This window comes from Scytonema hankhaensis NUACC26, assembly GCF_045865695.1.
Taxonomy (GTDB): domain Bacteria; phylum Cyanobacteriota; class Cyanobacteriia; order Cyanobacteriales; family Nostocaceae; genus Scytonema.
Genome location: NZ_BAACAP010000255.1, coordinates 115,343 through 230,685, shown reverse-complemented (window position 1 = coordinate 230,685; position 115,343 = coordinate 115,343). Strand labels below are relative to the sequence as shown.

General features: G+C 42.1%; 86 protein-coding genes and 7 pseudogenes (1 of these 93 cut by a window edge). 39 read left to right on the top strand and 54 right to left on the bottom strand.

Annotated elements, in window-relative coordinates; genetic code table 11:
* Positions 1 to 199: 199 nt before the first annotated feature.
* The gene (locus ACKTT2_RS52100) at positions 200 to 709 is read left to right on the top strand and encodes a hypothetical protein (protein WP_407900977.1); all 510 of its coding nucleotides are present in this window, start codon (positions 200 to 202) and stop codon (positions 707 to 709) included.
* Positions 710 to 755: 46 nt separating this feature from the next.
* Here the strand turns inward: ACKTT2_RS52100 and ACKTT2_RS52095 are convergent, their stop codons facing one another.
* The 3 genes from ACKTT2_RS52095 to ACKTT2_RS52085 form a co-directional block, all read right to left on the bottom strand.
* On the bottom strand, positions 756 to 1,385 hold the full coding sequence (locus ACKTT2_RS52095; RefSeq protein ID WP_407900976.1) for a hypothetical protein: 630 nt from the start codon (positions 1,383 to 1,385) through the stop codon (positions 756 to 758).
* A gap of 359 nt (positions 1,386 to 1,744) precedes the next feature.
* Positions 1,745 to 1,951, bottom strand: a complete 207-nt coding sequence (locus ACKTT2_RS52090; RefSeq protein ID WP_407900975.1) for a type II toxin-antitoxin system HicB family antitoxin — start codon at positions 1,949 to 1,951, stop codon at positions 1,745 to 1,747.
* Positions 1,952 to 2,135: 184 nt separating this feature from the next.
* Entirely contained in the window at positions 2,136 to 3,353 is a 1,218-nt protein-coding gene (locus ACKTT2_RS52085) for a family 10 glycosylhydrolase (protein WP_407900974.1), read from the bottom strand.
* 211 nt (positions 3,354 to 3,564) lie between these two features.
* Here ACKTT2_RS52085 and ACKTT2_RS52080 point away from each other — a divergent pair, with 211 nt between their 5' ends.
* The 5 genes from ACKTT2_RS52080 (at position 3,565) to ACKTT2_RS52060 (ending at position 8,533) form a co-directional block, all read left to right on the top strand.
* Positions 3,565 to 4,149, top strand: a complete 585-nt coding sequence (locus ACKTT2_RS52080) for a TetR/AcrR family transcriptional regulator (protein WP_407900973.1) — start codon at positions 3,565 to 3,567, stop codon at positions 4,147 to 4,149.
* 52 nt (positions 4,150 to 4,201) lie between these two features.
* Positions 4,202 to 5,374, top strand: coding sequence for an ABC exporter membrane fusion protein (locus ACKTT2_RS52075; protein WP_407900972.1), 1,173 nt, complete (start codon positions 4,202 to 4,204; stop codon positions 5,372 to 5,374).
* A gap of 55 nt (positions 5,375 to 5,429) precedes the next feature.
* The gene (gene devC / locus ACKTT2_RS52070; RefSeq protein ID WP_407900971.1) at positions 5,430 to 6,596 is read left to right on the top strand and encodes an ABC transporter permease DevC; all 1,167 of its coding nucleotides are present in this window, start codon (positions 5,430 to 5,432) and stop codon (positions 6,594 to 6,596) included.
* Positions 6,597 to 6,761: 165 nt separating this feature from the next.
* Positions 6,762 to 7,820: an AI-2E family transporter gene (locus tag ACKTT2_RS52065; RefSeq protein WP_407900970.1), complete on the top strand. Its 1,059-nt coding sequence runs from the start codon at positions 6,762 to 6,764 to the stop codon at positions 7,818 to 7,820.
* Between the two features lie 38 nt (positions 7,821 to 7,858).
* Positions 7,859 to 8,533: a DevA family ABC transporter ATP-binding protein gene (locus ACKTT2_RS52060; protein ID WP_407900969.1), complete on the top strand. Its 675-nt coding sequence runs from the start codon at positions 7,859 to 7,861 to the stop codon at positions 8,531 to 8,533.
* A gap of 52 nt (positions 8,534 to 8,585) precedes the next feature.
* Here ACKTT2_RS52060 and ACKTT2_RS52055 read toward each other — a convergent pair whose 3' ends face one another.
* On the bottom strand, positions 8,586 to 9,029 hold the full coding sequence (locus ACKTT2_RS52055; RefSeq protein ID WP_407900968.1) for an energy transducer TonB: 444 nt from the start codon (positions 9,027 to 9,029) through the stop codon (positions 8,586 to 8,588).
* Between the two features lie 100 nt (positions 9,030 to 9,129).
* Positions 9,130 to 9,714 carry a hypothetical protein gene (locus ACKTT2_RS52050; protein WP_407900967.1) on the bottom strand — a complete coding sequence of 195 codons (585 nt, stop codon included), beginning with the start codon at positions 9,712 to 9,714 and terminating at the stop codon, positions 9,130 to 9,132.
* 130 nt (positions 9,715 to 9,844) lie between these two features.
* Here ACKTT2_RS52050 and ACKTT2_RS52045 point away from each other — a divergent pair, with 130 nt between their 5' ends.
* From ACKTT2_RS52045 to ACKTT2_RS52035, 3 genes are all read left to right on the top strand, one after another.
* A complete protein-coding gene (locus ACKTT2_RS52045) occupies positions 9,845 to 10,708 on the top strand; it encodes an alpha/beta fold hydrolase (protein WP_407900966.1) in 864 nt (287 codons plus the stop codon).
* 253 nt (positions 10,709 to 10,961) lie between these two features.
* On the top strand, positions 10,962 to 11,573 hold the full coding sequence (locus ACKTT2_RS52040) for a hypothetical protein (protein WP_407900965.1): 612 nt from the start codon (positions 10,962 to 10,964) through the stop codon (positions 11,571 to 11,573).
* Between the two features lie 192 nt (positions 11,574 to 11,765).
* On the top strand, positions 11,766 to 13,229 hold the full coding sequence (locus tag ACKTT2_RS52035) for an FAD-binding protein (RefSeq protein WP_407900964.1): 1,464 nt from the start codon (positions 11,766 to 11,768) through the stop codon (positions 13,227 to 13,229).
* A 55-nt stretch (positions 13,230 to 13,284) separates the two neighbouring features.
* Here ACKTT2_RS52035 and ACKTT2_RS52030 read toward each other — a convergent pair whose 3' ends face one another.
* Entirely contained in the window at positions 13,285 to 13,773 is a 489-nt protein-coding gene (locus ACKTT2_RS52030) for a hypothetical protein (RefSeq protein WP_407900963.1), read from the bottom strand.
* A gap of 140 nt (positions 13,774 to 13,913) precedes the next feature.
* Here ACKTT2_RS52030 and ACKTT2_RS52025 point away from each other — a divergent pair, with 140 nt between their 5' ends.
* From ACKTT2_RS52025 to ACKTT2_RS52005, 5 genes are all read left to right on the top strand, one after another.
* A complete protein-coding gene (locus ACKTT2_RS52025; RefSeq protein WP_407900962.1) occupies positions 13,914 to 14,069 on the top strand; it encodes a hypothetical protein in 156 nt (51 codons plus the stop codon).
* Between the two features lie 50 nt (positions 14,070 to 14,119).
* Complete coding sequence (locus ACKTT2_RS52020; RefSeq protein ID WP_407900961.1) at positions 14,120 to 16,828, top strand: two-partner secretion domain-containing protein; 2,709 nt, start codon at positions 14,120 to 14,122, stop codon at positions 16,826 to 16,828.
* 344 nt (positions 16,829 to 17,172) lie between these two features.
* Positions 17,173 to 17,619 (top strand): AcrVA2 family anti-CRISPR protein, encoded by a 447-nt coding sequence (locus ACKTT2_RS52495; RefSeq protein ID WP_500691439.1) that lies wholly within the window; start codon positions 17,173 to 17,175, stop codon positions 17,617 to 17,619.
* Positions 17,620 to 17,888: 269 nt separating this feature from the next.
* Positions 17,889 to 18,143, top strand: a complete 255-nt coding sequence (locus ACKTT2_RS52010; RefSeq protein ID WP_407900959.1) for a type II toxin-antitoxin system HicB family antitoxin — start codon at positions 17,889 to 17,891, stop codon at positions 18,141 to 18,143.
* Between the two features lie 415 nt (positions 18,144 to 18,558).
* Entirely contained in the window at positions 18,559 to 20,790 is a 2,232-nt protein-coding gene (locus tag ACKTT2_RS52005; protein ID WP_407900958.1) for an FdhF/YdeP family oxidoreductase, read from the top strand.
* A gap of 139 nt (positions 20,791 to 20,929) precedes the next feature.
* On the opposite strand, the gene ACKTT2_RS52000 is transcribed toward ACKTT2_RS52005, so the two are convergent.
* A complete protein-coding gene (locus tag ACKTT2_RS52000; protein ID WP_407900957.1) occupies positions 20,930 to 21,490 on the bottom strand; it encodes an HIRAN domain-containing protein in 561 nt (186 codons plus the stop codon).
* Between the two features lie 56 nt (positions 21,491 to 21,546).
* On the bottom strand, positions 21,547 to 22,989 hold the full coding sequence (locus ACKTT2_RS51995) for an RNA-guided endonuclease InsQ/TnpB family protein (protein ID WP_407900956.1): 1,443 nt from the start codon (positions 22,987 to 22,989) through the stop codon (positions 21,547 to 21,549).
* Between the two features lie 67 nt (positions 22,990 to 23,056).
* On the opposite strand from ACKTT2_RS51995, the gene tnpA reads away from it, so the two are divergent.
* Positions 23,057 to 23,470, top strand: a complete 414-nt coding sequence (gene tnpA / locus ACKTT2_RS51990) for an IS200/IS605 family transposase (protein WP_407900955.1) — start codon at positions 23,057 to 23,059, stop codon at positions 23,468 to 23,470.
* A 154-nt stretch (positions 23,471 to 23,624) separates the two neighbouring features.
* Here the strand turns inward: tnpA and ACKTT2_RS51985 are convergent, their stop codons facing one another.
* The 7 genes from ACKTT2_RS51985 to ACKTT2_RS51955 form a co-directional block, all read right to left on the bottom strand.
* On the bottom strand, positions 23,625 to 23,855 hold the full coding sequence (locus ACKTT2_RS51985) for a hypothetical protein (protein WP_407900954.1): 231 nt from the start codon (positions 23,853 to 23,855) through the stop codon (positions 23,625 to 23,627).
* Between the two features lie 61 nt (positions 23,856 to 23,916).
* Entirely contained in the window at positions 23,917 to 27,657 is a 3,741-nt protein-coding gene (locus ACKTT2_RS51980; protein ID WP_407900953.1) for a two-partner secretion domain-containing protein, read from the bottom strand.
* Positions 27,658 to 28,071: 414 nt separating this feature from the next.
* Entirely contained in the window at positions 28,072 to 29,286 is a 1,215-nt protein-coding gene (locus ACKTT2_RS51975) for an acetate kinase (protein WP_407900952.1), read from the bottom strand.
* A 117-nt stretch (positions 29,287 to 29,403) separates the two neighbouring features.
* Entirely contained in the window at positions 29,404 to 29,907 is a 504-nt protein-coding gene (locus ACKTT2_RS51970; RefSeq protein ID WP_407900951.1) for a PIN domain-containing protein, read from the bottom strand.
* A complete protein-coding gene (locus tag ACKTT2_RS51965; protein ID WP_407900950.1) occupies positions 29,904 to 30,149 on the bottom strand; it encodes a UPF0175 family protein in 246 nt (81 codons plus the stop codon). Before ACKTT2_RS51965 ends, ACKTT2_RS51970 begins: the two co-directional genes overlap by 4 nt.
* On the bottom strand, positions 30,146 to 30,331 hold the full coding sequence (locus ACKTT2_RS51960; RefSeq protein ID WP_407900949.1) for a hypothetical protein: 186 nt from the start codon (positions 30,329 to 30,331) through the stop codon (positions 30,146 to 30,148). Before ACKTT2_RS51960 ends, ACKTT2_RS51965 begins: the two co-directional genes overlap by 4 nt.
* 163 nt (positions 30,332 to 30,494) lie before the next feature.
* Complete coding sequence (locus ACKTT2_RS51955; protein WP_407900948.1) at positions 30,495 to 31,679, bottom strand: transaldolase; 1,185 nt, start codon at positions 31,677 to 31,679, stop codon at positions 30,495 to 30,497.
* An 818-nt stretch (positions 31,680 to 32,497) separates the two neighbouring features.
* On the opposite strand from ACKTT2_RS51955, the pseudogene ACKTT2_RS51950 reads away from it, so the two are divergent.
* From ACKTT2_RS51950 to ACKTT2_RS51935, 4 genes and pseudogenes are all read left to right on the top strand, one after another.
* Positions 32,498 to 32,889: pseudogene (locus tag ACKTT2_RS51950) on the top strand (transposase); the annotation flags it as partial.
* 598 nt (positions 32,890 to 33,487) lie between these two features.
* The gene (locus ACKTT2_RS51945) at positions 33,488 to 33,898 is read left to right on the top strand and encodes a hypothetical protein (RefSeq protein WP_407900947.1); all 411 of its coding nucleotides are present in this window, start codon (positions 33,488 to 33,490) and stop codon (positions 33,896 to 33,898) included.
* Positions 33,898 to 34,194: a hypothetical protein gene (locus ACKTT2_RS51940; protein ID WP_407900946.1), complete on the top strand. Its 297-nt coding sequence runs from the start codon at positions 33,898 to 33,900 to the stop codon at positions 34,192 to 34,194. Before ACKTT2_RS51945 ends, ACKTT2_RS51940 begins: the two co-directional genes overlap by 1 nt.
* 324 nt (positions 34,195 to 34,518) lie before the next feature.
* The gene (locus ACKTT2_RS51935) at positions 34,519 to 35,400 is read left to right on the top strand and encodes a DUF5131 family protein (protein ID WP_407900945.1); all 882 of its coding nucleotides are present in this window, start codon (positions 34,519 to 34,521) and stop codon (positions 35,398 to 35,400) included.
* Between the two features lie 9 nt (positions 35,401 to 35,409).
* On the opposite strand, the gene ACKTT2_RS51930 is transcribed toward ACKTT2_RS51935, so the two are convergent.
* On the bottom strand, positions 35,410 to 36,036 hold the full coding sequence (locus ACKTT2_RS51930; protein ID WP_407900944.1) for a TetR/AcrR family transcriptional regulator: 627 nt from the start codon (positions 36,034 to 36,036) through the stop codon (positions 35,410 to 35,412).
* A gap of 134 nt (positions 36,037 to 36,170) precedes the next feature.
* On the opposite strand from ACKTT2_RS51930, the gene ACKTT2_RS51925 reads away from it, so the two are divergent.
* On the top strand, positions 36,171 to 36,851 hold the full coding sequence (locus tag ACKTT2_RS51925; RefSeq protein WP_407900943.1) for an O-methyltransferase: 681 nt from the start codon (positions 36,171 to 36,173) through the stop codon (positions 36,849 to 36,851).
* A 304-nt stretch (positions 36,852 to 37,155) separates the two neighbouring features.
* Here the strand turns inward: ACKTT2_RS51925 and gap are convergent, their stop codons facing one another.
* Both gap and ACKTT2_RS51915 read right to left on the bottom strand, forming a co-directional pair.
* Entirely contained in the window at positions 37,156 to 38,202 is a 1,047-nt protein-coding gene (gene gap, locus ACKTT2_RS51920; RefSeq protein ID WP_407901021.1) for a type I glyceraldehyde-3-phosphate dehydrogenase, read from the bottom strand.
* Between the two features lie 137 nt (positions 38,203 to 38,339).
* On the bottom strand, positions 38,340 to 40,721 hold the full coding sequence (locus ACKTT2_RS51915; protein WP_407900942.1) for a phosphoketolase family protein: 2,382 nt from the start codon (positions 40,719 to 40,721) through the stop codon (positions 38,340 to 38,342).
* Positions 40,722 to 42,021: 1,300 nt separating this feature from the next.
* Here ACKTT2_RS51915 and ACKTT2_RS51910 point away from each other — a divergent pair.
* Positions 42,022 to 42,345, top strand: coding sequence for a hypothetical protein (locus ACKTT2_RS51910; RefSeq protein WP_407900941.1), 324 nt, complete (start codon positions 42,022 to 42,024; stop codon positions 42,343 to 42,345).
* 314 nt (positions 42,346 to 42,659) lie between these two features.
* Here the strand turns inward: ACKTT2_RS51910 and ACKTT2_RS51905 are convergent, their stop codons facing one another.
* The 3 genes from ACKTT2_RS51905 to ACKTT2_RS51895 form a co-directional block, all read right to left on the bottom strand.
* Positions 42,660 to 43,256 (bottom strand): Uma2 family endonuclease, encoded by a 597-nt coding sequence (locus ACKTT2_RS51905; RefSeq protein WP_407900940.1) that lies wholly within the window; start codon positions 43,254 to 43,256, stop codon positions 42,660 to 42,662.
* 129 nt (positions 43,257 to 43,385) lie between these two features.
* Positions 43,386 to 44,063: a ribosome maturation factor RimM gene (rimM, locus tag ACKTT2_RS51900; protein ID WP_407900939.1), complete on the bottom strand. Its 678-nt coding sequence runs from the start codon at positions 44,061 to 44,063 to the stop codon at positions 43,386 to 43,388.
* Positions 44,064 to 45,344, bottom strand: coding sequence for a valine--pyruvate transaminase (locus ACKTT2_RS51895; RefSeq protein ID WP_407900938.1), 1,281 nt, complete (start codon positions 45,342 to 45,344; stop codon positions 44,064 to 44,066).
* 424 nt (positions 45,345 to 45,768) lie between these two features.
* Between ACKTT2_RS51895 and ACKTT2_RS51890 the strand changes: the two genes are divergently transcribed.
* The 5 genes from ACKTT2_RS51890 to ACKTT2_RS51870 all read left to right on the top strand — a co-directional run bounded on the left by ACKTT2_RS51890 (position 45,769) and on the right by ACKTT2_RS51870 (position 47,846).
* Complete coding sequence (locus tag ACKTT2_RS51890; protein WP_407900937.1) at positions 45,769 to 45,966, top strand: hypothetical protein; 198 nt, start codon at positions 45,769 to 45,771, stop codon at positions 45,964 to 45,966.
* A gap of 351 nt (positions 45,967 to 46,317) precedes the next feature.
* Positions 46,318 to 46,506: a DNA cytosine methyltransferase gene (locus ACKTT2_RS51885; protein ID WP_407900936.1), complete on the top strand. Its 189-nt coding sequence runs from the start codon at positions 46,318 to 46,320 to the stop codon at positions 46,504 to 46,506.
* Positions 46,499 to 46,933, top strand: coding sequence for a DNA cytosine methyltransferase (locus ACKTT2_RS51880; protein WP_407900935.1), 435 nt, complete (start codon positions 46,499 to 46,501; stop codon positions 46,931 to 46,933). Before ACKTT2_RS51885 ends, ACKTT2_RS51880 begins: the two co-directional genes overlap by 8 nt.
* Positions 46,857 to 47,537, top strand: a complete 681-nt coding sequence (locus tag ACKTT2_RS51875; RefSeq protein ID WP_407900934.1) for a DNA cytosine methyltransferase — start codon at positions 46,857 to 46,859, stop codon at positions 47,535 to 47,537. Before ACKTT2_RS51880 ends, ACKTT2_RS51875 begins: the two co-directional genes overlap by 77 nt.
* 9 nt (positions 47,538 to 47,546) lie before the next feature.
* Positions 47,547 to 47,846, top strand: a complete 300-nt coding sequence (locus ACKTT2_RS51870; RefSeq protein ID WP_407900933.1) for an MATE family efflux transporter — start codon at positions 47,547 to 47,549, stop codon at positions 47,844 to 47,846.
* 146 nt (positions 47,847 to 47,992) lie between these two features.
* Here the strand turns inward: ACKTT2_RS51870 and ACKTT2_RS51865 are convergent, their stop codons facing one another.
* Positions 47,993 to 49,522, bottom strand: coding sequence for a carbamoyltransferase C-terminal domain-containing protein (locus tag ACKTT2_RS51865; RefSeq protein WP_407900932.1), 1,530 nt, complete (start codon positions 49,520 to 49,522; stop codon positions 47,993 to 47,995).
* A gap of 115 nt (positions 49,523 to 49,637) precedes the next feature.
* Here ACKTT2_RS51865 and ACKTT2_RS51860 point away from each other — a divergent pair, with 115 nt between their 5' ends.
* Positions 49,638 to 50,102, top strand: coding sequence for a hypothetical protein (locus tag ACKTT2_RS51860; RefSeq protein WP_407901020.1), 465 nt, complete (start codon positions 49,638 to 49,640; stop codon positions 50,100 to 50,102).
* Here ACKTT2_RS51860 and ACKTT2_RS51855 read toward each other — a convergent pair.
* Both ACKTT2_RS51855 and ACKTT2_RS51850 read right to left on the bottom strand, forming a co-directional pair.
* Entirely contained in the window at positions 50,039 to 50,410 is a 372-nt protein-coding gene (locus ACKTT2_RS51855) for a Nif11-like leader peptide family natural product precursor (RefSeq protein WP_407900931.1), read from the bottom strand. The two genes, ACKTT2_RS51860 and ACKTT2_RS51855, sit on opposite strands and share 64 nt — an antisense overlap.
* 21 nt (positions 50,411 to 50,431) lie before the next feature.
* Positions 50,432 to 50,665 (bottom strand): hypothetical protein, encoded by a 234-nt coding sequence (locus tag ACKTT2_RS51850; protein WP_407900930.1) that lies wholly within the window; start codon positions 50,663 to 50,665, stop codon positions 50,432 to 50,434.
* Positions 50,666 to 51,112: 447 nt separating this feature from the next.
* Here ACKTT2_RS51850 and ACKTT2_RS51845 point away from each other — a divergent pair, with 447 nt between their 5' ends.
* Positions 51,113 to 52,126 carry a TauD/TfdA family dioxygenase gene (locus ACKTT2_RS51845; protein ID WP_407900929.1) on the top strand — a complete coding sequence of 338 codons (1,014 nt, stop codon included), beginning with the start codon at positions 51,113 to 51,115 and terminating at the stop codon, positions 52,124 to 52,126.
* A 696-nt stretch (positions 52,127 to 52,822) separates the two neighbouring features.
* Here the strand turns inward: ACKTT2_RS51845 and ACKTT2_RS51840 are convergent.
* From ACKTT2_RS51840 to ACKTT2_RS51830, 3 genes and pseudogenes are all read right to left on the bottom strand, one after another.
* Positions 52,823 to 60,151, bottom strand: a pseudogene (locus tag ACKTT2_RS51840) (non-ribosomal peptide synthetase); the annotation flags it as partial.
* Between the two features lie 87 nt (positions 60,152 to 60,238).
* A complete protein-coding gene (locus tag ACKTT2_RS51835) occupies positions 60,239 to 65,332 on the bottom strand; it encodes a non-ribosomal peptide synthetase (RefSeq protein WP_407900927.1) in 5,094 nt (1,697 codons plus the stop codon).
* Positions 65,304 to 65,477, bottom strand: a complete 174-nt coding sequence (locus tag ACKTT2_RS51830) for a hypothetical protein (protein ID WP_407900926.1) — start codon at positions 65,475 to 65,477, stop codon at positions 65,304 to 65,306. The genes ACKTT2_RS51835 and ACKTT2_RS51830 overlap by 29 nt, the downstream gene beginning before the upstream one ends.
* Positions 65,478 to 66,467: 990 nt before the next feature.
* Between ACKTT2_RS51830 and ACKTT2_RS51825 the strand changes: the two genes are divergently transcribed.
* The 3 genes from ACKTT2_RS51825 to ACKTT2_RS51815 all read left to right on the top strand — a co-directional run bounded on the left by ACKTT2_RS51825 (position 66,468) and on the right by ACKTT2_RS51815 (position 72,870).
* Positions 66,468 to 68,090, top strand: a complete 1,623-nt coding sequence (locus ACKTT2_RS51825) for a PhpK family radical SAM P-methyltransferase (RefSeq protein WP_407900925.1) — start codon at positions 66,468 to 66,470, stop codon at positions 68,088 to 68,090.
* 126 nt (positions 68,091 to 68,216) lie between these two features.
* Positions 68,217 to 71,975 carry an amino acid adenylation domain-containing protein gene (locus tag ACKTT2_RS51820; RefSeq protein ID WP_407900924.1) on the top strand — a complete coding sequence of 1,253 codons (3,759 nt, stop codon included), beginning with the start codon at positions 68,217 to 68,219 and terminating at the stop codon, positions 71,973 to 71,975.
* A 505-nt stretch (positions 71,976 to 72,480) separates the two neighbouring features.
* Positions 72,481 to 72,870, top strand: a complete 390-nt coding sequence (locus ACKTT2_RS51815; protein ID WP_407900923.1) for a RidA family protein — start codon at positions 72,481 to 72,483, stop codon at positions 72,868 to 72,870.
* A 340-nt stretch (positions 72,871 to 73,210) separates the two neighbouring features.
* Here the strand turns inward: ACKTT2_RS51815 and ACKTT2_RS51810 are convergent, their stop codons facing one another.
* The 8 genes and pseudogenes from ACKTT2_RS51810 to ACKTT2_RS51775 form a co-directional block, all read right to left on the bottom strand.
* Positions 73,211 to 73,846, bottom strand: coding sequence for a hypothetical protein (locus ACKTT2_RS51810; protein ID WP_407900922.1), 636 nt, complete (start codon positions 73,844 to 73,846; stop codon positions 73,211 to 73,213).
* A gap of 89 nt (positions 73,847 to 73,935) precedes the next feature.
* The gene (locus ACKTT2_RS51805; protein ID WP_407900921.1) at positions 73,936 to 75,537 is read right to left on the bottom strand and encodes a hypothetical protein; all 1,602 of its coding nucleotides are present in this window, start codon (positions 75,535 to 75,537) and stop codon (positions 73,936 to 73,938) included.
* Positions 75,537 to 76,853, bottom strand: a pseudogene (locus ACKTT2_RS51800) (replicative DNA helicase); the annotation flags it as partial. The pseudogene ACKTT2_RS51800 and the gene ACKTT2_RS51805, both read right to left, overlap by 1 nt.
* 178 nt (positions 76,854 to 77,031) lie before the next feature.
* Positions 77,032 to 77,520: a hypothetical protein gene (locus ACKTT2_RS51795; RefSeq protein WP_407900920.1), complete on the bottom strand. Its 489-nt coding sequence runs from the start codon at positions 77,518 to 77,520 to the stop codon at positions 77,032 to 77,034.
* Between the two features lie 305 nt (positions 77,521 to 77,825).
* The gene (locus tag ACKTT2_RS51790) at positions 77,826 to 80,759 is read right to left on the bottom strand and encodes an FAD-binding oxidoreductase (RefSeq protein WP_407900919.1); all 2,934 of its coding nucleotides are present in this window, start codon (positions 80,757 to 80,759) and stop codon (positions 77,826 to 77,828) included.
* Positions 80,760 to 80,773: 14 nt separating this feature from the next.
* Positions 80,774 to 81,124: pseudogene (locus ACKTT2_RS51785) on the bottom strand (cupin domain-containing protein); the annotation flags it as partial.
* Between the two features lie 10 nt (positions 81,125 to 81,134).
* Positions 81,135 to 82,142, bottom strand: a complete 1,008-nt coding sequence (locus tag ACKTT2_RS51780; RefSeq protein WP_407900918.1) for an adenosine deaminase — start codon at positions 82,140 to 82,142, stop codon at positions 81,135 to 81,137.
* A gap of 86 nt (positions 82,143 to 82,228) precedes the next feature.
* A complete protein-coding gene (locus ACKTT2_RS51775) occupies positions 82,229 to 82,339 on the bottom strand; it encodes an NPP1 family protein (protein WP_407900917.1) in 111 nt (36 codons plus the stop codon).
* Positions 82,340 to 82,909: 570 nt separating this feature from the next.
* Here ACKTT2_RS51775 and ACKTT2_RS51770 point away from each other — a divergent pair.
* On the top strand, positions 82,910 to 84,022 hold the full coding sequence (locus ACKTT2_RS51770) for an S-(hydroxymethyl)glutathione dehydrogenase/class III alcohol dehydrogenase (protein WP_407901019.1): 1,113 nt from the start codon (positions 82,910 to 82,912) through the stop codon (positions 84,020 to 84,022).
* Positions 84,023 to 84,846: 824 nt separating this feature from the next.
* On the opposite strand, the gene ACKTT2_RS51765 is transcribed toward ACKTT2_RS51770, so the two are convergent.
* The 5 genes and pseudogenes from ACKTT2_RS51765 to ACKTT2_RS51745 all read right to left on the bottom strand — a co-directional run.
* The gene (locus ACKTT2_RS51765; protein WP_407900916.1) at positions 84,847 to 86,319 is read right to left on the bottom strand and encodes a carotenoid oxygenase family protein; all 1,473 of its coding nucleotides are present in this window, start codon (positions 86,317 to 86,319) and stop codon (positions 84,847 to 84,849) included.
* Positions 86,320 to 86,494: 175 nt separating this feature from the next.
* Positions 86,495 to 89,227: a PAS domain-containing hybrid sensor histidine kinase/response regulator gene (locus ACKTT2_RS51760; RefSeq protein ID WP_407900915.1), complete on the bottom strand. Its 2,733-nt coding sequence runs from the start codon at positions 89,225 to 89,227 to the stop codon at positions 86,495 to 86,497.
* A gap of 526 nt (positions 89,228 to 89,753) precedes the next feature.
* A complete protein-coding gene (locus ACKTT2_RS51755; protein ID WP_407900914.1) occupies positions 89,754 to 90,713 on the bottom strand; it encodes a 50S ribosomal protein L11 methyltransferase in 960 nt (319 codons plus the stop codon).
* An 89-nt stretch (positions 90,714 to 90,802) separates the two neighbouring features.
* Positions 90,803 to 91,144 (bottom strand): annotated as a pseudogene (locus tag ACKTT2_RS51750) (RRXRR domain-containing protein); the annotation flags it as partial.
* Between the two features lies 1 nt (position 91,145).
* Positions 91,146 to 91,343: pseudogene (locus ACKTT2_RS51745) on the bottom strand (Tse2 family ADP-ribosyltransferase toxin); the annotation flags it as partial.
* Positions 91,344 to 91,515: 172 nt separating this feature from the next.
* Here ACKTT2_RS51745 and ACKTT2_RS51740 point away from each other — a divergent pair.
* Positions 91,516 to 92,925, top strand: coding sequence for an ATP-binding protein (locus ACKTT2_RS51740; protein WP_407900912.1), 1,410 nt, complete (start codon positions 91,516 to 91,518; stop codon positions 92,923 to 92,925).
* Between the two features lie 6 nt (positions 92,926 to 92,931).
* Here the strand turns inward: ACKTT2_RS51740 and ACKTT2_RS51735 are convergent, their stop codons facing one another.
* The 3 genes from ACKTT2_RS51735 to ACKTT2_RS51725 all read right to left on the bottom strand — a co-directional run bounded on the left by ACKTT2_RS51735 (position 92,932) and on the right by ACKTT2_RS51725 (position 94,814).
* Positions 92,932 to 93,678, bottom strand: a complete 747-nt coding sequence (locus ACKTT2_RS51735) for a hypothetical protein (protein ID WP_407900911.1) — start codon at positions 93,676 to 93,678, stop codon at positions 92,932 to 92,934.
* Positions 93,679 to 94,407: 729 nt separating this feature from the next.
* Positions 94,408 to 94,548, bottom strand: coding sequence for a hypothetical protein (locus ACKTT2_RS51730; protein ID WP_407900910.1), 141 nt, complete (start codon positions 94,546 to 94,548; stop codon positions 94,408 to 94,410).
* Positions 94,549 to 94,685: 137 nt separating this feature from the next.
* Positions 94,686 to 94,814 (bottom strand): hypothetical protein, encoded by a 129-nt coding sequence (locus tag ACKTT2_RS51725; RefSeq protein ID WP_407900909.1) that lies wholly within the window; start codon positions 94,812 to 94,814, stop codon positions 94,686 to 94,688.
* An 18-nt stretch (positions 94,815 to 94,832) separates the two neighbouring features.
* Between ACKTT2_RS51725 and ACKTT2_RS51720 the strand changes: the two genes are divergently transcribed.
* The 3 genes and pseudogenes from ACKTT2_RS51720 (at position 94,833) to ACKTT2_RS51710 (ending at position 96,484) form a co-directional block, all read left to right on the top strand.
* Positions 94,833 to 95,369: a hypothetical protein gene (locus ACKTT2_RS51720; RefSeq protein WP_407900908.1), complete on the top strand. Its 537-nt coding sequence runs from the start codon at positions 94,833 to 94,835 to the stop codon at positions 95,367 to 95,369.
* Positions 95,370 to 95,468: 99 nt separating this feature from the next.
* Positions 95,469 to 95,732 (top strand): annotated as a pseudogene (locus ACKTT2_RS51715) (DUF72 domain-containing protein); the annotation flags it as partial.
* A 329-nt stretch (positions 95,733 to 96,061) separates the two neighbouring features.
* Positions 96,062 to 96,484, top strand: a complete 423-nt coding sequence (locus ACKTT2_RS51710; RefSeq protein ID WP_407900907.1) for an ester cyclase — start codon at positions 96,062 to 96,064, stop codon at positions 96,482 to 96,484.
* A 31-nt stretch (positions 96,485 to 96,515) separates the two neighbouring features.
* Here the strand turns inward: ACKTT2_RS51710 and ACKTT2_RS51705 are convergent, their stop codons facing one another.
* The 10 genes from ACKTT2_RS51705 to ACKTT2_RS51660 all read right to left on the bottom strand — a co-directional run bounded on the left by ACKTT2_RS51705 (position 96,516) and on the right by ACKTT2_RS51660 (position 109,489).
* Positions 96,516 to 97,127: a hypothetical protein gene (locus ACKTT2_RS51705; protein WP_407900906.1), complete on the bottom strand. Its 612-nt coding sequence runs from the start codon at positions 97,125 to 97,127 to the stop codon at positions 96,516 to 96,518.
* A gap of 167 nt (positions 97,128 to 97,294) precedes the next feature.
* Positions 97,295 to 98,944, bottom strand: a complete 1,650-nt coding sequence (locus ACKTT2_RS51700) for a hypothetical protein (RefSeq protein ID WP_407900905.1) — start codon at positions 98,942 to 98,944, stop codon at positions 97,295 to 97,297.
* Positions 98,945 to 98,971: 27 nt separating this feature from the next.
* A complete protein-coding gene (locus tag ACKTT2_RS51695) occupies positions 98,972 to 99,658 on the bottom strand; it encodes a hypothetical protein (protein WP_407900904.1) in 687 nt (228 codons plus the stop codon).
* A gap of 368 nt (positions 99,659 to 100,026) precedes the next feature.
* The gene (locus tag ACKTT2_RS51690) at positions 100,027 to 100,860 is read right to left on the bottom strand and encodes a hypothetical protein (protein WP_407900903.1); all 834 of its coding nucleotides are present in this window, start codon (positions 100,858 to 100,860) and stop codon (positions 100,027 to 100,029) included.
* 234 nt (positions 100,861 to 101,094) lie between these two features.
* Positions 101,095 to 102,138, bottom strand: a complete 1,044-nt coding sequence (locus ACKTT2_RS51685; RefSeq protein ID WP_407900902.1) for a hypothetical protein — start codon at positions 102,136 to 102,138, stop codon at positions 101,095 to 101,097.
* Positions 102,139 to 102,162: 24 nt separating this feature from the next.
* Positions 102,163 to 103,005 (bottom strand): hypothetical protein, encoded by an 843-nt coding sequence (locus ACKTT2_RS51680; protein ID WP_407900901.1) that lies wholly within the window; start codon positions 103,003 to 103,005, stop codon positions 102,163 to 102,165.
* 242 nt (positions 103,006 to 103,247) lie between these two features.
* Positions 103,248 to 105,995: a putative type IV secretion/conjugal transfer ATPase gene (locus ACKTT2_RS51675; RefSeq protein WP_407900900.1), complete on the bottom strand. Its 2,748-nt coding sequence runs from the start codon at positions 105,993 to 105,995 to the stop codon at positions 103,248 to 103,250.
* On the bottom strand, positions 105,943 to 106,320 hold the full coding sequence (locus ACKTT2_RS51670) for a hypothetical protein (protein ID WP_407900899.1): 378 nt from the start codon (positions 106,318 to 106,320) through the stop codon (positions 105,943 to 105,945). Before ACKTT2_RS51670 ends, ACKTT2_RS51675 begins: the two co-directional genes overlap by 53 nt.
* Before the next feature lie 15 nt (positions 106,321 to 106,335).
* Entirely contained in the window at positions 106,336 to 106,893 is a 558-nt protein-coding gene (locus ACKTT2_RS51665; RefSeq protein WP_407900898.1) for a hypothetical protein, read from the bottom strand.
* Positions 106,894 to 107,686: 793 nt separating this feature from the next.
* Entirely contained in the window at positions 107,687 to 109,489 is a 1,803-nt protein-coding gene (locus ACKTT2_RS51660) for a vanadium-dependent haloperoxidase (RefSeq protein ID WP_407900897.1), read from the bottom strand.
* Between the two features lie 888 nt (positions 109,490 to 110,377).
* Here ACKTT2_RS51660 and ACKTT2_RS51655 point away from each other — a divergent pair.
* Positions 110,378 to 112,729: a PhoX family protein gene (locus tag ACKTT2_RS51655; RefSeq protein ID WP_407900896.1), complete on the top strand. Its 2,352-nt coding sequence runs from the start codon at positions 110,378 to 110,380 to the stop codon at positions 112,727 to 112,729.
* 265 nt (positions 112,730 to 112,994) lie between these two features.
* Here ACKTT2_RS51655 and ACKTT2_RS51650 read toward each other — a convergent pair whose 3' ends face one another.
* Positions 112,995 to 114,176, bottom strand: coding sequence for an MFS transporter (locus ACKTT2_RS51650; RefSeq protein WP_407900895.1), 1,182 nt, complete (start codon positions 114,174 to 114,176; stop codon positions 112,995 to 112,997).
* A 261-nt stretch (positions 114,177 to 114,437) separates the two neighbouring features.
* Here ACKTT2_RS51650 and ACKTT2_RS51645 point away from each other — a divergent pair, with 261 nt between their 5' ends.
* Together ACKTT2_RS51645 and ACKTT2_RS51640 are read left to right on the top strand one after the other, a co-directional pair.
* Positions 114,438 to 114,773 carry a DUF4870 domain-containing protein gene (locus ACKTT2_RS51645; protein ID WP_407900894.1) on the top strand — a complete coding sequence of 112 codons (336 nt, stop codon included), beginning with the start codon at positions 114,438 to 114,440 and terminating at the stop codon, positions 114,771 to 114,773.
* A 461-nt stretch (positions 114,774 to 115,234) separates the two neighbouring features.
* On the top strand, positions 115,235 to 115,343 hold the beginning of the coding sequence (locus ACKTT2_RS51640) for an alkaline phosphatase D family protein (RefSeq protein WP_407900893.1). The gene runs 1,481 nt beyond the window's last position; only the first 109 of its 1,590 coding nucleotides appear in the window; its start codon is at positions 115,235 to 115,237; the stop codon falls past the right edge of the window.

Genomic DNA, 115,343 nt, shown 5'->3' with positions numbered 1-115,343 from the left:
TAAACTAGATAAGGGGAAACCATTACCATTGGGTCTTGCAGTGGTGGTAGATGGTAAAGACGTTGGTGGAACTCGCTCCCCTACCCATCATACTATCTATCCTGCCGTTGAAATGCCCTTTTCCGAATTTGTAGAAAAATTTTTGAATTGTGGTTGGATTTACGTAGGTAAAAAAGAAATAAGATAATCAAGAAAAGCTATGTCTGAAACAAAATACTATCAACAAGATACAGACCTTTGGCATCAATTGATTGACCGGGAAAAAGCTTATTTAGAAATTCGGCAAAATTTCCTAAATAGTTGCCAATCTAAGGTAGAGTTAATTAGACTGGCTTTACAAAAGCCCACGGAAAGAGGAACGGCATTGCAAATTCTTCATTATTTAACTTTAGAAGAACGCCAGAGTTTATTTGATGAGTTAATCGAGTTAGCCTCTGTCGGTCATTCAGATATTGAATTAGTTCGATTTACTATTCTTTCATTTGATAAAATATGGCTTTTAAATAATATAGAAAATTGTGCAGAATCTCTCCTAAAAAAAGGTACGGATGAAGAATATAGACGATTATTAGAACTTTATATTCAGATTGATGATGAACTGACCCAAAGGCTGGTTATGAAAGCATTACAGCAGAAAGACCCCGAAATTCAGGAAGTGGGTGAAGATTTTGAGAATTATCTCAAAACTAAACGAGAAAATTTGAGGTGAATTGAAAACCCAAAATTTTTGTCTGGATTAAACACCATTACAAATATTAATTTGTTTGGCTCAAAGTAGCTACTAAAATTCGCATAACTTGCTCTACATCTTCAGGAACTCGATAGCTATTAATCCCTTGTTCAAAATGCTTTGCAGTACGGTCAAGCCTAGCAAATTGCCAAATTGTTCCTGTGGAAACAGATCCTATCAAAATCGGTTGTTCTGAAACGGTTGGGGTTTTCTCCCATTGATCGAGTGCGGCTAACTCAGCAACCAGTTGTGTGAAGCCTCTAGTCAAATCTTCATATTTAGCCTCAATAACTAACAATTGATTAATTGTATTGACACGCAGCAAATAATCTAAATTTCCCTGAAGCCAATTAGAAACCTTTAGCCCGTACTCAATCCGCAGTTCTGCTTGAGTGTAGTGAATTAGCTCTGTAACAACTCTTGAAATAAGAATTTCCCGTCTGGCAAATTCATTAGTTAAAGGAACAAATGGCAGGACTTCTTCAATACGCTCTCTTAACTCTTGTATGCGATCGAGTTCACCAGAAAATTGTGGTAAGTTGAATGTTTTTCGGGTAAGGGTGTAGCCAAATTCTTTAGCTAGTTCGCTGGCTTCAAAACCTAGCTCGAAGTATCGGCTGAAGGTATAGTTTTGATTGGGATCGAGAAGTGGCATATTAACATTCTCAAAATCAAGAGTTTCTCAACATAAGGATTGAAAATAACGATACCAATTGCAGTTGCAAGAGTGTACTTTTTTTACTAGCTTTGTCCTCATGCTTCAAAGCTACCTGCTTTCCGTGTTACCCAGGTATTGGCTTTACTATCTCGCCTCAAGATTTATGAAAGCAGTGACGCACGGTGATACCTACGTTAAAGTTGTTGAATTACTCGAATAATTGCCTGCAATGTTTCTGTAGCTAATTCTTGATGGTCTGGAACAACAACTTGAGCAAATGGCTCATCTCAACATAGAATGATGTGGCTGCAGGTAATAGCTTGCAGTTCCCAATCCCGAAACCTTGGGCAATCTACTCACACAACCACCAAAAATGCTTCAAAGTTATCTTCTGGCACAGATAAGCCATCTTCTTCCAAGGCAGCAATATAACCTGTAATAGCTTCCTTTATATTAGCTAAGGCTTCTTCTTTAGTTTTGCCCTGGCTAACACATCCCCTTAGACTTGGACACTCTACAACCCAATAGTCATCTTCATCTTTGTACATGATAACTTGTCTCATATTTATCAAAAATCTCAACGTAATTGTTTAGTATAAACCAAGTAAAGGAATCCCGTTACCATATTATCTCAAAACTAAACATCAGTCACAGTTCAAATCTTAGGAAAATTCGCTAGTTAACTGGTCACTGGTCACTGGTCACTGTTCCTATTGGGATGCTCCCCTTTTCTAATTCAAAATTGTATCAGTTACTGGTTTGTGTCAATACTCTTAAGCTAGAAGCTGTTTCTTCTGGTTTTCCAGCAAGAGGAAAAACTAAAATGCTCTTAATAGCAGGGTTATTTACTAATTCTTTTAAACGATGGAATTGTCGCTCGCTAATGGCAATACCAGCGTAACTTTTTGCGTAATTCAATTCCTCTTTGAAATTTACATCATTATCATTATATGCTTGAATGAAAACTCGATCGACATTCCACTTTTGCCAATCAGCAGCAAAATATCTTTTAGCCCAGTAGGGATTATGATGACAAATATCAAAACTAACGCTGGGATTGGCTTGTTTCATTGCGGTTATCATTTGTTGCAAAAAATTGGTCAAATGAGCCGTGCGATCGATCTTGCCAGGTAACTCAGCATGGTATCCTAAATAATCATCCCATTGAACAGCATCAATTTTTGGATACTTTTGGACGAACTCTACTAAAATATTTTTAAACAAATTTGCTACTTCAGGAATCTCTACGTCAAGAACATAATGATCGATACCAGCATAGGTTTTATCCACACCAGGTACAATCCATTTCCGAGAAATCGCTAAATCATAAATCAGACTATTTTTATCTATTTTAATACCTTTCTCTAAATAAGCGTGAACTTGCATTCCTTGTTTGTGTGCTTCATCAATCAACCAATCTAGCCATTTGTCTTGAAACTGATTCGGACAACTTTTATACCCTAATGTTTGTTGCATAACGTCGCTATTGTACATCGTACAACCATTACCCCAAACACCGTGAATAATTGTATTAATTCCTTGAGAGCGGTAGTATCGAACTCTTTCACGAATTGTTTGTTCGTTGGCATTATTAGTAATTTGGTAGCGACTCAAATAAATTCCTCTAATAACTTTTTTCTCCCAAGGAGTTTGAGGTATTGGTATTGGTTGAGGAGGGGTTGTTTCTAGTGAAGCTTGCTTATCATCACTGGAAGTGGGATTTGAAGCGCTTGAGAAAGAGGGACTTGGAGTTGAAGAAGTTCTAGGAATAGGAGCTAGAGTAGCTGTTGGCGTGGAATCTACAAAAGGAAGAGTTACTGGTAGATCTTTAGGCAAAAGGCGGCTGATGTCTAAATGTCCTGGTTGGCTAAACCACCAATAACCTCCTCCCAAGACAGCAATAATTACGGAAATCGGAATATTTAAGCATCCGCATCCACTCGGCTCTTTCTTTTGACGCGACATAGAAGCACAATCTTGATTTATATATAAATGGATACAATTTCAGAGCGGTATTTTCCTAATATGTCTCAAGATCGCTCTCTATAATGTACGGGCGAGGACGCCCGCACCACACCTGTATCACAACATGGTATTTTGACAAAATAATGTCTTGACAAAGGAGCTATTCCTTGAGTAATGTTTATATAACGAATGTTCGATATAAAATTATTCTATGCCAAAAATAGTAAACCACGAGTTATACCGTAAAGAACTACTCAGTAAATGCTTTGACTTATTTGCAGAAAGAGGATACAGCGCTATTACCATGCGCCAAGTAGCCGAAAGCTTGGGCGTGTCTACCGGAACCCTGTATCATTACTTTCCGAATAAAAAAGCTTTATTTGAGCAATTAGTGGAAGAAATATGCGAACGAGATGTATCGTTGGCATTGACTGAGTTGGAAGGGATACAGACTCTAAAAGAACGATTAGAGGTGTTGGGGCGGTTCCTGGTTAAAAAACAAGATTACTACGTTAAATGGACTTACGTGTTAGTTGATTTCTGTCAGCATTTAGACTTCAAGGAGATGCATGGTAATGATGTGTTTCAGTATGCAAATAAGCAATACGAACAGGCATTTTATGAGTTGTTAGGTATTAAAGATCGGGCATTAGTTTGGTTTGTTATGAGCCTAATTGATGGCTTATTCCTAGAATTACTTATGAATAATGACTGTATTTCTCTGACAGAACAATTTGATTTACTAGGCAAAATGATAACTGCTTATTTGGAAAAGTATCAAAGCAGTGACCAGTGACCAGTGACCAGTGACCAGTGACCAGTGACCAATGACAAAGGACAAATAACAAATGATTAGTAATTTATCTAAACAAAAAAATCAATGGTTGATGGCTTTAGTAATCGGTGCGACTACCATCATGGGTGGAACGGTTGTTTATAGCATTTCTCTGTTTGGAGGTGTCAGTCAAAAACCTGCACCAGTGGTAACAACTTCACCCATGAAAAAAGTGACAGCTTTGGGAAGATTGGAACCTGAAGCTAAAGTTATTAAGTTGTCTGCACCTTTAGCATTGGATGGCGATCGCTTGACTAAACTCCTGGTTCAAGAGGGCGATCGCGTGAAAGTTGGACAGGTGGTGGCAATTCTCGATTCAAGGGATAAACTGCAAGATGCTCTCAAAAAGGCACAAGAGCAAGTTAGGATGGTTCAAGCCAAACTTGCCCAAGTCAAAGCAGGAGCAAAAACTGGAGAAATTGCAGCTCAAAAAGCCACAATAGAGCGTTTAAAAGCCCAACTACAGGGAGAAATTGTAACTCAAAAAGCTATTATTGCCCGCCGTCAATCTGAGTTGAATATTGCTCGTGCAGAATACGATCGCTACCAAATGCTGTATCGGGAAGGAGCAGAATCTGCCTTGAACTTTGACAACAAAAAATTAGCTTTTGAAACTGCCCAAACACAGTTAATTGAAGCCAAAGCCAATCGAAACCGTACAGCAGATACACTACAGGCAGAGATCGCCGAAGCCAAAGCCACCCTTGATAAAATTGCCGAAGTTCGTCCCGTAGACGTACAAGCAGCGCAAGCAGAAGTTGATGATGCCATTGCATCTGTTAAACAAGCAAAAACTGACTTGGAAAAAGCCTACATTAGATCCCCTATTTCAGGGAATATTCTGAAGATTCACACGCGAGAGGGAGAAAAGATGAGCGACTCTGGGATTATTGAGTTGGCACAAACCGATCGCATGGTTGCTGTAGCAGAAGTGTATCAATCTGATATTGGAAAAGTTAAACTCGGACAAAAGGCAACTGTGACTGGTCAAGCTGTAACAGGAACGCTCCAAGGAGTTGTTTCTCACATTGGCTTGCAAGTTGACAAACAAAATGTTTTTAGCAACCAACCAGGAGAAAACTTGGACAAGCGAGTTGTTGAGGTAAAAATTCGCCTTAGCCCTGAAGACAGTAAAAAGGTTGCAGGTTTAACCAATTTACAAGTGCAGACAGCCATCCAATTATGACTTTTTTTTCAATCAAAATATAACGGATGTTCGATATAAATTGAGGGAATTAATTATGTTTGGCAAATGGTTACGGAGAACACCGCTAGCATGGCGACAAGTGATGAAAGAAAAAACCCGTTTAGCGATCGCTGTTGCGGGTATTGCCTTTGCAGATATGCTGATGTTCGTGCAACTAGGGTTTCAAGATGCGCTTTACGATAGCGCTACACTACCTCATCGCTTGCTTGAAGCAGATTTAGTCATGACCAATCCCCAATTCCAAACTCTTTTCTCAGTGAAAACCTTCTCTAGAGAAAGACTTTATCAAACATTAGGTCATGAAGCCGTCAAATCGGTAAGTTCTATATACATAGGTTCGGGACAGTGGAAAAATCCTGACAACCGTCTTACTCGTGCTATTCTCATATGGGGAATCGAACCAGACGCCCCTAGCTTGAAGTTACCAGAAATCAAGCAAAATGCAACACAAGTCAAACTCTTGAATCAAGTGTTGTTCGATCGTGCAGCGCGTCCGGAATATGGAGATATTGCGGGTTCGGTACAAAAACAAGGAACTCTAGAAGCAGAATTGAATCAGCAAAATATTCAGGTGACAGGGTTATTTACCATTGGTTCATCCTTTGCAGCAGATGGCAATGTCATCACCAGCGATTCAACATTTTTAAAATTGTTTCCAGAACGTCAATCAGACAGGATAGAAGTTGGTTTGATTCAACTTAAACCAGGTTTTGATGTTGCCAAAGTACAGGCGGAATTGACAAAAGAATTATCAGGGGATGTCAGAATTTTAACTCCTGAAGGCTTTGCTGCTGTAGAAAAATACTATTGGGAAAGCCAAGGGACAATCGGATTTATTTTTGGGCTAGGTGTGGTTGTTGGATTTATAGTAGGAATCATCATTGTATACCAGATTCTTTACAGCGATGTTGCCGAACATTTACCGGAGTACGCGACGCTCAAGGCAATGGGTTACAGCGATGGTTATCTTATCCGGGTATTGTTACAAGAAGCCTTGCTGTTAGCAGTCTTAGGTTTTATACCAGGATTTGCGATCGCAAGCGCACTTTACCAATTGACATATGCAGCGACACTGCTACCAATTGCCATGACAACAAGTCGAGCCATAACTGTATTTGTGCTGACAGTAGGGATGTGTAGCTTTTCCGGCGCGGTTGCAATGCGGAAACTGCAATCTGCTGACCCTGCAGATATTTTTTAGCACCGTGTTTTTTGTTGTATCCTCAACAGGTAACATTTTTCTCACTAGGTGCTGTAGCTATACCAATTTAATAAATGTTTGCGACAGATAGTTGGATAAAATCAAGTCCAAGTGAGACGTTTTTAATCCAAAATCCAAAATCTAAAATCCAAAATCCAAAATTGTATGACTGGTACTAAAAAACTACCACGATGGCTGAACATAGGAATAGCATTTCCTGTCATATTTGTCAATGGTTGGCTCATACTTTTGCTTTGTCAATACTTACAACCTATTGTCAGTATTGTATTTACAGCTAGCCTTATAGCTTTTCTATTAAACTACCCTATTGTGTTTTTAGAAGAGCGGGGAGTGAAAAGAGGGTTGGCAATTGGACTAGTTCTCCTCATATCGCTACTGCTGTTAAGTATTCTCGGATTGGTCTTGGGACCATTAGTTTTTGAACAACTCGTGGAGTTTGGCAATCGCGTACCCGCCTGGATTGAAGTTGGAAAGCAAGAACTGCAAGCCTTAGACGAACAAGCATTGTTTCAGAAGCTACCCATTGATATTAGTGGAATTGCAGGTCAAGTCACAGGACAGCTGACTGGAGCAATGCAATCCTTCACTAGACAAATTATTAATGTAACCCTTGATACTATCAATAGTGCGCTCAATCTAGTTTTAACTTTAGTACTCACTATTTTTCTGGTGTTGTATGGCAACAGTCTTTGGGAAGGGCTTTTAAGCTGGTTACCCCCTAATTGGTATAACCAAATTCAATTATCTCTCAAGCAGAGTTTTCAAAACTACTTTGCAGGTCAAGCAATCATAGCCACTATTCTTAGTGCAATTATGATCCTCGCATTTCTGACATTACAAGTACCATTTGGGTTACTTTTTGGTTTAGGAATTGGAGTAGCAAGTTTAATACCTTTTGGTGGAGTCGTTAGTATCGCACTCGTTAGCGTTTTGGTGTCGTTTCAAAATGTATGGCTCGGACTCAAGGTGTTAGTAGTCGCTGTTGTCCTCGGTCAAATTAATGAAAATGTTGTTGCACCTCGATTAATAGGAGGTATTACCGGGCTGAATCCTGCTTGGGTATTTATCTCTCTCCTTGTAGGAGCAAAGTTTGCTGGAGTCTTAGGTTTACTTATGGCAGTTCCAACAGCTAGCTTCATCAAAAAAACAGCCGATTCTTTACGAAAACCAGTCATCAGTGACCACCTGACCAGTGACCAGTGACCAGTGACCACCTGACCAGTGACCAATAAGGTATTTCTATGGAACCCGTGATTGTTGCACAAAATCTTAATCATTACTTTGGAGAAGGTTCGCTTCGCAAACAAGCTTTATTTGACATTAATTTAGAAATTAAAGCTGGCGAAATTACGATTATGACTGGACCTTCAGGTTCGGGAAAAACAACTTTGTTGACTCTCATGGGTGGATTGCGTTCTGCTCATGAAGGAAGTTTGAGAATTTTAGGTCAAGAAATGCGTGGTGCAAGTCAAAAGCAGTTGAGAGAAATTCGCTGCAACATTGGTTATATTTTTCAGGCACATAATTTAATGACGTTTTTAACAGCTAAAGAAAATGTACGTATGTCTTTAGAATTGCATGACAAGTATCTAGACCAAGACATGGATGGTAAAGCAACTGCTATGCTTGAGAGTGTTGGATTAGGTCATCGCGTTTCTTATTATCCAGAGAGTTTATCAGGCGGACAAAAACAACGGGTTGCGATCGCCCGTGCGCTTGTCAGTCAGCCAAAAATTGTTTTAGCTGACGAACCAACAGCAGCGCTTGATAAAAAATCCGGGCGTGATGTTGTGGAATTAATGCAGAAGCTAGCAAAAGAGCAAGGGTGTACCATTTTACTGGTTACTCATGACAACCGCATTCTTGATATAGCCGATCGCATTGTCTATATGGAAGATGGACATCTGAAATTATGAATTATGAATGCTGAATGATGAATGATTAAACCTTCAATTCATAATTCATAATTCATAATTCATAATTTATCTCGACTCGCATATCTTGTCGTCCACCTGCTTGTGGTGCTAATTTCAGCTTTCTAACTTGTTCCATAGCAGAAGCATCTAATTCTTTGTAACCGCTAGAACGAACTAGTTTCACCTTGGTCACATTCCCAACATCATCAGCCTCGACACTCATTTCCACCATGCCTTTGATACCTTGCTGTCTTGCAGTTTCTGGATACTTGAAGTTACAAAAGGCGCAATTTTCAATGAATTGAGAACCATTACCCACTGCTGATTTCGGTTGTTCTATAATTTTAGTATCAAAACCACTAGAAGTATTTATGCTGGTTGGCTCTGCAGGCGGGATTATCTTAATTTGTGTACTAACTTGTGAACGGGCTGGTGTAGATGCTAAAACCAAGACTGTGCCTGCTAACCATAGAGAGCGAACAAGAAATAACTTCACAAAAGCCTCGCTTGTCAAAAAATAATACATAGAGTAGCCGCTATTCTATGCCAGTATTTTTCAACAGTCATCTGTTAACCATACCCAATGCCCAATCCCATTAATTACTTGCTTGTTTAGTGCATTCTAAATAGTTAGAGTTTACCCATCCCCGAACTCTGTTGATTCCAACATTGGGACCCCGTGCTACTTCTATATAAGTCCAATCGCCCTTTTGCCGAATAGCACGAACAATGTTTCCATTGTTTAATGCTGCCTTTGATTCGCCTGCAGGGGCATGAAGAACAGGGAGTTGTCCTGTGTAAACGCCTGTAACATCACACCATCTCTGCCACTTTAAATTGGAGAAGGGAACGAGTTCGCTAGTGAAAATACGGCGATTATTTTTCAAAATACTCAAACGCATATTTTCCCCTTTGCCTTCACGCCAGGATACTGTATAAATGTATTCACCCTTTAACCAGCGTTTGCTATTATACTTCTTACTCGTTTCGGACTCAGAGCCATAAAGTGTGACGCACTGATTTTCTCTGTCACATCCTTGATATGAGTCATCGCTTCCTAAAGTCACGAGCAATTCTCCAGCTTTGTAATGAGATTTGTGAAGTTCTTGAGCCAGGGTGGGGCTGGCTACAGATATGGCAGCAAGAGCAAGAACGCCGAGGGCAGTAAGTTTAAAATTCATGGTTAAAGTTTAGGAATGTATAAATTTATCATTCCCAAAAGTAGATGAATAATATCTGATATGAGTAGGCAGGCAGAAATAGACAGAACTAAGTTACAAAATGTAAAGAGACTTATTTTGAATTAGCGAAATGTATCAATTTGTTACTCCAAAATCAAGAATACCGCTACAAAACTTTCTGAATCAAGAAGGTACAGAAATTTATTATGAGTCAATCGGCACCGGACCTGGGTTGATATTTGCCCATGGTCTGAGTGGCAATTATCTTTCTTGGTGGCAGCAGGTGTCTTACTTCTGCGATCGCTATAACTGTGTAACCTTTGCTCACCGTGGCTTCTATCCATCTAAGGAAATATCTAGTGAACCAGAACCAACAACTTTTGTGGACGATCTTGCTGCTCTTATCGAGCATTTGAAGTTCGATGATGTGTTTTTAGTTGCTCAATCTATGGGAGGCTTTGCGTGCTTGGAATATGGGTTGCGAGAGCCGTCTCGCGTGCGTGCGTTGGTTATGGCTGCAACCACTGGAACTGTAGATTTGAACTCGATTCATCACCAAAAAATGGAGAACTGGGTCACTTGGACTCAGCAAATGAACGAAGTTCGTGCGAATTTAACGATGCAAGGTATTCACATTGCAGCTGGCGCACGTTTAGCACACGAACAACCCGCTCTTCATTTCCTCTATCGAGAGATTGAGAACATTAGTATTGGGATAGATAGGGCTGCCCTACTTGCAAAATTACAGCAGATGTGCTGCTTACCTGCTACTACTCTGGCTCAATTGCGCGTACCTACTCTATTCATTGTTGGAGAAGAAGATGTAGTGTCTTTCCCAGGTGCTTCCGCCGCATTGAGTACGATCGTACCAAATGCTAAATTTGAGTGTGTACCAAATGCTGGACATTCGGTTTACTTTGAACGACCTCAAACCTTTAACCACTTGATAGACTCGTTCTTTACATCAGTTACGACTTCAGCATTGTCAACCTAGATGAAAAGTACAAATTAATCTGGATGGATGTATGGAGCGAGCTTAATTTTGGGCAACTTCTTTATTGGCATCAAGAAGTTTGAGAAGAAGGAAGTGGATCGCACCTTTAATAATTCTTCAAAACAATCATTTGTATCCCTAGATACTTCAAAACTTCACCCCTAGATCCCCTAGGAGGGCATTGTATTTTCAAGCTGAACAAGGTTTTATTTACTCTTGTATTCATAATGAATGCTACCAGGGCGCTCAAAACATGAAGAAATTTTCTGCCATTTGGTTGAGTATAGCAACGATCTGTGGGCTTGCTAGCGTATCTACTCAAGTCCCGTCGGCGCAAGGTATTCCTTCCCCTACTGAGTCCAGTTCTTCTGCCAATGCTGTAAAAGAGCAAGTTTATTCTCCTAATGCTTTTAAGGTACCATTCCTTGGCGTTGACGGCACTTTCAACATTGACACCACGGAGATTTCTGCCAGCGATCCGCGCAACCCGAAGCGAGTTGTTTTCAATAAAATGGAGTTTTTCTCTTTTTATGATGATTTAACGGGAGAAAAGCCAATTGCAAAAAACTGTCGCTATGTCTACAAAGGTGCTGCAGGCGATCCCTTCTATTATCCAAAACAGTCTAAGACCTCAATTTGGGATTTATTTGAGCTGGTTAGCGGAGAAGATGCTTGCAATAAATTTTATTATGTAATTTTGCGATCGCCTCACGGTGAGCCAGTTCATTTTCATATGCGGTACGGAGATATTAACTCTAGCTTCAAGACTTTATTGCAGCTGAGCAATCTCGGTCCAGAGGACAAAACTAACATAGATCCCTGGTGGAGTGTGTATTGTGCTGAAGGCGTGTCTGGTTGCGATTAAGAAGGCTTTAGATTATTAAATAATAATAGCGCTACTCTAACTTGAGAGGAGCGCCATTTTTTTATTAAACTCAGGGATAATATATGGAACTTGGCTTCCTGATGTTTACTAGAAATTGAGCATACTTTAATTGATTACACTGCATGATGGGTTCGCGATCGCCAAAACTATTTTTTGTAAAATGATTTGAACATGAAAAATTATGCCTCGCGTCGTAATATTTTGCAAGGTTTGATTGCTAGTACTATTCTCGTTGGATTTGATACAGTTAATAGTTCGTGGGTAGCATTTGCTAGTACGGCAGATTCTTTTGTCAACCTGCCACATTTAGATGGAGTACTGTACGCTGATGATGACACACGCGCAAATGCTGCTGATGATTTTGGTCACCTAGTACGTCGTTATCCAAAAGCCGTACTTAAACCAGGTTCGATTGATGATATCGTCAACATTATCAAATTTGCTCGTACTCACAACCTCAAAGTTGCTGCACGAGGTCAAGGTCACACCTGCTTCGGTCAGGCACAAGTGGAAGATGGTGTGGTCATTGATACGAGTACTCTTAATAAAATTCATGACATTAGTGCAGATAGAGCGATTGTTGAAGCTGGGGTGCGGTGGAGCGAGCTATTGCAAGCAACATTGCCACAACAATTAACACCGCCTGTCCTTACCGATTACTTAGAACTGTCTGTTGGAGGTACATTATCATCTGGTGGTATCGGTGGTGCAACTCACCGCTATGGCGTGCAAGTTGATAATGTTCTAGAACTTCAGGTTGTAACTGGTAAGGGTCATCTTTTAACTTGTTCCCCATATCAAAATCAAGATTTATTTGAAACGGTGTTAGCAGGTTTGGGGCAGTGTGGAATCATAGTCAAGGCAACAATTAGACTCATCAAAGCCGAAAGTAATGCCCGTGTATTTCTCCTAGATTATGATGATTTAGCTGCTTTTACTCATGACCAACGCTTACTAATTGAAGATGAACGATTCAATTATGTAGAAGGTCAGATTGTTAGCGATTCTAAAGGTGGATGGCGCTATTTGTTAGAGGCAGCTAGCTTTTATACACCGCCTAACGAGCCAGATAATACCAGCCTGCTATCTTCTTTAAGTTACACTCAAGGTACTGAAAAAATTGAAGACAAAACTTATTTCGACTTCCTCAATCGCTTAGCTCCCACTGTTGCTTTTCTCCAATCCATTGGTGTCTGGTCTAACCCTCATCCTTGGATTGACTTGTTTGTACCAGCAACGGCTGTGGAGAAATATATTAGTGAAGTTGTTTCTACTTTAACATTAGCTGATACAGGAAATAGTCCAATTCTGCTGTATCCTGTCAAAACAGACCGTTTCACATTGCCATTGTTCAGAGTACCCAACGAGCAAATCGTGTTTCTCTTTGCGATTTTACGAACTGCACCATCAGATGATGATACTACGAGCGCACGTATGCTTGCTGATAACCGGAGATTGTTTGAGCGTAACCGAGACCTGAATGGTACTCGTTATCCCGTTGGCGCTACGGCGTTTTCTCAAGAAGATTGGCAACAGCATTTTGGTTCAGTCTGGAGCAGATTAGTAAATGCCAAACGACGTTACGATCCCGATAACGTCCTGACTCCAGGTCAAGGCATTTTCACTAGCTTCTAAAAGCTTAAGAAAGCATAATGAGCTATTGTCCCGTACAGCCCATTGTTTGCCCAATCTACGAGCAGTCCTTACTAGCTTGGTTTTGTATTTGACCGTTAACTACTAGTAGATACGGTATCCAACCATTACTACTTAAACCGGAAAAGAATGTTGTTTGTCCCCATATACAATATGATTGCCAAAGAGAACCCGACAAACATTTAGATTTGACTTGATACGTGTAGGTGCCATCAGTAACAAGGGTGTACTGCGGAATCAGGCTATATTCACCGCCAATCCCACCCGAACTGCCTCCAGTACAATAGTTTAAAGCGGCGACAGCTGAGGCTAAATCTAATGTTTGAGGTTGATTTCCGACTGGTACTTGTTCAGTTCTTGGTATCAGTCTTTGTGAGGCAACGGTTGATTGAGCTTGAACCTGTGGTGACTTCATCATCACGCTGAAGTTGATAAAAGCTATTAATGTAGCAATTTTTGCAATCCGAGTAGAAGTGAACAGGCTCTGTTCGTACAACTTCCTTCCCAAATACTGTTGTTTAGACATTTGCCTACCTCAAAAAACTTATGAAAACCCTGGTGTTGCATCCTTAAAATAAACAAAAGCTACTGGATGACGCATTCACTGTTTATGCTGAATTCATGGCAACTTTGGGAAGAATTGAGGGCACATAAAGGCGAAGATATTTGCAGAAAACTGCATGCAAGCTCGATAAGAACTCTTTCGGCTTGCAGCAAGGGCGATCGCTTCAATGCTCGTCATTAGAATTAAAAAAGCTAGCAACGTTACTATTTGCAAATTTTAGAACGACTGACCGTAACAAATATGGTTTATTTATCTAGAGGGATGCCGAGCCATTTACGTTTGAGCGAGAGAAACGCTTGGGGGAACAATGTTGTTCAATAAGACTTGGAGTTGCTGGTTGATAGGGGTTGCGATTGGTAGTGCGTTCGTCACCATTGCAAATTGTGCCAAGGCTCAAAGTGACATTGTTCCAGATAATACGCTCAATACGGAAAACTCCACAGTCAATCCTAACTTTGGTGGACTACCAATTGAAGTTATTACTGGTGGTGCTATTCGAGGACAAAATCTTTTTCATAGTTTTCAACAATTTAATGTAGGTGAAGCAAGAGGCGCTTATTTCTTCAGTCCTAGTGCAGAAATTCAAAACATTTTGGCACGGGTTACAGGTAGCGATCGCTCGGAGATTTTAGGGACACTGGGGACTTTTGGTAACTCAAATCCTAACTTGTTTCTGATTAATCCCAACGGTATTATCTTTGGACAGAATGCCAGTTTGGATGTTGGTGGTTCGTTTGTCGCAACGACTGCTAATAGCTTAAAATTTACCGATGGTACTGAGTTCAGTAGTATAGTTTCTCAAAACACACCTCTACTAACCATCAGTGTTCCCCTTGGTTTGCAATTTAATAGAAATCCGGGAAAGATTATCGCACAAGGGTCAGGTCATAATTTAACATATTCATTTAGAGGCTCTGTAATTAGGAATGATAGTCCAAGTCTTCAGGTGCAGCCAGGGAAAACTTTGGCATTGGTCGGTGGTGATCTTGTAATCGAAGGTGGCAATCTCAGGGCAGAGTCAGGACGCATTGAACTATTGAGTGTAGCTTCCCCAAGTCTGGTTAGCTTAACACCAACAAATTCTGGTTTTACTTTAGGATATTCTGATGTACATAATTTTGGCGACATCGAACTATCTAAGAAAGCCTCAGTAGATGTTAGTGGCGAGAGTGGTGGTGAGATCCAAGTACAAGGTAAACGAGTTTCCCTACGCGATGGTTCATCCATTTTATCAATTACTGAAGGATCGAAACCAGGCGGGGATTTTACGATTAACGCCGCCGAATCGGTAGAACTGATTGGAGAATCGGTAGATGGTCAGTTTGCTAGCAGCTTATTCACGGAAACACAAAATGCAGGTTCTGCTGGAAACTTGAGAATAGCTACTTCTAAGTTAACCGCTACAGATGGAGCATATATATCAACTTATACCTTTTCCGATGGGAGAGGCGGTGATATGACTATTGGAGCTTCCGATTCTGTAGAAATAACAGGTTCCGGTTTGTATGAGAGTGGTTTGTATGCAGCAACCGCAGGTATGGGACAATCCGGTAATTTAACGATTAATACTCATAAGTTAACAGTTCGTGATGGAGGATTAATTACTTCTAATACGTCTGGCTCGGGTAAGGCAGGAATATTACAGGTTAATGCATCTGAGTCAGTGGAAATATTTGGTAACAGTACTTTAACTACGAAGACAACAGGAACAGGAGATGCAGGAAACCTAGCAATTACGACCAAGAGGTTAATTATCCGAGATAGGTCAGAAGTATCTTCTAGTACTTCTGGCAATGATGGTAGGTTACTTACTAAAAGAAGGGGAGAAGCTGGTAACCTAAATGTTATTGCATCTGACTTTGTGGAAGTCAGTGGAGTTAATAGTGGATTGATTAGTTTTTCCTTGCTCTCTACGGGAAATGCTGGTAATTTAACAATTGACACTAGGGGTTTGTTAATTCGTGACGGAGCAACAGTATCGACTTCTTCTATAGGTACGGGGAGGGGCGGAAATTTGAAAGTCACCGCTACTGACTTTGTAGAGGTTAGTGGCAATGGTATTTCATTTGCCCAACCACTAGGAGAATTTACTCTTAATAGCAACTTATCTTCTGATGCAGGCAGTACTCAGGATGCCGGAAGTTTAACCATAAAGACTGGACAGTTGATTATCCGAGATGGAGCGAACGTATCAGCTCAAACTAATGGTTTAGGTAAAGGGGGAGATATCCAAATAGAAACTGACTCTTTACTGCTCGCAAATCAGGGGAGTATAAGCAGTGAGAGTGTTCGAGAACAGGGAAAAGCAGGTAATATTTTCCTGAACGTCCGCAATATCCTAGAAGCCAATAATGGAAGTATATCAACAAGTACTGATAGATCTTCAGGTGGTGCTATAACTATTATTGCTAAAAACATTCGTTTATATGGCAACAGTGATATTAGGACGGATGTCGCTAGTGGTGCAGGTAGTGGTGGTAATATTACTCTCAACGCTAACTCCATCATTGCCTTTGATGATAGCGACATTCTTGCTTTTGCTCGTGATGGTCGAGGTGGCAATATAACCCTTAACACTCCTGCTTTTTTTGGTTCTGGCTATCAAGTTGCACGACGAGGTACGAACCTTGACCTACTTGATGGTAATAACCGCGTAGATGTCAATGCAACAGGAGCGATCGCATCCGGAAACATCTTCATCCCCGATACTAGCTCGATTCAAAACAACCTTTCTGAGTTATCACAAACTCCAATTGACACCAACGCTCTCATTGCCAGTAGCTGCATTGCTCGTAGCGGTAATAAACCTGAAGGAACCTTCACGATTACAGGTGCTGGTGGTTTACCCAACCGTCCTGGGGATGTTTCTGTTTCATCTTATCCAACTGGTACTGTGCGTCACGTACAAACAGACCATACATTGCGCTCCTGGCAAAAAGGCGATCCAATAGTAGAACCATCAGGCGTGTATCGATTAAGTTCGGGGCAACTTATCCTGAGTCGGGAGTGTCTTTAACAATACAAGTGCGAAATCCTAGCTAGTAGTCCGCCACACTCGCTTTGGTGGGTAAGCCAATGATTCAGCTTATCCTCTCATTCTCTTCCTCTGCGCTCTCTGCGCCTCTGCGGTTTTAAAATTACCCCTTAAATTCAAAGTGACAGACGCGTTCTCAGTAGTAACGATAACTTAAGCTAATCTTTTTTATCACTTTTACTAACCTCAGAGGTATTGTAAAGTTAAGTAAATGGATGTAAATTAGAGTTACAGGCAAACGAAAAGCCTGATTCATAAAACATTAACCGCAATCATAGAATCATGACAGCAACCTTACAACATATCCTAATACTAGTTCTTTAAGAATTGCACTGACTAGCATTAAAAGTAAGAAGAGTAAATATCCGAATAATTGCATTGACTGTTATGAAGATGTAATCCATTTCATATTAAACAGATCCTTCGATAATATAACTTTTGGGGAAGCGGCAGAATTAGAAAGAAAAAGATTAGAAGAAATCAATAACAAGCAAACGATCAAAAGAGCGAAAGAAGATAATTTTTTTAGTTCAGATATAGAGATTTTAAAAATTCAAAATAAATTAGGGATGGACAACAAGTTTAAGCAAATAATTCATTATATAAATTTAGTTGTTAACTGCCTGCTTTACTTGCAATCTTATCCGGAAGAAATCCAAGAAGATTATCCTCATGTTGCCCCTCAAAATCTTGTCAATCGAACTAAGTACGCATCACAGTCTGGAATTATTGCTCAAAAGAAACTTAACAATGTTTCTGTTTGGAACAACTGACGGATAATTTTGACCCCTGCAACCAGCTTTTGCAAATCGAACTCGCTCTGGAGATTGAACTCGCATAAACGGGAAATTTACAGAAAACAATTGTACAGGAATTCTAAAAGAAGTTTTTATGCGTTTGGCGTTGGAAGAAGCTAAAAAAGGTGATGCACCCTATGGAGCGAGCAGCAGAGAAGGGGTAACGGTCTGTGAAGCCAGAAGCCCCCAGGATTGTGGGTAGTTCACAAGCTATAATAGAGCGCAGAGGATAGAAAATATTGATAATGTTAGCAAGCTATATTGACCAAGCAATGGAATTAGCAGTCTACGAAATTATTGAAGATGATGGAACTTACTGGGGCGAAATTCCTATTTTACAAGGAGTCTGGTCAAACCATCAAACGCTAGAAGGTTGTCGGCGGGAATTAAGAGAGGCTTTGAGTGACTGGCTAGCCTTAAGATTGCGTTTGGGATTAATCATCCCTGTAATAGCGGATATTGACGAAACCCAACATTTCATCGAATTTTTGAGGAACTAGTTCCCGGACCAATACATCAGTCCGGGTTAGGGTGGGGTAAAAAATATTTGATACATCAATCATGAATTTTCAAACATCCTCTTAGAGATAATTTATAAAGTAGGTTGGGTTGAGGAACGAAACCCAACATTTCATCGAGCAACAAATTTTTGAAGCCGAAGAAGCCCTGTATGAAGATGATACAGTTAAGATCGGGATATCTTCCATTGTGTGAGGTCGCTTATGCCATCACCGTTTCCAGGAATGGACCCTTACCTGACGCAAAAAACATCACCAGAGAAATTGATAACGACTTTCTTGTGGAGAAGAGGTTGTGTTTGTTAGGTTCATTTTTTTATGATGGCTGAGGTGAGCAAGCACTATCATTATATAAACGACCCACCAGCAAGCGGAACGGTGAAAAGGAGCTGCTATCATGTTGCGGAAGCCAAAAAAAAGTTGGAACCCTTCTATTTGGGCTAGCTGGAAACCTTTTGGTATTGGCGAGCAGTATCCGAATAACTACTGGGAAGTGTTTCGGGCAATGTTGGTAAATGCTGACAATTTGCCTTATGCTTGGGAAATTCTGAATAAAGGAGTTTGTGACGGTTGTGCTTTGGGAACGACGGGAATGAAGGATTGGACTGTAGACGGCATCCATGTCTGCAATGTGCGTTTGAGGTTGTTACGTCTCAACACAATGCCAGCACTTGACCCCAAACTCCTCGCCGATGTCTCTCAGTTACAAAACAAAAGCGGTGCTGAATTACAGTCACTCGGACGGCTTCCCTATCCCATGAAACGCGATCGCACAGAACCGGGCTTCACTCGCATCACTTGGGATGAGGCATTAGACTTAATTACCAAGCAAATCCAAGCCTCGACACCGGAGCGCCTAAGTTTCTACTTTACCAGTCGGGGAACGGTTAATGAAACTTATTACGCCACGCAAAAAGCGGTGCGGGCAATGGGAACTAATAATCTTGACAATGCTGCCCGTATATGCCATTCCCCTAGCACCAACGCTTTAAAATCAACTATCGGAGTTGCTGCAACCACATGTTCCTACAAAGATTGGATCGGAACCGATTTGTTAGTCTTTATTGGTTCCAATGTTGCCAACAATCAGCCCGTTACAGTGAAATATCTCCATTGGGCAAAAAAAGCCGGGACAAAAATCGTCGTTATTAATACTTATCGAGAACCGGGAATGGAGCGCTATTGGGTGCCATCAATTCCTGAAAGTGCTTTGTTTGGTACTAAGTTTGCCGAAGATTTCTTCTTGGTAAATATTGGTGGAGACATGGCATTTTTGAACGGTACAATCAAGCATCTGATTGCCAATAATTGGATTGACGAATCATTTATTAAAGACTACACCACTAACTTTGCCGAACTCAAAGCTTTTCTCGATACGCAATCTTGGTCCGAACTCGAACAAACTTCCGGTGCAACTCGCGACTCTATGTTAGCCTTTGCCAAAATGGTAGGCGTTGCAAACAAAGCTGTCTTTGTCTGGAGTATGGGCATTACTCAACACGAGTGTGGTGAAGATAATGTCCGCGCAATTATTAATCTCGCTTTGACGAAGGGATTTGTTGGTCGAGAAGGATGTGGTTTGATGCCAATTCGGGGACACTCTGGAGTTCAAGGGGGTGCAGAAATGGGATGTTATGCCACAACTTTACCAGGAGGAAGACCGATTACTCCGGAAAATGCAGCGTCTATCGGCGAACTTTGGGGTTTTGAAGTTCCTACGACTCAGGGTTTCATTGCTTCGGAAATGATTGATGCGGCGGCGGAAGGTAATTTAGATGTTTTGTTTTCTGTAGGCGGCAATTTTCTAGAAGTTTTGCCAGAACCAGATTATGTGGAAAGTGCTTTAAAGCGCGTACCTCTGAGGGTTCACATGGATATTGTCGTATCCAAACAAATGCTTTTAGAACCGGGAGAGACGGTGGTCATTTTACCAGCAACGACTCGTTATGAAATACCAGGGGGAGTTACGGAGACGAATACAGAACGCCGTGTCATTTTTAGCCCGGAGATTCCTGGACCTCGGATTGGAGAGGCGCGTCCAGAATGGGAAGTGTTTCTGGAGTTAGCTTGGCGAGTGCGTCCGGATTTAGCAGAGAAGTTGTATTTTGAGAACACGAGCGCAATGCGTCAAGAGATTGCTCGTGTCATTCCTCAGTATGCAGGAATTCAACATTTGAAGGAAGCAGGGGATCAGTTTCAGTATGGCGGGGCGCATCTGTGTTTTGGTTGGAACTTCCCAACTCCCGATCGCTTGGCACGATTTTCTGTGCTAACTCCTCAACAGAGGTATCTACCAGAAGGTTATTTCTGGGTGACAACGCGCCGTGGTAAACAATTTAACAGTATGGTACAAGAACGCAAGGATGCTATAACTGGAGCAGTGCGATCGGCTGTCCTTATGAATGGTCTTGATGCAGAGAAGTTAGGGCTTCAAGATGGGGATGAGGTAATGCTGAAAAATGACATTGGTGAGTTTAGGGGAAAGGTATATATTGCACCCGTTACTCCAAGAAATTTGCAGATTCATTGGCCTGAGGGGAATGTGTTGTTAGATAAAAGCAAGCGATCGCCAGAAGTTGGGATTCCTGATTATAATGCTGTTGTGCGTTTGGAAAAGGTCTGTAAATAATTCTTGTATTTACTGTTCTGGTAGTTCACCAAATAAATTGCGATACTGAGCCAGCAATTCTTCGGCTGTTTGATACCTCACTAAAATGAACTCTGGTGCCTATCAAAAGCGAGTTGAGCAAGCTTATCACTGTTGATTGTCACGGCTCTGTGGTAGTAGCAGTGTAAGTAGATAAGTTATCCGTTACAATCGGTTGATAATTTGAACTAGAAAATGGACGAAAACCTTCATGCCATTGAGCAGTCATGTTACATAACAAACGAAACTGTAGCGGTGTCGGAGATGGGTTGACACGCTCGACGTGTACGTGTACGAGCTTTGGATGGTGACGCAGTATTTCCAAAGTGTCATGTACAAGATAGCGGGGACAATATCCCACAATGTGATGATACTCTGTGTTTAGAGTTAATGCATTGGGATCGTAAGGATTTTGAAATTCATGAGACAACCACAACAATTCCCCTGATTTCAAGCGATTAATGCGCTCGCTCGAACAAGGTGAGAGATGCCTCAACCCGTGTGCAAAGAAGTGAATGTGGTAAAAACCGTGCTCATCCGGTGCAGGACTGGGAAAGACCTCTAATTGATCCGTAACTTTACGTCCACCACTGCGAGCAAGAATGGCAATTGGATCGTCTTCGTGCTGAGGAATGTTGAGCCACTCTACATAATTCTTGTATTCTGGGCGAGAGCGTCGCATTAATCGATTAGAAAACAAGGGAATTGAGTTCTCCCCCGGTTGAAACACGGGGGATTCTAGGCTGATGTTACTCCGTGAGCTAAAGCTGCACTCCGTAACGTATCACGAAATGAATTCTTTAAATCGCGGAACAAATCATACCGATGTGGCAGACTCAAGGCTGCCCTACCCACCTTAACTAGAACAAGTCCTAGCTGTGTGGCTACTTTCTTTGCAATGTTGGCTGCACCGTTGCAATCCGCATTGATTAAAAAACCTTTCTTGGTTTTGTACAGACCGCGTTCAATTCTTTCACCTGATGGCTTCCATCCGTCGGGTTTCTCACCGTATGTAGGTAGAAAATCATCATCTAGAAATGACGCTTTTGAAGTATATGATTCTTCGGTAATTGTCAAAACAATTCCGTACTCTGGGCAGAGTTGTTTAAGCCGTTCAATCAATCTACCCGTTGGGATGGGTACAAAGTTTTGATTGTTGCGTTTACCCATATCGGAGCCATTTTTCTGTCCCTCATTCCAACCAATAATAAGATTACCAATACCATCAGCAAGACATTGATTAATGATGAATCTTGCTGCTTTATTAATGGCATCTCGCATTTGGTTGTTGCGTCTGCGTTGAATTCTATCAAGATTAGAATCCCAGTGAGCAGCGCGTTGGCGGGGTTCCCCCGCTTGAAGCGACTGCGAACCCGGAGGGTAAAATTCTGATTTGCCTTGTTTATATTTGGCAACCAGACGACAATAACCTTGATTCATGGAACGTAACTTTCTTCCATCAACAATTAAGCTTTGTCCCTGTGTTGAAACACCTGTCATCCAATTATTACCACCATGGTCAAATGACCAAGCTTGCGTATAATCGAGATGGGGATTAATTTCAACAATCTGTTTACCGTCATCGATAACCCAGTCAATCCACAACTGACCGTAACAAGGACGTACTGTCACTTCTTTAACCCAATCCGAATCAATAAATTCCGGCAAGGGTAAAGCAATTTCAGTTAACAAATGTGGTTTGGTTTCTCTACTGACAGATGGAGAAAAACAACCATCTTTGTAAGTAAGTGCTTGTCGTGGGAACGTAACTGCTGCAAGTCCACCACTTTTTCTGTATTGTGGTAATGATGGTCTATCAACTTCACCTCTGTAATATGCATTTACAAGCCCATTGTAAGAAGTAATTGATTCACCTACAGATTTTAATGTTTGCTGTGCGGCTTGTGCGGCTAAAGTCTTGTAATGTGGATTGTTCTTAAGAATTTTATCCAGTTCGGGATAAGTCGTAAAACATTTGTACGTTTTCCAACCATGCCGCAATTCATCACCACGCCAATAAGTTGTGAAAGCATTACCCGACTCTTCTAGTCTTGAATAATGAGTTTGACGAACGTGATAAAGAGCGCAATTAATCAAACTGTTAGCGTGTTGGCACTGGTCTAACCAGAACACTTCTTCAATATCTGTAAACCTTGCTTTGACTGGTAAAGTCTTATACACTTGTCATCACCTCTTGTTGTTTATTATATTAGATACTACATACTTTAGCAACATTATTCCGAAGAAAATGGCAAAACTTTCGCCCGTAAACCATGACTACAGAAGAACGGAGAATTCCGTATCCTCAATCAATTATCATTTTGTATTTGTCCCTAAGCGTAGAAGACCTGTTCTAGTGACTGATGTGGCAAGAAGATTGCAGGAAATCATTTTTGAATTGGTACAAGAACACAACTGGAGACTCATCGCATTAGAAATTCAACCCGACCATGTACATATGTTTGTTAATGCTCCTACAGACGAAGCACCCTCACAGATTGCTAAATGGGTGAAAGGTAGAGCGTCTCATCACCTAAGAAAAGAATTTCCAGAACTTTTAAAACTACCTGCTTTATGGACTCCGACCTACTTTGTAGCGTCAACAGGTCAAGTTAGTACAGAGGTAGTTAAAAAGTATATTGAAAATCAGCGTGGGAAATGAAGACAACAGGTTAAAACCTGTTGGGTCGGGTTTCATCCGGGAGTCCAAGCTCTTAAAAAATGGGGAAACCTTCCCTAGGTTGCAATCCCTAATGCAGATGGTACAAGTTGTTTATAAGGTTTCCCCATTTTTTCTTGCCCATTCCAGCCCCTCGTTAAAACTGAGGGGTTCTCACCCTCCCAATCTGTTTTGATAGTTCGATGGATGTATATACCTTGTTTAAATTTGGAAATGCGAACAGTGGCTGGAACCCATACTTAGACTGAGCTTCTACAGATCCGTAAGTATAAACAAATTGGTATTTTTCCCCATCAAACGTTAATCGACCGATAGGGAACCAAGCACGACTAATTGGATCTTGCCAAGCTAAAAACAATGTTTTCATGGTAGGGTATATCGTAGCAATAGCCGCCTACTTTGATTTAAGCAGTGACACATAGCGCACCCTACCAAGATGTAGCAGCACCACAACTGGAAGTAGATTGCAGCAAGCGGTTATTATAATTAGCCACAGGTGTTTGTGCAATTAACTCAACTTCACCGTTCAAATTTTCTACCCAACCTTGCGCTTCCACAATTAGCTCTGGGGTTGGTTTGTTCATCATTTCTTCCTTGGTTTCCCTTATCTGCTCATTTTCATTACCCGAAAGCGTCACCCAGTTAGTTATCACTGCATACTCCCCCAATAGTTCGTATGGGTTTTCTGGTAATCCTCCCCGTTCTGTGGAGATAAAGCGACTGGAGGTTTTTCCTCTGGGAGTGCAGCCTTGGGCAATTTGTCTAGATGTATCAACTAAGCCTGTGGGCAGTTGGAGTAAGCCGCGACTGGGTTCAGTATCAGGAGTGTTGAGAATGATTTGACCGTTTAAAGTAGGACTGGTCTGAGAAATTGCAGTAATATCGCTTGTGAGTAATTTAGCGGGGTCTAAATCTTTGGGTTCGTTGGTTCCCAGTAATTTAACAAGGTCTTCTCGACTACGGGCTGTCATGCCGTAAATACCTGTGGCATTGATTGTAACTTTGCCACCTGTACCAGTAAAAGCATTGGCGCTGATATCGCTATTTTCCTTGGCTACAGCGACAATAAATTTTGAGTCAATATTGATGTTACCACCATCACCGCCTTTTTGCTCGGTACCTGCGTTGGTGGAAATTTGACTCCCACGACGGAGTAATAGTAAATCACTATTGAGGTTGATGTTACCACCGTTACCCGATGTAGATTCGGCGACTAGTCTGCCTTGGTTATCTAAGGTAATTTTCGGTGAGTTGATTTCGATTTCTCCTGTGATTCCTGAACCAGAAGAACTGACGAAAAAACCACTGTTTGCACCAATATTTCCGACTCTGTTAGGAAATTTAGCAATGCGATCGCTATAATTAGGGTCACTACCGCTAATAAGGGATCTGTCAGTAGCGTTGACTGTAATTTTACCTGCAAGCCCATTGCTTGAAGTAGTAGTAATAAGTTGCCCACCACTCGTTGCTTCAAAAATATTTGCATTCACCGTAATATCACCACCCTTGCGATCGTTTAAGGTGCGTGCATCTAACAAAGCGCTGCTTGAGATGCGAAAAATATTAGTTTTTACGGTAATATCACCACCAATACCTGTGGAATTAAAATCAGTCAATGTAAATATACCACTAGAAAATCCGCTCTCTTGACTAGTTTCAGAAATAGTTACAGCATCTTTTGCATAGACGCGAATACTCCCCGCATTCCCATTTCCACTAGTGAAGGCAATAACTTGAGCGCCGTCTCGTAATGAGAAGGAAGCAGAATTTATAGTGATATTACCTGCATTACCAACTGTCCCAGCTCCTACAAAACTGGAGATCCCACTGCTAAAACCGTTTTTCTCCCCTGCAATATCAACTTTTCCCGTCACTTTAATATTGATATTACCTGCATCTCCTCGTCCTGCTGGTTGATTAGCAAATGCACCACGAGTAGTACTCTCCAGTTGAGCGCCATCAATTAATGAAAGGGAAGTAGCATTGATGTCGATATTGCCACCCTTACCTACACCAGATGCTTCCACCGTGCTGAAAATGGCAGCGTTATTTGTAAGGGAAACAGCATCTTTTGCTAGCACTGTCACATTCCCCGCATTCCCAATTCCAAAAGTTGAGGCAGTAAGTTCAGCACCATCAGTTAATGACACTGAGGCAGCATTGATATCGATATTGCCACCCTTACCTACACCTCCTGCTCCGATTGTGCTATAGATGTAAGCATTACCTACAAGGGAAATAGCATCTTTTGCACGCACTGTCACACTCCCTGCGTTCCCAATTCCAAAAGTTGAGGCAGTAAGTTGAGCGCCATCTCGTAACGAGAAGGAACCAGAATCGATGGTAATATCACCCCCATCGCCAACTGTTCCAGGGTCTATACTGCTGAAGATCCCACTGAATAAACCGTTTTTCTCCCCTGCAATCTCAACTTCCCCTGTAACTTTAACATTGATATTACCTGCATCTCCTCGTCCGGCAGGTTGATTAGCAGATTCACCACGAGTAGTACTCGCCAGTTGAGCGCCATCAATTAATGAGAGGGAAGTAGCATTGATGTCAATATTGCCACCCTTACCCACACCAGATGCTTCCACCGTGCTGAAGATGTAAGCATTACCTGAAAGGGAAACAGCATCTTTTGCACGCAATGTCACATTCCCCGCATTCCCCTGTCCAAAAGTTGAGGCAGTAAGTTGAGCGCCATCTCGTAACGAAAAGGAACCGGAATCCACAGTAATACTACCGCCATTACCTACTGTCCCAGTTTCTACTCTGCTGAGAATCGCACTGGATAAACCGTTTTTCTCCCCAGCAATCTCAACTTTCCCAGTCACTTTAATATTGACATTACCTGCATCTCCTCGTGCGGCAGGTTGATTAGCAGATGCAATATCAGTAAGGGTTAGCAGTTGAGCGCCATCAATTAATGAGAGGGAAGCAGCATTGATATCAATATTGCCACCCTTACCTACACCTCCTGCTCCGACTATGCTAAAGATGTAAGCATTACCTGAAAGGGAAACAGCATCTTTTGCACGCAATGTCACATTCCCCGCATTCCCCTCTCCAAGAGTTGAGGCAGTAAGTTGAGCACCATCTTGTAAAGAGAAAGAACCGACGTCAATGGTAATATTACCCCCATTGCCTTTTGAACCCGATCGCACTAAATTACGAATCCCGCTCCCAGAATCAGCAACTTTGATTTTTCCTGTAGCATTTAGCGTAATATCCCCAGCGACAGTATTAGGTGTCCCTAAACCTTGCCCAATACCACCACTCAGAACACTTCTCCCCAAGATTTCTATATTGCGGGCATTAACTGCAATATTACCGCCACCAGCACCAGGTACAAATACACCTGCTCGATCGCTAAGGAATATATCTCCCCTCGCCACCCCATCAGGAAAACTCAAACTCAAATTATTACTATCCCCATTCAGCCCAACTGTTCCCTCTTGTGCTAATCCCCCTAATTCAACTCTCCCACCATAAGCATTTAATCGCCCACCATCCACATTTACATTGCCACCCACCAGCAACAAGCTCCTACCATCTGGTACTCGTAAACCAACTGCATCAAAGCCTGCTGGATCTGCTCCTGCTGGTGCAATTGAGTTATTAACAATTGGTGCAGGATTCATTTGATTAAACAAAAAAGCCGAAGGATTTATTGTCAGCAAAGGCGAAGGAACATTTTTATCTGTAGCACTAAAAAATCCAAGATTTCCAAATCGCAGCGCATTCGCCGTACTTGCAACAAAGGAACCACCTACATCCAACCGCGCATTCTCTCCAAATATAATCCCACTGGGATTGATTAAAAAAAGATTGACCCCACTACTTTGTGTACGAATCAAACCATCAATGACTGATTGATTACCACCTGTCACGCGAGAGAGAATATTTTGAATATTCGGATTACTTTGAAAAATCGCCGCTTCATTACTATTGAGATTAAACTGACCAAAACTGTGGAATAAATTGTTACCAACAGCTTGCCCTGCTGATTGGGGAATGATGTAATTTGGTCCCGTCAAAGTTTCTGGAGTTCCCAAAGTGCCATCTAGGGTTATGCTTTGAGCAACAGCGCGATTAACACACAAACTTAACAGCCCACTGACAGTGAAACAAATCACCAGTTCTAACTGTTTCCACTTTCGTTTCATCCGTCAGCACCTCCTTAACACAGTGCAGCAACTAGCCTGCTAACGCTTCTAATAATAAAGATTGAGATAGCTACAGTATATTTGCGGTAATAGTAGTTTTTTGATTAAAAAATGTTACAATCCAAAGAGAAAACAGTGTAGCAGTCTCAACAACATTATCTAACTCTTCTTGCGTTGCTGTGAAAGCTTTAACTCCTCATTGCGTGTATCCCACACTTCCAATAAGAGGGGAGCGATCGTATCCTTTAGCGCAAAACATTAGACAAGCTATCCAAGCAATCGGTGTTGAATTATAAATTGGGCGGGTAATATTATTTCAATATTACAAGGAATCTCAAATTTTTGTGGGTTGGGATCGCCGTGGAGAAACTCAACAAATGCCTGTGAATGTTGGGTTTCGTTCCTCAACCCAACCTACTTCACCAACCGCCAACATTCCCGAGCAATTTCCCAATCTTCCTCTGTATGAATCACCAGCACTCTAACTGTTGAATCTGGAGTAGAAACATCCATATCCACAGGCTTCTGCTGATTCTTTTCTTTATCTATTTTTAAGCCTAAAAATTCAAACGCTTCACAAGTGACTTCCCTGAGTTCAGCATTATTTTCACCAACACCTGCAGTAAATATCAGTGCATCCAAACCCCCCAAACTAGCAAGCATTGCGCCAATGTACGATCGCAATCGATGGACATACATATCAAAAGCGAGTTGAGCGCGGGAGTTTCCTCGAGCAATTTCTTGGCGAATCTGTCGCATATCACCAGAAATACCAGAAATTCCACGTAAACCAGAAGCCTTATTCAAAATATTATCTAACTTATCAGCAGAGTAGTCAGATTGCCGTAAAAGATAAATGATAATCCCCGGATCGACTGCTCCAGAACGGCTACCCATCATCAATCCATCTAAGGGCGTGAAACCCATTGTTGTGTCTATACTGCGACCATTTTTAACTGCTGCTAACGAGCAACCATTGCCCAAATGACAGGTAATCAACCGCAACTCAGCTAAATCCCGACTGAGAATGCGAGCCGCACGTTGAGTGCAATACTGATGACTGATACCATGAAACCCATAGCGACGAATCCCTTGTTCTACCCATTCATAAGGACCGGGATAGATTGCAGCCGGATCGGGTATTTTAGAGTGAAATGCAGTATCAAAAACTGCGACTTGGGTAATGCCTCCCAAATGTTGCTCGATGGCTTGTATGCCTTCTAAATTGACTGGATTATGGGCTGGAGCTAGGGTTGCTAGACGAGCGATCGCGCCTTTTACATCTTCAGTAATCACCACACTTTCACGGTAATCTTCTCCACCATGTACCACTCGATGTCCCACGACATTAATTTCTGAAAGCTCATTAATCACTTTGGTAGAGCCATTGCACAGCGTATCGATCGTATGAGCAACAACATCAGATCGGGAGTTTGAAGGAATTTCTTCTTCTAGTTTTGCTCCCGTTGCTGTCTTAACCTCAATTTCTGCAAATCCTTGATGGTGAGTCCAGTCTACTTTTGCTTCCCAGAGTGGTTTGAGAGGCTCTTGAGGAAAGGTATCACCTGCAATGTCGTACAGACAACTCTTTTGGCTGCTAGATCCGGCATTCAGTACCAGTATTTTCATAATCAGCAAATCCAAATTTTCAGGGACGACACAGATAAAATTATGCGATTATTAAGCTTGACCAACATCTGTCTAGCGTACAATGATAAACAAGCAACTGTAAGAATTTGGGACTCATCAATCTGTCTTTGCTTCTTCTGCAAGAGCAAGTGTTTCATCGTAGAGTTGATTGCTAATCCGAAAATTTGCTTCACCAATGAACCGTTCTAGAACGGGGCGAACAACAGGAATTAAACCTTGACGTTTTGCAGCAAGTAACACACCCAGAATGCCAGTAATTCTTAATCCCTGTCGTTTTGCTTCTGTCCGTCCCAAACGCTCATCTATCAGTAGTTGGGTTGCCTGCAACTCAATCGCCAGCACAATGGTATTTGCCTCACCAGGATCGAGCCTACGTTCACGTTCTAATATCATTACCTGGGCTTGATTGCTCACCGAGCGAACATTCAACCAATCAGCCGTCATCACAGTCTTGGTTACAGGATGATTTTCACCATTTGCAAGAAGTTCAAGATAAACCGCATCTGGAATCACAATTGCTCCAAATAGTTGAGGGAGCACATCAACATGACCAACCACAATCAAATTAGCGAGCGGTGAAGTATCACTAACGATAATCACAACAACCCCAATTCCTGCAAATTTTTCACATCCTCATGTAATTCATCCACATCATAGTGAACACAAAGATTCTTCTTTGCTAGAAGAGCCTGAAATTCCAGTTGGGTCATCCCCAAAAAACGACTAGCACTACCTAGCGTAATTTTCTCACGCTGAAACAGCAACAGCACTAATTCCTGTAAAAGTTCTGATTCGGAAAGTCCAGAAGCTTGAACTAGTTCATCAGAAATGATAAAACTCATGGGCAGGAGTAAGAAAGTTGTGACTCTATTAGTATATCTGTTACTTGTAAATCTTCTTCATCTTCTATATCATCGATTCTTTTTAAAAAGGCGTAAATCTCATCTAGAGTACTGTCATAAGCTTGGTAAAGTAGGACGATAATATCTTGAATTAATTCTTGTCTTTCTTGGTCAGTTTTCATTTTTCAACCTCTTGAATAACTTTAGATAAATATTTTTCAAGCCAGTTTCCAGACATTTAGGAACGTAATGTAAATACATTTACCCTGGTAAAGGCGCAAAGTCTTACGCCCCTACCAGGGTAGAGTTTATGTTAACGGGATCGCCACATAAACCAACCGTAATTTATTTTGCAACTTCTGCCATTTGAATAATCGCTCCCAAGCCAGCACCCATTTCTTCTGGTGTAATTTTGCCATCTTTATTTGTGTCTAACGCATCGAACACAGCATCAGTACCCATCCATTCGTCACGGGTGATGAAGCCATCACCATTGAGATCGTATATGTGGAAGAAGTCATGAGTCGCATGGGTGAGGGTTGATTTTCCGTCCAAACGAGCCAGTCTTTCTGCTAGGAGTGTTTCCAAAGTTTCTAATGCTTTGGTGAAACCCTTGATCCCTTCATCTAGTTTGTCGTTTGCCATGCGATCTTCTGTATGCATCTTGTCAAAGGTAGCTTTGTCCATCGGAATTTTTTCAATGTCCGATGTTGCTGCTTTGCTCGGTTCGAGTTTGCGTGGTAAGTCTCCTATCGTCGCTTTTAACTCACCTAATAGCGCTGGAGAAATGGTTAGCAAGTCACACCCCGCCAGTTCTATAATTTCCCCAATGTTGCGGAAACTAGCTCCCATGACTTCTGTTTTGTAACCAAATTTTTTGTAGTAATTGTAAATTTTGGTTACAGATAAAACTCCTGGGTCTTCAGCTGAAGGGTAACTATCGCGTCCGGTTTCTTTTTTGTACCAGTCGAGAATGCGACCTACAAACGGGGAAATCAACGTGACCCCAGCTTCCGCACAAGCGATCGCTTGGTGAAGTCCAAACAGCAAGGTCAAGTTACAATGAATACCTTCTTTTTCCAAAATTTCTGCAGCGCGAATTCCTTCCCAGGTAGAGGCAATTTTAATCAGGATGCGATCGCGAGAAACTCCTGCTGCTTTATACTGAGCAATTAATTCCCGTGCTTTAGCAACAGTCGCTTCTGTATCGTAGGAAAGGCGTGCATCAACTTCTGTAGACACCCGACCCGGAATAATTTGTAATATTTTCAAACCAAAGGACACAGCCAAACGGTCGAATGCTAAAGCAGCTACATCCTTTTGACTTGCTCCCTGTCCTGCATCTTTTTGCGCTTGGAGTAAAGTCTGGTCAACAATTTCCTGATACTCTGGCATTTGTGCTGCAGCAGTAATTAGGGAAGGGTTCGTGGTAGCATCTTGCGGCGTAAACTTTTCAATCGCTTGGATGTCGCCTGTGTCAGCTACTACAACCGTAAACTCTCTTAACTGCTCTAGTAAGTTTTTAGACATATTTTCTCCTGGATGTTTGCGTTCGAGAAGCGCAAGCCGTACACGGCTTATCGCACAAAACAGCGTTGTTCGCCCTAACAGTACCTTTCAACCTCTTCCATTTTAGATTGCACAAAGAACAGGTGACATTGTTCTCAATCTGTGTCAAGCTTGTCAGCAATCAGAACTTCATTTCAAATTTATAAATTTCCGCAATCGCTTGGATTGACTTAAGATACAAACCTTAAAAATTTGATAGTTCTTAGTTAATGGTCAATAATATTGCCTGGAAATCCCTATTTTGTTTGTTTTTTTTAAGATTTTGTTGTTCGTAACTCCATACCGCAAATGGAAAAAACGCTCCTGCAAGCCCAAATACGGTGAGGTATAGCGCGAGAGCTATAATGAGTAATGCATTTTGGAATCCTATTGGATTTTTGAACTACTCGTTCGGTAATTTCTCATCTTTTTTCTCTGCAACCTCTGTCCCTAGAAGGTTTAAAAGTAATTTATTTAACCGCTGAGGCGCAGAGTACACAGAGGTAAGAGGAGAGAAATCAAAAGCTGCTGGGAGCTAAGAAGTAACCAAATAATTATATTCCAAATATTTTATTAGCTGCTAAATTAAGTTTTAAGTTATGGTTTTACTAAACCGATAATAATAAAATCTTGAAAAGAAAAATATAAAATTACATAGGGCTTGCTGAAAAAGAAAAAAAGGAGACAGTCTCTGGATTCGCAGACTATAGAAGTATATTCAGGTGCAAGAGAGGAGGGTAGAATAGCTAAAAATGCTTGCATCACTGCGATCGACAGCATCAAGTAAGCTGTTAGTAATCATGTACCGAAAACAGGGGCTTTCCTTCAATCCCAACTGAAAACTTTGAACTGACCTTCGAGGGCAAGTTATCAGAAGATAATCGTTGGGTAATTATGGCTTCTTTCGTTCCCTGGGCAGAATTTGAAGAGGAATATTCTTCATCTTTCTCTGTGCAGATGGGAGAAAGAGCCAAATCTTTTCGGATGGCATTAGGGGCATTAATAATTAAAGAAAAACTAGGAATAAGGGAAGCGAGAAACAGTAGAACAAATTAAAGAAAATCCTTATCTACAGTACTTCATAGGGATGTCATCTTATAGTAATGAACCTCCCTTTGACGCATCAATGTTAGTACATTTTCGAGAAAGAATCAGTGCCGAGCTAGTCAATAAAGTGAATCAAGAAATGGTGAGTCCACTTGGCGGTGTCGGTTTCCGTCCCGCCAAAGTGGCGAACCCGAAGGGCCAGTGGAAAAGAAGATTTAGCCTCAATCGCGTGATGACGAAACTTGCTCATACTTCTCGCGCCTGCAATTGCTATTACTTTTTTAGTAATGAATCTTTCTACTCAGCTCTCACGGCTGTTTTATGCTTTTTTATGTCTAGTTTTTAAAACTACACCTTTTTCGCAATTTACTATGATATAAAATAATCATTCGTTTACTTATAGATAGTATCTGCTTATATTAAAACCTTGTTGAGTAACTAATCAATCCTTGTCTTGCTGTTTTCTGACTTTTTCAGCAAGCCCTACATAGAATTGGGACAGAAAGGCAAAAGCAAGTTGATGCTGCAATAAAAATTCTTGATAAATTAGGAACCTCTTTGGCAAGTAATCATAAACCAACTGTTACAAACATACTTGTTAACAACGAAATAACTGTTAATTTTTTAAAAAAAATCAAAAATCAAAAAATAAGATATTAAATATATTTATGTTTTAAAAATAATTGACTATTAACAATAACGTAATATAAGATGAAGTTCAGTAACATAATACACTTAAAGAAGTGACAGACGAAACCAGACAAGAAATAGCTAAAATACTAGAGAAGGAAATATCATTAAGAACATTTATTCCTCCTATAAGACCAGGGCAAGGCTTTCACTCATTTAGTGAATTTAAGAGAAATATAGGCTCTGCGGGTACTGGATATGCTTGGCATCATATTGTAGGACAAACCACTTCTAATTTACAAAAATTTGGAGCGCAAGCCATCCATAATACAGGGAATCTTGTTAAACTAGAACATGGTAAGGATACAATTCATCAAGAAATTACAAATTTTTACAACTCTATCCAACCTAACTTGACAGGTTCAGATACAATCACAGTTAGACAATGGATAGGAAATCAAAGTTTTGAAGAACAGCAAGACTTTGGTATTAGGGTTATTAAAGCTTTTGGAGTTACGGTTTAATGCTAACCTTTGATGTAGAATCAATTTTAACTTCAATTCCCAATGAAGTCCCTTGGGAAAATATTATACAATTTGAAAAAATTGATGAACGAGTAGCGACAGCTAATATGTTGTGTCCTAACCTAATTGGGGTTAACGAAGGTTACATCGAATGGTGTCCTAATAATGAACCACCTAGTCAACTAGAAACTTTAACTTGGTGGTGGGTTATGCGTCCAGATTTAGGCGCTGCTATAGCTATTGAAGCACCAGATGAACTGAAAAAAATTATTGGAAAGTATATTTTAGAAAATTAGCTTGCTTAGTTGCATTAACATTTAGTCAAAGATTATGTAAATAAAGTGTTTTTCTAAAAATGAATTATTGTTTTCTAATTCAATGTTGGGTTTCGTTCCTCAACCCAACCTACGTAATATTATGATTTTGGCGATTTAAGGTTGACTTTATAAATGATCTCTCACACTTAAATTAGTCTAACATCAAAATTGCCTTTAGTGGGATAAATACATCTATACTAATAGAGGTGTCGGATACACGACTGACTCTGTGTTTTTCAGTTATCATATGTTATTTTTTATACTAAAACATAAAATTAAAAACCGAGGGACTTTAGAAGGACGATGAGTAAAATTCCCACAGGAACCATAACTCTAAATCCAATTACTGTAAAAGCTGGTGGTTGGTGGTGTAGCAAGGTTTCTCCTGGTTGTGCAAATTGCTATGCAGAGTACATCAATCAACACGATCGCTTCAATCGCGGTAATGGACTCCCATACCAAGGCTCACCACCGGAATTAACTCTGAACAGAGAAATGCTTGGAAGTTGGTGTAGGATGCGAAAGCACCATTTCATTTTTGTGGGCAGCATGACCGATATTTTTGGAGAATGGATAGACCGCAATTGGCATTTTGAAATTCTAGATGCCATGCTTTCTGCTCCCAATCAAACATTCCAACTTTTGACCAAGCGACCACAGGTCATGCTAGATAGTACGATGGCTTGGATAGAAACAAGAAATCTTTTAGCACTCCCTCCAAATATCTGGGTAGGAGCTACAACTGAAGACCAACGTACTTTTAACGAACGCGTCCCTATCCTGTTAAAAATTCCTGCATGGGTTAGATGGTTAACTGTGGAGCCGATGCTAGAGGAAATCAATCCCATGAAACCAGGGCAACATTTGTTTCCTACGATCGCAAGACAAGAGAAAGAGTTGTGGCAAGAATATTTGCCCCTACACCAACACATCGATTGGGTGATTTTAGGATTTGAAAGCGGTCACAAGGCGCGAGTTAGTCAATTGTCGTGGATGCGCTCCTTTGTCCGGATGTGTACTCTGGCACAAACAGAACAAAATGCAGATCTAGCAATCTACGTGAAGCAGTTGGGTAGCAACTGCTGGGATGGTGAAAAACCTTTCAAGCTCAAATCTTCCCGTGCTGGTGGTACCAACATAGAGGAGTTTCCTGCTGACTTACAAATGAGACAAATGCCTTTGTAAATCTTTACCTCAGGCTCGTTTTCCTACTAGGTAGGACAGCAAAAGATTGACAATTTCTTGCTCAAGCTTTCCATCACTTAAAAATTCTGGATGTTCGATGACTGCTATGTGAGTTAGGGATTCAACAACACTTCCCAAAATAAAGACTGTCAAATCAAGGTTTTGTGGTTGAATGAGATCGCGCTGTTTCTCTAAATAAGCACGAACCAAGGCGTTAATTTGTTCTTCTGCATTTTTGACTTTCTTTAGCTTGCCAATACGAGGTACTTGCTCGTTCAGCACTTTGTGTAACTTTGGGTTCACGGCATGAGCTGCAATACACGCTTTCACTAATTCGCGGAAGACAACTTCTATTGGCTTGTCAAACGAATCTCTGAGGTTTGATTCTACAATCTCAATCATTTCGTTAGCGTGGCTCTCGGCGAGGGCTGCAACTAAAGATTCTTTATTGGGAAAGTACTGATACAACGAGCCAATGCTGACTCCGGCGCGTTCGGCAATTCGATTTGTACTTGCTGTATCATAGCCATCCTCAGTCAGAATGTGAGCCGTTGCAGTCAAAATAGCATCGACTGTCATTTTAGAACGGTCTTGTTGCGGCAATTTACGAGGTTTTGTAGGAATTTTACGAGACATCTGGCTCACTAGATGAAATGCGAGTTGAAAACAATGAGCGATCGCTCGTATTATACGAGTTATAGCTCACTTTCATTAAACAACAAGAACGAACGCCGAACAAATCCACCTAGTTATCCGGATGGTTAAAGATTATGACAAGCTCGATTGTAACCAAGCCAACATTCTTAGATGAAAAAATACAAGCTGTTCTCGAACGCTTGCACGCTTTAGCAGATCTTAACGATGCTACAACTATCCAGCAAGTTCTTCAGAGCGGTTTAGATTGGAACTCCGCTAGTTCCGAACACAAGGCTGCAATGCTTAGCGAAGCTTTATTACCCATATCAAGAGAGGTGGGGAGATTCATCTATGGAATAGCTCGTTCTATTTCCGCCAAACGCATAGTCGAATTCGGCACATCTTACGGTATCTCTACAATTTACCTCGCCGCAGCCTTGCGGGATAACGGTAGTGGATTGGTCATTGGTTCTGAACTTGAGAGTAACAAAGTTGCTCGTGCGACTCAACATATTGCAGAAGCAGGGTTATCTCAGTTTGTCGAGATTCGTGCAGGGGATGCACTTCAGACGTTACGCAACCCAGGCGGTGTCGTGGATTTGTTGTTTCTTGATGGTTGGAAAAATCTTTGTTTGGACGTTTTATATCTGGTGTTAGGTAACTTGCGATCGGGTTCTGTCATTTTAGCGGACGATCTCAATCTTTTCCCAGAGGAACTTGCATCCTACTTAGATTATGTTCGCAATCCAGCTAATGGCTTTGTCTCAGTTACAGTACCGCTTGGTGATGGGCTTGAGTACTCTGTCAAACTTTGATTGGCAACTGGGGACTGGAGATAGGTGACTGGAAAATCAATCGTCAATCGCCAATCCCTTTTTTACCCGTCAAGCTGTAGGCGAATGATATGCATTCTTACTTGAATGAAGTACAAATTTATCTGCTACGGGCTGCGTGCATCTGCGGTTCCATAACTTTTCTATGTGTTGCACCTAATTAAAAAACAGTACAAATATGGTTTTACGCACTGTGAAATATATATTTTAAACTACGTATCAATATGCTCTTGTATTTGTTGGGTTTCGCTTTCGCTCAACCCAACCTACACAAACCGTGTTGTGTTTAAACTGTAACAGCAGTGCGTTCCAACAATCCTTCTTTCTGTGCCATAGCTAACATCAAGTCAATAACTCGATTTGAGTAACCCCACTCGTTGTCATACCAAGCCACAACTTTAAAGAAATTAGAGTTGAGTTCGATCCCCGCACCAGCATCAAAAATACTGGAATGGGAATCGCCCTGAAAATCGGTGGAAACCACTTCGTCTTCCGTGTAGCCTAAAATTCCTTTTAGCTCGCCTTCAGAAGCCTCCTTCATAGCAGCACAAATTTCTTTATAACTGGTAGCTTTAGCAGTTTTGAAGGTCAAATCAACAACAGAGACATCGGGAGTAGGAACCCGGAATGCCATACCTGTTAACTTACCCTTCAATTCTGGTAAAACCAATGCCACTGCTTTTGCCGCACCTGTAGAAGAAGGTATAATGTTTTGTGCTGCACCACGTCCTCCCCTCCAGTCCTTTTTACTCGGACCGTCTACGGTTGGCTGAGTAGCGGTCATAGCATGAACTGTAGTCATTAACCCTTCGGTTAATCCAAATTTGTCATTGAGTACTTTGGCAACAGGTGCTAAACAGTTTGTAGTACAACTAGCATTGGAGACAACAGTGTTTTTTCCTGGGTCGAACAAGTGATGATTTACACCCATCAATAGGGTAGGAACTTTATCTGGGTCTTTAGTAGGAGCGGAGATAATAACTCGCTTTGCTCCAGCTTGTAAGTGATTTGCAGCACCTTCAAAGGTGGTAAACAAACCCGTAGATTCTACAACATAATCTGCACCTAATTTACCCCAAGGTAATTCTGCTGGATTCCGAACAGACACGCAGGGGATAAAACGTCCATTAACAACAATGCCATCTTCTTTTGCCTCGACCTGACCCTTGTAACTACCGTGAGTTGAATCGTACTTCAACAGGTATGCCAAGTTATCTGGTGGTACTAGGTCGTTTATGCCGACAAACTCAATGTTGGGGTTGTCAATACCAGCACGAAACACAAGTCGCCCAATACGACCAAATCCATTGATGCCAACTTTCAGCTTACTCAAGATGAAACCTCCTGTTTCGGGATTGGGATTGGGAATTAGGGATTGGGAATCGATCCGCATCCTCAGTCCCTTCTTGACCCAATCCTGCCAATGTATGTTAGCGAAAGCCAAGTTTAATTGACATCTTTTAAGATTTGTTAGTACGGCCACTTCCATTCACGAATTTCTGGCATATCTTCGCCGTACTTGTGAATGTAATGTTTGTGCTCAATGAGCTTGTCTTGCAATGCCTGCTTCACGTAAGCTGCTTTGTATCCTAGTTTCGGTACGCGATTTATTACATCCATAGCTAGGTGGAAGCGGTCTAAATCGTTGACGACTACCATGTCAAAAGGTGTAGTTGTTGTTCCTTCTTCCTTATAACCTCTTACGTGGAGGTTTGCATGATTCTTGCGACGGTAGCTTAAACGGTGGATCAACCAAGGGTAACCGTGGAAGGCAAAGATGATTGGCTTGTCAGTTGTGAAAATGCTGTCAAAATCAGGATCGTTGAGTCCGTGGGGATGCTCGCTTGCGGGTTGGAGTTTCATTAAGTCCACGACGTTCACTACCCGTATTTTAAGGTCGGGGAAGTTTTGCCGCAGAAGGTCTACCGCCGCCAAAGTTTCTAATGTGGGAATATCTCCCGCACAAGCCATCACTACGTCAGGTTCTCCACCTTGGTCGTTACTTGCCCATTCCCAAATACCGACACCTTTTGTGCAGTGTTTGATTGCCGCATCTATAGTAAGGTACTGCAATGCGGGTTGTTTTCCTGCAACGATGACGTTGACATAGTCGCGGCTTCGCAAGCAATGGTCGGTAACTGATAGCAAGCAATTGGCATCGGGTGGTAAGTATACCCGAATCACCTTTGCTTTCTTGTTGACTACTACGTCAAGAAAACCGGGGTCTTGGTGGGAGAAACCGTTGTGGTCTTGACGCCAAACGTGAGATGTGAGCAGGTAATTAAGAGAAGCAATTGGTCTGCGCCAAGGAATATCTTGGGAAGTGTCAAGCCACTTGGCGTGTTGGTTAAACATGGAGTCCACGATATGAATAAATGCTTCGTAGCAGGAGAAGAAGCCGTGGCGACCTGTCAGCAGATATCCTTCTAACCAACCCTGGCAAGTGGTTTCGCTGAGAATCTCCATGATTCTACCGTCAGGTGATAGGGCATCGTCATAAGGATATTTCTCAGCTACCCACGTCCGGTCTGTCACTTCAAAAACGGCATCCAAGCGGTTTGATTTGGTTTCGTCTGGACCAAAGATACGGAAGTTAGCGCTATCTGTGTTGCGTTTCATAACATCCCGCAAGAATTTTCCAGATACCTTTGTCGCTTCACCAACAGTTCTGCCTGCTTCGGTCACATCGATCGCATAGTCGTGGAAGTCAGGCATTTTCAATTCGCGAAGCAAAAGACCACCATTGGCGTGAGGGTTATCGCTCATGCGTCTGTGTCCTTTTGGAGGTAGTTCTAACAATTCTGGGATCGGTGTACCGTTTTCATCAAACAGTTCTTCTGGTTTGTAACTTCTCAACCACTCTTCCAAGAGTTGCAAGTGCTGTGGGTTTCCTTGTAACTCGCCAAAAGGAACTTGGTGCGATCGCCAGTAATCTTCTGTCTTCTTACCGTCAACTTCCTTGGGACCCGTCCAACCTTTGGGGCTTCTTAAAACAATCATAGGCCATTGCGGGCGCTGAGAGAAGCCATTATTCCGAGCATCTTCCTGAATTTCTTTAATCTCGCGAGCGATCGTTTCTAAAGTTGCTGTCATCAATTGGTGCATGGTTTCGGGATCGGAACCTTCCACAAAGTAAGGCTTGTAGCCATAACCTATAAATAAACTTTCTAACTCTTTGTGGCTCAGGCGTGATAGCACTGTTGGGTTAGCAATTTTATAACCATTGAGGTGAAGAATTGGAAGCACCGCACCATCACGGACGGGGTTGAGGAACTTGTTGGAGTGCCAACTTGTTGCTAGAGGACCAGTTTCTGCTTCACCATCCCCAACAATGCAAGCAACTATAAGGTCGGGGTTATCAAAAGCAGCACCATAAGCGTGGACGAGGGAATAACCTAATTCTCCGCCTTCATGAATGGAACCGGGAACTTCCGGGGTACAGTGGCTACCGATTCCACCGGGAAAGGAGAACTGTTTGAAAAGTTTTTTTATTCCCTCCGTATCTTGGGACACGTTAGGGTAATACTTGCTGTAAGCACCTTCTAAATAAGTATTGGCGACTATTCCAGGACCGCCGTGACCGGGACCTGCAATATAAATCATGTTCAAATCGTACTTTTTGATGAGCCGATTGAGGTGAACGTAGATGAAATTCAGACCGGGAGTTGTTCCCCAGTGTCCCAAAAGTCTGGGTTTGATATGTTCTATTTTCAGTGGTTCTTTTAATAGTGGGTTGTCCAGTAAATAAATTTGTCCGACTGAAAGATAATTTGCTGCACGCCAATAGGCGTTTATTTTCTGTAGTTCGTCATCTGATAGCGGCTTTGTTTGCTCTGGGCTTGCTAAAGTCATATAAAAACTCCTTGAGAAAAGGATGTTTATCGTTCCCACGAGTAAGTTTATTTGCCACCTACTTAGGAATCATCTTACTGATGGCACAATAGTATAGTATATGAAGAGAAAATTAACCGCAGATGAACGCAGATGCACGCAGATGAATTTGTACTCTGTAAGATGTTCTCCTGACCTGTAAGCCTTGTTGTCTCTACGTCCTGGAGGTTTGATTTTTTTTAGAATTTTGTAGTGTTAGCACTTTGCAGTTAATTCCGAACATTTTTAATTGTCTCAAACCCTGATGACAGCGTAAATACCATCGCAAAAAAATCTCAGATTAAGTCAAACTTATTAATTGAAATTCCAAAAATTGGATTTTTTTTCAATTAATAAGTGCAGCTTATATGCTATTTTTGTTTATCTAAAGAAAATAATGGGTCTTGTTCTCCTATATTGGAGCAAGCGATGGAGAGGGGTAAGGAGCAATGAAAATTTTGGTAGAGTCGCTGAAACCCTTCTAAATTAACGTTTTGAAGTGAAAATTGAATTGCGGCATTATGGACGACTTTTATAATTTGAGTATTCTTTTAGTGAACTCACGCTCAAGCCGATCGCAAAACCCCTAGATTTAGCTCTTATATATCACTTAAAAGCAAAATTATCAAAAAAATTAATAAAACTTTATAGCAGAAATAACACTTAGTGTTATTTTAAGTGTAGCATTTTATACTACTAGGCTCTCTAGTTTTAAACTTTAAACAAAAAAACAAGTTTTTTATATACTTGACAAAGTATATAGCGGTTCTCGCAAGCGGGAAGTACATATTCAAGGCTGGAGATTTCCGGATATTCAGAAAAATACGAAATTAAAGTTCTCTACATTAGTATTTTTATATTTAATCCGTAAAAAAGTTATTTTCCTAAGTTAATATAAAGAGGTATGTCAACCACTTCTCAACCACTTCTCAACCATATCTGGTAAATAAGAGAGAAGAAGAAAAGAGAAGATTATATCACATTTTGCTCAAGAAATCTATTAGTTTGACAGCGATTTTCCAGTCAAATAGAATATCTAAATGCTACTCTCCTCAAGCATTGAATTAGTAGAAAAATGCTTGCCGAGATAACTATGTATGGCTTAAAATTTCTATTAAGTAATCGCTCGCTATTCAGTAGCTACTTCTAAATAACTAAGAGGAACGAAAAATAGTGAAAGTGCAACCGTTTTCATTATTTGTAGATGCCACTTAAATAGCGAAAAGGTCTGGTATAGAAATACCAGACCCACTTTCAATCAACTTAATAAGGACATTTTACCATGAATACCCCTTACTCTCAACGGCAATTAATGCTGTTGGCGATTCTTTTTCGGCAAAAAGACCCAAATGCGTTTTTAGATAAACTCAATGAAGTTATGAATTGTATAGAACTAGCAGAAGCAGAAGAACAAGCTAAAGCTAGAGAAGCTAGGCGTATGCAGATTACAGCAATAGTTCTGGAGCACGCTAAAAGCCGTAGGTTTAACATTTATAAGGATATACCCAACCTCAAATCCAAGAATTTAGAAGATTTGTGCAAGTATGCAATTCATGAGTTTCCTGAGTTATCTGAGTGTATCCATAAATTAAGTAGCAATATTTAGTTTCGGATCTAGACTCTCGTCTACACTTGTCCCGTGTCCAGAAAGGGGCAATGCTGTCCTCATCTTGTCCAAACGCTGTTCACCAGTAGGGACAAGATGTTTGGGCTTTTGCTTGGTGTCCTGGACTGTCCCGGACATGGGACAAGAGGGTATTGAGCCGAGATTCGAGTAATTTCCTGCAATATAGTCTGAAAAGCCTTATCCTGTCTGCGTTTGATAAATTGCTACATTGGTGTAAAAAAAGTCGTGTTTGGTAACGAGACAAGCCTTTTGAGGTCTAGAATGCAGGTTTTTACAGCCATCTCGGCTTAACCTCAAGGACGCTGCTCTCTGAGAAACTGCTCAAATTCTTGAACGGCGTCGTACTGATCGGGCATAGCGATATACTGCAGCAAGATGTTTGGGTCTAAATTGGGGAAGAAACTGCTACGGCTAACTTCCTCATATTCACCTTGTTGATTTAAATGAAATATTCTCATGGTGTCAGATTTCCAAAACCAAACTTCGGGAACTTGTTTGGGTTTGTATAATTCCCTTCTATTAATGGTGCCACTGGTAACAATAATTTCAATAACAATGTCAGGAACTGCTTTTTTTGTGCCAATGCTATAAGATTCATCAGGTGTACCAGAGGCATAACCCGGTGCTTGTAAAGTATAACCTCCACGTTTATAAAACCGAATCCCCTTTGCTTTTAAGTAAGCATCTAACAGCAAGCTAAAAGAGCTTTTCACTGATTCATGTTCTTCACCAATGGGAGACATAATTTCTAAAATTCCTGATAAATAAGATAGCCGCACACTGCGATTATCGATTAACTGTGCCTCAATTCCTTTAAATTGCTCCCAGGTCACATCCGTTAAAGTTACCAATTTTTCTTCTACAGCACAGTCTAAAAGTGAAATATCCATAAATTAATTGTCCATAGCATTAATTCTATTTTGACAAGTAACCCGACATTATATCGGTTTATGGTTCGCCAAGTGCGTCAGACTTCGCCAATCCTTGTTAAAATTTTGGCGATGGTGACCCCAACTAAATCAGTTGTGAATTTCTAGCAGTCCCAATGGTGGTGTAATCTCAACACGACGAGCTTCTAAATCAACTGTTGGTACAATTGCCGTTACAAAAGGTATTAAAACTGTTTTTTGTCCTTTGTCCTTTGTCCTTTGTTCTTGGTCTTGTGAAGTTTGTAGCTGCACTTCTAGCAAATCGTGTCCTGCTGAGAGCAAATCAACTACCGTTCCTACAAACTCTCCAGTTTCTTGCATGAAGACTGACAAACCAATCAAATCTAAGACATGATATTCATCTTCCTTCAATTTGGGGCGATCGCTCTCCAACACAAGTAATTTATAACCTCGCAATTCCTCAGCCCGATTGCAATCCCCAACTCCAGATAACTTTACAATATACAAATTTTTCCCTTCAACGTTGCGTCCTGCTAGTAACTCGATAGGTTGCGGTTCAATTTGACTCGGACTCCACAACCACCGTTTTCCAGGAACCTCAAATCGTTCTGGAAAATCAGAGTTAGATAGCACGCGAACTTCACCACGTATTCCTTGTGGAGAAACAATTGTGCCAATTTCTATCCAACCATCAGGAATGGAAGGTGGGATGAAGGATGGAGAATTTTTCTTTTGCTTCTCCTGTTTCCTCTTCTTCCCCCGATCTTGATTCTCTTTTTTTGCGCTCTTTGCTTCTTCGTGGTTCATTCAAACACTGACAGCCGATGCTTTGTAAATCTGTTGTACAACTTGTGCCAAACGTTCCATACCAGTTGCAATTTCCTCATTACTACCTGTCAAGCTAATACGCACACACTGCTGCTTGTGTACCCATTCCTCATGCAACCCAGGGAAAAAGGTACTGCCAGGTACAACTATAACACCTACTTTCTTGAGTTCTTGATAAAAATCCCAATCTGTCATTGGCAAATCTTGCAACCACAACCAGGCAAATATTGCCCCTTCACCCCGATGGAGGAACCATGGTAAATCTTTTGGCATAAATTCATTCAAAGTACTTTCCAAAACAGTAAATTTGTTCTGGTAAAAGGGACGAATCACGGAAGTGGAAATTTCTGCCAGCATACCAGAGTTAATTGCGATCGCAGCAATTGCCTGTCCGTATCTTGATGCATGGAGACAGGCATTGGTTTGGAAGCATTCCAAAACTTGAATCACCTTTTCATCCCCGATAGCGATTCCAACACGTTCTCCTGGCAATCCTGCTTTCGACAAACTCATGCAGTGAACGATCCCATCCCCAAAAATCGGCGTTAATTCAGTGAAGTTCAATGCTGGAAAGGGGGGACCGTATGCTGAGTCAATAAACACTGGTACATCATGAGGTGCAGCTAGGGCAGCTATTTTCTTCACCTCATCATCAGTCAAGACATTACCTGTAGGGTTACAGGGACGAGAGAATATGATACAACCTGTTTCTTCTGTAATCGACAAGTTGCTAAAGTCTGGGCGGTATTTAAACTGGTGCGCCGCCGCATTTATATCTAGTGTTGGTTTGTAAGCAATCAGTGATTCTGGTACTAGAGTGACGCCACCATAACCTGTGTAGTCTGGGCTTAGAGGTAAAACAATTTTTTTCAGTTCTCCATCAGTGGTGTAGCCGCCAAAAGCATTAGCCGCATAGAAGTAAAGACTTTGACTCCCTGGGGTAATCAAGATGTTGCGATCGCTTAACTTTAACCCATAGCGGTGATTAAAATCATTGACAACCGCCTCCATCAATGGTGCGTAGCCCTGACTCGATCCGTAACGGCAAACCACCTCACCATAATCTGGGCTAGAGAGCAATTGTGCGGTACAATCTCGCCATAACTGCTCAACTTCCGGCACAATCAAAGGATTACCAGCACTCAAATTTATCAACTGCCCCGTACTAGATTGTAAAGTTTCGATAATGTCCTTCATAATGGCTCTAACGCCAGTTAGTTTGGACATATTGACGCCGAATTGAGTCAGGGCAGGGTTCATAAGCGATACAAAATAAATATTAACTTACTACATGGACAGATTTAAGGCGTAGTGGCTGCTGACAACAGAAGTTTGCCAAGAGTCACACTTTCACCTCTTTACCACTGTAACTAGAGAATATCAATATCGTACAGCAGTACTTCCTTTATAACTGTTCTCCTCTGTAGAATAAAGATACAGATTGAATAAAAAACACATAGTACAGTATACTGTTAAGAGGATGTTTGAAAAGTCATGATTGATGTATTAAATATTTTTTACCCCTCCCTAACCCTCCCCGATGTATTGGGGAGGGAACCAGATTTTTCTTGTTTCCCCCCAATACATCGGGGGGATGAAGGGGGGTAATAATGCGATTAAAATCACAACTAATCACTTTTCAAACAACCTCTAAGCCTACAGCAATTTTCATTGCTTCTTGCTCATGCCCCCATTAAGAGAGGAGGGTCATACCAAAGCCCTGCTTCAAGGGTTGCAGGAGTTGATAGCGAATCTTGATAGCAATAGCGATATCGATTTTGAGGGCAATAGTGAAGCAGTCAAACAACTGGCGATTAGGGTAGAAAAGTTAGAATCCCGGTTGGCTGACAGTAATAGCGATCGCGATAAGCCGAAGGCTTAACGGCTGAAGCCGTATCGCAAGCTCTCGAACTTCAGCCCTTTACTGAAGAAAATTTAGCTCGCAGATTAGCAGTTGATGTATCCACTCTAATCAAACAAAGGAAAAATTTGAGCGAAGTCGAGTTTGAGAAGTGGTCTCGAGGTCGGGATACAAGCATGCACGGGTTGGCGGTATAAGGATGATGGTTTGTACCATCCTATCACTCAATAGCTTACTTATATAGTATAGATATACTATATAAGAATTGTGATAGAGCTAATTTTGCTCCTTTCCTTAAATGCACACGATCGTGTTTTTCTTACAATATGCGATATAAATATGTCTGAAAAAGTCCTCTTCTAAATCAAAAACGTGAAATCAGTAGAGTTATTTACGGGTGCTGGAGGTTTGGCGATAGGAACAGCGAAAGCTGGCTTCCATCACTTAGCACTCGTCGAACGAGATAAGCACAGCTGTCACACTATCCGGGAAAATCAACACCGGAGGATGTCTGTTGTTAAGGACTGGCGCGTCCATGAGATGGATGTTGCAGATGCGTGATTTTTCTACCATTGATGGGGAAATAGATTTACTGGCTGGTGGTCCACCTTGTCAGCCGTTTTCCATTGGTGGTAGACATGGTGCTCATCAAGACTCGCGGGATATGTTTCCCCGGTTTTTTCAAGCGGTGCGGGAGTTACGCCCTAAAGCTTTCCTAATTGAGAATGTGCGGGGGTTGCTGCGTCAAAATTTTCTCAATTATTTTGAGTATATTACTTTACAGCTTGCCCACCCCGAACTACAGCCTAAACCGGATGAGTCTTGGGTTGACCATTTGGCTCGGCTGGAACGCCATCACAACAGTGGTGTCAGCGATGACTTTGGTTATCGGATTACTTTTAGGTTGCTCAATGCGGCTGATTATGGTGTACCGCATTCATCGGGAACGGGTTTTTCTCGTGGGTTTCCGTTCCGATTTAAATGCTAATTGGTCTTTTCCCGAACCAACCCATACCTCGGAAGCACTCATTTGGCAGAAGTGGGTGACTCTTGAGTATTGGGAGAGGCATGGTATTTCTAGTCATGACCGTCCAGAGATGCCAGCAAGATTAAAATCGAGTTTGTCACGATTTGGAGCCAATTTGTTGGGTACTGCTGCTGTCCCCTGGCGTACTGTCCGCGATGCTATTTCTGACCTACCACCACCTGAAAACATCGATCTAGCTACATCAATACCCAACCATGTTTATATTTCAGGGGCGAGAAGTTACCCAGGACACACGGGTAGTCTTTTGGATGAGCCAGCTAAAACTTTGAAAGCAGGGGTACATGGTGTTCCTGGTGGGGAGAATATGCTTGCCTTACCATCTGGGGAAGTGCGTTATTTTACGGTACGAGAGGCAGCGAGATTGCAAACTTTCCCCGATGATTATTATTTTCCCTGTACCTGGGGTGAGTCGATGCGCCAAATAGGTAATGCGGTTCCTGTCACCCTTGCTTATATTATTGCTTGTAGCATCTATAGCCATTTGCAGGAATTAACATCTGGCAGAAAAATTGTCAGTCGTGCGAGCAAGTTTTCAACTGAATGACTAGAAAATTTGCGCTCCTCAGACAGTTGGCGGGAAAATGATAGGTGCTGTTTAGTTATAATTGCTCATGCCAAGAGAGGTTTTTCAGGCACCTACAGAGTCAGCCGTATTACTGCTCAAGGACTGTGGCTGGCAGCTGCGGTATCCTTACCTGCAATGCTTCTGTTATGGAACTGTGACTCTATACTGTCCGCCTTGGGTCAGCAAGAAAGCACCGTAGTATTGACAAAAAGCTATTTACATGCAATTGTTTGGGGATTTCCTGCTATGGTCGGCAGCGAAATATTATTTAATACCAATTTTTTGTGAAGCTGCATGAAAGTAGTGACAGCAGGGTAAGGCTTTCGGCTTTCTCATTCTATGCAACTTCATACAGATTTGGTATAGGGTCGATAGCGAGCTTGCAAGACTTTAATAGCTCATGCTGTTTAAATAAGCAATATCATTGGGACTGCTTATTTGATAAAAAGTTTATTACCAATACAAATAGCATCCATAGGCACTAAATTAAAAAACTTTAAGCTTTGGTCTGAACTACTAAAAATAGGACTTCCACCACTATTTAAAGAAGTGTTAAGGAGTATAGGTATTCCAGTTTGTCGGTAAAATTCTGATAACAACTCAGCAAAAACAGTTAGTTCATCACTGCCATCATCAGCTACTGTCTGTGCACGACTAGTACCATCAAAATGTACAACAGCAGGAATTATTTCTCTCTTTGCCTGTTTAACCAGAACAGATCTCAGCATATATGGGCTAGGTTTGTCCAATTCTAGCCAGTCACTAGCCATCGAATCTAGAATACTCAGCGCATAAGGTCTCCAAGACTCTCGATGCTTTATTTTTCTGTTTATGATGTCTTTGGCATCTTTATTGCGAGCATCCATTAGTATAGAACGATGACCTAGTGCTCTGGGTCCAATTTCACCTCTTCCCTGAAACCAGCCAACTATTTTACCTTGTTGAAGAAGCTCAACTACTTGTTTGATTGTTTGATGCGTGGGTCTTTCTTGTTCAAAGTCATTTTGCCAATAAGGAAAACCTTGAGTTGAAAAGGGTTTTTCCTGATAATGAAGACGCAAAAATTCTAAACAACCTAAAGAAATTCCTCCATCATAACAGTGGGGAGGAATAAATAAGTTGGGAAAATTTTTCGCAAGTTTCTCATTAACAACAACATTTTGAGCACAGCCGCCAGAGTATATAATGGATTGCTCTCTACTGGCATACCTTTCAAAAAGGTGTACGATGTAATTTTCTATAAGATGGTGGATAGTAGCTAACCAATCCCGAAAATCTAAGGAATCAAAATTAAAAAAACCCGGCACTAATACAGGCAGATTATTATTCCAAGGAATCTCAAAAATTAAATCATATATTCGCTTTTCAAGAATTTCTATATCGATAGACTTAACATACTCATAATCAATTTTACCATAGGCTTGTGCTCCCATTACTTTGCCAGGTAGGTCCATTACACCTCCTTTCAGATTCATTAAAGCTCCTATTTGTTTTAGTAAGGAGCCGATTGAGCGACTTTTGTTGTAGTACAAAATCTGAGGTTTTGAGGAACCAGGACGTGAAATAATGCTAGTTCTTACTTGGTTATCACCTCTACCATCTATTGCTATTCCTACGTCAACTTTCTCTGTAGGAACTATTGGCCAACCACTAAGTATGTGTGCGTAATGATGCTCGATGTAAAATGTAGGAACATCTGCCCACAATTCTGGTAGAGGTTTTACTGTTTTAGCCAACTCACCTAACTCGCAACTTCCTAGATTATTACGATTACCATCGGAAAATGCAATCGCATCAGGTTTTTCTATTCCCCATAGAGTGCATATTTCTTTTATAAAAGAAATATCAGATCGATGATGTTTTATGCCAGTAATTCGTTCTGATTTTGCATATCTTACTTTTCCATTAACTGATATTGCTACGTTACTATCATGATAACCAAGGTAAAATCCTAAAAAAATCATAATCACCTCTATTGTTTGCGTTTTATTTCAATATTGCTGCCCTTAAAGGCAACCAACCTGGTTTGTTTCAAGATGTCAAAACAAACTTTATGTCAGAGAATTTACTTATCATAAAATTAACAAGGGGCATGGTCGAATTGAAAAGCGTAGTGTTAGCATTTGTCAAACTTTAAATAGTATCTGTCTTTGGTTAGGTCTGAAAACTTTGATTCGAGTTGAGTTAGAACGTCAAATCATCAAGCCTAGTTATACTGAAATAAAAACTGAGACAGGTTATTACATATCTTCTTTGAGTGCAACAGCGCAAGAATTTAGCGAGAGCGCTTCGCGCACGCTACGCGAACGCATCCAAGGATACTGGGAAGTTGAGAATAAAGTCCACTATGTTAGAGATGTCACACAAGGAGAAAATATCTCTACAATTCGCACCTTATCTCTACCTCAGATTTTTGCTATAGCTCATAACTTTGCCCTCAATTTATATCGTAACCAGATGTTTGAAAACATGGCACAAGCTCAAAGACTATACTCGTTTGGTCTAGATACACTCAAGCTCCTTTTTAGAATGAAATCGCTCTGATACGCCTCATGATGTCTTTCCAAATAGTCGAATACCCAAACTCCATAGCAGTAAGTGTAAGGTACATCATAGCAGTAAGGGACTTGAAGCATTGTCTTTTTCTTTTTATCGGCTGTCTTATCGTTATTTTCCTTAGTTTTTCCTTCTTCCTTCAGTATTTCCATCATTTCCTGCTCTGTAAAAATATAACCATAATTTGCCGCAATTTCGACGAATTTTAATGAACTGGTAGCAGTTTCAAGTTTTGTTAAAAGTCTTTCATTTTCTACTGCCACTTTGAATAATTCTTGTACTGCTTGTTTTGACATTTTCTTTAACCCTCCTAAGCGTTAATAACAGTCATAAGAAATTGTATCATTTTGGCATCTTAATTGCGGAACTGACAGAAGATGGAACTGAGTTTTCACGGGATGTGGAAAGTCAGATCTGCCGACAAGTAGCTCCCCTGTTTCTCCTACAGGGACGGGTTGCAACTGCTCGTCAACCACATAAATTGAGAGGTTTGGAAACGGACGACCTTGGGGAAAGCTGTAAATAATGTGCAAGTTGGTTGGTTCTCTCATTAAGTTCGCGATAGGTTAATTGCTCCTGGGTAAAAAATAAAGTTTTAGACTGGCACACAACATCATCGCCAAAAAGGCTTATTTTATCATCAATTTCCAATCCGGGGAAAATTCAAAGGTGTGCCAGTTAGTCAAAAACTTTATTTTTGAGCCCAGGACAATATTTTGCAGTCAAAGACTTTATTTCACTTTTACACCTGCTTGCATTCTCTCCCTTATTTCATCAAACTCATCCTCGATTGCGCGAACGGTGAGTCTGTTTGAAAAGCATTTTTTTTGAGAGTTGTTTCACTACCCAGGAAATTGATATCATAATTTCTTGGTACAAGATGTGAGACACGAGAGATTAGTTAAGACGGGTGTGGTCAAAACCAGTTGGTGGACATAGGTTAACTTCACCGCGTCTCCCACTCTCCGCGTCACCGCGTCAGTCTCAACCAACTACTTATGACCACACCCGTTAAGACAGAATATCTTACTTCTGAGGAAATGCTCCCTCTGGTGTTCAAGCCAACCTTTCCCGATATTGATATCATCGACTGCGCTCGGAACAATCGGGAATTTATCGAAACTAAGTTACTGCATCACGGTGCCATCCTGTTGAGAGGCTTCAATCTGGATTCTGTATCTGCGTTTGAAAACCTGGCTGAGGCTATTTGTCCAGAGTTGTTTGGTGAGTATGGCGACTTGCCGCGTGAGGGAGTAGGCGGCAAAGTCTATGGTTCCACGCCTTACCCAGCTGACAAAGCTATATTGTTCCACAACGAAAGTTCCCACCTGCACTGTTGGCCCCTCAAAATCTGGTTTTTCTGCGTGCAACCCGCGCCGCAGGGTGGAGAAACGCCGATTGTAGACTGTCGGAAAGTTTACCAACTCCTTGACCCCAAATTACGATCGCGATTTGAGCAAAAGCAATTAATGTATGTCCGCAACTACACCCCAGGTTTGGACGTAAGCTGGCAGGAGTTCTTTCACACAAAAGACAAAGCCGTGGTTGAGAACTATTGCCGCAAAGCGGGGACAGAGTTTGAGTGGAAGCAAGGGAATGATTTGAGAACGCGCCGAGTAGCCCAAGCGATCGCCAAACATCCTTTAACAGGTGAGTCGGTGTTTTTCAACCAGATACAGTTGCACCACGTATCCTGCTTAGAACCAGCAGTTCGTGAATCCCTATTGTTTCTATTAGGGGAAGACAACCTGCCACGCAATGTCTACTACGGAGACGGTTCTCAAATTGAAAATTCCGCTATCCAGGAAATTCTAGCAGTTTATCAGGAAGCGACAATTAGTTTTCCTTGGCAGCAAGGAGACGTATTGATGCTGGACAACATGTTAACTGCTCACGGGCGCAATCCCTATGTAGGTTCGCGCAAGATTGTGGTGGCAATGGGGGAAATTATTCGTAGCAAAGACATCGATCGCCAAGGCATAGAGGCAGCGAATGTACAATCAAGATCTTAGCGGTTTTCGGCTTTCCCCACAACAGAAGCAGGGCTGATTCATTCGATAAGGGTAAGAATTTTGTCAATATCATGCGTCCAGAAATTTTGTCACCATACCCAAAAGATTTCAGGGTCTGGAAGCATAAGCTAGCATTTCAGTGTCTGAAACCCTTATTGTTACGTGACCTGATTGTCAGAGAGTCCTAACAATGGAACCATAACTTGTCCTAGGACGCAAATTGGAAGCATAAAGCTATGCTTGAGTCCTAAAACTTTGCATCCTTTGAACCTAATAAAAACGTTGGTCGAACATAAGTTATATTTTATACATCTTTGCTGGGCTTAAGTTTGGGGCTTAGAACCATAATTTGTCCGGAACGCGATTGGAAGCATAAGATGTCTTTTACTGCCAAGTTTTCGTTCCAGTGACAAATTTGTCAGTACAACTGTTATGAAAGTTATCTGTTACTTAAAGCAAAAAGTGGCAGTTTTAAAACCATAAAGTGGCAGCAGTCAAAAACCTAAGGTGTTCGTGTATTTGAAAGATTTTAATGCGATCGCTTGCAAATCACGTATAACGGGAAAATAAGCGTTCTAGCTCCTCTGGCTCTGCCACTTTATACTTTAAAAACTGCCACTTTATCTTTTAAGTTACAATCATTTCGGCACCAAAATTGAGTGTAAGCGAAATTATGATTCAAATCACACTTACCACCTACTCAGCCAATGGAGCCTGTACTTGCTCCAAGCAGGAGAGAAGTTGTGCGGCTAGCACCTGTACGTGCGGCGGAGCCATCATGGTCATATGATTCCCTGGAACAACATGAATGTCTATAGTAGAAGAAAGCTCGTTCCAACCCAAGGCCCGTTCTTTTAGCCTTTGTGTCAATTCGTCTGTATCACCCTCAAATACATCAACCTCGCTAGAACGGAAAAAAGTAATTGGAGTCTGTTGCACCCCCGAAGGCAAATAACCACGATCGGCTTTCAGGGACGCTTTATAAACTTGCACCAAACCCTGAACTAATTTTATTCCCGCATCAGGGGGTAACAAGTTGACCCGTATCAACTGTTGTTTGAGATAGTGCAATTGCTCCTCCTGAGATTGGGAAGCGAGAGTTTCTTTAGATACCTCCAAGTTGAAGGAGAACATATATTCAATGTAGCTGGCAAAATCAAAAAGACATACCGCCTCATCTTCATCAGAACAATTCGGCTTATTACCAACAATTGGCGCAACAGCGTCGATCATCGCAAGCAGAGCCACTTCATGCCCCTGTTTGTGCAACTGCGTCGCCATCTCAAAGGCAACTACACCTCCAAAAGAATGTCCACCCAGCAGGTAGGAACCAGTAGGCTGAACGGTTTGTATTGCTTCAATATAGTAGGAAGCTATTTCTTCCAACTGTGTAAAAGGCTCTGATTCCCCGTCAAGTCCCCGTGCTTGGAGTGCATAGAACGGTTGCTCAGATCCAAGATGACGCGCTAGCTCATATAAGTAAATCACATTTCCACCAACTCCAGGCACACAGAAGAAAGGTCGCTTGTCGCCGCCAGACTGAATTGCTACCAAGGGAGACCAGGGCTTTGAATGAGTTTCCAAGCGAAGACAACTCGCTAGCTGTTCGATAGTCGGGCTAGAGAAGAGCGTTGCTATGGGCAGATTTTTCCCAAAGTGCCGCGAAATTTGAGCTATTAGGATCACAGCTGAAAGAGAATGACCTCCCAAGGTAAAGAAGTTATCCTTCACTCCAACAGTGGGAAGCTTCAAAACCTCTGACCAAATTCGCTGTAGTTGCTGTTCAACTGTGTCACGGGGGGGAAAAAAACCGATTGAGTCACTTAGTTCCGTATCTAGTGCCTTTAAAGCGCGATGGTCTACCTTACCATTGGGGGTGAGAGGTAAAGAAGAAAGCATCACAAAGGCGACTGGCACCATGTAGTCGGGTAGCTTTTGTTGGAGGAAGTGCCGCAGTTCGCTGGTGGCAAGAGGTTTATGGTGGGGAACAACATAAGCTACCAGTCGTTTGTTATCTGGTTGGTCTTCCCAAGCTAAAACTACTGTCTCCCGTACCTCTGGGTGTTGAGCTAGCACGGCTTCGATTTCTCCAAGTTCAATGCGGAAACCGCGAATCTTCACCTGACGATCCAACCGACCGAGGAACTCAATGTTACCGTCTGGAAGGTAGCGAGCATTGTCGCCGGTTTTGTACAGACGAGTATTGATTTTACCACTAAATGGGTTGGAAATGAATTTTTCAGTTGTCAAGTCCGGGCGATTAAGGTAGCCTCGCGCTAAGGAAGCACCGCCAATGTGTAGTTCACCCGGTACACCGATGGGAACTGGTTGCTGATGGCGGTCGAGAATATAAACTTGTGAGTTGCTAATGGGACGACCGATAGGAACAGTTTTAGAGTTATAACTGGCTTGCTTGCTACTAACAGGATAGGTAAGTACGCCAACAGTGGTTTCTGTCGGTCCATAGTGGTTGAGAATCCGACAGTTCGGGGCTTCTTGCCGGATTTTTTCAATCAAATCCCAGCTTGCCGCTTCACCACCTAGGACTAGACATTGGCGCGGGATTATAGAATCAGACGCCTTGGATGTCAAGAGAGTAGCGAGGTGGGTGGGAGTAATTTTGAGACAGTCGATAGGATGGTACCCAAAGTATTCTGCTAAGGCTTTGGGGTCGGTGGCTCGCTCTTGGGATATGATATGTAGACATCCCCCCGTACACAAAGCTGGGAAGATTACGGTGTTACCTAAGTCGGCAGCGAAGGTGGAAACGTTTGCGAAACTGGCACCTGTTGGCAGTTGCAGTCTGTCTAAGATGCCGTGTAGGTAGTTCAGGATTTGCTGATGCTCGACCGCAACGCCTTTAGGTTGACCTGTAGAACCAGAGGTATAGAGAACGTAAGCTAAGTTTTCCGGTATCACTTCGCTGTTGGGATTCGCCTCGGATTCTTGGGCAATGAGTTCCCAATCAGCGTCTAAGTATACCATAGTCTGCACTTGAGCTTCCTCACGCAATATAAGCCCCTTTTGCGTCAACAGTATCGAAACTTGAGCATTCTGTAACCGGAAGGCTAGACTTTCTTGAGGTAATGCCGGATCGAGGGGTAGGTAGGCTCCACCTGCTTTGAGAATTCCTAACAATCCCACTACCATGTAGAGCGATCGCTCGAAGCAGATCCCCACTAGCACTTCTGGCTCCACACCCAGAGTTTTCAAGTGATGTGCTATTTTGTTCGCCCGTTGGTTCAGCTCTCGGTAGGTCAACTGATTATCTTCAAAAACCACCGCAATGGCATCAGGCGATCGCTCCACCTGTTCCTCAAACAACTGGTGGATACACTTATCTTTGGGGTACTCTTTTGTGGTGTTGTTCCACTCTATCAGTAGCTGATGCCGCTCTTGAATAGTGAGGAGAGGCAAAGAAGAAACTTTTTGTTGAGGATTAGCTACGATTCCCTCCAGTAACATCTGGAAATGTCCGGCCATGCGAGAGATGGTGGTCTCATCAAAAAGATCAACATTGTATCCCCATGCTCCTACCAATCCATCAGCAGTATTCTCCATTGATAGGGTCAAATCAAACTTGGCTGTGCCGATTTCCACTGCATACGAGCTTACCGTTAACTCAGGCAATTTTACAGAAGGAACACTCTTCTCGTCGAAAGCAAACATCACCTGAAAGAGCGACGTATAGCTCAAGGAACGTGTTGGTTGCAATGCCTCTACCAACTGCTCGAAGGGCAGGTCTTGATGCGTGTAAGCTTGCAGCGCCACTTCCCTGACTCTGCCAAGTAAGTCCTCAAAACTAGGGTTGCCGCCGAGATAGGTACGCAGCACTAGAGTATTGACAAAAAAGCCTATTAACCCTTCAATTTCCCGTTGATTGCGACCGGCTACACGCGTACCTATTACGATGTCATCGGAACTTGTATAGCGGTACAGCAACGTCACAAACACCGCCAAAAGCGTCATAAACAGAGTGACTCCCGTTCGCTTACTCAAAGCAGAGAGTTTTCCGCTCAATTCAAGAGAAAGGGCTACATAGTGATATCCTCCCCGGTAGGTTTGCTCAGTCGCTCGCGGTCGGTCTGTCGGCAATTCTAATAAAGCCGGAGCGTCGTTGAGTTGTTGCTTCCAGTAGTCAAGCTGATCGCGCAGTATTTCTCCTTTTAACCATTGGCGCTGCCAAAGGGCAAAGTCGGCATATTGTACTGGCAACGAGGGTAAAACAGGAGTAATGCCTGTGCAGAAGGCTTTGTAAAGTTCTGTTAATTCCCTTGTGAATACGCCCAGCGACCAACCATCTGAAATAATGTGGTGCATGGTGAATAACAAGACGTATTCTGTTTCACCTAGGTGTAGCACCATACCTCTGAGCAAAGGCTCTCGCTCCAGGTTAAAAGGTCGATTTGCTTCAACCCTAGCCAATCGTTGCGCCTCGATTTGTCGATCGCTTTCTCGAATGTACAACAAGTTCACCACTTGTAGTTGACAATTGAGAGTTGCGGCGATAACAGCAACGGGTTGACCTTCTTGCGTGGTGAAGTTTGTGCGTAAGGCTTCATGCCGCCTTATAATTTCGTTGATGCTGCTCTGTAGCGCTGCTATATTGAGCTGACCGCTCAAACGCAAAGCAAGCGGCATATTGTAAAATGCACTGTTTGGCTGTAACTGGTCGAGGAACCAGATCCTCGCTTGAGCGAAGGATAATGGGATGGACTCTGACCTTGCAATTGGTAGAAGCGGCAGAGCTTCTTGTAATTGTCCGTTCTTAAGCGAATTCTCAACGCGAGAGGCTAATTCGGCAATCGTGGGTGCTTCAAACAAGCTGCGTAGCGGTAATTCGACGGCAAAGGTATCGCGCACTCTCGAAATTACTTGAGTGACTAACAAGGAATGTCCGCCCAGTTCAAAGAAATTGTGGTGAACGCCCACAAGTTCAATTCTTAGGACATCCACCCAAATGCTGGCTAGCATCTCTTCAATGGGAGTTCTTGGGGCTACTAATGACCGTTGTAGTTGGGGTTGAAATTCTGGTGCGGGTAGGGCACGACGGTCTACCTTGCCGTTGGGGGTAAGTGGCAGGGCGGACAAGATAACGAACGCTCCCGGTATCATGTAATCAGGCAGTTTCTCTTTGAGGAAACCGCGCAGGTCGCTGCTAGCGAGAGCATTCTCGTGGTTAGGGACAATGTAAGCTACCAGATATTTGTGGTCTGGAACATCTTCTCGTGCTATAACCGCAGTTTCTCGCACGCTGGGATACTGCGCGATCGCTGCCTCAATTTCCCCTAATTCGATGCGGAAGCCGCGAATTTTCACCTGACGATCTAGCCGACCGAGGAATTCCATGTTACCGTCACTTAGGTAGCGAACCAGGTCGCCAGTTTTGTAGAGGCGGGTGTTGATTTTATCATTAAATGGGTTAATGAATTTTTCATCTGTCAAATCCGGGCGGTTGAGGTAACCTCGTGCTAAGGAAGCACCACCAATGTGTAGTTCACCCGGTACGCCAATGGGAACTGGCTGCTGATGGCGGTCGAGAATATAAACTTGTGTGTTGGCGATGGGACGACCGATAGGAACAGTTTTAGAATTATAACTGGCTGGCTTGCTACTAACAGGATAGGTAAGTACGCCAACAGTGGTTTCTGTCGGTCCATAGTGATTGAGAATCCGACAGTTCGGGGCGTATTGCTGGATTTTTTCAATTTCTACCCAGCTTGCCGCTTCACCACCTAGTACTAGACATTGGCGCGGTCTAATAGAGGAGAACGCCTTGGATGTCAAGAGAGTAGCGAGGTGGGTGGGAGTAATTTTGAGACAGTCGATAGGATGGTGCTGAAAATACTCTGCTAAGGCTTTGGGGTCAGTGGCTCGCTCTTGGGATACGATATGTAGACAGCCCCTCGTACACAAGGCAGGGAAAATTACGGTGTTGCCTAAGTCGGCGGCGAAGGTGGAAACGGTTGCGAAACTGGCACCGATTGGCAGTTGCAGTCTGTCTAAGATGGCGTGCAGGTAGTTCACGATTTGCCTCTGCTCGATCGCAACGCCTTTCGGTTGACCTGTAGAACCAGAGGTATAGAGGACGTAAGCTAAGTTTTCCGGTATCACTTCGCTCTTCGGATTCGCCTCGGATTGTTGGGTAATTAGTTCCCAATCAGCGTCTAAGTATACCATAGTCTGCACTTGAGCTTCCTCACGCTTGAGGAGTCCCTTTTGTGTCAACAGTATCGAAACTTGAGCATTCTGTAACCGGAAGGCTAGACTTTCTTGAGGTAATGCCGGATCGAGGGGTAGGTAGGCTCCACCTGCTTTGAGGATGCCCAGCAATCCCACTACCATCTCTAGAGAGCGCTCTACACAAATCCCCACTAAAACTTCTGGTCCCACACCCAGAGTTTTTAAGTGATGTGCTATTTTGTTCGCCCGTTGGTTCAGCTCTCGGTAGGTCAACTGTTTATCTTCAAAGACTACCGCAATGGCATCAGGCGATCTCTTTACCTGTTCCTCAAACAACTGGTGGATACACTTATCTATGGGATACTCTTTTGTGGTATTGTTCCACTCCACTAATAGCTGGTGCCGTTCTTGCTCTGTTAGCAGGGGCAATTGTGAAACCCGCTGTTGAGGATTAGCTACAATTCCCTCCAGTAAGGTCTGGAAATGTCCGGTCATGCGAGCGATCGTACTGGCATCAAATAGGTCAGTATTGTATTCCCAGTTCCCGATTAGTCCAGAGGGGGTGTTCTCGAAAGATAAAGTCAAATCAAACTTCGCCGTAGCCGTTTCTACCGCTAATGGACTCAGCGTTAAGCCTGCCATCTGTATCTGGGACATCGGCTCATTAAGAACCAACATCACCTGCACCAGCGGTGTGTAGCTTAAGTCACGCTCTAGCTTTAATTCCTCTACTAACTTCTCAAACGGTAGGTCTTGATGAGCATAAGCTCCCAACATCACATCCCGGACTCTTGACAGTACATCCTCAAAAATGGGGTTGTCTGACAAGTCAGTCCGCAGCACCAAAGTATTGACAAAAAAGCCAATTAGCCCTTCGATTTCCGGACGATTGCGGTTAGCAGTGGGCGTGCCCACTACAATGTCATCAGAGCCAGTATAGCGATAAAGTAAGGTAACAAACGCTGCATATAGCGTCATGAACAAGGTGACTCCCGTGCGTTTACTCAACGCTTTGAGTGCCTCTTCGTGAGAGTTGGGTAATAAGAATGACACAGTTGCGCCCCGGAAAGCTTGCACAGCTTGGCGCGGACGGTCAATTGGGAGAGCTAGCACCTCAGGTGCCCCAGCAAGTTGCTGCTTCCAGTAGTCAAGTTGTTTTTCCAAGACTTCCCCAGTCAACCACTGGTGCTGCCAAACAGCAAAATCGGTATACTGGATGGGTAACTCAGGTAAGGGACTGGGTTCCCCTGATAAGAATGCTTTATATAGAGCGGACAACTCCTGAGTAAATATCTCCATCGACCAAGCATCGAAGACGATGTGGTGCATATTTATCAGCAGTACATGGGACTGGGAACTCACTCGCCACAGATGCGCTCGCACCAGCGGCTCGTTGGCAAGGTCAAAAGGTTTCTCAGCCTCTATTGTGACTAACCGTTTCACAGTAGTTAACTGTTCGGTTTCTGGTAAATCCTGTAAATCTACTACTTTTAGAGTCACGGTTATTTCAGGGTCAATGACCTGCACTGGAGTATCATTGAATACCTGAAAACGGGTACGTAGGACTTCATGACGCCGCAGAATTTCCGCGATCGCTCCTTCGAGGGCAGCCTTATTGAGGTTGCCGTTAAGAAGCAATGCAAAGGGTAGATTGTATGTGCTGTTTTCTCCCTCCAGTTGGTAGAGGAACCAGAGTCGTTGCTCTGCAAAGGAGAGAGGTGCTGGAGTTGATTGGGTTCGGCGCTTAATGGTTTCACTGGTCAAACGTATGCCTTTTTTCTTCAGCAGGTGTTTGAGTAGTTCTTGCTTTGCGTTGGATGAAGAATCGTTTATGGCGCTCATGGTAGAAATTTTCTTCTAAAAGTGCTAGTTTTTGAGAAACCCGGCTTTTTAAAGAAACTGAGTTTGTTGAATTATGTAGGCATTCCCCTAGCCATTTTCTCGGGCTAGCGCCAACATTGCCTGCACCTGCTCTGGGGAAAGTTGGGAAATTTCTCTTATGGTGTGTGCGATTTCGTCAATTACCTCCAAGCTTCCTGCTAGTTCTGCCATTACCTCAATCAGTTTCGATATTGTAGGGTTCTTAAACAAATGATGCACAGAGATTTCCATGTCAAATGTCTGGCGTATCCGGCTAACCACTTGTATTACCCGCAGTGAATGTCCTCCCAAATCGAAGAAGTTGTCGTGAATTCCTATCTTTTCGACCCCCAGTATTTCACTCCAAATTTCTGCCAGCAGTTCTTCTGTCACCGATCTTGGGGCAACAAAAGTTTGGCTTAATTCAGGTCTGCCTGCATCTGGTATTGGTAGCGCACGACGGTCTACCTTGCCGTTGGGGCTTAGGGGAAAAGCCTGCAAAAATGTAAAAGAAGCAAGCATCATGTAGTCGGGGAGCTTTTGCTTAAGGAAGAAGTACAGTTCATCGCTGGTGGGTTGTTTGATATCTGGCAGGACATAAGCAAAAAGATGCTTGACACCAGACTTGTCTTCCCTAGCGATCGCGACGGCTGAGCGCACATAGGGGTGTTGACTAAGGACTGCTTCAATTTCTCCTAGTTCGATGCGGAAGCCACGAATTTTGACCTGATTATCTATCCTACCCAGAAACTCGATGTTGCCATCACGCAGAAAGCGGACTAGATCGCCAGTTCTGTAGAGGCGGGTATTGATTTTATCATTAAATGGGTTAATAAATTTTTCAGATGTCAAGTCTGGGCGGTTAACGTAGCCGCGTGCTAAGGAAGCACCGCCAATGTGTAGTTCACCCGGTACGCCAATAGGAACTGGCTGCTGATGGCGGTCGAGAATATAAACTTGTGTGTTGGCGATGGGACGACCGATAGGAGGAAGTATCGGCCAATTGTCCACTGAATTAGTGAGGGTAAAAGTGGTGACGACATGGCTCTCCGATGGTCCATAATGATTGTGCAAAGTACAATCAGTTAGCTTGCTCAACCAGTTAGAAATGGCGGAAGTAATCTGCAACTGTTCACCAGCAGTAATGATTTCCCGTAAATAGCTGGGAACTAATTCACGAACAGTAGCTACCTCAGCTATTTGCTGTAAGCCAACAAAGGGGATAAACAGTCTCTCAACAGCTTTTTCTTGGAGTAAACCTAACAAAGTTAATGGATCTCGTCGTAATTCCTCTGCAATCAAGAGTAATGTGCCTCCAGAACACCAAGTAGAAAACATTTCTTGGAAGGAGACATCAAAGCTGATAGGAGCAAATTGTAGAGTTTTTGCCCCGCTAGAAATTGTCGTATTTTGAAGTTGCCACAAGATCAGATTGCAAAGAGAAAAATGATTCATTGCTACTCCCTTAGGTTGACCTGTAGAACCGCTCGTATAAATCACATAAGCCAAGTTAGTTGCTTGCACACCAGTGATTGGATTCTCTTCTCTTCGGGAAATCACCTGCCAATCAGTATCTAAATAGACAAATTGCACTTGAGACTTAGGTAACCTCTCAACCAGTCGCTGTTGCGTCAACAGCACCGAGACTTGAGCGTCTTGGAGCATAAAGCTCAAGCGCTCAGTAGGATACTCTGGGTCAAGCGGCACATAGGCTCCACCTGCTTTGAGGATGCCCAGCAATCCCACTACCATCTCTAGAGAGCGCTCTACACAAATCCCCACTAAAACTTCTGGCCCCACACCTAAAGTTTTCAAGTGATGTGCTATTCTGTTCGCCCGTTGGTTAAGCTCTCGGTAGGTCAGTTGTTCCTCTTCAAAGACTACCGCAATAGCATCGGGCGATCGCGTAACCTGTTCTTCAAACAACTGGTGGATACACTTATCTATGGGATACTCTTTTGTGGTGTTGTTCCATTCCACTAGCAACTGGTATCGCTCTGCTTCAGAGAGCAGGGGCAATTCTGAAACTCGCGCTTGAGGGTTAGCAACAATTCCTGCCAGCATTGTCTTGAAATGTTCTATCATTCGCGAGATAGTGGCAGCCTCAAACAAATCTGTGTTGTACTCAAAGCGACCAATAAATCCCTCCGGTCTTTCATCTAGTTCCAGGGTCAGATCAAATTTCGCTGTATCGGTTTGAATATCTATATAACTCCTAGTCCAATCTAAGTTCAAAGATGGTATTGGAGCTTCCTGAACAAACGCTACTTGAAACAGTGGGTTCTGGCTCAGATCTCGCTCTGGTAGAAGTATTTGTACCAGCTTCTGGTAGGGCAAGTCTTCATGAGCATAAGCCCCTAGAGTTACTTCCCGCACCCGTAAGAGTAGTTGTCGAAAACTCGGGTTGCCTGACAGATTGGTACGCAACACTAAAGTGTTGAGGAAATATCCAATCAGCCCTTCTATCTCTGGCCTGTTACGCCTCGCGCTGACAGTCCCCACAATCAGGTCTTCGGAGCCAGAGTAGCGATAGAGCAAAGTTTTGAAAGCTGCCAGTAGCGTCATGTAGAGCGTCACCCCCTCCTGCTGCGAGAGAGCTTTGAGTGACTCTGTTAGGTCTTTGGATAGCACCAAACATTGCCATGCACCCCGGAAAGTTCCAACAGAGGGGCGCGGACGATCGTAAGGCAGCTGTAGTACGGGTAAATCAGCAAGCTGCTGCTTCCAGTAATCAAGCTGGCTTTCCAAAATCTCTTGTGTCAGCCACTGCCGTTGCCAAACAGCAAAGTCAGCGTATTGTATAGGAAGTGAAGCAAGTGGGGAGGGTTTTCCGATAGAGTAAGCTTCATAGAGTGCCGCAAATTCTGGAAGGAATACGCTTTGTATAGAAAAATCGTCCATTACGATGTGATGAAAAGTTAGGAACAACCTATAGTCAACGTCTGCTAGCTGCATTAATGTAGCCCGCAACAATAGGTCAGAAGTTAGATCGAAGGGTTGTTTAGCCTGCTTGGTTGCCAGTTGCAAAGCTTCGGCTTCCCGCTGTTCTGACGGGAATTGCCTCAGATCCACTGGTGTTAGGTTGAAAGTGTAGGGTGGATCTATAACCTGAACTGGCTGTCTATCCACCGTGAGGAAGCGCGTTCTCAAGCTTTCGTGACGCTTGATAATTTCGTTGAGGGCTTTTTCTAAGGCATCTACGTTAATCGCACCCTTCAAGCGAATGGTGCAGGGTTCATTATAGACGGGCTCTTCTGGAGCGAGTTGCTGAAGAAACCACAATTGCTCTTGGGAAAAACTAAGAGGAATAGTTTGGTTTCTTGATATGGGTTGTAAGGAGATGCCTATTGGACGTTGTTCTTGCTGACGAGTCTCCTCAACAATCTTGACCAAACCTGCTACAGTAGGGAATTCCAGTAGCCGACTGAAAGGCAATTCTACTCCCAAGCTCACACGCATCCGAGCAATAATTTGGGCGGCTAACAGGGAGTGTCCTCCCAAGGAAAAGAAATTGTCGTGAATGCCTACAAGCTCAACTCTCAGGATATTAGCCCAGATACTAGCTAGCATCTCCTCAATAGGAGTGCGTGGGGCGACAAAGTTGGGTAAATCTGCTGGGCGTATTTCAGGTACTGGCAGGGCGCGACGATCTACCTTACCATTCGGACTCAGTGGCAGTGCTTCTAGCACCACAAAGCCCGATGGTATCATGTAGTCAGGAAGTTGTTGCTTGAGGAAGTGACACAGCGAACTGATGGAGTTTGGGTTTGACTCTTGGGATGAGTGGAGTACAACATAGGCAACTAAGCGTTTGTCACCTGGTACATCTTCCCTAGCAATGACCGCAACTTGCTTCACGGCTGGATGTTGGCTCAGCTTCTCTTCAATTTCTCCCAATTCAATCCGGAAGCCCCGCACCTTAACTTGGTTGTCGATGCGATCAAGAATTTCAATTGTTCCATCACTTAGGTAGCGAACCCGATCTCCTGTCCTATAAAGACGTTCCTGTATCTTATCTTTAAAGGGATTAGAAATAAACTTTTGTGCTGTCAGTTCTTTCCGATTGAGATATCCTCTTGCCAGTCCCCATCCGCCGACAAGTAGCTCCCCTGTTTCTCCTACGGGAACGGGTTGCAATTGCTCGTCAACGACATAAATTGAGAGGTTTGGGAACGGGCGACCTTGGGGAAAGCTAGATAACTTTTCCTCGGGTTGGCAAGGCCAGTAGGTAATTATAATATTTTCTGTAGCGCCAAAAAGATCGTAGAGTCGGCAATTAGGAAGCTGATTAAAAAATCTATCTTTTAATGCAGAAGTTAAGGGTTCTCCACTTGTAAATACGATTCTGATATTTTTGCAAGTTTTCAGCTCCGCCTCGGAAAGAAAAACCTGCAACGCAGAAGGGACAAAAACAAGAATACTTATTTCCTGCTGAGCAATAAGTTTGACTAAGTATGCACTATCTTTTTCACCGCCTGGTTGGGCCAGGACTACACAAGCCCCAGTCATCAAAGGCCAAAATAACTCCCAGAATGAAAAATCAAAGGTTAAAGGCATTTTTTGCAAAATGCGATCTTGCTGGGTAATGGGAAAAATTTCTTGCATCAACACAAAGCCTTGGCAAATGGCTTGATGATTTACCATCACACCCTTTGGTTGTCCTGTAGAACCCGAAGTATAGATTGTATAAGCTAGGTTTTCAGACTGAACGCCACTTTTTGGATTGTTCTTGCTTTTGGTAGCAATTTTCTCGTACTCAGTATCTAAACAAACCAAATGACTTTGAGGTACAGGAATTCCTGCTACCAGTTTCTTGAGAGTTAGCAATACCTCGACTTTTGTATCCGCTAGAATGAATGCCAAGCGCTCTTGAGGCTGCGATGGGTCGAGCGGAACCAATGCACCACCTGCCTTGAGGATACCCAGCATTCCCACTATCATCTCAATCGAACGCTCAAGACAAATGCCTACCAACATTTCTGGGGCTACATTCAAAGAGCGTAAATAATGTGCCAGTTGGTTGGCTCTCTCATTAAGTTCGCGATAGGTTAATTGCTCCTGCTCAAATACAAGCGCAATGGCTTCTGGAGTTTTCTCTACCTGTGCTTCAAACACCTCATGCAGAGTAAGACTTTTATCGGAAACGAATTGTGGTATTGGCATGGCAAGCTCTTAAAAAAAAGTTTCCTGTAATGTTGTAAGCCGAATTACCAGGTGAAAATTGTTCGAGTAACCACATCCGTTCTTGTTCAAAAGATATAGGAAAACTTCCTTTATCTGAACTAGAAAAAATGATTTTTGTTTCCATATCGTTTTTTCTTAAAACCGTTTTTTTTATATTACTACTTATCGTCAATTTCTCCATGTAATTATTGATTTTGTTTCTTATATTTTTTGAATATTTTATGAATTTTAATAAACTAGTAAAGAGCGGCGTGAATTCGGTTAGGGTAGTATAAATGAGCGGATTCACTCATTAGTAACCAGTTAAGGTTGCGATCCATTTGTCAATATACCTAGTGAATGAAAATAATGCCAAAAACCCTGGTTGAAAACATCGTTTTTGGATTAGCAATTGCGTAATCTTTGTACTTATGATTCACCTTTGTGCCCAAAGCTCAATATAAAGCCTATGTTGATGGCTTATTTATTACCAACTTTTCGTGAGGATTTCCAATTGACAAAAGCAACGTTATCTTAACTTGTCACGAATGAGATTCATTAGACAACTCGTGCCCTGCCAACCTCTGACAATCACCCTGAGTGATACTGACCAGCAAGTCCTCGAAAAGTTAGCGAATCGACTCAGTAACCTGTAGCAAATCTAACGCGATGTGCAACTTTCCTGCATATGAATGATAGTGAAGTGATTACAATGGAAATTATGACAGAGTTTCAAGGTATCAATACGGTTAAAGGTATCTGGCAATACTTTTGCCGTCATTGGTTCTCAATGTTTCCCCAAATGAAAAGTCGTTTAACCTTTATATGATAAGCTGCAAACCTATGGCAGTACAAGCAAGAACTACAACAAGTCTTAGCAAGAGAACTTGGTGCTTTAAGTGATAATACGCACATCATTAACGGGATTCCGATTTCGGTATGTTGTTTTACTCGTGCTCGTGGTTGTTGTAGCTTTCCTGGAGTTGCTAACTACGGTTACTGTGCAGCAAAAAAAGAAACATATTATGGATTTCATGGTCACTGGTTAAATCGTTTGTTTGGTTTGGAACTATTACACTTCGATGGTCTTGTAACATAAGTTGCACATTGCGTACCGTAAGAATGAGGAGTCTTTATGAAAACACTTGATTGTATCATTGTCGGTTACAACGACGTTGATTTCAACGACTTCATGCAAAAACAGAAGCAATTCATAAACCGCTCGGGGTCATATGTCGAACTCAAGACTAACTCGATAATGCTTAATAATAAGCGCTCTACCTATATGGAGCTACTGAATGAAGTTTTAACTACGTCTACAGGAAGAGCTTCCAACCTCAGTGCTTTCGAGATGCCTAGTCTCGCCTTAGCTTACCTCGCAAGTTTTCTGCGAAAGCGTAACTTTTCTGTTGAAATTGTCAATTTTTTTAACTTTGATAAATCCAAGCTAGTTGATTTACTGCTGGAGTCTCCACGTGCAGTTGTGATAACAACCACATATTATGTAGATGATGAGCCGATTAAACAGATTGTAAAATTCATCCGTGAGCATAATACAGAGGTTAAAATAATTGTTGGTGGACCTCGAATATTTAATATTTGCTACGCGAGTAAACCTCACACTCAAGATTTATTATTCCGAGCCATTGGAGCAGATATCTACATTAATGACTCTCAGGGCGAAACCACTTTGGAGAAAGTGCTTATATGTTTAAAGGATGGTTCGTTCAAAGATTTGGCTAAAGTTCCAAATGTTATTTATAAGGTAGATAGTAAAACCTTTAACAGAACCGAGAGAGTTATCGAAAGTAATGACCTTAACGAAAATTCCGTCGATTGGAGTAACTTTAAGCCCGACTTCTATGTACCTACAACCTACATGCGAACAGCTAGAAGTTGTCCATTTTCCTGTGCATTTTGCAACTATCCAAGCTTTGCAGGCTCGCATACAGTTTCTAGTATTGAAATAATTGAAGAGGAAATGCGCTACCTCCATGATAATGGAGTGAAGAACATCATTTTTATCGACGATACCTTCAATGTCCCGCTACCCCGGTTTAAGAATATATGCAGGATGATGATTCGTAACAAATTTAATTTTAATTGGGTGTCGTTTTTTCGTTGTTCTAACTCAGATGACGAAGCTTTCGATCTTATGCAACAGAGCGGGTGCATTGGTGTATACTTGGGTATTGAGTCGGGGGATCAACAAATACTCAAGAATATGAATAAGTTTGCAGATGTAAACAAATATAGGTATGGAATTAAAAAACTCACTGAACGAGGCATTCTTACCTTAGCTTCTCTAATCGTCGGATTTCCAGGCGAAAATCGTGAAACCGTTTTGAACACAATTAACTTTTTACAGGAATCCCCAACTACATTCTATAATGTTCAACTCTACTATCACGACACCCTGGCTCCGATTCAAAAGAGAAAGGAAGAGTTTGGAATTATCGGCTCAGGATATAGCTGGCAGCATAACTCAATGGGATGGGAACAAGCCGCCGATTGGATGGAATATATGCTTAAGAATATCAGTAACACAATACCATTACCGCTATACGGCTTCAGTATTTGGGCGATTCCTTATCTGATGCAGCATCATATGTCCGTCTCTCAAATTATCAGTTTTGCGAAAGATGCAAGGGGTTTACTACTTAGAAGTTTGCCGGACACTCCTGTAGACTTTTCGGATGATATAAAGCAAATGGCTAGCAATTTCGGAACTCCGAAATCTACAGCTATTGCTGGTTAATCATCCTACTTGAATTAAAACTTGCACTATGCACCTTAATTCGAGCAAGCGCTTGTGTGAAGAATAAAGATGCTCCTACGTGCGTCAAAAGTAATAGTGTACTGCATAAATTTTTACTATCCTCAAATGAATACTACAACTAAAACAATTTGTGACCTTTTTGCTGAGCAGGTTAAAAAGGTGCCTAATCGAGTAGCGGTAGTCAGCCAAGACAAGAAGCTTACATTTCAACAACTAGATGAGCAGGCAGAGCAGCTAGCACGGCGTTTGCGGCTGCATAGTTTCAGCAAAGGACAGATTTGCGCTATCATATGCGATCGCTCAATCTACACGATTATCGGTATAATGGGGATTCTAAAAGTGGGCGGGACCTATCTACCGCTTGCTCCAAGCCATCCTGACAAAAGAAACAAGAAAATACTTGATGACAGCGGCGCTAATCTACTGTTGACGACCAAAGAGTTGATTCAAGGTCGTGAATTTCCTGAACAATATATCGAAAATAACCACATTATATATCTTGACCAGAAGCCGTCGCCAGATCGCTGTCCATCACAAGATACGGTTTCAAGTACAGAATACTCCAGCCAAGCGAGCGATCTCGCTTACGTCATCTATACCTCAGGGTCAACAGGTGAGCCAAAAGGAGCAATGATTGAAAACAGGAGTGTTGTTAATCTAGTTGATGCCTTAAACCAGACGATATTAAAAGATTATGAGGTTCCCCTCAATATCGCCCTAGTCGCACCTTTTATTTTTGACCCATCAGTCCAACAGATTTTTCTGTCACTGTTACTTGGTCATACGTTGTTTATTGTTCCGGAGGACGTGAGATTAGATGCCAAGAAACTTATCCGTTTTTACAATAAACATCAAATTGATATCTCTGATGGTACGCCCGCGCACCTCAAGATGTTGTGTCATGCGACGCTTAGCGCCGAGGAAACACTTTGCGTGCGTCATTTCATAATTGGCGGTGAAGCCCTGATTCCACAGGTCGTAACTGATTTTTTAGCGAAGTTCAGTAATTCATCGCCGAAAATAACGAACGTTTACGGACCTGCTGAATGTTGTGTGGATTCGTCGAGCTATCTAGTCGTCCCATCAGAGATTGAACGACTTGGTTTTGTTCCAATTGGAAATGCCCTGCCAAACGTTAATCTTTATATCCTGAACGAATCTCTACAACCAGTAAGAGTAGGAGAAACTGGAGAACTTTGCATTGCTGGGATCGGCGTGGGTAGAGGATACTTGGCTAGGGAGGAGCTGAGTGCAAAATGCTTTGTTGCAAACCCATTTCAACCAGGTCAAAGACTTTACAAGACTGGAGACTTAGCACGATGGCTTGCTGATGGAAAAATCCAGTTTCTGGGTAGAGTTGACAGGCAAGTAAAACTTAGAGGGTACCGAATCGATCTTGGGGAGGTTGAGACCGCTATATTTCGGTATTGTAAACCCAATAAAGCAGCAAGAGGTGACAATGGCTCCTCTTGGATGAGGAACAATATGACAATGGAGGTGTGTGAGAAATGCTTGCTTGATTCTCAACACCCTGGTATTACTATAGAAGACGGTGTGTGCAGCGTATGCCGTCAGTATGAAACCTATAAGCAACAGGTTGGGCACTACTTCAAGTCGCCAGAGGATTTCCGCGCACTTATGGAAGAGGCGCAGAAGAAAAAAAACAGTTCCTATGACTGTCTTTTGCTTTATAGTGGGGGCAAGGACAGCACTTACGTTTTGTACCGTCTTGTTGAGATGGGATTTAAGGTATTGTCCTTTACTTTCGATAACGGCTTTATTTCGCAAGCTGCCTTTAAAAATATTAATAGAATAACGACCCAGCTAGGCATCGACCACATCACTAGTAGCGTCGCTAACATGAATGCGGTTTTTTTGGAAAGCTTAAGGACGGAGAGTACAGTATGTAGCGGATGTTTCCGTGGTCTGACATCGATAAGTAACAAACTGGCTCAAGAGAAGGGGATTAATGTGGTCATCACAGGTCTTTCCCGTGGGCAGATATTTGATACCAAATTAAAGCGCCTCTTTGAAGCTGGGATTTACGAGTCACAAGAGATTGAAGAGCAGCTTCTTTTACACCGAAAAATGTACCACTCGCGAGATGACAAGGTTTCCAAACTACTGAATATGGCGTTTGAGGAGTCGTCATTTGGCGGAATGTACTTTGTTGACTATTTCCGGTTTGATAACATCACAATTCCGCAGATCAAACGATACTTAGCCAGCAAAGACGAAAGCTGGAAGGAGCCAAAAGATACGGGTTTATGTTCAACGAACTGTAGAATAAATGATGTGGGGATCTTTGTTCATCAGACCGAGAGAGGCTTCCATAACTACGCCGCACCATTAAGCTGGGACTGTAGACTGGGCATTTTGTCACGGTCAGATGGTTTCAAAGAACTCAAGGGTAAGGTTGAATCAAAAGAAGTACAAGAAATTCTTGCACAGATTGGTTATCAGCCTGACGATGAAGACGCAAGGACTATTCAGGATGTTGCTGTTGTATTGAAACAGAAAAATTCCGGGGACCCATTTCTATGCGCCTATATTGTCTCTAATGCAAATTTAGATACTAAGGATCTGCGCTCTTATTTGCTAGAGGAATTACCTGAGTACATGGTTCCAACCTGCTTTGTTCTAACGGAAGCCTTACCACTCAACGAGAATGGCAAAATTGACTTGGCACGTTTGCCAGAGCCAGAATTTAGTGTTGGGCAACAATCTTTAAAAGTTTCACCATCTGACGAGACTGAAGAGAGACTTCTTGAATTGTGGAAAGAAGTATTAGACATACAGAATATTGGGATCAATGATGACTTCTTTGAATTAGGGGGTGATTCTTTCAACGCTACTATCCTCATCTCAATGATAGAACAAGAATTTAACGTCGAACTTTCAGTAATGGATGCTTTTAAGACCCCCACTATTAAGCAATTGGCAACTTTGGTGAATGGGACTCGTCCAATATCTTCTAGCAGGACGACCGACGGGCTTGTGCTGCTTCGTCGTGGGACGAGTAAACATAAACACTTTTTCTTAATTCATGACGTATTGGGAGGAGTGGAATCTTATCTAGATTTGAGCCAGTGCCTTACATCTGGACTTAACGTTTGGGGAATCTCAGCCGAGAACTCAGAAAACAGCATACGCCAGAACCTCACACTTGAGGAGATTTCCAGTCAGTATATTGGTAAGATTAAGCAGATTCAGCAAGAAGGGCCGTACCTCTTAGGTGGTTGGAGTTTTGGCGGTATGATTGCATTTGAAGCAGCTATGCAGCTAGAGCAAAGTGGTGATGACGTAGGTCTGTTAACAATGATCGAATCCAATGTGCCAGCACAGCATATTTGGGAGGGACTTTACAATTCATGTCTCAATTCGCTTAATCAGTTGGTCACTCAAGAACGGTTAGAGAAAAGGTCGGACGCTGAAAGTAATATCAGTTTTAGAGTCAGTCATTCGTGGCAAGAAGTAGTCGATTTCATAAGTAATAACATTTTTGACGCCGAGATCATCAAACAGTACATCCCTTCGGAGATACTGAGCACAATTCCTCGGCTCCACGAAATCGGTAGATATGAACTCATCTCCTATCTAAAACGGATTATGTCATATCTAAGTGCATTGTCATGTTATACCCCAAAAGGAACCGTCGGAAGTCCTGTGCTGTACTTCAAAGCAAGAAATTCTCAAATGGTCTTTGCGGATAACTGGCATGCGTTTTCGAGCAGCACTATCAATTGGCACGATCTAGACGGGGATCATTATTCGATATTGAGAAATCCCAGTGTTGTAGATATATCAGCCAATTTAAACCAGTTCTTAGCAAAGCAATTTAGTGTCGAGTCACAAATTGTTTAGAGTGAAATGGAGCCATCGCTGGTAAAACATCAGGATTAACCCTTTCAAGTGCTGTGCGATCTAACTTTTCACGGAAAGTCTTCAAACTACGAAACAGCTTTGCTTTTTCCACAGCCTTATTCTCAATAGTTCTTGATTAATGAAAATAGCTGACGGAAAAATAAGGGCTTGGGAAACCCTCATTTAGGACATGAATCCAAAGCCCGTGAAAACTGGAGTTTAGACTAGTTTCCGGTGCGAAACTCGCGAACAAATTAGTGACAAAACTTGATTAATAATCAACGTTTACCTAGGGGAAATAAATCATTATAACCGAATGTTATTCAAATCTTTCCCCAGTTATTTTACACAAATAAATTTAGAGATAATTGGAGATGAATTGAGATGAATGAATTCTAAGTAAATGAAAAAAATCATCTTCTCAAAATCAGCATATAGAAGGAAGAATTGAAATGGAAATTTCTGGCAAGAGATTTCTTATCGGGGTTTTAAAAGGAGGATAGTAATGACAAACAGAAATAATATAACTTCTGCTTCTCCCTTTGAGGAATCTATAGGATTCTCCCGAGCAGTGAGAATTGGCAATTTTATCGCAGTATCAGGCACAGCACCCATTCCCTCAAAGGGGGATGCTCCTACAACTGTGTATGACCAAACACGGCTCTGCCTTCAGATCATGCATACTGTCATTGAAAAGGCAGGAGGAACTCTTGCAGGAGTAATAAGGACAAGAATTATGCTTACTGACATCTCTCGATGGAAAGAAGCAGCACAAGCTCATGGAGAGCTTTTCAGTCTCATTCGCCCTGCTTGTACTTTTGTCGAAGTAAAAGGGTTTATAGACCCCACTTGGCTCGTAGAAATAGAAGCTGACTGCATCGTCGAGTTAGAATAAGGCGTACCGCAGAACTTTTCGGTCTACTGACTCTTGGATGGAACGGTGTAAAAGTTTAGTCAAGAATTTTGAGCGAACTCTTGATCGTGCTACCACCAAGGTTAATCTCTGTTTTGTGCGCCTCATGCTTAAACGACTGGCGACTGGTTAGATAGATCCCAAATGCGCTCTATAGATTCGTATATTTGTCAACAAACATTAGTGTATTGGCTCTCTAGCAAGTTTTGCGGTTTTAGAAAAAAAGCACTCTCCTAATTGCCGCTTTTTGACTTTCTTTGCGAAAGATGTGACTAATGCATAGCTGTACTAGTAGCCTCACACTTGCAAGTACTTTTCCTCCCTACAGCTCAGCACTACAGAGCATCATTGGTATCACCTGCTTACAGGTGTCGCAAGAGCAAACGATCTCACCTGTTGACCAGTCGCGGTTGTGTCCCTCGCCCGTTGTTGAATCGCACCATAGAAGTTCAGCCATGCTGAGCTTCGTAAGCTTATCAGCTCCGCCACTGCTTTGCGCTTGATTAAATACGGACATCAACAGCTTCTGCGCTGCACAGCTACCGAGCGGGTAATCGCGGTTACGGTTTTGTCTTATTGGCTGAGGTTCCAGCGTTTTCCCCTGGATTGTCTTGAGGGGCAGCCCAGACGCTGATGTGATTACCCTGACATCTTTCCCCAGATTCTGCTTCATCTGAGTCAACAGCTCGGTCTTCGCGCCGGAGATCGTCACGTACTGGTAGACGCGGCTGTTGATGGTAGCGATCGCCGAACCCACCATACAAGTCTCACGCGACTTATCGAAACCCTTCACAAGTGCTCTCGTAATCACCTCATCAAGATTTCCTTGTAGTTTCCTCACCAGTTCTTCTGTTTTCTGGTCAGAGGAAATGAAGGCAAAGGGGCGGTGTGTGTCACAGGACTTCCCACACCTCGGACACGTATTGTTGTTAACATCGTTATTTCCACCGTAATTCATAACAACTCTTTTGATGATAAATAAAAGTGAATAACTGAAGCCTTGGAGGCATTTCGTACAGCTATGTCTTGTCGTTTCATTGAGTAATATTATACTCTTATGAAACGTGATTGGCGATCGCCCTCAACACGAGGATAGGAGGCAACTGTCCCAGATTTGAGCTTCTTCTTTTTGAGATAGGAGCACAAGCTACCACTAGCCTGAGGTTTTTCTAGAGAAAAAGATAAGTCATCCCTTAGAACTTTTTCTAAACAGGTCAGTTCAGTTGCATGGTACTCTTTCTCTAGAAAATTGACTGACTCATCCCCTAGAACTTTTTCTGAGTCAGGGGATGCAGCTGTACTATCTTCTTTCTCTAGAAAACTGTCTGACCCATCCCTTAGAACTTTCAGGCAAGCTCTGATTTCGTCTACAGGTGCATCCCTCTCAATCATGCATTGCACCATACGAACCTTACCTCTAGGAAGAGAGAGCGAGCGTGATTTCCATGAACCGTCTTCTTTGACTTTGTAATTGTATCCCCAGTACCAGTGATTGAGATTATCTGGATCGCGTTCTACAACACGAGGATAGGATGCAATTTTACCGGATTTGAGCCGAACGTTTTTCAAGTAGCGGTATAAACTGCCACTGGAACTTGAGGTGACATGAATAATTGATTTCGGTGGTTGTTGAGTTTTTTCTAGAGAAAAGGGTTTTTCATCCCTTAGAACTGCTGAAGGCTCATCATCCACACTCATGTAAGCTCCTTGCCAAGACGTGATGCTTACGTCTTCCTTCTTCTCGATCCCATCGCAGTTTTTAGTAGACCGATTGTTTATTTTTTCCTCAACATCACTCTCATTAGTTCCTCGTTCTCGATTAAGCGACGGCGAGTTAGAGACTTCGACTTCTACAAGTCTCAAGTTTTGGGTGGAGTTAAATTCCCACTCAAAACCTCCTGTTAAGAGCTCCTTGTTAAGAGTTCCCTCGTTAAATGAGACTGTTAAAGTAGAGGATTGTTTGTCAATTAACAGTTGTGACTTGAGGATGCCGTTAGAGCTTGAAGACGGAGTAGCGGCTTCTTGAATCTTTTCTCTTGAATAAAGATGTTCATCCCTTAGAACTTTTTCAGATGCATCAAAAGTATTGCGATACGGCTGAAGCCGTAAAGCCAGGGGCTTATCGCGTTGCGTTTCCTGTTGTCCAACCACACGGAGTGCAGTTGCCTCAAAGCTCCACTTTGAGCAAGCCTGTTCTTCTAAAACGGACTTGGCAATATACGAGCGCTCGCCCCCCTTGAGCGTTTCGGGATCGCATACCTTGAGCTTTCCCCCAGAACTATTTTTCAGCTTTAACTTTGACTCATCGCTAAAGCTTTCAGGTGCTTTCCAAGTTAGCCCAGGTGGGATGAAACGTGTTAACCGGACTAGCAATTCTGGTTCAATCGGAACGGGTATTGATTTTCCATCCCACAGAACCAAAATGAGGGGTAAATATGCGTCCAAAAACAGCTGTTCTCTTGTCAGCTGTATGGTTCCCTCAATTGTGGCATCCTTTAGGCGAACGCGATAAGCCAAAGGCTTAACGGCTGAAGCCGTATCGCCCACTGTCCACAAATCATCTGGATCGGGGGGTTCGTCTCCCCACTCGGAGTTATCTAACCAACCGCGAACAATAAACCATTGCTGCTGAACTACATTTGCAATCATCAAACTGACTCCAAGTTCTTAATAATTCCATAGGACTTGTCAAAGAACACCGTTGCCGTACCCGTAGAGCCATGCCTTGACTTACCAACAATCAGTTCTAAAATTCCTTGTAAATCCGTATTGGGGTTGTAGTACTCATCTCGATAAGCAAAGATGATATTGTCTGCCACCATCTCCAAAATTCCTGACTGGCTCAGATCGCTCATCATTGGGCGCTTGCACTGCCGGTTATCAACTCCTCTGGAAATTTGAGAGAGTGCGAGTACGGGAACGTCCAATTCCCCTGCTATCTTGTAAAGTCCCCTCGCCACATCCCCTAGTTCGTAGCTGCGGTTACCTCCACCTTTAAAGTCCTGTGCTGCCATCATTTGGAGGTAATCAACAATCACCAACCCCAGCTGACCCTCTTTTGCTTTAATCTGACGGCACTCGGAAGCAATTTGGGAAACTGTAATTCCCCTCGAATCATTGATATAGAGCGGTAAATCTGTAGCTACACCGCTAATTTTGGCAATGCTGACAATCTCCCAGTCAGCTAAGGGAAGATCGCCAGAACGGTGTTTGCGGATGCGATAAGCCGGAGGCTTAACGGCTGAAGCCGTATCGCACTTCAAAGGAACCAAACCCAGGTACTGGTATGCTGGTGTCACGCTCATCAAACTCCACAATCTGTATTCCAACTGCTTTTTGGTCATTTCTAGAGAGAAAATGACCACAGGTAGATTGTGGAGGAGTATCATTTGAAGAGCTAGGAATAAGGAGACAAAGCTTTTCCCCATTGACGGCCTGCCAGCAAGTATGGTAAGGTGTCAACCCTCAAACCCCACGATTAACTTATCCAACTCGTGAATTCCCGTGCGGTAGATGGGGGTGATGGACTCTATTTCCGAGTAAGCGTTCACAGCAATCGTGCTGTTGTGTTCGGTGTTTGAGCTAAAAGTTTGATGGGAAAGAGAAAAGATTTTTTGTTCCGAGCGATCGAGTATGGTGGGTAACTCCGTTTGGGTTTCGTATCCGAGTTCGATAATTTCAGCGCCAACTTTAATCAACTGACGCCTGAAGTATTTCTCCATCACCAGTTCTGCTAGGGCGTCGATATTGACAGCCGATACCGTGCGGTCTACCAAAGTTGCTAGCTTGTTTCTACCACCAACTGCAACGAGTAAGTTGCGATGCAAGAGCCAGTTGATAACCGAAAGCAAATCTGTGGGTTTGCCCTGACCGTACAATTGCAGCGTTGCTCGATAAATCTCTCTGTGAGAACTGATGTAGAAGGCTTCGGGAACGAGACGATCCGAGATTCTGGCGATCGCATCCCTTAGAACTTTCAGGCAAGCTCTGATTTCGTCTACAGGTGCATCCCTCTCAATCATGCGTTGCACCATACGAACCTTATCTCTAGGAAGAGAGTGCGATTTTGATTTCCATGAATCGTCTTCTTTGACCTTGTAATTGTACCCGAAGCATACTCCCAGATCCGAAGCGATCGTTTGGTTAAACGATCGCTTGCGGGAAGCTACAACAGAGTACGTGTATTACCAAGTCGAATGCTCCACCACCCCCCTTTTGAAAACCAGGAGAGAAGTCATACCACGAGTGTTCATCTATATTAATGATGTGTCCTGTGCCTTTCCACTTGCCATCTTTGGTGTTGGTTAATCCCAACTGCCAAGCGACTTCTTCTAAGGGGAGGTCTCGCAACTGGTCAAGCTGAGTCCGCAGTTGCTGGTTTTCTGCTGACAACTTCTGAATCCGTTGTTGCAACAATTCCTGCTCTTTCACCAACCGAAGGGCGGTTTCTTCCATCTCGCTTTTCTTTTTCACTGCCCTATCCCTATCAGCAGCTTTGGCTGTCAGTTGTTCTGTTAATAGTTCTCCTAATTGAAGGTCTCGACCTTCCTCAACAATCTTGTAAAAGTCCTTAATATCCTGATGTTTGGTAACACTGCCTTTGATGCCACGAGAAGAATATACGACTCCCACGGGTGTGTTGCGGGTGAAGTTGGTTGATTTTATGGCACTGCGAGAGGGTTTCGGTATCGCTCGGTATCGCCAAAATGTCTTGGGTGATGGATTTAATCAACGCAATATTACAGTTGTGATGGTTGGCTACCGCAATCTTTCGATTCTGCCAATAGTAAGGGGAATTCCCCAGAAAGGAGCATCTAGCGATTTGGGGATGTTCTTGATGGTGAACAATTTTGTTCAAGATTGTGGTGCAGGACTATCCGCAGACGACCCCAAGGTGGTGTCTGTGTTGGTTGAGGCGGGTGCAAGTTGTGATGATATTAAGCATCAATCACAACCTTTGCGCTCGGATGAGCGATACAGGTTAAAACAAATTCCGCAGAGCGATCGCTTTCTTGGAGTCCATCAGGTTCTTTTTCATAATTTACTTCTCCAGAAATAAGTTTTTGCTTGCAAGCTCCACAAACTCCCATCCGGCAACCACTGCTAAGCGAGATACCTTCTTGTTCTGCCAGTTCCAAAATTGATTCTTCCCCATCGCAGACTATCTCTTTGCCCGACTTGGAGAAGACCACAGTTGCTTGCGAGGGTGTCGAGGTTGGGGAAGGTTCTTTAGAAGAAGCAACCGACGAGGTAGGTGCAACATTATTTTCATTTGATATGGTAGCTTCTGGTAGCTTTTTCTCCTTATTCGACGAGCCAAAACTTTCTTGATAGTAGTTCTGCATTGGGAAGTCAAGCTTTTCTAGCATAGTTTTAACCGCCTGCATGAAATTATCTGGTCCACAGACGTAAACTGTGCGCTCTCGAAAATCAGACGCTACGCTAGTCAGCGTAAATTCATTCAATCGACCCCTGTAACCGGGCCAAACTTCCCCCGCTTCTAACTGAGTAATAGTAATGGCTAACTTAAAATTAGGATATCTTGCCGTCATTAACTCCAACTCCTCTCGAAAAATGATATCGCCAGGAGTACGAGCGCTATAAATAAAGAAAACATCCACATCAGATGCCGTATCACAAATCCACCGAGACATTGACATCATCGGTGTGATACCACTACCCGCAGAAATGAGCAACAATTTCTGAGAAGGATTAGCAAAACAGGTAAAATTTCCCATCGGACCGCTAAATTTTATTTCACTGCCCATTTGAATGCGATCGTGCAACCAATTAGAAACTAAACCTTCAGGAATGCGCTTAACAGTAATTTCTAAAGTATGAGGGCGTGAAGGGGTGGAAGAAATGGAATAGGAACGCATCACTTGTTGTCCGCTGATTTGCAAATCAAGTGTGATAAACTGCCCCGGTTGGTAAGTGAAAAGTACTGGTGGTTCTGCCACAAAGCGAAAAGTTTTTACATCCTTGGTTTCATCAATCGCTTGTACGCAGCGAACGCTTAAATTCCCTTCTGTCCAACGATTGATAGATGTTGGGTTGAGCATAGCCAGCGGCATATATTGGTTGGGAGAAACAGAGAGATTCCCAGTCAGAGCCGCTAGTATATTATCTCCTTCTTCTGGTGTAATCCGATACTTTCGTTTTAAGGCTCGAATTTGCTTGCTTTTTCTTTGGAACGCTTGCTCTAGAGACATCCCGCTTTCTACTAACTCTAAAAGTAGTAAATTGAGGGCGTAACAATAATTAGAAATTCTTAACTGGGTTTCACGATTTCTTTTTTGATTTGGGTCGAGCAAATCTGGATTTTCAATTCCCAACTCTGTCAAAATTGTATAATGTTCTGATTCATTAATCTCTAGTTTTTGACGCAAATCCTGAAGAATTTCTAAACTACTAGAAGCGTTCGTATTCCCAGCTTCTAAAGCTTCTTCCAAAACACCTTTATATACTTGTAATCTTTCCTGCTGAGTAGCATTAGGTAGAACTTTCGCTAACACATAAACTTCATCTGGTTTTAAATTATCTAACGAACGACCTTCGAGAAATTGGGAAAAGTCTAGGGTCATCTTTTTCAGTTGACGCCGTAATTTATCCACAAGGCTTTCCCTCGTATACTTTTCGGCGCTACGACCCCAAGTTCGGTAAAGCCAAAGAGTGCTGACGAGAATTACTAAGGCATTAAATGCTAGTTGTACGGGTGTAGAGAATCGGATAATTTCTGGGCGACCTCCATAAATAAAGAAGATATTGAAAGAGACAAATGTACATATTGAAAAAACTCTGTGTAATACTTCCAACTGAGTGATATTTGGATTTTTCTTTCTTAAATAAGCTTTGTAGGCTTTTTCTAGTTGGCGGCAAATTACGTAACTAATGACTACCCCAAAAGCCAGAGTAACGGGAGCAGCAATAATTTTTGGGATGGGAATCGCGCGATCGCGGATGTAAAAACCTGGGGTAAAAAGGGAAGCTAACTGATTTGTTTCATGAGTCCAAACTCCAGAGTAGTAATAATCAAAGTTGCCAGAGTATAAGAAGTAATAAATAAAGTAGCTTGTCACTAATCCTAAATAGCCGTATTGGATTAATTTCCGACCAGGTTGGGTAAGACTGTCCCAATAAGTACGTTCGGCATCAATATCCAAGCAGGGGGATATGCAATTGATACAGGCACTTTTCTCTTCACCTGTCGTTTCATCTATGGTGCGGCACATGGACTGGGTAATGCTTTTTGATGGGGCTTTGTGGGCTTCACTACCTAATAATCCTCTTGGCCCGGTAAAGACCATTTGAACTATATTAAAAGGGCAGACATAATGACACCAACTGCGACCGTCGTACAGGAAAACCATTGCGATCGCTAAAGAAATTGTTAGGAGGAGAAACAGACCTAAAACAGGGCGTGCTGAATTGACAAAGAGAATTCTGGCGTTTAATCCGATAAAGAAAAAACCAAATTGGAGATAGAGATGATTTTTGTTAAGCCAGCTATTTTCCTCAATATTTAGTTTTGGCTGTAAACCCAAGGCGCGAGGAATCTGCGATAGAAAATAAAGAGGACAAATCCGCCGCCAAGTTTCATGACCAAAAACTAAAACAAGCATAATAGCACTGGGTATTACCATACCCCAAAAAATTCTTGTTCCCATTGGGTAGAGTGCTTTTACATCAAGGCATTTTCCTTGCACGAGTACGCATACATTAACATCTCGAAAAGGACTGATTAGGTTATTTGGATCTGTTAGATGTTGGGAAATAGGGTCATAAAATAAAGAGGCGATTAATATTAACCAACCGATGACTAGCACCCATCTGACGGAGTGCATGGTTTTTTCTGAAACTTTGCTAAGCATTTGTTTGACTCCTGCTAAATTTTTCCTCGCAGCACAGCTAAATCTTCCTCATCCAGTTCTGTTAGCATCCCACTGCGAAACAGTTCAGCAAACGCTTCATTTGGCACCATAATCGTCAGGGTATACAAGCGACTTTTCCCCATGTTTTCGATTGTATGAATTCCAGTTGGAGGCACCAAAAGACTATCACCTGCCTGAATTGGTATCGTCTTGCCATCACAAGTTGCCCGTCCTTCTCCTTTGAGGATGAAAAACATTTCCGCCGCGTACATATGTCGGTTGGGAGGTGTCTTTCCACCAACATCGAAGATTTCGACGCAGCAGGTAAATGAGACCTTATCTTTCAGCGGAGCGAAGGCGATCGCCTACTGAAAGTCAGCTAACTTGAGCCATAAATCTATCCAGATCGGTGATGAAATTTTGTTTTTCTGCGGCACTCAGAAACGAGGCTTGAAAGGAATTTTTAACCAGTTTGTAAATATCATCTTGGCTTAAATTTAGCCCAGCTTGAGCTACCGCGATGTTTTCGGCAATATAACCGCCAAAATAAGCAGGGTCATCAGAATTTACAGTGGCACACAAGCCCAAATCAATCAACTGCTTGAGGTTATGTTCTGCTATTGAGTTGAAAACTCGCAATTTGACATTAGACAGCGGGCAAACCGTTAGGGGAATCTGTTTATCCACAAGATATTGCACCAGTTGCGGGTCTTCTATACAGCGAACGCCGTGGTCAATGCGGGATACCTTGAGCAGATCGATCGCTTCCCATATATATTCTGGCGGTCCTTCTTCACCAGCATGGGCAATGCTTAAAAAGCCCTCTGAGCGTGCTTTGTCAAAGACTTCCTTGAATTTTGACGGTGGATTTCCTAACTCAGAGGAATCTAAGCCTACAGCTACGATCCGATCTTGAAATGGCTTTGCCTGTTGCAGTGTCTCCATTGCTGCCTCTGCACTCAAATGGCGCAAGAAACACAAAATCAGTTTGGATGAGATTCCTAAGTGTTGGTGTCCATCTTGCAACGCTTGATGGATACTGTTAAACACCGTCTCAAAAGAGACTCCTCGCTGAGTATGGGTTTGAGGATCAAAAAATATTTCGACATGCCGTACATTTTGGTTAGCAGCCCTTTGCAAGTAAGCCCAAGTAAGGTCATAAAAATCTTGCTCGTAAAGCAATGCACTAGCACCTGCGTAGTAGATATCTAAAAAAGACTGCAGGTTTTGGAAGTTATATGCTTTGCGTGCTGACTCCACGGAATTATAAGGCAGTTTGATGTCATTACGCTGAGCAATTTCAAACATCAGCTCCGGTTCCAAGGTGCCTTCAATGTGAATGTGCAATTCTGCTTTTGGAATGCTATAAATGAAAGATTTCATTTCAGTTCTCCGTTCTCACCTTGTTAGCGAATCTCGCAGGCAGCAAGACACAAAGGTTTGCCCATGTTCTTCTCGAAGTATAACGCCTACATATACGCGCACCAGCCGTTGTTGCACTTGCTGCGCGAATAGGCGTTAGTGTTGTCGAGATCCGACTCGTCGCGGCAATTGCCGTTTACATCGCCACCCAAGTCCATGACAAGGGTAGAGTATTGACTCTGAACCCTTATCAGCTTTGCTACTTAAAACATAAACAAAGCTCTGTTTAAGATATAGGTGTAAGCAAAATTAACTTATTCACCTCTGTTCTTGCACCTATCCGTAGAAACCAGTGTATTGTTAAAAGCAGCGTACTAAAGCTACAGTCTTTTTATTGACTTTTCTTTATAAAATAGAGGTTTCTAGATTAATACTGTGTATGAAAAATTTTCTTTTTATTTTTTGAAAAATTTCCCGACCAAAAAATTTTTAGGATAGTCAATTACAAATAATGATAATTATTGAGGGGGGAGGGAAGTGGTCGTCGTCGGCGACCACTTCCCTCCATGTAATTTCAGATATCAAGATGAGGTAGAGGCAGATCCCTTCGGGATCTGCCTCTACCTCGTCGTTGATTATCATTACATTTGGTAACATAGCTGTGTTTTTTTCCACCTACTTACTTATGCGAAAATTAAACAACCTTCGTATGCTGAAAAAACAAATGAAACCATCCTTTGTTGAGTAAACTCAAGTCAGTTAGTTTAACTGATATAGGAAGGCTCAACTTGGAAGTTAAAGCAGCAGTGGCTCGCGGTGCCAAGCAACCGCTAACGATAGAAACCGTTCAACTTGATGGTCCTGGTGCAGGGGAAGTGATGGTTGAAATCAAAGCGAGTGGTGTTTGCCACACCGATGCATATACCCTTTCTGGTGCAGACCCTGAAGGTTTATTTCCGGCAATTTTGGGACATGAAGGTGCTGGGGTAGTTGTAGAAGTTGGGGAAGGTGTCACGAGTGTTAAGCCTGGTGACCATGTGATTCCTTTATACACGCCAGAATGTCGCCAGTGCGAATATTGTTTGAGCATGAAAACAAATCTTTGTCAAGCAATTCGTACAACACAAGGGCGTGGAGTGATGCCCGATGGCACCAGCCGCTTTTCAATTGACGGGCAGATAATTCACCATTACATGGGGACATCTACATTTGCCAATTATACAGTTTTGCCAGAGATAGCCGTAGCAAAAATTCGTGAGGACGCACCTTTTGATAAAGTTTGTTATATCGGTTGTGGTGTAACAACAGGTATTGGTGCTGTTATCAATACAGCTAAAGTAGAACCAGGAGCCAATGTTGTGGTTTTTGGTTTGGGTGGTATTGGCTTAAATGTCATCCAAGCTGCAAGGATGGTAGGAGCCAATGCGATCGTGGGAGTCGATATTAATCCTAAGAAGAAAGCTTTGGCAGAAAAGTTTGGCATGACTCATTTCGTCAATCCAAAAGAAGTTGAGGGCGACCTAGTTCCCTATCTTGTTGATTTAACTAAGGGTGGTGCTGATTACAGCTTTGAATGTATCGGCAATGTAAACGTCATGCGTCAAGCATTAGAATGTTGCCATAAAGGTTGGGGTGTCAGCGTCATCATTGGTGTTGCAGGTGCAGGTCAGGAAATTAGTACTCGTCCGTTTCAACTCGTGACTGGGCGAGTCTGGAAAGGTTCGGCATTCGGTGGGGCGAGAGGGCGTACTGATGTGCCAAAAATTGTGGATTGGTATATGCAGGGCAAAATTAACATCGACGATTTAATTACTCATGTTATGCCAGTGGAACAAATTAATGACGCTTTGCATTTGATGCATGAAGGCGAATCCATTCGTAGTGTAGTGACTTTTAATTAAATGTAGGGTGGGCAGTGCCCACCATTTGACTATTTGGGCATTTAGTATTGCGGCTAAATCCTGGTGGGATATGGCTGACAGGAGCAGGCAAGCGTAAGCTAAAAATCATCAAAAATAGACAGATATGGGCTATAAACAAAAAGTCTGTGGGAGCATCCCATTTTGGCGCATTGCCCTCAGAATAGAATTCTGGACGGCAGACGCTTCAACGGGGGGAACCCCCGCAACGCGCTGCCTCGGCTATACAAGCAAAGCCTGCCTTCGCAGGCTCAAGGAGCAGTCCTTGCCTTGCGGACTTTGTTTGTATAGCCGCGATTACGAACATCGCAGGCGTGTTTTTTCCAAATTGGGATGCTCCCAAATCTGTTGTGTTTATTTCCGGTAATTTCTTTTAAAAGCTCCATCTCACAAAGCTCTTTAATCAACTTGTTTGCATTAGGATCTGCCCATATTATTGATTTCGTTAATAAGGAATCATCTGTAAGGCTATATTATCAAAATTACTTATTTTCGTTCATAAAGATTTTCGAGTTAAGATCGATGGTAAACTATAGCGTCTAATTTAGGGATTGGCGATTAGGGATTGGGGATAAGACATTTGCCAATCTTCAATCCCGCCTTAACTAAAGTACAGATTCATCCGCGTTCGTCTGCGTTCATCTGCGGTTCCATAACTTTATATAAGAAATACTAATCAATAAATAAGAATTAATTATGTCAAAAGTTTGAAGCCATAATTAAAAATTACAGAGAGAATAGAGAAAATTCTATGGTTTGCACTTCAACCGCCTTTTCCGGGCGGTTTTCTCTAATACCTTTGCGGATTATGGTTGAGCGGGTTTCCATGTACCGTGGAAACTGTGGGGAATAACACTTGGTAATTCCAATTTGCACGCAGGTTCTTCGTCTAAACGATCTGCATTATAAACCCAAACTTCACTGCGATCGCATGGCAGCGCCGCCGTACCCGGCTTATCGCAATTCCCATCATACACAACTGTCATGACCCAACCTTTGTCAGGATTTTGGGCATCAGGAGCGTAAATTGCTTCGGAACAGTAGCGGTTTTCACCACCATCACCAACTGTCAGGGTATCACTTTTGTGGTCAAAACGGGCGATCGCACCGAAGATTTCTTTTCGAGAATCGACTCCGGAACGATGTACTGTGAGATAAGTTTGATGGCTAGTTTGTCCTTGGTCTTGTGGCGGTACAATTGGAAACTCACAATGACGATCCATAATTTCTGTCATTGCTTTAACTTTACCCGTCAGAGGATCGAGACACATTCTCCATAATGTGCTAACTGCCAAGGTATGAGTTTCTCCCGTTGCGACTTCCCTTAAAAACTGGTTAGTCTGAAAATCTGGATACCTAACCATATCCACAATAACCGCTCCACTAGCATCTACATAACCGTTAGCAAAATGCCACTGATACCAAGGTTCAGCTTCACCCCGACTCACCACTTGCAGTGTGTGGCGGTCAACGACTAAAATTTGAGTTCCTTTGTTTGCTTGCCACTCTAAACAATGACCAAAATCGCTCAATCCTATGACAGTAGGTAAAAGGTTAAGCCGCACGGGGGGAAGACAAAAGACAAGATATTGCCCCGCAAGAACAAAATCATGGACTAATGGCACTCCCTCTAGAACGTGAGATGCTTTTTGCACAATTTTACCCGTGCGCTCGCTTCTATAAATATTGAGCGTTGCATTTAATCCTGGAGTGATGCCAAAGTTAAAAATTTCCCCCGTCTGAGGATCGCGCTTGTAGTGAGCAGAATAAGGCATTCCCACCGTTAAACCACCTAAATCATCTTCACCAAAAGTTGCCAAATTCTGCAAATCGAGACTGTAAGGTTTACCTCCTTCCCACAATGCCAAAAGTTTATCAGGTAGTGCTAACACACTAGTGTTAGCTGCATTCTTAATTGGTTTCAACCATTGATTCCATATCGGTCCGGGTGCAGTCATGCCATAATTGCCATAAAGCAACCGATCTTTTGCTTCCTCTTCTTGATAACCAGCGGTTTGTACGTAGCGGTATAGCCCAGTTGCACCTGAGTCCGTAAAATGTACGGCAAGAATCGCTCCATCACCATCAAACCAATGCCCCATATGAAGACCGCCACGTTCCAATCTTGCAGGACCATTACGGTAGAGCGTACCTCGCAAACCTGTAGGAATATTGCCAGACACAATTTGCAGTTGCGTTGGTGGAAATTGCTTTGCAGGTTGAGCTAGGGCTTTTGCCCAAGCTTTTTTTGTTGACTTTTTTTTGTCAATAGTTTGCATGAATTGCTCTTAACTGTACTAACATCCAGAGTAGAGATATGACTACTTGTATTTTATCAATCAAATAGGATTACTATAGACTAATTATTGTGGCACGTCTGGGACATGACTTCATCCAAGAGCAAGAGAAGATACTATACATTTTGGATTGAAAAAGCCTTACTTAGATTTGATTTTACCCAACTATGCTGTCGCCAATAGTTATTGTGGTATGAGATTGTATATTCATAAACTCCTGAACTAGTTCTAAGAGCAGATCTAAACGAAAATTATTAACTAAATCTGTCAGGGCTTGAACCAAAGATGCTTGGTTTTCCGGAATTTGCTCGATTAATTCTAATACTCTTTCGTCATTCGCACACAACACTGCACGGTGTAGCTGTGCTATCCACTCAGGAGGCATAACACTTAGATCCTCGACTGTGAGTTGCTCGAAAGTGACTGTCGGTTGGGCTAAAGTCAGAAGATTTTCGTCTTCATAGATATAACGCACTCCTAAATGCCGAGCTATTATGTCAAATAATTGTGCTTCTTGAAAAGGTTTATGTAAAAAGTCATCGCAGCCTGCAGATAAAATTTGCGATCGCTCTTCTTCAAATGCACTCGCAGTTAAGGCAATAATAACAGTAGACTGACCTTTGTTTGTTGCTTTAATTTTTTTAGTCACCTCATAGCCACTCATGAGTGGCATTCGCATATCCATCCAAATGAGATGCGGTTCCCAAGTTGACCACAAGGCAAAAGCTTCAGTACCGTTCGCTGCTTGGTACACTTGAAATCCCAATGGTTGGAGCAATTGAACGAGTAGCAGGCGACTTTCTTCTACATCATCAACAACTAAAATGCTGTAGATAGGTTGGTTGGGTTGAAGCCCAATAACTCGTTTGCCAGTATATGAGGTTTTTTTATCGTCAACAGTGGTTTTGCTAACAAGTATATCAAATGTCACAGTTGTTCCCTGACCGACTTGGCTGTTGACGACGATATCGCCCCCCATGAGTCGCACATATTCTCGGCTAATAGGTAAACCCAAACCCGTTCCTTGCATGGATTGACGACCTGTTTCTGTTTGACAAAAGGGGTCAAATAAAGTATCTATCTCATGTGGTGCAATGCCAAAGCCAGTATCTTCGACTGTAAAATTGATTCTGTATTGGGGATTTGCGATCGAGGACAAGAAATTATCAGTTTTCAATTGCAAATTTCGAGTTTCCAAACTGACAAAGCAACTAACACTGCCTTTTTTAGTAAACTTAATGGCGTTTTCTAATAAGTTAATCAAGACTTGCCGCAACTTACTTTCATCAGTTCGCACATATTGGGGAACATTTGCTGCTCGTTCAAAGATGAAATATAAACCTTTAACAGTCGCTTTAAACTTGAGCATCTCTTCTATATCCTGAAGTAGCTCAAACAAGTCAAAGCTATTTTCATTGAGAGTCATTTGACCCGCTTCAATTTTAGATATTGACAAAATATCGTTAATTAGATTTAGTAAATGCCCTCCACTCCGATTGATAATTTGTAGCTGTTCTTTGTGGTCGGGAGACAGAGAATGACTGCGAACCATCATTTGACTAAAGCCAAGAATAGCGTTCAGTGGTGTTCGCAGTTCGTGGCTCATATTTGATAGGAAGCGACTTTTGGCGATTGATGCTGCTTCGGCTTTGGAGAGTGCTTGGTGTAGGGCAATTTCAGTTTGTTTGCGATCGCTAATGTCCTCAAGTATATAAGAAAATCTCGGACGACCGTTAAGACCGATTGCGATTGGGCAAACGCTAACAGAGAACCATTTAGAATCAGCAGGAGTTTCGTGAATATACTCAAATCTCACGGGTGCTTGAAGATTGCTAGCCTTGCGGTAATGCTCCATCCATAGTTGTCGGGTGGCTTGCGATGCGCCCATGTCGCTGCTGAACCGATTTTTCATCTGTTTGGGAGTCGTACCAAAGAACTGAGCCGATTTTAGGTTATCAGAAAGATGCAAAATATCATTGTCATACAGTTCAACAATACCCATCATCATTGAGCTACTATTGAAAAAGCTACGAAGTGTTGATTCGCTTTGCCGTAGGGCTTCTTCTGCAAACAGGCGATCGCTAATATCAACATAAGCTATTGCCACACCATACCCAGGAAGCGGAATCGGTGCAGCCGTAACGCTAATCCACGTAATCTTACTATTTGGTTTGACAATTCCCGTTTCTACATTTTCCACAACTCGTTGTTCTGTGAGCGCTCTTACGCTAGCAAACTCGGACGGTAACATGGGAGTTCCATCGGGACGAAGGCTAACCCACTCAGAAGCGTCATATTTACGCGCCGTATGTTCTGAGGTAGATATACCTAAAATCTTCTCAGAAGCTGGATTGGCTTCTAGCAAGTTTCCCAATTCATCAGTGATAGAGATACCAATAGGAAAGATGTCAAACAGGGTTTTGTATTTTGTTTGGCTTTCTTTTAACGCCTCCTCTATTTGTTTGCGATCGCCGATCTCTCGCTCTAGTTTGCGATTTGCTGCTGCTAATTGTGCGGGACTTGGAAGAGCAAGTGCCTTTGGCATCAACGACACAAGTTCAATAGCTGTATAAATTGAAATGATAGCAGTAATAGCTTTGATAAACCCGCTTAACCAATAAACGGGATACCAAAGCGTCCAAACCTCCATGATATGACTAGTGCCACAAGCAACAATAAATGTTCCAAATAGTAGAAACATTTGATTGAAGGGTAAGTCTTGACGCTTGCGGACAAAATATAATAAGGTTACTGGAATTGAATAATAAGCAAGCGCAATTAAACAGTCAGATAAAAGATGCAGCCCCACTAAATTTAGTTTCCAGAGATAGCAATGACCGTGAGGAATAAATTCTTTAGAAGTAAGAAAATTTTGTAAAAAGTTTAGCATTAAATCAATATGATAACACGCTTTGCATCGGAATGAAGGTAGCAAATTGTACTATGATTTGACTACCGGATTTTTACTGAAAATTATTTTTAGCAACCAATTTTTTGCCTTTCTTCAGTAACAACACACTACTCCCTGGGCGTGCTCTTATAATTACCTAAACCTGTAGGGTGGGCAGTGCCCACCATTACTATTGGTGGGCACTGCCCACCCTACAAAAATCTTGTAGTAAATTTTTGCAACATAGCCGAAAATATACCGTCACTACAAGTAGTGATTGTTTAAGTTTTGGCACCGGGAGTTGAATATATGAAATCAAAATATTAATGTTTTAGCTTTGCTAACTTTTTCTTCATCCCCAATCTAAGAGGTTGTTTAAAAAGTGGTTGGCTATGATTTTAGGTACTTATCGATCCCCCCTAGCCCCCCTTAAAAAGGGGGGAAAATACTGTTAAAGTGCAGTTTATCATTGATAATATATGGTAAAAATGGTTAAAATTAGCGTTAATATACGGTTAAAAGCAAACTATCGTTTCAAATGATAGGCAATTGCAACCCATTCATCCAATTGTTCTCTATCGATCGCTTCAAATCCAATTTCTGTAAAGCTTGCATTGACTGCATCCTCATAATCGGTATCAAAACCTGACGCAATCAACAGACCCGATGGCATTCTATCTCGATGCAAAGCTTGCCGATAATCTGGGGCAAGGGTAATGTGTATCCGAGCTAGGATATTAGCGGTAATCAGGTCAAAGGTTTGTGTTTCCTCAATAGTAGACACGCGATCGATAGTACCGATGCCCATCCAATGCCCCATTTCACTACCACGTCCCAAGCTTCCTCTCATAACTGTGACCTGTTGCTCTACTCCATTACGATTGACAGCATCTTGAGTGGATTCAACTGCAACACTGTCATTATCTACTGCCAAAACGTAGGCTCCAAGCTTTGCCATAGCAATACTCAAAATTCCCGAACCAGAACCAAGATCGAGAACTTTCATCTTCGGGACTACGTGGCGTTCGAGGAGTTGTAGATTAAGAATGGTTGTTGGATGTAAACCACTGCCGAATGCAAGATTTGTTTTGAGCCGTAAGACAATTTCGTCAGATGTAGGTGTATAAGGAACTTCCGGAGTCAGGACGACAAAGCGTTGCCCAATACGGTGAATTATAGGGTTAACTTCTCCCAACTGAGGTTTGTTCTGCACGACAACTTCTTGAAGAGGACTGCATAGTCCAGCCCGTTGCAAAGATAAAAGTGAATTCGCAATTTCTTCTATATATACATCGCTCGTTAGGTAGAGACGAATTGTAAACGCCCATTGTGGTTCTGGGGTCTCTGGATTAATTGGGAAGCTGGTATCAATATTAGTATATTTATTTACATAAATATCATCTGTGTAGTGAGTTGCAGCTAGCAGCGTACAAACCCAATCAACAGCCTCATGCGTAATGTTGAGGCTTAGTTCTACCCACGACATATTTTCTATCTTTTGTTTTAACTTATGCCTTATAATAAATCCATTACCCAACAATTAACAGTTCGCTCAACTTACTCTTCAAATCCGACGATGCGACTTTTTAGGCTTGGGGCTAGCCAACCCTCCGGGTCAGCAGTTGCTGTAGCCTGTGGAACCCGTCCACCGCACTGCTGACCATTCCGACGTTGTTTTGGGCAAGGTTGTTTGTTACCTTTCCTAAACCATTCGTGTTTGGGCGGTTGACGATATCTAGTTTTTCGATTTCTCCGGCTTCTTCTGAGTTGTTTTCTAGATGTCAGAGATTCATGAATCGCAAAACCTCTATGCCCAAGGTAGGCAGCAAATATGACTTCTCCTGATACATCGTTAACTAAAGCAATACCCGTTTTTTGGGAACCTGGGTCAATCTTTAATCGCAATGGCTGAACGTCTGATGGCAACAGTCACGGATTCGCCTAAAGAAGCACGTTCTGCTTCCGGTTTTAGGTATCCCCGTTCGTCTAACCAATCTCTGGGCATTTGCTCAATATCAATGTCAATGCTTGGTCGAACTCCTAACAGTCGCGGGTTACGCCCCATTTTAGGTCTACCGTTTTCCTCTGCCATGCCTCGATAATAGAGTTTTACCATCCGCCAATATTTAGCTAGAGCGCGATCGCTAAACTCATCATAAGGTAATTGATGTCTTGCTTTCAAACTCCTAATTTGCTTTATGATAACAAGAAAGATAAGGTTGCAAATTGAGCAGCAGTTGACTGTGTTGAATGGCAAATCATCTTAATGAACGGGGGGATAGCTTGTTATGCTGTGCGTGGATGATTTACTCAAACTAGATGCCTTTCGACAGCTTTCACCAAAGCAATTGGAATGGGTATGCGATCGCGTAGAACCCATCGATTTACGTCAGGGAGAAACTCTCATTCAAGAAGGCGATCTTGCTGACAGTACCACAGGCGTCTTTATCTTGGCTAAGGGAAGAATAGGCATTACTCGTTTGAGCGATGGCGTTGAAATGCCAATTGGTCAGCACAGTGCTCCTAATTTTTTTGGAGAAGTTCCGGTGTTGACGGAAGAACCGATGTCAGTAACTATGCGAGCCATCATAGATTGTAAGCTGTATAAACTGGCGGCGGCTGACTTCCTCTCTCTGTTACATGAATGTCGTGATTTTGAACGAGTTGTTTTCCGTACTTTTCAACGACGCTTGCGAGGTTTGGAGTCTTTTATTCGCACTCGTGAAAAGATGGCTGCATTAGGAACTCTAGCAGCAGGATTAGCTCATGAAATTAATAATCCAGCCGCCGCCCTAGTGCGATCGCTCAATGGAATGATTCCAGCAGTACGAGAACTAGAGCGAATGAACTTAATTTATGGACAACAACGTGCAGACTCCGAACACACTCAGCAATGGTTAGACGTAAGAGATGCTGGAGTCGCTTCTATTGTTAACGATTTGGTTGACCCCATCACGTTAAGCGATCGCGAAGACGAACTTTTAGAATGGTTAGAAAACTATGGAGTTGAGCAGGCGTGGAAACTAGCAACACCCCTAGCATCAGCAGGTATTAAGATAGAAGTTCTTGAGGAATTAACCCAACCTTGGCGAAATACAACTACAGAATTACGGGATATGGGAATTCGTTGGTTAGCACTATCATTTGAAGTCTCATCGATGATACGTAGCGGATTGCGCGGAGCTGAAAGGATAGATACATTGGTAAAGGCTATGAAATCCTACTCCTATCTTGACAGAGGCGCACAACAAATCATTGACATTCATGAAGGGGTAGAAGATACATTACAGTTGTTCTCCCACAAACTAAAAGAAGGTATTAAGGTCAAGCGTTCATACGATCCATCCCTTCCCAAAATCTCAGCTTATGGCAGTGAATTAAACCAAGTTTGGACAAATCTGATCGACAACGCCATAGACGCAATGAACGGTCGAGGTATTTTAGAAATTAAAACTATATCTAAAGGACATCGTGTCCTAGTTGAAATTATCGACTCAGGTTCAGGCATTCCTACGGATATACAATTCCGTATCTTTGAGCCATTCTTTACAACTAAACCTATGGGTAAAGGCTCGGGTTTAGGCTTGGAAACCGCGAGACGAATTGTGGAAAATCGACATCACGGAACTATTTTGGTTGACTCCGTACCTGGAAGAACCTGCTTTATTGTCTGCTTGCCTATCGATAAAAATACGTAAAATATGCTAGATTAATATTTCATCTAACGCTTTCATCGCTAAATGACGATAGTAGCTAACACTTTCTTGCGAAATGTACTGCTCGATTAAATTTTCAGCTTGGCGATCGTCTTCAATTCCATCAACTTCAATCAGCATCCGGCTATATCTTCTATTAGCCTCATGATTTTTTTGAGATAATTCCTTCACTAGCTGACTGAGATAACTGGAGTCTAAGCAGCGATTATCTTCTACCTTAATTCCTAATTGGTCTGCTAAATTCTCCACTAACAATTGATAGCGTTTATTCAGCGTTTCGTGACATTCCTCTAAAATATCAGCGTACAGATTTAAAGCTGTTAATTTATCGCTAATTGAGCTATCTTTACAATCTGCTAAAGCCTTTTCGATTTCTAGAATAGCTTCTTTGTAATTTCCTAGTTTGTGTAAAACACGAGCTACATCTACTTGAAAATAAGTAAATAGAGTATCCTCTGCTCCAATAACTTGGGCTAAAGATTTATATAAAGGTAGTGCTTCAGAATATCTTCCAAGTTTTTCAAGTATCAACGCTTTCCAAGAATCATACTTATTCTTTAAATAATCGTTTTCATCTTGGTTAGCTATAGTCTTGGAAAAATTGCTCACCACTTCCAGTGCTTCCTGATAATTCTCAGTTTGAAGATGCTTGTAGATAGCAGGAACTACAACTTGCTCAAAATCTCGATTGAGATTAGAATCTACTCTGTTTTGCTCTACGCGAGCGCTTACCATTTTTCAGCTACTCCTTACAAATCTTGCTTACTGTTTACGTCGGCGACGCTTAGGGGATGTCCAAGAAATAAATTATCCATCTTGTGGGACGGGCGTCCTCGCCCGTTCTTTATTAGTGACGGGCTAGAAGCTCCGCAGTCGCCAGGGCGTGGGAAATCCCGAAGGGGCGCTGCTCTGGGTCCCACAAGAGAAAGGTGGTTATTTTTTTATTTGGAAGTCCCTAGGAGGAATCGGACATTTATCAAAGGGTCACTCACCGCGATTAGCTAAACAAATTCGCAAGCAATCATCTAATTACCGATTCATTATTAAACTGCATGAAAATTCGCTTAAGTAATTGCAAGGGAATATCTTATTTGAAATCGACAACAAAGTGATTGAAGATTTTGTGAGGAATAGGTTCAACCCGAATAGTAACTTTCATCCCTTGTCTAAAATTAGGCTTAAATCTCTACACCCTGCTTTCCCTAAATTCACTGACTACATATAGCGATTTTCATCCGAATGAGGTACGGCTTCATCAGCGTGCATCAGCGTGAAGGGTGCGGTTCCATAACTTTTTTGTGTATTACACCCAAATGATAACCGCTATAGATTTCAAAATCTTTCTTAAACAGTCCGCCTACGCGGACTTTGTTTGTATAGTAGCGAATTCCATTCGCCCAAAACTTTTAAAATATCCTCTGATAAAAACAACAAATGATAAGCCGTACCCAGCTTATCACCAAATTACAATATGCTATTCTTACGTATAACCGCTTCTAACTTAGCAGAAACTTTATCAATCCTTTGCTTGACTTTTTCAGGATCTATATTCTTCCAAATATCTATACTCATAAATTGTTTGTCATCTTTACTAATATCAGACATGGCACGCCTACAAATAATTGAACCGATACCTTATTCTTTACTTAGCATTTTTACAAATTTTAATAATTTCGGGTTCTTTCTTTTGGTGTAAGTTGATATTGTACTTACGTATACTATAACAGTCGAACGGTACAGGTTTAAACACCTAGAACAACATTCGCGGAAAGCTTTGCTAACGTAGGTACTATGAACCGTAAATCAACTGACGTGTAAAGCTGTGCTATCCGGTCAATCTCCATTTTTTCTTGGTTATGCTGTTTGGGCATATAAGGGTTGGGTAGGTGATGGACAGTAAAAAACGTCAAAGAATTACTCAGCTTATTCGCACTGATACCCAGAAAATATTTGATGGCTTTGGTGAAGTGGTAGCCGAAGATTTAAGCAAATACATAAAAGGGAAAAAGAGAGCCAAAGCTGTAAATCGTAAATTAAATGAATGGAGTAAGGGAGAATTACAAAAAGCATTAGATGAAATTTCTATTCGCAAAGGCGCAAAGGTTACATTAGTCAATGCCTGTTATACTTCACAGGTCGATCATCGTAATGACACGTTACTAGGGAAACGTATTGCAGATCGATTCTTCACCTTTGATGGGGAAGTGTCGCAGGCAGATAAAAACGCAGCGCTCGTTATCCAGAATCGTGCATCTGACTTTCAAATAACTCGTTTTATGAAGAAGGAACAGGTACACAAAATCTTGTTAGAGAGAACTGCGTCATTCCTTGCCGAGCGTGGTCATAGTTTGGAGTCCTCTGTCTCAATGGGATGGTTGGATGAAAAACATCTCAAGCAAGGTAAACCGCCAAGGCGTAGGCGGTAGGGTCTAGATACGGTGTCCTAAGAGAATTGATTTGTTTGACCAACAAACCAGTTACTACCGTCAATCAGACTGCGAAACAAATGAACAATCGTTTTATTTTGGGGTTTACTCCGATTTACTGCGATATGTTGTTACGCCACCTTATCAGTTAATCAATCTTTTATGGAAGAGTGGGTCACTCAAATTAAGCAGTGGCTCGAACAAGGAACGCAAATTTATTTTTTTGTTCACTGTCCTGTAGAAGAGAAGTCACCCAGTACGGCACGTTACTTCCAAAAATTATTAGAACAAAATCGTGTAGAAGTTCCCTCTCTACCTTGGAATACTCTCGCTCGCGCCCCCAATCAACTGAATTTGTGGTAATTACTCCCTGGGAGTGCCATTCGATTACCTAAACACGTAGGGTGGGCACTGCCTACCAACAGTGAATGGTGGGCAGTGCCCACCCTACTACGTATTTAACAGGGGTTGCAGGGGAGGAAAAAAAGGCAAAACCCGACAAGTATTGTATCCCGATGGGCAATTATATTTCTGACTAAATCAGACAATTTAAGAAAATCCTTTTTAAAAATAAGTCAATTTTCCTGACTTTTTCATACTGTCATTTTGTCAGGAAAAACTTACTTTTAACTTATAGGGTAGCGACTACCCAAAATCGTTATTTTTGTTAATCAAATTAAGAGATACGTCTGATGTTAACACAACAAAACAAGGAAATTGCTCGAGAATTCTGCTACCAGACTTGGGGAAAGGGAAATCTGGCAGTAGTAGACGAACTTGCTAGCAGTGACTTCAAAGTTTATTACCCCATACTCCCTGAAACATTAGATCGTGAGGGTTTTAAAGTATGGGTTGCTGATACTCACACGGGATTGCCAGATCTAGAGTTTACGATTACGGATGCGATCGCAGAAGGAGAAAAGGTTGCCATTACCTGGACTGCTCGAGGCACTCACAAAGGCGAAATAAAATTGCTCAATCTCCCTCCAACATTTAAGTCTGTATCGTGGGGTGGAATAAGTATTTACCGCATTGTTGAAGGTAAGGTTATTGAAGAGCAAGGACAAGAAGATGTATTAGGAGTTTTTCAACAACTTGGTTTAATTCCCACGTGATAATTTTGGTTGTATCGTTGCTTTACAAATGTTAGTCGTCTCGCCTTTCGACATTTGTATTCCCATAATTTTGTCTATTGTTTCCTCTAACACAAGCCCCAGCACCAGCATAGGAGGGATCGGCGAAAACAGCTAGGGTATTATACTCTGGCGCACCTTCTCCGTAGTTCACTCGGAATGTGTACAACTTTCTTTGTCCTTGCCTTTCAGTGACTACAGTCAGAAGTGAGGAGTTTGTGTTGGGAAGCCCAGGAATGTTCAGTTTTTGAATTCGTCTGAGGTGAATAACGCTTGCTGCTGAGTTTTCACAATCTCCTCCTGAGTCTTGTTGACCGAATTGCAAGCACATGGGACCATCAAAATCTAATGTAACTTTTGACGGGTCATCTAACCAAACTTTTTTTATTGTTTCTCCTGCTTGAATAAAGCTTAGGTTAGTCCCTTGCTGAAACCAAACTTTGATGTCGGGTATTGCGCCTCCTAAACCTTGCGCTTGGCAGGAAAATATGGAACGCAAAACAGCGTTGTTTGCTAAAGCACTACTTGCTAGCAATATCATTGCGGCTGAGAAAAAGAAGGGTATTAGAGGGAGTAAATAAGGATTGTGTGGGGTGTTTTTTGGAATGTTAGTGTTGTCGTTCATAATAAATTTTTGGGTTTTGAACCGCTGATGAACGCTGATGGACGCGGACGTTTTTTTGTTATATTTCTCTTTGGAACGGGCAAGGATACCCATTCCACAAGAAAATGCTGTGGTTTATTCACTTGAAAACTCTAATTAATGAGGTTTGCTTATGAGTGTGGTAGTCATTAAAATGATGTTGCTCGATTGACTCTAACTTCCATTTTTGTGCCTGCTGCCATCCACCAAATATTGGTTCTTTGCGCTCTTTGGGATTGTGCCTGTTGGCTGCGTCGTAATATTTCGGGAACGATGGATCTCATACCTCCATCTGCGATCGCAGCAGCGATATTGTCTTGGTTCTCATCCTCACAAATATAATCGCGTTCTCCACTATTACCACCATTTAGATACTCATAGCTACACTTTCTCCTTGGACGATTAATGATTTCTCCCGCCTTTTGAGCGCCTCCAAAGGCAAATACCATTGCGTCCCGCCCGAAGGATGACCCTCCTTTACCGGTATACTGGGTAGCAACTGGAGGTCTACCACCAGCACCTGTAATTGTCAATGTATCTGGCGACACAGGTTTTTCTATACGATCGCCATTTTCTTGCCAGATAACTTTATCCACATTAAGGTCTACTAACCCGCCTTCAGAAATAGAACTTATCTTAGTATGTAGCTCAGCGTTTGCTGGTATGACGACTGAACCATCTTCGGCTTTTAATGGTTCCCTCAACTGCACCACAAATATTTCGTTACTGCTAGTGCTAGTGTTCTCCCGACCTCTACTGATGGCTCCATATAGACCTTTGACCAAAGTAGCCTTGGCAGTGCTTCCTACGACTGTAGATTTGGTTGCTTTGGTTCTTCTCTGTGCGATTAGGTTACCTGTAGAGCTTTCTGGAGTAATTCTCACGGGCGGTCTGGGAGTGGTCAGAGGTTGGGGTGCTGGTATATCAGTAGGTTTGCTGGCAACTGTTGAATTATTGGTGTTTTGATTATCAGGAGTCGAAACTTGACCGTAGCTACCGAGTTTTGCTAATCTCGCCCACTCCTGAAGGGGATCTGGTGTTGCTGGTGGAGCAAATTCTACAGATGATTCAAGTGGGGGTGGAACTGGTGGTACGTTCGTGGGTAAAGGGTTTGTTCTGGCTACAACTTGCGGTACTCTCACGGGGCGATTGACTGTTACAATGCGATCGCGATAAACAGTTCGCACAACGGGTGGTGCTGGTATCCTTTGTACTATTACCCTTGGTTTCTCTCTGGAAGAATCTCGCGCTTCCAACTGTGGATTCGCTCTTGCAATTCGAGAGGTTTCTGGTCTTAAATTTCTGAGTTGTTGTTGTGCTGCTTTGACTGCTAATACTTGTTCGGTGAGGGCAAGTTTCGATTTTAGTGCTTCGTTTTCCCTTTCTAGTTGCTCTAAACGCGATTCTGGTTTCGGCTGTGGCGGCGCTGCCGGTATCGCATTACGATTTTGACTGATGGGTTTATTATTTGTACCGCTCATTAATTGGGTTAAAAACGTTCCAGCAACGACAACCAGAGCCAAAGTCGCAGCTCCTACCACGCCTAATTTTGCGAAGGGATTGGATGATAAGGGTTGCTTCGTTTGCAGTTCTTGTGGTTCTTGCGGTTCGGGGAGTGATGGCTGTCCTGTGGGAACTGAATTCTCATTAGAAGAAGATGGAGATTCTTCTTCTAGACCAACTAATCTTGCCATCCGTGCTTCTAAATCCGAAGCGTCTTCAGGTTGAAAATTCTCCGAATTGTAAGGCATATCTTCTGAACCATTGAAAGATTGAGATGGAGTTTGATATTTAGTCATTGTATTTTTTATATAAATATCTTTACTTTAAGAACACTTTCGCTCCGTCATCTCACATATATTGTATATTTCTAGCTTGGCTTCGCCGAGGCGATGCACTGCCAAATCTAGAGGAAGTGGAACTTTGGGTAATGATGTTGCTTGTTCGTCTATTGCCTGAACTAAAATTTGTTTCCGAAAAGAAGTTGCGTTTCCTATGGGGTCAGCACTTGTAAAAACGATGTGATTGCCAATTATCTCTACCTTCCACTTGCCATTTTCACCCTCAATCTTTGTCGGTTCAGAAATTCTTTGTACTACTAGTACGGATTCAGTTCCTTTATTGATATTTCCTGCTTGATTTTCTGGAATTAATTTTTCAAGTTCTGGCTCGAACCTTCGCTGTGCTTTACCTTCTAATAATTGAGAACTTAATTGCCAAACTGTTCTTGGGGGTTGTTTTTGCGACCAGGTTAACATTAAGGTCATGCTTTCCCCGACAAAGCGTCGAATTGTCTCTGGATTTCGCTCTAAATTTTGTTTGGGATCTACTGTTATGGCACTACCATCAGCAAGTTGCACCAAACTTTGAGTTGTATTTCTCCGATTCAACTGTTGTAACATCGAACCATGAAACAGAAGCACTAACAAAGCTAACAAATTTAGACCGAATGTTACTACTGCTAGTAGTGGTAGTATGTTTGTTTTTTTGTTTTCTTGTTTGAGTAATTGCATTAGTTATTTGTCATTTGTTAATAGTTCTTGTGCTTATACCAATTTTCTCTGAAGCCGTACATTATTTTTACCCCTCCTAACCTCCCCTTAGAAAGGGGAGGGAACTGAATTTCCTGTTTCCCCTTAGAAAGGGGAGGAAACTAAATTTCCTGTTTCCCCTTAGAAAAGGGAGGGAACTGAATTTCCTGTTTCCCCTTAGAAAAGGGAGGGAACTGAATTTCCTGTTTCCCCCCTTTACAAGGGGGGATTAAGGGGGGTAAGGAGAGGTGCGTGGTGAGGTTCTTTCTATGCATCTTCATTTGAAAACGGTATTACCTATTTACTAAGAATTATTTTTTTAAACTTGTCTAATACTAAAAACTTTCGTTTTATCTAGTAAAGCTTTCGGAATTTCCTATATTTTCTTGACAAGAATTGTTTCCTGTTGAACCTCCATATCCATCTAGCAAACACAAATTACGTATTTCGGATATCTCCATCTTTTCATCACGTATTGCGTAGACTGCTTTTTGCAAATCTGTCATCAAATCTGCTTGTGGATATGCAAAAGTATTGACTGCTTTCACAATCACATCTTTATTAAAGGGAACTATGACTTTTCTATCTTCTTGAAAACGCTTCTTTTGAACGAGATCCGCAACTATACCAACTCGCCACAACCCTGGTTCTATTTTTTCCGGACGAGAAACTTGTTTGATAATTAACTGTCCTGACATAGCTTGACTGGGGTTGTTAGAGAAAACTTCTAGTGGAGTTAGGTCTGCAACTTGTCTTAAAAAATCTGCTCGTAAATCTTCTGATAAGGCAAAACTAGCAATCCAACTGCTTGTGGCAACTTTTTTACTATAACCTTGTGGTGCTTTAATAGATATCCCTTGGTCTGGTATAGGTTTTGTTGCTTGTTCTACGGTTTGTACTGGTAGCGAGCCAGACCAATTAAACAGGGATGTCATCGTATTACTGACGAATTGGCGGATTGCTTGTGGTTCTCGTTCTAAATCTTCAGCTTCACTCAGAGCAACTGGTTTACCATCAATGAGTTGTACAAAGGTAGGAGATTTTTCCAAACTGAGTTTGCGAATAGTCAATCCTTGAACGACAAGTAGAAATACCACGAATAGATGTAAACCGAAGGTAACGAGGGCAAAGGCTCCCAAAACACTCCCAGTTCGTTTTTGTCTTTTTTCTAGTAAACTTACCATTGATTCATCCCCTTCCCAATCTCCCTATCAAGATCTTTTTGTGGTAGCCTCTCCTGTTAACTTTTTTTCATTGTCGGCAATCCGAACTACTTGGAGTTAGTCTTTATTATAGGTATACAATCCAACCTAACGCCATACCGATTCGATCCAAGATTCTGGAAATATGATGTAAACTTTGCGATCGCCCTTGGCGCAAGCCGTACCCGGCTTATCGCACCCTCAGACACTAGCACCCTAAACCCTGTCTCTCACTAGCGCTGCTGTATTCCCAATGGCGTTAAACACTGCCAATCCCCCAACACCAGCCAAAACCAAAGATAAAATTGGTGCTAAAATTCCCAAAAAAATGATAAACCACATTAAATCTGGATCTGCACTCAAATCTTCTGCGGGTCCGTTCATAATGACCGCCGCCGTTAACACAGCGATAATACTGAATGAAATTTTAGCAATTCCGGCAGATAAAAACCCTGTTAGCCAAGCAAAGATTGGTTTACCCGCTATAGGTAGCAAAGATCCACCTACCGCTAGAGGTCCCAATACTGCTATCAGAAGCATCGTTGATTCTATCAGATTCTGGAAAGCAAATTGCAAGGAAATTAAAAAACTTTTGATACTCGTTTGTACTGTCGCACCCACGAGAGAGTTTAATGCAAGTTCTGGTTCAGTTCCTGGATTATCTATAACTAAATTCACTTTGGTTTCTAGTCTACTTATCCAAGTTTTATCACCATATAAACTCCTATACTCCGCCCACAGATAATCAATTTTCTTCTTAGCTTCTGTAAAGCATTGAGTTTGCTGTATGCCAGTTAGTGTTTGACAAGGACGCAAGTAAGAGCCAACAATTTCTTCAGCAATGCTCAGATTTAAGGCTTGTTGATAAGTTTGATTGCTGTCGCCTGCTTGTACGACTTGCTGATTCACAGTATTGATAAAATTCCGCAACCCTAGTGTCAAATTCGATAGTATGGTTCCATTTCCAGGATTAGCTAACAGTATGACTACAATAAACGGCCAAATCAAAGCTGAGAGTGGTCGAGAATATTCATTATCTAAAACATCCCTCAACCATTGAATCATAAAAAACAGTAAAGTCCCGACTGCAAAAAATATCCCTAAATTCGTCAGCGAACCATACAAATTATTACTGGTATTATTCTGTAATAAATCTGCCCATTGATTGTTCCAACTCTCAGCAAGACTTTGTGTAGTCGTTGCGCCTCCGTTGAGGATCTCATTAACAACAATTTGTGCAAAAACGTTCAAATTTGTCATTTGTCATTTGTCATTTGTCATTTGTCATTTGTCACTGTTAATCCTAACTCCTAGCAAATCTGCTTGAGACGTTGCTCTTACAAGCTGAGCCGCCTCAGCAGACGCATCAACTCTTCTAGCGCGATTAGCTTCTTCCATTTGCTGGGAAATGTTTGCTAAATTCAAGTTAGAGTATTGCTGAAACTGGTTTCCTTGTAATGTTAGCCCAAGCGTTTCCCCCAACATTTTTGATTGCTCGCGCTGAATTATGAGGCTTTGTAACTGTAAATTTGCTTGCTTTGAATTCTGACATAAGGCTTGCTGATTCTGCTGCAACTTCTCACAAGCAGTATTTACAAATTGAGATATTATATTTTGTTGGTTTTCTTCAACACTTTCTACAGCTTTCTCAATCCTTTCCACAGAATTCTCAACATTTTCTAACTTCGCTTTTGACCTTTCTTGTCCCCGTTCGCCCAAAACGCTTTCCACTACACCACGGGTAATTTGGCGCTCGATTTCATTAGCAGCTATTGTTGATTGTACCCCTGGATTGTTCTCAAAAGTGCCTGAAGAATTATCAAATACTTGTTCGCGAAAGCGATTTCCTGCTGAAATTGGGTTAGGGACTCTACCTTCTTGAATGTAATTAGATGCAGAATAATCGATCGCTGCTTTTATTTCTGATTCTACAACTCTTGCAGGATTCGGGATATTATCATAGTTATTGCCGGGATAAGTTTCATTTCCCAAATAAGACTGTAAATCTCTCGCGTACTCTTGAAAATCCACCCAAACTTTTCCTAATGATGGTTGGGAAAATTGCGCCATAGCTGGTAACATTCCTAGTAATGCCAAAGAAGAAGCCAAAATCATAGTTTTTCTCATAAATCTGCACCTAGAAAAAAGAAATTTAGTTTAAAAAGTTTTGGGCGAATAGAATTCGCTACTATACAAACGAAGTCCCTCCGGGTTCGCCAGTCGCCTACGGCGGGAAACCCGCCTGCAGGGCTGGACTCACCGCCTGCGCGGACTTATGAAAAATAAAGAGTTTCAAACCCACGCAGGTGAGTTTCGCCTGTATAGCCGCGAATTCTATTCGCCCGGTTGGTAAGATCTCAGACATCTTCTTACGATCCCCTTAGCGAAGCTACTAACTGACGTGCGAAAACAGAAATTGCTTCATACTTATCACTGTAAAGCTGCATAGTTTCTGTACGTGCAGATTGTTCGTGAGGATTATTTGCCACAACTGCTAATTGTTCAAATCCAGGATAATAACGACAGAAAGTATAAATCCCGTTGTCATCTAGCAACCATTGGCTGTAAACGCCTTCTTTGCGGGGGAAAAAACTTTCTGAGGCATTGCGAACGATAATTTCACGGGGATATTTTAAAATATTCGTGAAACTATCTACCGCTACGGGTTGGATGCGACCGATCAATCGCGTTGACAGGTTTTGTAAAATTTTAGATGATGCTTTGGATTTGGCAATGGTATCGGGGTCTTGTGCTGATAAAATCACTCTAATACCAGCCTTAGCACCGTTGGCACAGATTCTTCCCACCAAGCTAGCAATTTGCTCAAACTCAAAGAGAATTGGAGCCTCATCGATAAAGAATATTGAAGATGGGCTGCTTAAGGCGCGTCGCAATGCTGCTGAATATGCACTTAAGGAGAGTATTGCTGCATCTTCATTATCGGAGAGGTTTCTCAGAGCAAAAACCAATAGGGGCGCATCGGTTGGGAAGCTAGAGGGGGCGGAAATTGCTTGTCCTACTCGGCTTGAAAGCCAAAATCGCAAGCGCAAATGAATTTGGTTGAGTGCATCCTCAACTCTACCTCCTATGGAATCTAGCTGTAGATGTTCTGGGGAGCAGAATATGAGAAAATCTTGTAGGGTAGGGGTTTTCTGCCAAGCTTGTGTGCCAAATCCCTCTTCTATAGCTTCTTTGTAGCGCTGCTTGATACCTTCATCAGTAAAGAACGCTCCTAATGCTAAGTTGAGAATGGATCGCACTGTTTGTGTCAGGAGTTGATTTTCTGATGACGATCCTAAAATCATTGTCATGAGTGCTGATTCTAGGAATCCTACGTAATCAAGCATACGATCGCGCTGTTCGTCTCGTGAGAGCGATCGCAAATCTGGTTGTTCAAACAAGTTATTCGATTGTTTGGAAATATCGAAATACGCCCCGTTTCTCCCCATAAACTCTGTATAGTCGGTGAAGGTAGAAGTCCCATCCGGCTTGGGGTAATCCAACGCTACCACAGGAATATTATGTGCTAAAGCTTGAGTTAAAATACCCGATACCAATACCGATTTACCAGCACGAGTTGTGGCAAACAGTGCTAAATTTTTATGTTGATTAAACAAATCTAAATGAACGGGTGTTCCCCCTTCTTCTGCTATCAACTCAAAGCCTCGTTTATCTCCTGCTTTGGTTAGTGTTAAAGGCATTAATCCTTGCACTTCACTTGTCAAATAAAGCTGGCGACGGTTGAAAGGTTTTGCTAGCAGTCCCTCCCATACTATAGGTAGTGTTTGCAACCAAAGTTTCCAAGCGTACTCTGTTTCTCTAACAACTTGCGCCGGACGTTGAAAACAACTTTCTATATACTTTGTCGCCTCGTCTAACTTTTCAAGATTTGGGCGATGCACGAGAAGAGCTACAGATGTATAGATTGGTACTGCGCCTTCATACAATTGCTCTTGCGCCGCCACCGATTTTCTCAGCTTTAATTGAGCATTAACATCAATAGTTTTGCTTTTTTCTTGAGCTGTCAATGCTGTGATATTGGACTGCTTCAGAACCCTTTGCAAAGTTGTTTTGACTAAAGCAGGGTTAGCAGCACTCAACTGACAAAAAATTTCTGTATCAACAACTGTTTCTCTTGCTAGCAATTCCCATAAATAGCGTAGTTGAGCGGACTTATTCAGCCAACCACCGGGTTTTTCTAGAAACGTCATCACGCCGACGTAATTGTTGTTAACATGAACCCAACGGCGATCGGCACATGGTACGCTAGACTCCATTAGCAATGTTGTACTGTGGAGATTGTCTATCAACAATTTGGTACTTGCTAAGTCTGAATAAACTTGTTCGTGCAGTCCGTTTTCATCTAATATAAGTAATTGAGGAATATCAATGGGTTGCGTGTCATTAAATCGCTTCCAGATTTCCTGCCAAAGTTCAACAGCAGTCAAGGGCTTAATGCTTAATCCCATTTGGTTAGAGAGAAGCTGTTCCCAACGACGAAACCCTTCTTTGTAAGCAGTGGCGATCGTAGCTTCAGTCTGCTCGTTTCTGACATCTACGAAATCACCTTTGAATTTTAACCACCACTGTTCCCCTCTTGCCAAAAGTTTCTCTATCCAATCATTCGTTGCCGCAGCGCTTGGTTCAACGGTATACGTTACATACATTCGGAGAAACTTTGGTTTGCGGATACCAGCACGAGTCAGTTCTTTAATACGAGCTCGTTCTGCCATCAACAAATATTTTATATCTGGTGATGGAGCGCGTTTTATCAGAGATGTTAGTTCCTGTTGACGCTGTTTATCAGAACTAAAAGACCCCATGTGAAAGGTAATTCTTTCTTCCCCTGGGATGTCTTTTAACCCAACCTCAATGTTATTACAAATGGTCTCAATTTGGTCTGTTGTTAGGGTAGTATGAATACCTTGGCATTCAAAGCCAAAAACAAAGCAAAATTTATCTTTCTGAGTACCTTTTGTCAAAACATAAGCGCCAATATCCCGACTATCGAGCGCAACACGTAACATTGTCGCTAAATGTAGGGCATCTTCAAAAGGAGTGAGTCTACTTTCTCGACCCGCGATGCCTACGCTTTGTTTTCCTATTTTTTCTTTCATAATGAGATTCTAGAAAACTTTTATAACGGGCGGTGCCTCTCGTCCAGGTCGGAACACCTATAAACTTACTCAGAAATCGCCAACTTCTACCCCCTGTTAAGATCCACCAAGTTCCTATCCCCCAACCTGCAATTAAGATTGTCCACAACCATTTTTGCCATTCATCTCGAAATGCACCTCCAAAAAAGCCGTTGATAATCATGTAGGAGAGAAGGGCAATAATCGTCCAAGGGAAAATTTGATCGGCGGGAATTGGTCCTAGGGAAGGTTGACTTCCTAGAATTTGGTTGACGGGTCGAAATTCTTTGTCTCTGTCATCAGCCATAACATTTTCCCCTACTTAGCCAATGATAAAGGATGTCAACACATCAGCTATGGTAACAGCAATAACTACCAGCAGGGGCGTTCTAGCTACAACTTGCCAATCTTCATCTTTACGAACCGCGTTAACAACTCCAATGAGGGCAACAGCAATATAAAGTAAATATAATGCACGTATAACATTAAACACCAAACTTACGGCATTTGCGGTTCCGCTTCCTTGTGAAGAACCTTGAGTTAAATTGTTTTTGAAAAAGTTTTCCGCTTTGCCAAAAAATTGAGCTGCTGCTGGAACGCTGAAGTAGTCTATCCAAAAGAAGCTAAGAATTGTAGCGATCGCCAGAGTTTGCAAAAGAATTAACCAATGTCTAGATAAATGTGTCTGTTGCGCTATTTGTTGAATGACTGTTGTTGCTAAACCAATAAAAAGCAAGCAAAGCAGTAAAACAGGGCTTTTCCAACAAATAACAGTCAAGAAAACAGCACAGGTAAGTAAAAACGGTACAGACGCAAAGAAGTGAGCGTACCAACGTGTCACCCGACCGAATGATTCTTTTTGAAAATTTTTTACAGACATGGACGAATTTTCCCAACCTTTCTATTAGTAACGACTTGCACGCTGCTGCACCTTATTTGGTAGTCTACCCTTCAATTAAGGCAGACGTCTGACTCTGCCAAGTAGCATGGCATTCTTTTGCTTGTATACTAATATACATTAAAAAATCAAACAGGAAAACTGGTAAACAATATAACATACCAAGAAAGAATTTTTTTTCAGGATAGATGTCTTGTCTATTTTAAAACAACTATTCAATAGTTAAGATGGGAGATATAACTATTGGACATAAAATCGAAAAGAATCGTCATAGACGGGAACATTTCAATTTTGTCAAAATACCTGGCAAAATAGAATTCGCAGCTATACAAACAAAGTCGCAAGACAAGGACTCATTTAGTATGGATCGTCAAGCTTTGTTTGAACAGCTTACAGCTGTTTTCACCTAAATGAACCACATCGTTTGTAAGGGCGCAATGCCTTGCGCCCCTACATCTGTGGTCTATTTACCTGAAAATGGCTGTAAAATCTTTCTCGAAAATCGTCTTAGGGATATCCAAGAAATAAATTATCCATCTTGTGGAACCGGCGTCCTCGCCCGTTACTAATAAAGAACGGGCGAGGACGCCCGTACCACAAGAGAAAGTTGGTTATTTTTTTATTTGGAAGTCCCTTATGAAAAGTGGGTAAGATGTTCGTACCACAAGAAACCAAAATTTTTCCTCTTAATATTGTGTCAATTTATACAAGAAATACGACCAATTCACCAATTGGTCGTATTTTTAGTTATAAAAACTGCTTTTAAACTATGAAGTTATACTGTAATTTTCGTACCGTCAAACTTGGTAAAAGTGAAGCCATCAAATTTTTCATTATATCCCAGCCTTTCATCTCTAAGGATACTAATGGCAATCTCTTCTCCTATAGCCAAACCAGTTGAACCATCCGATCGCCAATGGATACCACCAAGGTTGCGACCAATGGTATAGTTAGTTGCCAGTTTATTCAACTCACCACCCACTGTCAGTGGCGGTCCCTCGTAAGGAATTACTTTTGTGGGATCTTTGGGATCGGGGACTACAGGATTGGGGAAGACAAAGTTCTCGTCAAAGAACGCTTTTAACAGTGTAATTGAAACACCAGCAGTAGCAGAAGCACCACCACTGTAAGAGGAATGGAACGGTGCTGCTTCTGGGTACGCATGGGGTAATAGATAGGTGCCAAAGGTGCTAAAGGTCTGAGATAAAGCTTTGGAATTCAAGATCTCGGAATCGATCGGATAATCGGTCTTATAGGTAAGTTTGTTGTAGATCAACCCAGCGTATGCTTCCGGACGCAGACGGCGATGTACATAATACTTCTGCCAGTAGGAAGCTCTGATTGCTCGCGAAGGAGCCAACAGGAGTAAGGCTTGATAATGTGCTGCAGCAAACGTGGCAGCAGAACCTATTTGAGTTTTTGAGCTAACATAGGGATTACCGGGATTCAAAGGTGCGTTAATACCACTACTTAAAATATTGAGGGATCCGATGTATGTAGGTCCACCAATATGAGCGTACTCACCCAGATCGCGAACAGTGGAGATATAACGGCGTATGGGGTCGTACCTAAGAGATCTGCCGGAACTACCTCCATTTTGCACGGTCAACCATTCATCGTAATCAATGAGGAAGTTTTCACCAGGTACCGCAGTACGAATCAGGGGCGAAATAAACTGGGTATTGAAAGGAATCTCTCGCAACAGAAACTGTGAAATGTAAGGACCGTCTAATATTCCAGGTGGAATAACGTATTTTGCTGTCCTACCTGAGGGGTCATTCGGATCGACATAATTGACGCTACCGCGAAACAGGGTTTGGGGAGTAATAACACCATTTTCTTTCGGTCCCCGGAATGCTGAAAGCTTGTTGAGATCTTCAACGGCTGCCAAGACTTTGGGATCGTTGGTGTTATTCTGGAACTCGTTAAAAGGCACTTCCCGTAGTAAAGCATGCCAGTAAAGTTCAACTGCCTCAGCAGCCTGTTCCGCACTATCCAGAGTTGGTGCTGGCGGAATCGCTATCTGAGCTGCGTTGAGCCCTTCTAAGCTGATTGCTAGTGGTCCTTGAGGGTTGACCAATTGTCGAGTACCACCCAAGATGATATTTTCAAAATCATTGGGGTTCTTCGTTGTCAGTGCTTTAATCAAAGAATTATAAGCTTCTAATTTGACTTCTCCACGCTCATCATGTGGTAAACCCCTAGTGTCGGTGGCAATTTTGTTGGGATAACGTTCTTCATCCCCGTTAGTTGGATGGGGGGGAGTGCCAAAATCAAGTTCAAGTTTTGCTGCTTGCAAGCGAACTTGATAGGCTTTCTGACTAAAACCTTCATAGTCGAAGCTATACTGTCCGGGCGTACCTTGTGCTAGAACAATATTTCCTCTTTTCTTAAAGGAAAAAGGTGAACTTATGACTCCTGTCACAATACCAGTAGCCGTAGCTGTCAATAAACCAGCACGACCCAGAAATGAACGTCTATTCAAACGACCTATGAATGAGCGCTTGCGGCTTCCAGCGATCGCACCTTTTTGTATCTCTTGTGAAGAAGTTTGATGGGAATTGGGTTCGGATGCCATTTTTGTTGTCTCCACACCTTAAGAAGTAAACTATGGAACTAAGCAAGTCACTACTATAACTTTGCAAAGACAGCATCTCTGCAAATGCTAAGCAGGCATCAACTGAGTTTATTGATGTCTGTTTGTAAAGTACTAAAAATTGATTGACAAACCGTGCTTTACGGTTGAATTATAATTTTGCACAAACAAGCGTGAAAAGCAATATTTTAGTGAAAATATTTATTAAATGCTTATTTAAGGATCGAGCGTTGAGTTCCCTGTTCCTTCTTTTCTAAGAAATTTGTATTTTTACCACTTAATGAGTAATTTGTCAATTCATTATTCTTGCTGTTCTCTGCGGTTTTAACAGCAATTGATGACAGCGATCGGTAATCATTACTCGATCGTAGTTGCGCTGTCTTCGCTAAAGCGCAACTACGATCGAGTAATGATTATTTGTGACCACTTACTTACTTATTTAAATGAACTGCAAAAGGGCGCAAAGAGAAAGGAAGAGAAATTGGTACTCTTGTAGCACCGAAGGGAGTAATTTTGGTTGTGCTGACCTACTTAAAACCAAGTGATACAGTTATAAATTCAGTTCACATCCTATCATAAATTATTATTTGTCAAGAGAAAGACCTAAAAAAATTTAGTTATTAATTATAAGATTACCTCTTCTTAACCTAAAAAGCATACATTCATCTTTGGGTATATAGTACACAAATTCAGTTTTTAAGACTCTTAAAAACTAAATCTGTGTATCGGCAGCAACTAGCTTTTAATTTGCTGAAAAAAACCAGAGTTTTCAGGAGTTTGACTTTGGAAAATTTCTGGTCATTTTGACAGCTTGCCTTGTAAGACAAATTTTATAAGGGTGAAAACTTAACTAAAGAGGAAACTTCTATCATGTCCAAGTTGGGTCGGAGACAAATACTGCTGTTCTTTGCAGGGACTGCGGGTGCTGTAGTAGTCGATCGCGTTTTAGGTGGTGCTAATATTGCACAAGCAAAAAACCCGCACCCCCTAAGTTTTACCCCTGTACGCTTACCGCATCCTCTCGAAATTTATCAAGACAAAAACAGTTTCTTGCCAGAGTCTATCGGTCAAGGAAAAATTCTGGATACATCTAATCTCAATCTAACCAGTTACAAAGTGATTGATGATGTCGTTGTACCTCCAGAGTACGAGCGTTACACGATTGTCAGTTGGGGCGATCGCGTCTTCCCCAACAAAGACGAATATTTTGGCTATAACAACGACTACACTGGCTTTGTTCCTATCAATGACAGTGATGATGAAGGCTACCTATGGGTGAATCATGAGTACGTAAGTTATCCCATTTCCCTCTTAGCACCAGAGACACCTACCAACTTAGCAGGTTACCCGACAGTTTTTGAAGATGTCATTGGGTTTTCTCTACCCTCGGAAAGAGGCGTTGCCTTAGACGGAGAATTTCTGTACAACCTAGGTGGCTCTATCGTTCGTATTCGTAAAGACTCCAAAGGTCGCTTTGTCGTTGTTAAAGGAGACCTTAAAAACCGCCGCCTTCACAGTCTTTCTGGATTGGGAATTAACAGCGAACGTCGCGATGGATATGAAAAAGTCGCTTCTTGGGGAAGCTTAAGCTATCAAAAAGGTGATGAGAATTACCTGCTCGGTACCGGATCTGCGGCACGTGAAGTGTTTCCTCTCAGTTCAGACGGATTAGGTAACAGAATCATTGGCACGGGATATAACTGTTCTGGTGGTACAACTCCTTGGGGTACAATCCTTTCTGGTGAAGAAAACTTCCAAGGAAGTACAGAATTTTTTGTGGGTGTGACAGAATCAGTCAAACCTGATGGAACTCAAACAGGTTACACCAAAGGAACTACTGGCGAGACATTTGGTCTGGTTGGAGAGAAATACGGTTGGATTGTAGAAGTTGACCCCGCAGATCCCAACTTCCGTCCGCGCAAACACACTCAATTAGGTCGTTTCCGCCATGAGAACGTTGGTTGTCGTGCTGAAGCTGGCAACAAATTAATTGCTTATTTAGGCGATGACAGACGTGGCGGACACACTTGGAAGTTTGTGAGTGAGGGGACTATTGGTTCAGTCACTGACAAGAGCAACAGCCAATTGTGGGAAGAAGGAACTCTTTATGTGGCTCGTTTTAACCCAGATGGTAATGGTGAGTGGATTGCTTTGAACTTAGACACGCCAACGAATCCTATTTTACCATCGGTTATTTCTTCTGTAGAATTTAACGCTTTGGGGTCAGCGCAAAGAGATGGTCTGTTAAAATTACCCAGACGTAATGGCATTGCTGGAGAAACAACAGATGGTGGTGCTTTTAACTGCGATCGCAAAAACGAAGCTACAGCTTTACCCGCTTATCAAAATAAAAAGCTTTCTGACTTCTACACCAGTCAAGGTGCGCTTCTTAGCGACGCCTTCTTAGCTGCTAACTTAGCTGGAGGAACACCCACAGCCCGTCCCGAAGATTTAGAAGTGCATCCTTACACCAAAGAAGTATTTATTTCTTATACAGACGGTGCGCCAGGAAGCGATGGATATCCAGATTCGCGGATTTTTCAAGTTGCCAAGTTAAATGCCGCAGTCAATGCCACCCAACAGTCTGGAGGGCTTTACAAGATTATCGAAGATAGTAAAGACGGTACAGGTACCACCTTCCGGTGGGAGAGATTTAAACAAGGTGGGGAAGATGGTTCTGAGTCAGGCGCTGGTTTCGCTAACGTAGATAACTTGCTTATCGATCCTAAAGGAAACGTTTGGGGTGTCACAGATATGTCCACTGACACTCACAACGGTTTTGGTCTTGGTGCTAATCCAACTCAAAACACAATTAACCACACAGCAACTGGCAACGTTTCTACCTTTACTGGTGTATTCGGTAACAACTGGCTGTTTGTCATTCCCACCAAGGGACCCGACGCGGGAACAGTTATCCCCTTTGCTTACGGTCCAGTCCGTTGCGAAATGACCGGACCAACTCTTGTAGGCGATACACTAGTTATTTCCGTACAGCATCCCGGTGAAAACGTACCAGTTAACGATGGGACTCAACTGAGCCGTACTATCGAATTGCTAGATTTGAATGGTAACACATTCAACCAGACACGTACATTACCTCGCGGTAGTAGCTGGCCTAGCAACATTCCTACTGAATATGGTGGTGAAGATAACGCCACAGGTGTACCCCGTCCAACAGTCATTGGTATTCGCCGTAAGGATTCCAAAGGCAAATTTTTCTAATCAGATTTACCCCCCTTAGTCCCCTCGATGGATTGGGGGGAGATCCATTATTCGCCAACAGCGTCCTTCAAGGAAAGAGGCTTCAAATCCCAATCCTAACGTTAATTAGAGATAATTTATAAAGTAGGTTGGGTTGAGGAACGAAACCCAACATTTTATCGAATTAACGAAACCCAACATTTCATCGAATTATTGAGTGTCATATCGTTTTACCCAACCCACACAATACATTTGGCGGTTTAAGATTTACTTTATAAATGACCTCTTAAAGACCCAAAAGCCCTATTAACAAAGCTACAGGTGCTATAAGTAATAGCCACATAGTCCAGTGCAAACCATACTGTTGAGCAACTAAGCCAAGCACAAGCGGCATTAAACCACCCACTAAACCAAACAAGTTGCTTAGCGTCATGACTGTACCACTCTGCCTGGACATCGCTGTGTACAGCTGTCCTTGTAGAATTGAGTACCAACCCGAGTTAAACAAACCCAGGAAGCCAAGAATAACCAATTTGATATTGATATTGGGTACAACCAAAAAAACGGGATAAAGACACAAAACAACGATCGCACTGAACTTTAAATAATCTAATCCCCGCACTCGTTCTAGTAAAGGAATCAGGAAAAAATCTCCTAACAAACCAACTCCCAACCATACACTGACAGCAAAAGTTGCCAGTGTATTGGGAGAACCGACGACGTCCACAAAGTACAGTGCCAAAAACCCACCCAAAACATCCAGCATTAGATTTGAAAATTCCAGCAACGTCAACCAACGAAGTACTTCTGGTCGTTTTAATGCTGCGATCGCATTCCGTATCCCATCAATAAAACTGCACGTTGGTTCGTCATGGGAAAACGTTTTTTGAATAGCGATTGAGCTTTTCCACAACATTCCTAATGTAAGAACGGTTAGCACACTCAATACTAGAAACACGCTTCGCCAAGTTTGATGTAATGCGATCGCACTACCCAAAGCCAACGGTCCGACTACATTTCCAAACGAACCAGCTAATGCCCAACGTGCCATATTTTGCTCGTGACGTGTTGGTTCGATGTCCATCAAGGTGGCTTGAGAAAGACTGACAAAAGAACCGGATGCTGGATAAAACAGCACAAAAGCCGTTAATAATAACGGAAAGTTATGACTGAAGGAAATGAGTTGCAATGCGATCGCAAAAACAACACCGCCGCTTAAAATTAACGCTCGTCGCTGACCGATATCTCCTAATATGCCTAAAATTGGTTCTATCAGACTACTAATAGTATTAGGTATAGTTAGCAACATTCCAACCTGTACATAGGAAAGATGCAGGTCATTGCGAATCAAAGGCCAAGCTGCACCCCTGACTCCATCTACAAGCTCATCCAAGAACTCAATCGACAGAAAAATTGCAGTTAATAAAATTACAGCCTTGGTAGTTTTATTTTTACCCTTAAACAACATCAGGTGATTCTCCCATCCTCTCAATTTATAACCAGCGCAAAATTACGAACAGCGTTGGCTTTTGGAGGGGGAATCCACGAACAAAACTTTCGCCTTGTTTGTAAGGCTATCAGCTTGTTACAACTGAAAGTGACTGTAAGTTGTTTTTCAGGAAATTACCAAGGAGGAAAAATCATAAAACCTCATAGGAAACTCTGTAGTATAGTGTAGTGTATTACAAGTAGTGGTGGCAATAGGTATCGAAACAGTGGAGGTTACGATATGGATCGACTGACTCAGCGCAAACTCCTTTCAGCTGCCTGTCACGGAGCAATATTCTTGAGCTCAACTATTGTCTCTGTAGGTATTCCCATAGGAATTTTGTTAACGACTGAGGATTCAGTTGTTAAAGACAATGCTAAAGAATCACTAAATTTTCACATAAATCTATACATTTATGCATTTATCTTTGCATTGTTAACTCTTTTGATAATTGGTTTTCCATTACTTGCGATATTAATTATCGTTAGCATTATCATGCCAATTATTGCGATCGTTCGAGTCCTGGATAAACCCGACATACCCTATCGTTACCCATTCATTTTTCGCTTGTTTTAATAAAAAATCTCGTAGGGGCGCAAGGTATTGCGCCCTTACAAATGCTATAAAACCATTCTGAAAAAAGAACAGTAAATCTTAAACCGCCACATATATTGTGTGGGTTGGGTAAAACGATATGACTCTCAATAATTCGACGAAATGTTGGGTTTCGTTCCTCAACCCAACCTACTCAATAATTCGACGAAATGTTGGGTTTCGTTCCTCAACCCAACCTACTTTATAATTCGACGAAATGTTGGGTTTCGTTCCTCAACCCAACCTACTTTATAAATTATCTCTCAAATTAAAATAATATTAACTTCCCCTTTGTAAGAAATTAATGTTTGAGTGATATCTTGATCTCGACAAAGTTACTAATGATTTATGCAAGGGTAAAGGATGAATCATGAAACCTACCATAAGGTATGGTTTATGTTTCATAATTCATAATTCATAATTTATCAGACAGGGGCAAAAGGATGATAGATTACAGGGCTTTTGAAAGATTTCTGTACAGTCGAATCAAGCGACGTAACTTAATTATTGGAGCAGGAGCATTGACAGGTTTGGCGATCGCCAACCAATTTC

Bases quoted from the DNA above. Each gene is read 5' to 3' on its own strand.
- ACKTT2_RS52040 (WP_407900965.1), top strand. From the start codon at position 10,962: ATGAAGAAATTTTCTGCCATTTGGTTGAGTATAGCAACGATCTGTGGG.
- ACKTT2_RS51855 (WP_407900931.1), bottom strand. From the start codon at position 50,410: ATGTCAAAACAAGCAGTACAAGAATTATTCAAAGTGGCAGTAGAAAAT.
- ACKTT2_RS51850 (WP_407900930.1), bottom strand. From the start codon at position 50,665: ATGAGAGAACCAACCAACTTGCACATTATTTACAGCTTTCCCCAAGGT.
- ACKTT2_RS52090 (WP_407900975.1), bottom strand. From the start codon at position 1,951: ATGAGACAAGTTATCATGTACAAAGATGAAGATGACTATTGGGTTGTA.
- ACKTT2_RS51820 (WP_407900924.1), top strand. From the start codon at position 68,217: ATGAATACTACAACTAAAACAATTTGTGACCTTTTTGCTGAGCAGGTT.
- ACKTT2_RS51725 (WP_407900909.1), bottom strand. From the start codon at position 94,814: ATGCCCAAACAGCATAACCAAGAAAAAATGGAGATTGACCGGATAGCA.
- ACKTT2_RS51960 (WP_407900949.1), bottom strand. From the start codon at position 30,331: ATGAAAACTGACCAAGAAAGACAAGAATTAATTCAAGATATTATCGTC.
- ACKTT2_RS51985 (WP_407900954.1), bottom strand. From the start codon at position 23,855: ATGAAAACATTGTTTTTAGCTTGGCAAGATCCAATTAGTCGTGCTTGG.
- ACKTT2_RS51720 (WP_407900908.1), top strand. From the start codon at position 94,833: ATGGACAGTAAAAAACGTCAAAGAATTACTCAGCTTATTCGCACTGAT.
- ACKTT2_RS51830 (WP_407900926.1), bottom strand. From the start codon at position 65,477: ATGGAAACAAAAATCATTTTTTCTAGTTCAGATAAAGGAAGTTTTCCT.
- ACKTT2_RS51775 (WP_407900917.1), bottom strand. From the start codon at position 82,339: ATGGACTTGGGTGGCGATGTAAACGGCAATTGCCGCGACGAGTCGGAT.
- ACKTT2_RS51845 (WP_407900929.1), top strand. From the start codon at position 51,113: ATGACCACACCCGTTAAGACAGAATATCTTACTTCTGAGGAAATGCTC.
- ACKTT2_RS51915 (WP_407900942.1), bottom strand. From the start codon at position 40,721: ATGACTTTAGCAAGCCCAGAGCAAACAAAGCCGCTATCAGATGACGAA.
- ACKTT2_RS51910 (WP_407900941.1), top strand. From the start codon at position 42,022: ATGAATACCCCTTACTCTCAACGGCAATTAATGCTGTTGGCGATTCTT.
- tnpA (WP_407900955.1), top strand. From the start codon at position 23,057: ATGGCAAAACTTTCGCCCGTAAACCATGACTACAGAAGAACGGAGAAT.
- ACKTT2_RS51760 (WP_407900915.1), bottom strand. From the start codon at position 89,227: ATGCTAAACTTTTTACAAAATTTTCTTACTTCTAAAGAATTTATTCCT.
- ACKTT2_RS52085 (WP_407900974.1), bottom strand. From the start codon at position 3,353: ATGTCGCGTCAAAAGAAAGAGCCGAGTGGATGCGGATGCTTAAATATT.
- ACKTT2_RS51890 (WP_407900937.1), top strand. From the start codon at position 45,769: ATGCCCCCATTAAGAGAGGAGGGTCATACCAAAGCCCTGCTTCAAGGG.
- ACKTT2_RS51975 (WP_407900952.1), bottom strand. From the start codon at position 29,286: ATGAAAATACTGGTACTGAATGCCGGATCTAGCAGCCAAAAGAGTTGT.
- ACKTT2_RS51805 (WP_407900921.1), bottom strand. From the start codon at position 75,537: ATGATTGCAAATGTAGTTCAGCAGCAATGGTTTATTGTTCGCGGTTGG.
- ACKTT2_RS51930 (WP_407900944.1), bottom strand. From the start codon at position 36,036: ATGTCTCGTAAAATTCCTACAAAACCTCGTAAATTGCCGCAACAAGAC.
- ACKTT2_RS51690 (WP_407900903.1), bottom strand. From the start codon at position 100,860: ATGGTAAGTTTACTAGAAAAAAGACAAAAACGAACTGGGAGTGTTTTG.
- ACKTT2_RS52100 (WP_407900977.1), top strand. From the start codon at position 200: ATGTCTGAAACAAAATACTATCAACAAGATACAGACCTTTGGCATCAA.
- ACKTT2_RS51670 (WP_407900899.1), bottom strand. From the start codon at position 106,320: ATGGCTGATGACAGAGACAAAGAATTTCGACCCGTCAACCAAATTCTA.
- ACKTT2_RS51905 (WP_407900940.1), bottom strand. From the start codon at position 43,256: ATGGATATTTCACTTTTAGACTGTGCTGTAGAAGAAAAATTGGTAACT.
- ACKTT2_RS52020 (WP_407900961.1), top strand. From the start codon at position 14,120: ATGTTGTTCAATAAGACTTGGAGTTGCTGGTTGATAGGGGTTGCGATT.
- ACKTT2_RS52030 (WP_407900963.1), bottom strand. From the start codon at position 13,773: ATGTCTAAACAACAGTATTTGGGAAGGAAGTTGTACGAACAGAGCCTG.
- ACKTT2_RS51755 (WP_407900914.1), bottom strand. From the start codon at position 90,713: ATGTCGTGGGTAGAACTAAGCCTCAACATTACGCATGAGGCTGTTGAT.
- ACKTT2_RS51710 (WP_407900907.1), top strand. From the start codon at position 96,062: ATGTTAACACAACAAAACAAGGAAATTGCTCGAGAATTCTGCTACCAG.
- ACKTT2_RS51825 (WP_407900925.1), top strand. From the start codon at position 66,468: ATGAAAACACTTGATTGTATCATTGTCGGTTACAACGACGTTGATTTC.
- ACKTT2_RS51875 (WP_407900934.1), top strand. From the start codon at position 46,857: ATGCGGCTGATTATGGTGTACCGCATTCATCGGGAACGGGTTTTTCTC.
- ACKTT2_RS52065 (WP_407900970.1), top strand. From the start codon at position 6,762: ATGACTGGTACTAAAAAACTACCACGATGGCTGAACATAGGAATAGCA.
- ACKTT2_RS51835 (WP_407900927.1), bottom strand. From the start codon at position 65,332: ATGCCAATACCACAATTCGTTTCCGATAAAAGTCTTACTCTGCATGAG.
- ACKTT2_RS52010 (WP_407900959.1), top strand. From the start codon at position 17,889: ATGTTAGCAAGCTATATTGACCAAGCAATGGAATTAGCAGTCTACGAA.
- ACKTT2_RS52060 (WP_407900969.1), top strand. From the start codon at position 7,859: ATGGAACCCGTGATTGTTGCACAAAATCTTAATCATTACTTTGGAGAA.
- ACKTT2_RS51650 (WP_407900895.1), bottom strand. From the start codon at position 114,176: ATGTTGTTTAAGGGTAAAAATAAAACTACCAAGGCTGTAATTTTATTA.
- ACKTT2_RS51965 (WP_407900950.1), bottom strand. From the start codon at position 30,149: ATGAGTTTTATCATTTCTGATGAACTAGTTCAAGCTTCTGGACTTTCC.
- ACKTT2_RS52005 (WP_407900958.1), top strand. From the start codon at position 18,559: ATGTTGCGGAAGCCAAAAAAAAGTTGGAACCCTTCTATTTGGGCTAGC.
- ACKTT2_RS52075 (WP_407900972.1), top strand. From the start codon at position 4,202: ATGATTAGTAATTTATCTAAACAAAAAAATCAATGGTTGATGGCTTTA.
- ACKTT2_RS51925 (WP_407900943.1), top strand. From the start codon at position 36,171: ATGACAAGCTCGATTGTAACCAAGCCAACATTCTTAGATGAAAAAATA.
- ACKTT2_RS52050 (WP_407900967.1), bottom strand. From the start codon at position 9,714: ATGAATTTTAAACTTACTGCCCTCGGCGTTCTTGCTCTTGCTGCCATA.
- ACKTT2_RS51685 (WP_407900902.1), bottom strand. From the start codon at position 102,138: ATGACAAATTTGAACGTTTTTGCACAAATTGTTGTTAATGAGATCCTC.
- ACKTT2_RS52080 (WP_407900973.1), top strand. From the start codon at position 3,565: ATGCCAAAAATAGTAAACCACGAGTTATACCGTAAAGAACTACTCAGT.
- ACKTT2_RS52045 (WP_407900966.1), top strand. From the start codon at position 9,845: ATGTATCAATTTGTTACTCCAAAATCAAGAATACCGCTACAAAACTTT.
- ACKTT2_RS51675 (WP_407900900.1), bottom strand. From the start codon at position 105,995: ATGAAAGAAAAAATAGGAAAACAAAGCGTAGGCATCGCGGGTCGAGAA.
- ACKTT2_RS51810 (WP_407900922.1), bottom strand. From the start codon at position 73,846: ATGAATTACGGTGGAAATAACGATGTTAACAACAATACGTGTCCGAGG.
- ACKTT2_RS51705 (WP_407900906.1), bottom strand. From the start codon at position 97,127: ATGAACGACAACACTAACATTCCAAAAAACACCCCACACAATCCTTAT.
- ACKTT2_RS51680 (WP_407900901.1), bottom strand. From the start codon at position 103,005: ATGAGAAAAACTATGATTTTGGCTTCTTCTTTGGCATTACTAGGAATG.
- devC (WP_407900971.1), top strand. From the start codon at position 5,430: ATGTTTGGCAAATGGTTACGGAGAACACCGCTAGCATGGCGACAAGTG.
- ACKTT2_RS51895 (WP_407900938.1), bottom strand. From the start codon at position 45,344: ATGAACCCTGCCCTGACTCAATTCGGCGTCAATATGTCCAAACTAACT.
- ACKTT2_RS51880 (WP_407900935.1), top strand. From the start codon at position 46,499: ATGCGTGATTTTTCTACCATTGATGGGGAAATAGATTTACTGGCTGGT.
- ACKTT2_RS51645 (WP_407900894.1), top strand. From the start codon at position 114,438: ATGGATCGACTGACTCAGCGCAAACTCCTTTCAGCTGCCTGTCACGGA.
- ACKTT2_RS51980 (WP_407900953.1), bottom strand. From the start codon at position 27,657: ATGAAACGAAAGTGGAAACAGTTAGAACTGGTGATTTGTTTCACTGTC.
- ACKTT2_RS51815 (WP_407900923.1), top strand. From the start codon at position 72,481: ATGACAAACAGAAATAATATAACTTCTGCTTCTCCCTTTGAGGAATCT.
- ACKTT2_RS51700 (WP_407900905.1), bottom strand. From the start codon at position 98,944: ATGACTAAATATCAAACTCCATCTCAATCTTTCAATGGTTCAGAAGAT.
- ACKTT2_RS51935 (WP_407900945.1), top strand. From the start codon at position 34,519: ATGAGTAAAATTCCCACAGGAACCATAACTCTAAATCCAATTACTGTA.
- ACKTT2_RS52000 (WP_407900957.1), bottom strand. From the start codon at position 21,490: ATGCGACGCTCTCGCCCAGAATACAAGAATTATGTAGAGTGGCTCAAC.
- ACKTT2_RS51735 (WP_407900911.1), bottom strand. From the start codon at position 93,678: ATGGTAAGCGCTCGCGTAGAGCAAAACAGAGTAGATTCTAATCTCAAT.
- ACKTT2_RS51655 (WP_407900896.1), top strand. From the start codon at position 110,378: ATGTCCAAGTTGGGTCGGAGACAAATACTGCTGTTCTTTGCAGGGACT.
- ACKTT2_RS51665 (WP_407900898.1), bottom strand. From the start codon at position 106,893: ATGTCTGTAAAAAATTTTCAAAAAGAATCATTCGGTCGGGTGACACGT.
- ACKTT2_RS51865 (WP_407900932.1), bottom strand. From the start codon at position 49,522: ATGATTTTTTTAGGATTTTACCTTGGTTATCATGATAGTAACGTAGCA.
- ACKTT2_RS51780 (WP_407900918.1), bottom strand. From the start codon at position 82,142: ATGAAATCTTTCATTTATAGCATTCCAAAAGCAGAATTGCACATTCAC.
- ACKTT2_RS52095 (WP_407900976.1), bottom strand. From the start codon at position 1,385: ATGCCACTTCTCGATCCCAATCAAAACTATACCTTCAGCCGATACTTC.
- ACKTT2_RS51955 (WP_407900948.1), bottom strand. From the start codon at position 31,679: ATGTCTAAAAACTTACTAGAGCAGTTAAGAGAGTTTACGGTTGTAGTA.
- ACKTT2_RS51790 (WP_407900919.1), bottom strand. From the start codon at position 80,759: ATGCTTAGCAAAGTTTCAGAAAAAACCATGCACTCCGTCAGATGGGTG.
- ACKTT2_RS51695 (WP_407900904.1), bottom strand. From the start codon at position 99,658: ATGCAATTACTCAAACAAGAAAACAAAAAAACAAACATACTACCACTA.
- ACKTT2_RS51765 (WP_407900916.1), bottom strand. From the start codon at position 86,319: ATGCAAACTATTGACAAAAAAAAGTCAACAAAAAAAGCTTGGGCAAAA.
- ACKTT2_RS51740 (WP_407900912.1), top strand. From the start codon at position 91,516: ATGCTGTGCGTGGATGATTTACTCAAACTAGATGCCTTTCGACAGCTT.
- ACKTT2_RS51940 (WP_407900946.1), top strand. From the start codon at position 33,898: ATGCTAACCTTTGATGTAGAATCAATTTTAACTTCAATTCCCAATGAA.
- rimM (WP_407900939.1), bottom strand. From the start codon at position 44,063: ATGAACCACGAAGAAGCAAAGAGCGCAAAAAAAGAGAATCAAGATCGG.
- ACKTT2_RS51660 (WP_407900897.1), bottom strand. From the start codon at position 109,489: ATGGCATCCGAACCCAATTCCCATCAAACTTCTTCACAAGAGATACAA.
- ACKTT2_RS52035 (WP_407900964.1), top strand. From the start codon at position 11,766: ATGAAAAATTATGCCTCGCGTCGTAATATTTTGCAAGGTTTGATTGCT.
- ACKTT2_RS51730 (WP_407900910.1), bottom strand. From the start codon at position 94,548: ATGTCTGATATTAGTAAAGATGACAAACAATTTATGAGTATAGATATT.